Genomic DNA, 111,703 nt, shown 5'->3' on the forward strand with positions numbered 1-111,703 from the left:
CACCACGGGGTGGCGGCACAGCAAATCCAACCAATTCATAAAAAATCGGTATCAATAAACTTGGCACACTATTGAGTTCTCAAACAACAGACACACCCGGCACCACCCAAACCAACGTTCAGGATCGCTCCGGAGCAACTTTTCAAACTTACCCGATCCCCCGCCCCAACGCAAATCCATCTTCCAGGACCCACCAGGACAAGAAACCACCCCGCCAACTTTCCAGCGCCCTAAAGAGCAACCAAAAACTGGCCTTGAAATTCGGGGGATTCGCCACCCGCGGTACCCAGCTCTTCGCTGTCTCCCTCGCGGCGACTTAGAAAACAATACACCCCACCCAACCCCACCGCAAATCCCCCAAATGAGGGGTGCAGAACCCCGGAATTGCGCGGCAGAACGGCCCTTTGAGGCACCCAAGCCGCCCTTCGCCGTCGTACTCAAATTTTGTGTGCTGCAGCACAATGCTCGACGCCCGGGCACTCGTCCGCCACCGGACCCTTAAAAGCACAAAAAGGCCGGCAACCAAATGGTTGCCGGCCTTTTTCAAGCTGCTGGATTCAGCGGGGCTGAATTACCAGGAAGACTTGGTGATGCCCGGAAGTTCGCCCTTGTGGGCCATGTCGCGGAAGCGGACACGGGAGATGCCGAACTTCTGGAAGGTACCGCGGGGGCGGCCGTCGATGATGTCGCGGTTACGCAGACGGATCGGGGACGCGTTGCGGGGCAGCTTCTGCAGGCCCAGGCGGGCTGCTTCGCGTGCTTCGTCAGTTGCGTTTTCGTCAACCAGGGTCTTCTTCAGCTCGAGGCGCTTTGCGGCGTAACGCTCAACGATGACCTTGCGCTGCTCGTTGCGAGCAATCTTGGACTTCTTAGCCATTGTTTAGCGCTCCTCTCGGAATTCGACGTGCTGGCGGATCTTGGGGTCGTACTTCTTCAGAACCATACGGTCCGGGTCGTTACGACGGTTCTTGCGGGTTACGTAGGTGTAACCCGTGCCCGCGGTCGACTTGAGCTTGATGATCGGACGTACGTCCTTGTCCTTAGCCACTAGAGCTTCACCCCACGAGCAAGAATGCTGGCGACGACTGCGTCGATGCCGCGCACGTCGATGGTCTTGATGCCGCGTGCAGAAACCTGCAGCGTGACATTACGGCGCAGGGACGGAACCCAGTAGCGCTTCTTCTGAATGTTCGGATCGAACCGGCGCTTGTTGCGGCGGTGCGAGTGCGAAATGCTGTGCCCAAAGCCCGGCTCGGCCCCGGTCACTTGGCAGTGTGCTGCCATGACTTCTCCTCAAGAATTGAAAGTAATGATCCGCATATCTGCTGCTGGACCATGCTGCTAAGTGCGACCCAAAAGTGAAGAAGGGCAACGGTTAGTCACGCAACTTGAGCCCCTAACTACCGGCCGCCCTGGAGAAATTACCGGACAACCGGAGCAATTGCGCACGCTCCGCGCACTTAGCGCCTACCAAGTCTACGAGTTCGCGCAATTAAAGACCAATCCGGCCGCCGGAGGGTGTATAAGGAGCGCACGACGGCGGCGGCTTCCGGTGGCGCTAGAGCCGGGTCATTGCAGGGTACCTGGGCAGGAGATTATCCCCTGACGACTTGCCTGTGACCCGCCGCATGACCCATGGCCCGGCGTACTCCCGGACCCACTGGGCGTTGGCGCGCAGCGCTTCGGCGCCGCTCAGTTCCGGGACCGGAGTCATAGGCGGGATGTCGATGGAGTGGTCGTATTTGAGGACCTCCAGCACGCGCTTGGCCATATTCGCATGGCCGGCGGCGGACATGTGCATCCGGTCCCGGGCCCACATTCCCCAGTCGTAGTACTCGCTGAAGCGCCAGTAATCCACCAGCAGCGCGCCATGGTCGCCGGCAATGCCGCGGACCAGCTCGTTGTAGATGGCGGTGCGCCCGCGCATGGTGCCGAAAACCTTGGAACCGCGCGCATCGAACCCCGTGAACATCACGACTGTGGCGCCCGTGGCACTCAACCTGCGGATGCCGTCGTCGTACTCTGCCAAGAGGTCGTCAATGTCGATCCGGGGGCGAAGGATGTCGTTGGCGCCCGCATAGATGCTCACCAGGGTGGGCTTAAGCTCGACGGCGGCGTCCACCTGCTCTGCCAAGATCTGCCGGAGTTTCCTACCGCGGATGGCGAGGTTGGCGTACCCGAAGCCGGGGTCCTCGGCGCCCAGCCGTTCCGCGACGCGGTCAGCCCAGCCGCGGACACCGTTGGGGCGGGCGGGGTCGTCGTCGCCGACCCCTTCGGTGAAGGAATCGCCAAGGGCCACGAACCGGGTAGTGAAGTCCATTCGGCTAGTTTGCCACCCGTTGCCGGGAGCAACCAACCAGCGGACGCGGAGGCTAGTTTTCCCGCAGGATCCAGTGGTCGTCGTCGAGGCGGCCCACGATCTTTTCACCGATCCGGGCCAGGTCCAGTACGTCCTGTTCGGAAAGGGCATCGAGGAAGAGCTCCCGCACCGTCTCCACGTGGTCCGGCGCGAGCGCGACGATGGTGTCCATTCCCTCGGGGGTGAGGTGCGCGATGGTGACCCGGGCATCGTGCGGGTGCGGCCGGCGCTCCACCCAGCCCCGCTTCTGCAGCTTGGTGACCACGTGCGAAAGCCTCGACAGCGACGCGCTCGTGCGGGCCGCGAGTTCGCTCATCGGCAGGAACCGCTCCTCGGCCTCGGAAAGCATGGCCAGCACGGTGTAGTCGAAGAGGGAGAGCTTCCCCGCGGCGTGCAGCTTGGTATCCAGGGCAGCCGGAAGCAGCGTATTGATGCTGACCAGGGCCAGCCAGGCACGGCGTTCGTCAGCGTTGAGCCAGCGCGGTTCGGTCATCCGCCCATTCTACGATTGATCGTTCAAGCTCCGGGGACGGGCCGGTAGGCTGGGCGCATGTATGTTGTCTCCCTGACCTACCGGGTTCCCCAGGACATCGTCGACTTCCACAATGACGCCCACATCGCGTGGCTGCAGCAGGCTTTCGACGACGGCGTATTCATCGCGGCAGGGCGCAAGATTCCGCGCACGGGCGGGCTGCTCCTGTCCCAGGCGGACCGCGCAGTGCTGGACGCGGCGCTGGCCAGGGATCCGTTCTACGTCAACGGTGTGGCCGAGTTTGAGGTCATGGAGTTCCATGCCGGCCGCGTTGCCCCCGGGTTCGAAAACCTGCTGGACGGCTAGCGTCCGGCTTCCCGGGCCAGCCCTGCCTCCCGCGCCACTTTTTTCATTCCCCCCTTGCGCGGCACCTTCACCGGCTCCGGCCAGCGCGGCGTCAGATCATCCCCCAGCGTGACTCCGCGCAACTTTCGCCCGAACAACGGCAGCACCCAATCGTGCACCCAGCGGCGCTGGTGCCGCTCCCATTCGCGGATGCCCAGCCTGGTGGGCGGCTCCCAGTCCTTAGGCCGGATTTTGTGCGGCACGCCCAGCTGGTCCAGCACCTGGCCGGCGAGGTACTTGTGGCCCGCCTTGGACATGTGCAGGCGGTCCGAATCCCACATCCGCCTGTCCTGGAAGGCGTCCAGGCACCAGTAATCCACCAGGACGGCACCGTATTTTTCCGCAATGCCGCGCACCCGCCGGTTATAGAAGGCATTGCGCTTCTTCAGCGGCTCCAACAGGGCGGACACCTTCACGTCGAAGCCAGTGAACAGCACGAGGACCGCACCGGTTTCCGCCAGCCTGGCCACCAACTGCTCATAATCCGCCATCAGCGCGGCCATGTCGGTTTTCAGGTCCAGGATGTCATTACCGCCGGCATACAGCGTGACCAGCGAGGGGCGCATCCGCAGCGCCGGTTCCAGCTGCTCGTCGATGACGTGCCGGAGCCGCTTGCTGCGGATGGCCAGGTTCGCGTACTTCCAGCCGGGCTGGTGCCGCGCCAGTTTGTCCGCCACCCGGTCCGCCCAGCCCCGCACGCCGTTGGGCATGGCCTCGTTCCGGTCCCCCACGCCCTCCGTGAACGAATCGCCCAAAGCGACAAAAACCCGCCTGCCGGTCTGGGGAAGCAAAGGTTCGGGAGGCACCCGCCCACGGTAGCCAGCCAAACCAAAGGGCGGACGACGGCGGGGTGAACAGTCAGTGCCGGCGGGTCAGGGCTGCGCTTTGCGCAGACCCCAGCCGGTCAGGCCGCGGGGTTTGTAGGCCGAAAGCAGCACGGCCAGGACGAGCAGGACGAGGGCGCCGGAGGCGTGAAGAATTGATGAGGACTCCTGCGTGCTGCCGTGAAGGCCTCCACCGGTTTCCGGCCCGCCATGGCCAAACGACTGCATGAACACCAGCAGCACGGCCGTTGCAACGACCGTAATCAGCAGCTTCGCCAGGACCCAGTAGTGGCGAAGGAGGCCCCACGGGGTGACGAGCGACTGGAGGATGCCGGTCGTCAGGGAGGCGAGGCTGAGCGGAACCAGCACCGTCCAGCCGATCAGTTCCAGCGCGGCCTCGGCCGCCTGCGCCGCGTCCGCTGTGGCGCCCTGCCGCGCCCCGGCCGCAACCGCCAGAAAGGCCAGGACGGCACCGATCCAGCCGGCGGATACAGAGATGTGGAGGACCAGCAGGCCCTTGCGGAGCTTCTGTCCTACAGCCATGGCGCTGATGCCTCCCCGGACAACGCCACCGCTGCTGTCTGGGGAAGAACCATCGCGGCAGATCCATGCTGCGCGGGCCTGTGTCCGCTGAGCAGCGCGACTGCCACAAGGACCCCCAAAGCTGCCAGGACGATTATCGTCACCTTGACCCAACGCGGCATCTCCGTGGACAGAGGCCGTTGAGCGGACTGCCGGCGCTGCCCAGGTTTCTGTTGCTCCATGGCGTCTATTCCTCTGTTGATCCGACTGCGCCATCTCCGCCATCGACGCCTATCTAAACAGAGTGTAACCCTCTAGACATAGTGCCGCCTATCGGGCAGCGCGTACACTAGAGCGTGCCCAAGCTGTGGAGTGAAACGATGAGCGCGCACAGGAGTGCCGTGCGCGAGGCCATTCTGGACGCTGCCGTGTCGCTGGCGGCGGAACACGGCATCCTTTCCGTCACCATGTCTGACGTGGCAGCCTCGGCCGGCGTAAGCCGGGCTACGCTCTACAAATACTTTCCGGACGTCCAGTCCATCCTGCAGGCCGCGCACGACCGGCAAACGGCCGGCGAACTGGACGAACTCCATTCGGTCAAAGCCGCAGGTGGAGATGCCCGCCGTCAGCTCGAGCAGGTGCTGCGCATCCACGCCATGATGGTTCATCGGCATCACGACAGCGCCATAGCCGGAGTGCTGCACCAGTCCGGCGCCCTGCAGCACAAGGAACAATTCCTCGAAGTGATCATCCGCAAGGCCGGTGACGACGGGATGCTCCGGACGGATGTTGCGGCAGCCGAGCTGACCAGGTTCTGCCTGCATGCCCTTGCCGCCGCAGGCCAGGCGGACTCAGAGGCGGAGGTTGACCGGCTGGTCCGGCTCACCCTGGACGCCCTGGAAACCCCAGCGCCACAGCAAACGTGAGCGGGCGCGTCAGAGTTCGGCTTTGCCGCGGCGCCAGTAGCCCATGAACGCAACCTGCTTGCGGTCGATGCCCACGTCGCGGACCAGGTACCGCCGCATGTCCTTGATGACGGCGGCCTCCCCGGCGATCCAGGCGTAGAACGGCATGGCGCCGGCAGGCATGCCGGGGTTCTTGGACGCACCGATCGCCGCCGTATCCATGCGCGCGGGCGTCTCCCAGAGGATGTCCACGTCCACGTTGACGTCCTCTGGCTCGGGCCCCGCACCGCCGTCGGACGCCTTGATCCCCACCCAGCCCGGAACAGGGACGGCCTTGCGCACCGCGGCGGAGAGCAGCTCGCCGTGCGGGCGCGAACGGCCGATCCGGGCGCCGCGGGCCAACCAGGTGATGTCGATGTCGGCGGCAGTCTTCAGTTCCTGGAAGTCCCCGGCCTCGGGAACTTCCAGGAACGCGTGGCCGGTCATGTATGGCGGGAGGCTCTCAAGGATGGCCGAGATGGCGGGAACGGCGGTCTCATCGCCGGCCAGCAGGACGCGTTGCGCCAGGCCGGGACGCCATTCGATGCCGGAGTAGATCTCGGCAGTGACGCAGTGTGCGGCGCGGTTGTTGGGTCCGATGATGGTGATGGCGTCGCCGGGCCGGGCGTTGAGGGCCCAGTTGGCGGCCGGCCCCGGTTTCGCCTGGGCATGCCCAGGTTCCTCGAAATGCATCACGAAATCCACGTCGATCTCCGGGTAGACGCCGTCCAGGCGCGCCTCGCGGACCGTGTACGTGCGCATGGAACCGCGTACTGCCGGGTCCATGGCCAGCCACTCGCGGTACCAGCCGGCGTGGGCCATCTCGAACACGGGGAGCGGCAACGCACTGCCGTCTTCCGCAAGGGAAGGGATCATCAGCTTGATCCGCAGGTCCAGCGTTCCGCCGTGGACGCCGAAGTCGCGCAGCGAGTAGCCGCCAAACGTAATCCTGCGGAAGTTGGGACTGAGTTCCCGGACCGAGGAAACCGTAACCTCGAAGGCCAGGGTCATCGGCTCGGTGTTGACGGCCTTTGCGGACGCAGCTTCGCGGATCTTCATGAAACGAGCTCCAGTTCAGTGGCAGGGACGTGGTGGCGGCCGATGGGGACAACAAGCGGGGTTCCGGTCACGGGGTCCGGGATCACACGGGATTCGAGTCCGAAGACGCTGCGGACCAGTTCTTCGGTGACCACTTCGCGGGCACTGCCACCGGCCACCACAGCGCCGCCCTTCATGGCAATGACGTGGTCCGCATAGCGCGCGGCGAGGTTGAGGTCGTGCAGCACGATGGCCACAGTGGTGCCGCGCCGGCGGTTCAGGTCCGTGATGAGGTCCAGGACCTCCACCTGGTGCGCCAGGTCCAGGTAGGTGGTGGGCTCATCCAGCAACAGGACCTCGGTCTCCTGCGCAAGGGCCATCGCAATCCACACCCGCTGCCGCTGTCCGCCGGACAGTTCGTCCACGTCACGCGCGGCGAGGGCGAGCGTATCGGTGGCTTCCAGCGCCCGCTGCACGGCGTCGTCGTCCTTCTCACTCCAGCTTCGGAAGAAGCCCTGGTGCGGGTACCGGCCGCGGCCCACCAGGTCCCGGACCGTGATGCCGTCCGGCGCCGTGGGATGCTGCGGCAGGAGGCCCAGGCTGCGGGCCAGTTCGCGGGCGGGGCGGGCATGGATGTCCTTGCCGTCCAGGGTCACGGCGCCGCCGGCCGGCTTCAGCAGCCGGGAGAGTCCGCGCAGCAGGGTGGACTTTCCGCAGGCGTTGGCACCCACGATCATGGTCACCTTGCCTTCCGGGATCTCTACGGAGAGCCCGTCCACCACGCAGCGCTGGTCGTACTTCAGCGTCAGGTCCTTGGCGTTGAGAACTGCCACGTCAGGCGTCCTTTCGGTTGGCGGTGACCAGCAGCCACAGCAGGAAGGGGGCACCGAGTGCGCCGGTGACGACGCCCACCGGCAGGACGGTGCCGTTCAGCAGCAGGGGCGCCAGGTTGGCGGCGAAGTAGTCTGCGGCGAGGACCATGAGGGCACCCACCAGGGCCGACGCCGGAAGGCTGGCTTTCCCGATGGCGCGGCGGGCGATGGGGCCGGCCAGGAAGGCGACGAATGCGACCGGGCCGGCTGCCGCCGTCGCCACCGCCGCGAGGGCCACCGCGATGACCACCAGGGCCAGCCGCGAGGCGTTGACCCGGATGCCCAGGCCGGCGGCCGTGTCATCGCCCAGCTCCATAATGCGCAGCGGCCCGGCGATCACGGCGACGGCGGGGACCAGGACCAGGAGGGCCAGGGACAGGACGCCGGCGCGGTCCCAGCTGGCGGAGTTCAGCGAGCCGTTCAGCCACACGAGGGCCTCCGCGGCGGTGCGGATATCCGCGCGGGTCATCAGGAAGCTGACCAGCGCGTGCAGCGCCGCTGCGATCCCGACGCCGGCCAGCACCAGCCGGTTGCCGGCGGCGTTTCCGCCGGTTGCGCCGCGCATGGCGCCGCCGCTGGAGATCGCGTAGATGATCGCTGCCACGGCCAGGGCACCACCGAGCGCTGCGCCGGACACCACTGCGCCGGACGCGCCGAACATCACGATGGCAAGAACGGCCGCGGCGCTCGCACCGTAGCTGATCCCGATCACATCGGGGCTGGCCAGCGGGTTGCGGAGCATCGTCTGGAACAGGGCGCCGGCCAGGCCGAAGGCAACCCCGATCATGGTGGCGATGACCGCGCGCGGCAGCTTGTTTTCCATCACGATGAAGCTGGCGCCGGGGATCCTGGGGCCGCCGGTCAGGTGGTTGAAGACGATGGTGAAGAAATCCGGGATGGTCACCGTGTAACTGCCCAGCAGCACGGAAGCGGCGAACAGGAACACGACACCGGCGGCCAGTACGGCGGTCCTTCCCACTCCGCGAGATGGCAGTTCACGGGGGTGTTTGCCCGCCGCACTGCCGTTAAGTGCCATCTCGCGGGGGTGGAGGAGGCTCACAGCCCGGCCCCCTTGCCGCGGCGGACCAGCCATACGAAGACCGGCGCGCCCACCAGTGCGGTCATGATGCCGGCGGGGACCTCGCCCGGGAGCAGGATCACGCGGCCAATGATGTCGGCGGCCAGCAGCAGCACCGGCGCGGCCACCAGGGAGAACGGCAGGATCCAGCGATAGTCAGGGCCGGTCAGGAAACGGACGGCGTGCGGGATAACCAGGCCCACGAAGCCGATGGGACCGGCCAGCGCCGTGGCGGAACCGGCCAGCAGCACAATTCCCAGGGCAGCGACCGTCCGGGCCAGCCCCACGCGCTGGCCAAGCCCCCGGGCGATGTCGTCGCCGAGGGCCAGGCTGTTGAGGATGCGTCCGGTCAGGAGCACAATCAGGGCGCCCAAGGCCAGGAACGGCAATCCGGGCAGGACCACGGACCAGTCGCGCCCGGCCACGCCGCCCACCTGCCAGAAGCGGAAGCGGTCCAGGGTGTCCTGGCTGGAAACGAGAATGACGTTCATGAGCGAGTACAGCCCGGCACTCAGCGCTGCCCCGGCGAGGGCCAGCTTCACAGGCGTGGCGCCTTCCCTGCCCAGGGAGGCCACCAGGTAAACCACGACGGCGGCACCCGCTGCGCCCGCAAAAGCGAACCAGATGTAACCGGAGAGCGAGCCGACGCCGAACACGTAGATTCCAGTCACCACGGCAAGCGCGGCCCCGGCGTTGACGCCCATGATTCCGGGGTCGGCCAGCGGGTTGCGGGCCAGGCCCTGCATGGCAGCGCCCGCAAGCCCCAACGCGCCGCCGGCCAGCAGGCCAAGGACGGTGCGGGGAATGCGGGCGTGGACAACGGCATGGTCCCCGTTGCCCGGATCAAACCGGACCAGCGCCTGCCAAACAGTGGCAAGCGAGAGGTCACGGGCGCCGATGGCAAGGGACGCCCCGGCCAGCAGCGCAAGCACGACGACGGCGGCCAGCAGCCACGCGGCACGCCGCGGCCCTGCAGCCAAGGCACGCGCGGAACCGGGAGGAACCTGCGCCGGCACCTGGGCGCCGGGAACCCCTGCAAGGGGCGCCGCCGTCGTCATACTCTGCGTCATGAAGGTGCTACTTCACGGCATCCGCTGCGGTGGCCAGCTGCGGCAGGAACGTGTCCAGCGACCACGGCAGGCTCAGCGGGGAGGAAGCCGAGATGGACAGCGTCAGGGTGTTGTCCGAGTCGGCCACCAGGGCGCCGTCCTTGATGGCCGGAATCTGGCTGAGCAGCGGGTCGGACTTGATGGCCTTGGCCGTGGAGGCGTCCGGAACCCAGGTCACGAAGATGTCGGAATCCAGCTCGTTGGCCTTTTCTGCGGACCAAGGCAGGAAGAATTCCTTGGAACCCTTGGACTTCTCCTCCACTACCGGGGCGAGCTCCATGCCGATTTCGCTAAGGAACCGGGGACGGTTGTCGTTGGCGGTGTAGACGTTGACGCCGTCGCCCTTGGCGGGCTCGAGGTTGCCGTAGATGAAGCTCTTGCCCTGGATCTGCGGGTACTCGGCGACCTTTTCCTTGATGGTGGCCTCGGTGTCGGAGATCAGTTTGGCGGCTTCGGCCTCCTTGCCCAGGGCCTTGCCGATGATGGACGTGGAGTCCTGCCAGGACGTGCCGTAGGCCAGCTCAGGGTGCGCCACCACCGGGGCGATCTCGCTGAGCTTCTTGTAGTCCTCTTCGGTCAGGCCGGAGTAGGCGGCCAGGATGACGTCCGGGTTGAGCTTGGCGACCTCGGTGAAGTTGATGCCGTCAGCCTCGGAGTACTGGGCCGGGGCCTTTTCGGACCCGAAGCCGGCGCCGAGTTCCTCGAGGGCTGCGTCCTTCCAGGGCGTGGAGCCCTTGTCATTGCCGCCCCATTCGTTCTTGGGGACGCCTACCGGTACCACGCCCAGGGCAATGGCCACATCGTCATTGACCCAGGAAACGGTGGCAACGCGGGAGGGCTGCTTTTCGATGGTGGTCTCGCCGTACACGTGCTCGATGGTCACGGGGAACCGGGCTGCGCCGCCTGTCTCTGCCGGGGCCGAAGCCGCCGGTCCCGTGGAGCAGGCGGAGAGGGTGAGAGCCGCCGCGGCCAGGACGGCCGATGCCTTGCCGGCCGACTTAAGCAGTGTGCGCCGGGTGGCGCTGAGGCGGGGAAAGAGGGGGGAAGTCACGGAACTCCTTAGGTGAATAATGCGAACCTAAGTAAGGCTAGCCTAGCCTCCAGTGCATTACGCAACGTTCACGTAACTTAATGCCCATAGTGACGAAGCACACACCGCCCCGACGCTCTCTCACTTAACGCAGAAAACCCCTGACCCTCTCTCACCAGGTGAGAGAGGGTCAGGGGAAAAGGCACATTAAGTGAGAGAGCGTCCGGGTCAGCGGAGCAGGATGTCCACCGGGTTTGCCTCGGACCGCCACGCGCCCTCTTCGCCGGGGCGCGGCCGGATCACCGGCGCCGTGAGCACGCCGGAGCGGTTGGTGCGCTTGTCGCGGAGGATTTCGGTGACGGAGCCCAGGTGCCGGGAAAGGTCGATGACGTTCTCCGGGGCGGCCAGCAGCAGCTGGAACCCAAACTCGTGCAGCGCCTTGATGCCGGCGCCGGCAAATTCCTCCGACGCCAGCACGAACGCCTCGTCCATCATCACGGTGCCGTAGGTGGTAAACCCCTGCTCGGCGATGCCCAGCTGGTAGCTCAGCGCCGCGGCCATGATGAACGCGGTGAACCGCTGCCGCTCGCCGCCGGACATGGAGCCGGTGTCCGCATGCATGAAGACTTCGGTCCTGCTGCCCACTTCGCGGTGTTCCTTGCACTGGATGAACAGATGTCCGCGCACGTCCAGCACTTCGGCCCGCCACCGCCTGTCCTCCGGAGCCTGCGAGCCCAGCCGCTTGACCAGGGTTTCCAAGGACTTGTACCGGGCGGTGAGCTCGGCGTCCTCGTCACGTTCGGGAGCGGCGCCCTCCGTTTTGGGCGCGCGCGAGTGCCGCGCCTTCAGTGCGTTCTGGATGGCGTCCTTGAACTGCTTGGCCGTGGCGGGCAGTGTCTGCTTGATGTCCAGTTCGAGGTAGCTGCCCTCGTGGAAGTTCACCTCGGACAGGATCCCGTTCAGGGGCAGGATGCGGCTGGTGATGGACCGGCGTTCCTCATCCAGCAGGTGCAGCAGCGTACTGAAGGATTCGTGCGTGCGCTGGTTGAAGAACTGCCGGAACTCGGCCTCCTGCGCGGGCAGTCCGTCATTCACGATCGCGTGGTACCGGGCTTCGAACTCCCCCGCAGCGCCGATTGTGGTGCCGTGGTCCGCGGAAATCGCGCTTCCCCAGTCCCGGACGAACGCTTCGAAGATTCGCGTCAGCCGCTCGGCGGTGCTCTGGCCCCGCGACTCCGCCGCGTGCAGTTCACCCAGGAGCACGGTCCGCACACGGTTAGCCAGGTTGTCCAGCTCGTGCATCTCCGCCACTTCGCCAAAGTCCGCAAAGTACGGTTCCAGCGCGGCAACCGTGGCGTCCGACGGCGGCGCTTCAGCCAGGCGTCCCCGTGCGGCTTCCAGCAGCGCATCGGCGGTGGTGAGCTCCCGGTCCAGTGCCTTGTACTCGCTCTGCAGGACGGCCGCAGCCTCGGTGCTGGCCTGGTGTTTCTGCCGCACCTCCTCGATGGCGGCGCGCAGGGGTTCCAGGTCGGCCTGGGCCGCCAGGGCGTCCTTCAGCCGCTGTTCGATCCGCGCCAGTTCCTCGGCCGCCACCACGGCGGAGACCTGGTCCCAGGTCCGTTCGTCCTGGGCGATCCGGCGCAGGGCGTCCAGCTGCCGGCTCATGCCCTGGTGTGAGTCTTCGCGGCTCTGCGCCAGCTCGGCGGCCTTGGCCACTTCCTGCCGGAGGTCTTCAACCTGGCCGGCCACGAGTTCCAGCTTGGCGGCATTGTCGAAGCCCAGCACGTAATCCTGCCGGCTGGTGAAGCGGTCGTCCTTTTCCACGGTGTGGCGGTTCCGCTTGACCACGCCGCCGAGGCTCAGGCCGCGGTCCAGCCCGGCGAGCTCGCCGGGGTCCTCCACGCACGGGTATGCGAAGTCCAGGGCGATCCGCTCGCGGACCCAGGCCCCGGCGTCGGCAGCCGAACCGGTGGCGAGGATGTCCAGCTTGGTAAGCAGGTCGCCGTCGTGCGCTTCCTCCACGGCGAGCGCACCGCCTGCGAGAGGCTTGGAGATATCCACCGCCCGCAACGCGCCGCGGATATTGTGGCCGTTCAGGTACCGGGTCACCGCGGCGAAGTGCTCGCCGGGGACCAGCAGCGTGGTGGCCAGGCTGCGGAGCGCGCGCTCGGCGGCGGGGCGCCACCGCTCCTCCCCCTCGGCAAGGTCCATGAGTTCGCCGGCGAAGGGCATCCGGTCCTCCGGGACGCCGGTTGCGGCGGCGATCGCGGCACGGTTTTCGATGCTCGACGGCGGCAGGAGGGATTTGCGCGTCTTCAGCGAGTCGAGTTCCTGCTCAGCCGCGGCAAGTTCGCGCTTTCGGGTCGCGTGCGCGTCGAAGGCTTCGAAGCGGAGCTCCTGGAGCGCGTGCGAGTCGTCCTGAAGTTCGGCGGAGCGCGCGGCGGCCTGTTCGTGGGCCTGTTCCCAGCCTTCCTCCGTCCACTCGAGCTGCAGGCCGGCGTCGGCGAGCGCCTGCTTAGCGGATTCCTCCACCTGCTGGCGCAGCCTGAGCCCTACCCTGGCGTTCTCGAGGGCCTGCTCTATGGCTGAGATGGCGTTGCCGCCCTGGTTGTTGTAGTCCGCCTCGAGCTGACGCAGCTCCTTGGCCAGCCCATCCCGGACTGCGCGCTCGGCACCGAGTTCCTTCGCCTTGGCCTGCGCCAGTTCCTTGAAGCGGGCAAGCGTCTTCTGGTGCACGGATACCGCCAGCTGCTGCCGGTACGCCTCGAACTCTTCACCGGTGAGATCGCGGAGCCGATTGGCGTCGAGCAGTGCCTGCGCGTATTCACGGTTCAAGCCGGGGACCGGCGCCAGCTGGTCCCGCTGCTGCCGGACGTCTTCCAGCCGCTGCCTGATGGACATGAGGTTGCTGAACTCCTCCACCACGTCATCAGCGGCGGCGAGGGTGGCCGGCGCGTCCAGGACCTGGTCGCGGAAGAACGTGTTGACGCTCCCGCCCAGGCCCTTGCCGGCCTGGATGACGCGCAGCAGCGGCAGCGCCTGGTCCGAGTTGATGCCAAGCAGCCGGCGGAAGCGTTCCGCGAAGGCCTTGTGCACGTCGAACACCTGCGCGTTGGGGAACACCGCCTCCAGGGCCGCGCGGCTGAACCGCTTGTCCGCGATTCCTTCCAGCGTTTCGAGGTCCAGCGGCGCGTTGTCGATCAGGTAGAACCGGCCCACGCTGGATTCGGTGCCGTTCTTGGGCAGGTCGAACAGTGCAGACACGGTAACCCGGGTGCCGGCGGCGTTGTCGAACGTGAGGGCGACGGCGGACCAGGTCGCCCCGGGGCGCTGAAAGGCACTTGCCGATCCCTCGCCCACGGCCTTGTCGCCCACCTTGCCACGCATGTAGGTGAAGGTGGTCCGCTTGTCCTCCACCGCCCCGCCGGCGCGCTGGGCGGCAGCCTCGTTGGACCGGGGGCGCGCGTCGAAGACCCGCAGCATCGCATCGAAAAGCGTGGACTTGCCCACGCCGGAGTTGCCGGTCAGCAGGGTGCCGTTGCGGTCCACGTGCATGGTGTGGGCGCCGTGGAACGTTCCCCAGTTGACCACCTGCACCAACGCCAGGCGCATCTGGCCGGGGTTGGTCAGCTCGCCCAGTGGCAGCATGCTCGCGATCGTCACTTGGTGCCCCTTTCGGTGAGCGCATCCTCAGGTTCGGTGTCCCCGTCAGGTGCCGCATCGCCGTCGAACTCCAGCAGCGGTTCCGTCCCCGACTGGTCTGCCGAGGCGGCAACGAGGGCTGTGATCTGGGCCGGGATGTCGCCGATGTTCTCGAACGGGAGCGCCAGGGGCAGGGCGTTGGAGATGGTGTACACGTCCTCCAGCCCGGTGGGGATGAGGAGCTGGCGGGCAAGGAGCTTGCTGATGGCGCGGGTGACCACGTCCGAATCCCGCAGGGCGTCCTGCTGGCCGGCGGGCTGGTAGTGCGCCACGAGGTCCGTGATCTCCTCGCGGGTCACGGTGGGGTCCGTCTGCGCGGTGACATGGCGGTCCAGGAGCAGCCGCAGTCGGAGCAGGACGATGGTTTCCACCCGGCTCAAGGCGCGCTGCTGGCGCAGGATGCTGGACCGGGCGCTTGCGCCGATTGCTTCGGGGTCCACGGGCCGCAAAACGGCGATCTTCCGTTCATGGTCAAGCTGCATGGTCAGGAACAGCTCCGACAGGCGGCTGCGCAGGATCACCTGGTTGTCCAGCAGCACCGTCCACAGCTTCTCGTCCCGTCCGCCGTCGATGTACGGGCCCTTGAGGAGCCTGACCAGCGCCTGGCGCACCTTCATGGGCAGCACGCCGGTGTCACCCGGAAACAGCGCGGCGCCGTCAACGAAGGTGTCCCGCGGCGCAGGTGCGGCGTGCCGCCCGGGAGCTGCCGCCGTCGTGATCTCTTCAGTCATCAGAATCCTTTGCGAGCGTGACCACCGGAAGGTAGGCCGTGCGGGTGGTGCCGTCTATCTGTTCAAAGTCCACGCCGTCCCAGGCGTCCCTGCTGAAGTCCGCCCCGGCGTGGAGGGCGTGCGAAAGGAGGCCGCGGATGGTGTTGATGTGCTGCTCCTCCCGCGGCAGCTGTGCCCAGGCCTCCGCGAGGGTCCCGGCGCCTGCCATGGCCGCCCGGATCACCTCGGGTTTGGCCTTGGCGGTCCGCGGCGAGCGCACCCGGTCCGAATCGCTGAAGGCGATCGGGTCAGCGAGCCTGGGCGGGGCGGCAAACTCGTCCGGGTCGAAGAGCTTGACCATTGAGAGGGATTCAAACCCGGCGTTGTAGAGGACCGGGCCAGGCACCAGGGCGGGACGTTCCCGTTCGTAGGGAAGGGAGCGGATGGCCTGTTCGGCCTCCCGGAGGACCTGGCGAAGCCGGACGGACTGGCGGAAATCGTCGCTCTGGACGTAGGTGTTCAGGCTCTCGCTGAGCTTGCCGTAGATCCGCTGGATCTGGCTGTGCTGCTGCCGCAGTTCCGCCACCAGGTTCTTGAGGGTTTCCCGGTCCTCCGGCGTAAGGTCGTCCGCGAACTGCCGGCCCAGGACCTCGCTGATGGCGGACCGGAACCTCAGCTGTTGCTGAGGGTCCTCCAGGAAGGCGGCGAAGGAACGGAAAGTCCTGCCTTCCGGGCTTTGCCGGAGCCGCTTGTCCGCCTCCAGCACCTGGGCCATGGTGGCGCCCTTGGTGAGCGACTCCTCGATGATCTGGTTGCGGAGCCCGCCCACCAGTTCCTCGATCCGGTCACGCATCTTCTTGTAGTCCGCCGGGAGGCTCGCGGCGAGGTCCAGGATGTTCCCGGCGGCTTCCACGGCCTCGTCGTCATCGAGCAGGCCGTCAAATTCACCGCTGCTGATGTCCTGGATCAGCTGCTGGCGCTCCTCGATCTCCTCTTCCAGGGATTCAAGGCGGGCGCTTTGGTCGGGGTTGGTTTCGTTGGCCAGCTTCTCCACGTCCCCCAGGAGGGTGCCCAGGCGGGACCCGTTCAGGGTGGAGCGGTCGCTGGAGAGGCTGTCCAGGAACGCGAGCACGCGTGCGGCCGGCTCGGTGACTTCGTAGACGATCTGGCCCGACTGGTTCCGCCGGGTGAGGAACTGCCTGCGCGTCCATTCGTCGCCGAACGCCTTTCCGTTGGCCCCTCCGCCCAGCGCGGGATCCTTGCGCCGGAGCTCCTCAAGGAAGGAGTCGACGTCGGCATGGAACTCCTCGAGCGGAAGCTGCGGCCGGGTGCGGGTAAATGAGGCCTGCAGTACCGCGATCACCCACGGCGCCGAACGCGTGAGGGCCCATGCCGGTCCTTTGGTGAGGAGTTCGAGGTCCCGGAGCCGGGCGCTGATGGCGTCAGCGGATGACCTGGCGGAGCGGGGCACGCACTCTCCTCGGGCTGGTTGGGGATTCTGTGGTCTTGGGCGGCGGAAAACCGCCACCCTCAAGGTTAACGCAGACCGTCTAAGGCAACGCGGGCCGCGACCCGTCCGTGACCTACCCCCGCGTAGTGTTTCGATCCCGTATCAACAGCTCCCGGGGGCCTTTTGGCTCTGGCTGGCGGCCCGGCCCGCACCTACGCTTCAGCTACCGATTCCGGCCAAAAGCAGCCAACAACACGTTTCGCAGCAGGGGGAACCATGCAGTTCGATCTCAGCGCATTTGAAACCGGGACCCTGGTGTTCATCGGAACCCTGGTCTTCGCAGCCGTCCTGGCAGCCTTCGTCCTCACCGCGGCCCTCGCGGCCCTGCTGCTGCTGGGGCTGGGCAAGCTCGCCTGGACGGTGGCCGCCGGCACGGTACTGGCGCTGGTGAACGGGATCAATGCGGGCTGGGAGATCGTGGCGCGTTCCGCCGCCGGGGTGTCCGACCGGGCCGCCACCGGCGACCGCCGGCCGTCACCGGCCCCTGGCACAGGAAGCTACCCGCGGGTAATATAGAAAGACAGCTGAAGGGTTCTCCAACCCGGCGGATCCATGGCTACACCGGCCGGTCCGGCCAAGGAGATGACCCATGAGCTCCGCAACTGACACCCCCGCAACCACTGATGCTCCTGGCGCGGAAACTCCCGTTCCGGCCGGCAACCTCGGTGCGGGAGCCACCGCGGATGACGCCCGCGCCATCGCCGAGGCCGCCCGCGAATCTGCCTGGGAACGGCCCAGCTTCGCCAAGGGCCTGTACCTGGGCAGCTTCGACCTGGGGCTGGTGCACCCGTGGCCCGCCGCGCGCTCCGAGGATGTGGAGCGCGGTGAAGCCTTCATGGCCCGGCTCACCGACTACGCGAAGACCCTGGACGGGAGCGTGATCGAGCGGGAGGCGAAGATCCCGGACGAATACATCCGGGGCCTGGCCGATCTCGGCGTCTTCGGCATGAAGATCCCGCAGGACTACGGCGGGTTGGGCCTCTCCCTGGTTTACTACGGCCGGGCGCTGGCGATGCTGGGCAGCGTGCACCCCAGCCTGGGAGCCCTGCTCTCGGCCCACCAGTCCATCGGCGTCCCCGAACCGGTCAAGGTTTTCGGCACCCCTGAGCAGAAGCGCGAGTACCTGCCGCGCTGCGCCGCCGGGGCCATCACCGCGTTCCTCCTGACGGAGCCGGACGTGGGCAGCGACCCCGCCCGCATGGGCGCCACGGCAACACCAACGGGCGACGGCGATGCGTACCTTTTGGACGGCGTGAAACTTTGGACCACCAATGGGGTGATTGCTGAACTGGTGGTGGTGATGGCGGTGGTCCCGGCCTACACCGGCCCGGACGGAACCGTTCACAAGGGCGGGATCAGCGCTTTCGTGGTGGAGATGGATTCGCCCGGGATCACCGTGGAAAACCGGAACGCCTTCATGGGCCTGCGCGGCATCGAGAACGGCGTCACACGGTTCCACCAGGTCCGGGTGCCTGCCGCCAACCGGCTGGGCCGCGAAGGACAGGGACTGAAGATCGCGCTGACCACCCTTAATACAGGGCGGCTCTCCATCCCCGCGCTGTGCGTGGCATCGGGGCGCTGGAGCCTGAAGATTGCCCGCGAATGGTCCAACGCCCGCACTCAGTGGGGCCGGCCGGTGGGTGAACATGAGGCCGTTGGCAAGAAGATCGCCTTCATCGCCGCCTCCGCGTTTGCCCTGGATGCCGTCTTTGAACTCTCCGCCGAACTCGCCGACGCCGGCCAGAAGGACGTGCGGATCGAAGCCGCGCTGGCCAAGCTGTGGGCAACCGAGATCAGCTGCCGGATCGCGGACGAACTGGTCCAGGTCCGGGGCGGGCGCGGCTTCGAGACGGCGGAATCACTGGCGGCACGCGGTGAACGGGCCGTGCCGGCGGAGCAGCAGCTGCGGGACCTGCGGATCAACCGGATCTTCGAGGGTTCGTCGGAAATCATGCGCCTGCTGATTGCCCGGGAAGCCGTGGACGCGCACTTGGCAGCCGCGGGCGACCTCGCGTCCCTGGATGCGAGCCTGCAGGACAAGGCGCGTGCCGCCGTCGGAGCCTCCGGCTTCTATGCCAAGTGGTTGCCCAGGCTCGTGGCCGGCGCCGGCATGGACCCTCGCTCCTACGGCGAGTTCGGCCGGCTGGCCAAGCACCTGCGGTTCGTGGAGCGCTCGTCCCGGCGGCTGGCCCGGCAAACGTTCTACGCCATGGGCCGCTGGCAGGCGAAGCTCGAGCGGAAGCAGGCATTCCTGGGGCGCGTGGTGGACATCGGCGCCGAACTGTTCGCGATGACCGCCTGCTGCTCCCGGGCCGAGATGCTGATGCGCACATCACCGGAGAAAGGCGCCGGCGCCTACGAATTGGCGGAGGCCTACTGCGAACAGGCGCGCGTGCGGGTGGACGAATACTTCGACCAGCTGTGGCGCAACACGGACGACGCCGACCGGCGCCTCACGCGCAAGGTCCTCGCCGGCGATTACACCTGGCTTGAGGCAGGGGTGCTGGACCAGTCCGAAGGGACCGGCCCATGGATCGCGGACGCTTCCCCCGGAGCCTCCACCAGGGAGAACCTGCACCGGAAGTATCGGTAAAACCGCTGGTCACCGCACCGTAAGCATGCTTGCTATCCGCCGAAGCGGGTGGTTGAGTTGAACCATGAGCAGCTCAACGGACCCAGAGAACCTGCCTTCCCGGCGCGCCCGCGAGTACGACAGCGCCCGCGAGGACGACACCCGCGCCTTTGACCGTCCACGGACGGACGACGACGCCACGCGCGCCTACCCGGAAACGTCCGGCGCGTCAGCCACGCGGGACTACGTCCCGGCGGCACCGGTTGCCGATCCCGGCCTGGCGGACCGGGAAACGGCTTTCACCCGCGAAAAGGAGCAGTTCGGCGGCATCAAGGCCGGCTCTGCCTTCTTCGGCTGGCTTACTGCCACGGGCATGGCTGTCCTGCTGACCGCACTGGTCGCAGCGGCCGGAACCGCCGTTGGCCTGGCGAACAACGCGGACGTCGGCGACGCCGTCAGCGAGGTGGCCAACAACGGCACCATCGGACTGGTGGGCATCATCGTGCTGCTGGTCATCCTTCTGGTGTCCTACTATTGCGGCGGCTACGTGGCGGGCCGGATGGCGCGGTTCAACGGCGCCAAGCAGGGGCTCATGGTGTGGATCTGGGCACTCATCGCCGCGATCGTCATGGCCATCCTGGGATTGGTGGCCGGCCAGCGCTTCAACGTGCTGGCAAGCCTGAACAGCTTTCCCCGGATTCCCATCAACGAGGGTGAGCTGACCACCACCAGCATCATCGCGGCAGTGGTGGTTGCCGCGGTGGCACTGCTGGGTGCCATACTCGGCGGGCTGGCCGGCATGCGGTTCCACCGGAAGGTGGACCGCGCGGGCTTCACCCCGGAAAGCGACTACCGGGACGAGTAGCCGGGCCACCTGGCCGCCAGTCCGGGACCGTCAGCCGCGGAACGTGCCGTCCACGTAGTACCAGCGGCCGCCTTCCCGGACAAACCTGCTGGCCTCATGGAGGATGCCGCGTTCATCCCCCTGCCGGTAGTAGGCCTTGAACTCCACCATGCCCTCGGTATCCAGCGGCCCGCCCCGGCTGGTGGACACGATATCCAGGCGCCGCCACTCCATATCCGGCTCCAGCACCAGTTCCGCCGGGACCGTGTCCGGATGGTGCGTCAGCAGCAGGTAATCGGCATCCAGGAGCGCAAACGCGCTGTAGCGGGAACGCATCAACTGCTCCGCCGTGGCGGCCTTGGCACGGCCTGAATGGAACCGCCCGCAGCATGCCCCGTACTGCTCGCCGGACAGGCACGGGCAGTTGGCGTCATCCCGGTTTCCGTTCATAAGCCGATGCTGTCATACCGGGTAACAGCTTTGAAACAACCCGCCCCGGCCGCCCTTCACACCGGCAATCGGCCACAAAAATCCGTATGGTGGAGAAAGAGCTGATGCCCTGGACGAGTGGGCGCCGGCGGGGCCTCGCTGCCGGCAGAGAGGAGAGATGACGTGGAAGATCCGGATACCCTCATCCTCAACCTGACCTTTTTGGGCACCGTGGGCATCGCCGTCCTGATGTTCCTTGTGCTCTTCCTTTTGGGCGTCCTCACCCTGATTCTTGCCGGCGTGGGCCGCCTTACCGCCGTAGTGTTGATGGCCCTCCTGGGCTACCGCCCCAGCCGGGAATCCATTCCCCTGGTGCGGCTCACGGGGGCCGACGGGCGCGCCGGAACTGAGGAACCGGCGGAAGCGTCGACGTCCGACGACGACGCTGCCGCCCCCCGGGTGCGGCGCAGCTGGCGGTCTGCACTCAGCCCGCGACGGCTGGATCCGAGGCGGTTTAAGCCCGCGCGCGTGAAGGCGGCGCTGCGCTCCGCCGTCGTGCATCACCCGGCCGTGGCAGCCGGACACCGTGAGCCGCCCGCCCTCGCCGACGACTGGGCTGCCGCCGTTGCCGAGGCGGACGCCCGCGCCATCGCCCGGGCACGCGCGGCCACCCCGGACATCAGACTCACGGTCCGCGACCTGCCCGACCCCAAGGTGCCGGCGGACAACCTGGCGGAGGTGGCGCCGCTGGTGGAATCAGCCGTGGAGACCAGCCGGCCGGCCGGGGAAGTGCCGCGGTCATTCAAGAAGCCGCCCGAGCCCAAGCCTCTGGCGCCGCTGGACACCGGATCGCTGGTATCGCTCGCCGGACCGGGTCTGCCCGGGAGACCGCTGCCGGAACTGAAAGGCAAACAGCCCTTACCCTGAGCAACCAACTGGGTTAGCGTAAAACCCATGGAATTCAGGTATCTCGGAAACAGCGGTTTCAAAGTCTCGGAAATCACGTTCGGCAACTGGCTGACGCACGGTTCGCAGGTGGAAAACGACGTGGCCGCCCAGTGCGTCCGCGCCGCGCTCGATGCCGGCGTCAGCACCTTTGACACGGCCGACGTCTATGCGAATACGGCCGCGGAAACGGTGCTGGGAGAGGCGCTGAAGGGCGAGCGCCGGGAGTCGCTGGAGATCTTCACGAAGGTCTACGGACCTACCGGGCCCAAGGGCAAGAACGATCTGGGCCTGTCCCGCAAGCACATCATGGAGTCCATCAATGGGTCGCTGCGCCGGCTGCAGACCGACTACGTGGACCTGTACCAGGCGCACCGGTACGACTTCGAAACGCCGCTGGAAGAGACCATGCAGGCGTTCGCAGACATCGTCAGGCAGGGCAAGGCCCTGTATATCGGGGTCAGCGAGTGGACCGCCGATCAGCTGCGCGAAGGCCACAAGCTGTCGAAGGAGCTTGGCTTCCAGCTGATCTCCAACCAGCCGCAGTACTCCATGCTTTGGCGGGTCATCGAGGCCGAGGTAGTGCCGGCGTCGGAGGAGCTGGGTGTATCGCAGATCGTCTGGTCGCCGATGGCCCAAGGCGTACTGAGCGGCAAGTACCTGCCCGGCCAGCCGGCTCCGGAAGGCAGCCGCGCAACGGACCAGAAGGGCGGGGCCAAGATGATCGAGCGCTGGATGCGGGACGACGTCCTGGCCGGCGTGCAGGAGCTGAAGCCGATCGCGGCCGACGCCGGGCTGTCCATGCCGCAGCTTGCCGTGGCGTGGGTGCTGCAGAACCCGAACGTGGCCTCCGCCATCGTGGGGGCTTCCCGGCCGGAGCAAATCGCGGACAGTGTGGCTGCCGCCGGCGTGAAGCTGGAACCGCAGGTTCTGAAGCGGATCGACGACGCCATCGGCTCCCTCGCCGAGCGGGACCCGGCGCAGACCAAATCGCCGGCCCAGCGGGAAGCCTAAACTCCAGACTCCCGCGCCGCCCTCCCCGCGGAGGGCGGCAGAGGGCGGCGGGGCCGTTGACGGCGCGTGCACCCGGGCGTAAACCTGTGAGGAGGGGGAACCAGCCACACCGGGCCCAACAGAACGCCGCGCCATGAAGCAGACCCAGCGGAACCGCAATGCCGCCCCTCCTTCCACGGGACCGCTCACCCGGGAGGAACTCCAGCTCGCCGCGCGGAACCACTCGATGCCGCTGGAGGCGCTCCGGTACGAAGTCACGCCGCCGGGGCTCCACTACGTCCTGACGCACTTCGACATCCCGGACATTGACCCCGACCACTGGCACCTGCGTGTCCATGGCGCCGTGGAAGGCTCCCTCGAGTTGTCGATGGCAGCGCTGCACCGTGAACCGGCCATTACCGTGCCCGTCACGCTTGAATGTGCCGGCAATGGCCGGTCCCTCCTGGAGCCGCGGCCGCTTAGCCAGCCCTGGGTGCTCGAAGGCGTCGGCACCGCCGAGTGGACCGGGGTGCCGCTTGCCTACCTGCTGGGGAAGGCCGGGGTGCGGCCGAATGCCGTCGACGTTGTCTTCACCGGGGCCGACTCCGGGGTTCAGGGCGGCGTCCCCCAGCGGTACGCACGGAGCCTGCCGATCCGCGAGGCGTTGCGTCCCGACGTCGTGCTTGCCTACGCCATGAATGGTGCGCCGCTGCCGCCCCAGCACGGCTATCCGCTGCGCCTGGTGGTTCCGGGCTGGTACGGCATGGCCAGCGTGAAATGGCTGGAATCGATCGAGGTGGCCACCACCCGTTTCACCGGGTTCCAGCAGGACGTCGCGTACCGGTACCAGGAATCCGCGGACGACGGCGGCACTCCCGTTTCGCGGATCCGGGTGCGTTCGCTGATGGTTCCGCCGGGCGTCCCGGACTTCTTCACGCGGACCCGGATCCTGCCGCACGGTCCCGTTCTGCTGCAGGGCCGCGCGTGGTCCGGGGAAGGTGCGGTGACCGGAGTGGAGGTGGGCATTGACGGCAAATGGGTGCCCGCCCATCTCGAGCCGCCCGCCGGCGGCTTCGCCTGGCGCAAATGGACCCTCCCGTGGGTGGCCGATCCGGGCGAGCATGTCCTGAGCTGCCGCGCCACGGATGTAACCGGCGCTGCCCAGCCCCTGGAGCAGAACTGGAACTACCAGGGGCTGGGCAACAACGTGGTCCAGCGGGTGCGCGTGCTGGTCGAGTGAGGGCAGGGGCGCGGGGCTATACTCGGTCCCAGCCATGACGAGCCTTCCTTCTTCCCCCGCCGCCGTCCGCATTGATGCCTGGCTGTGGGCAATCCGCGCCTACAAGACCCGGTCGGCGGCCACAGCGTCCTGCCGCGCGGGTCACGTCCGCCTCAACGGCACCCCGGCCAAGGCCTCGGCCACCCTGGTCACCGGCGACACCGTCACCGTGCGCATGCCGGGGTACGAACGCATTCTCGAGGTTCGCAGGCTGATCGCCAAGCGCGTTGGGGCCGAGGCGGCGTCGCACTGCTTCACGGACCACACCCCTCCACGCCCGCTGGCCCCTGCGCTCGGTATCCCTCAGCGGGACCGCGGCGCCGGCCGGCCCACCAAGAAGGACCGCCGCGAAATGGACCGCCTCCGGGGGCCGGCATGACCGGCCTGGCGCTCAAATCGGTCCGCTTCCCGGGTGACGGTGCTGCATACGACGTCCACATCCGCGACGGTGCCGTGGCCGGCGTCTTTCGTCGGGAAGCGGCCCCCGGCGCCGGCTTGCCTGTGCTGGACTGCAGCGGACGATACCTGATTCCCGGGTTGTGGGACGAGCACGTCCACATGACCCAGTGGGCCATGCACGCGAACCGGCTGGACCTCTCAGGCGCGGCGTCGGCACGCGAGGCGGCGGCCGCCGTCGGCCGTTCCCTTGCCGGCGTGGACACCGGGGAGGGGACCTTCGTGGGCGTCGGCTTCCGGGACGCCCTGTGGAGGGACAGTCCCACGCGTGACCTGCTCGACGCCGCGTCGGGGGAACGCCCCGTCGCGCTGGTGAGCCATGACCTGCACTGCGTGTGGCTCAACAGCGCGGCCGGACGCCGCTATGGCGTGGAACTGGACGCGTCCGGGCTGCTGCGCGAGGATCCGGCGTTCCGCCTCACCCGGGAGCTGGGCCGGCTGCCGGACGCTGTGGTGGACAAGTGGGTGGACTCCGCCGCCCGGGCTGCTGCCGCACGCGGCGTGGTGGGCGTGGTGGACCTGGAGATGACGTGGAACCGGGAGCCGTGGCTGCGGCGGATCGCCGGCGGCTTCGACGCCCTGCGCATGGAGGCCGGCGTCTATCCCGAGGATCTCGATCGCGCGGTTTCGGAGGGCATGCAAACCGGGCAGGAGGTCGACGGCGGTGGCGGGCTCTTGCGCGTCGGGCCGCTCAAGGTGCTTATCGACGGCTCGCTCAACACGCGAACCGCCTACTGCGTGGACCCGTACCCGTTCGGCGGGCACGGGCTCCTGACGGTCAGCGCCGGGGAGCTCCTGGCGCTGCTGGAGGCGGCCCGGGATACCGGGTTCCTCCCGGCCGTCCATGCGATTGGCGACGCGGCGAACCAGGTGGCGCTGGATGCTTTCGAGCGGGCGGGAATTGGCGGGCGGATCGAGCACGCGCAGTTTGTGCGGCGGGAGGATTTCCCGCGGTTCGGCGCCCTGGGCGTGGTGGCCAGCGTCCAGCCCCTGCACGCCCTGGACGACCGCCACGCCGCCGAGTCCAACTGGCCGGACGGGACGGACCGTGCGTTTCCCCTGCGCTCCCTTCTCGACGCCGGCGCCACGCTCGCGCTCGGTTCCGACGCCCCGGTGGCGCGCCTCGATCCGTGGGCGGCGATGTCCGCTGCCACCACACGGTCTGCCCTGGACGGGCGGGAGCCGTGGCAGCCGCAGGAGGCCATCACGCGTGAGCAGGCCCTTTCAGCGTCGACCCGGGGGCTGTTTGGGGCGGGAATCCGTGCGGGTGATCCTGCCGATCTGGTGCTCCTGGACGCCGATCCCCTCGCTGTTCCGGAACCTCATTTTGCCGCCATGCCCGTGGCGGCCACGCTGGTGGCAGGACGTTTTACGTACGACGGCGGCTGGGCGGATTTGTAGGCCGGGCCACCTGGCGCAGTGGTCGACTTAGAGCCTGGAAACCACTGGTTTTCCACAGAGGGCGGGTTTTCCACATAGGCCTGATGCTTACGGGAAGTTGGCTGCACGGGCTGGAAGACTTGGTTCATGGTGATGCTCAGGGAACCAGCAGGGGTGGAGGAGGCCGAAAGCCGCGGCCTCCCCGCGGTTCCAGACGTCCTGGAGCTGTTGGACCGCGTGCCCGTTGCCGCAGAGGGGCCAGGCATGATTGATCAACTGCGCCTACTGGAAGATCTGAAATCCGCCGCCACCGCGCTCCAGGCCCGGATCGCCGTCACTTTCGATGCTGCTGAGCGTCGCGCCCAGGCCGCTGCAGGCCTCCCTTCCGGTGAGGTGGGACGGGGTGTTGCGGCGCAGATTGCCTTGGCGCGTCGGGAATCCCCGGCCCGGGGCGGAAGGCTGCTGGGCCTGGCCCGGGCGCTGGTCACGGAGATGCCCCACACGCTCGCCGCCCTAGAGGGCGGACAGCTCAATGAATGGCGCACCACCCTTTTTGTGCGGGAAACCGCGTGCCTGCCCGCCGCTGACCGGTGCGCCGTAGACGAGGAACTGGGAGCAGACGCCGGCGGCCTCGCCGGCGCGGGCGACCGCACCATCCTTGCTGCAGTCCGTGCGGCAGCCTACCGGCGGGACCCACGGTCCGTCGCCCAGCGGGCCAGCCATGCCGCATCGGAACGCACCGTGAGAGCCTCCGGCCTGCACCGGACACCATGACCTACCTGACTGCCCTGCTTCCCGTCGCCCAGGGCGTGGCCGTGCATGCCGCGCTCACACGGGAGGCTGATTCGCTGCGCTCGGCCGGAGACGGCCGTTCCAGGGAACAGATCATGGCCGATTCGCTGGTGGAGCGCGTTACCGGCACCCCGGGAGGCGTCACGAGCATCGAGATCCAGCTGGTCATGACTGACCGCACCCTCTTCCAGGGCGACTCCGAGCCCGCCCGGTTGGCCGGTTACGGCATCATTCCGGCGGAAAGAGCACGTGCAGCCGTCACTCGCCGGTGCAGTACCCGGCACGGCGTTTTCCGGCGGTGCATTTTCCGGCGCACAAGGTTTCTCCGCCCGGGAAGAGATCCCGGCGCCGGACGCCATCTCCGCCCCGGCAGTCTTCCTCAGGCGGCTCTACACAGCCCCGGGTGGCGGGGAACTGGTTGCGCTGGATTCCCGGGCCCGGCTCTTTCCGCCGGGTCTCCGGCGCATGCTCCAGGTGCGCGACGACGTCTGCCGCACGCCGTACTGCGACGCGCCCATCCGCCACCACGACCATATCGTGGCGTGGTGCCGGGACGGTGCCACGCCACTGCCAGGAACGGCCAGGGACTGTGTGCAGCCTGCAACCACGCCAAAGAGTCCCCCGGCTGGTCGGCCGCGGCTGTGCCCGGGCCCCGGCACACGGTGGAGCTGCGCACCCCCACCGGTCACGGCTACCGCTCAACAGCACCACCGCTGCCGGGAACAGCGCCGCCGTCGGGAACAAGGTCGCGGGAAACAGCAACACCCACGGATCACCAACTGCCGGTTCCCGCCTGACTCTCACGGCAGACGCCGGTTGAGAGGCGGTGCCTCCGGCTTCCCCTGCCCACCTCCAGCAGTGAAAGCGTAGAGTGGCATAAGACGCCTGATTCTGGACGCCTTGCTGCCGAGGGAGACATCGTGACGATTGACTGGGACGAAAAAAAGGCCCTGCTACAGGAACCGAACATCGCGAAGGTAACCCAGCTTTGCGATGAATTGATGGAAAAGAAGCCGGGCTCTACCGTCCCGTACATCGACCCAATCCACGATGAAGACGAATGCCGGATCGTCAGCCTCCACATCAGTCCGGGGAAGGGCACCGAATCAGGTTTTGTCTCCCATAACAACGACGACGAGGCCGCCCGGCGCGCCACCCAGATCTACGAATTAGCAGAACTGGACCCGCGTTACGTCATGCCCTGGAACGCCTACCCGTGGGTGCGGGATCCCGGCATGCCGTCGGCCCTGAGCGTGCAGGAAAAGACAGACGGCTTGCGCCCGTTCCGCCAGTTCCTCAAGATCAACTCCCGTGTCTCGGCAATCATTGCGCACGGTACGGATGCTTCAGCGTTCCTCACGCTTTTCGAGAAGACCTATCACTCGTCGCTGAAGAACAGCGGAATCAAGATCTACAAGGCCAGCGCCCTGGGCGGCCGCGCGTTTGCAGTCTCGGAGGCCAAGCAGGAAGAGCTCCTGACCAAGAACGTGGATATCTACAAGGACGCCATGCAGCGGGCGGGTATCCAGCACTTGTAGCAGCCTCCCCAGTCCCTGCTCAACCCTCCAGCAGCCTCCGCCGGTGTTTCAACTCCTTAACCCACGCCCTGGTGACGAGATCGGGAAACGGCGAACCGCCGCCGTCGGACGTTCCTGCCAGGCCTGCGCCGCCAGCAAAAGCAGCACCGGACTCAAGGTCACCGATGAGCGGGCCGGACGCTTTCAGGGCAGTATCCACCACCTGGGCGGCCGTGCGGTCGGTCAGGCCCAGCTCCGCGGCCCAGCCCAGGAAGTGGCGGCGGGAGATGCCCGTCCGCTTGCCGTTGAGGGCCAGCGCAAGAGTTTTGTCACCGTAGACCACGGTGGAGGGAATGTCGTAGACGGGGGCCATGGTCCATTCGCCGTGCGGCTGCTGGACCATTGAGACGTTCTTGGCATGAAGGTCGCCGTTTCCGGTCAGCCAGGCGAACGCGGCCTGAATTGCAAGGTTCCTGAGCGCAGGCATCGGCGCCGAGCAATAGTCGGCCAGTGCCCGGCAGACCTGGCCGTACCCCACGTTGTACTTGTCAGCCGGATAGAGCTTCAGCACTTGGGCTCCGTCCTCCACCGCCAGCCGCTGCACTCCCTGAAGGCCGCCACCGGGAAGCGGCACCCGGTCGAAGCGTTCCACCAGTAGCCCCGGCCGGCCGGCGACGTCCCGGATCAGCCGGACCCGGCTTAGCGGGATCCTCAGCCTGGCCGCATAGCGAAACATCGCCAGCTCGTTCTCAACCACGTGCGGATACTCGGGGGCGTTGAGTTTGAGGATGAACTGGCGGCCGGTGGCGGACACCGGCACCGAGATCATTCCGGCGGACATCTTGTCCTGAACGCCCGCCAGGGCCACCGGATCGATCAGGTCGGGATCCCCCAGCAGCTGGTCAAAGTCCACGGGCTGCTTTGGATTAAGCCGGACCGCGTGGTCATCGGGATCCAAGGGCTCCCCGTGCCCCACGATCTGCACGTCCCCCACCGGGTTTCCGCCGGCGGCGATGAGCAGGGACAGATCGTCATCAGCGCTGGTCTTGATGGAGCGGCGCAGGGCATTCAGGCGGCGGCCCTCGGGCAGGAGTCCGGTGAAGTACGGCGGGGCGGCACCTGCCGCGGACAGCACCGGTTCGCTGCTGAGCGGCAGGGACGTGGCGACGGCGGGTCCCCCGGTCTCGAGGTACGCGGGCAGGTAGCTGAAGCGGGTGCCGCCGTCGTGCCGTTCCAGACGCGCGGCAAGGACGCCGGCCTTATAGATGTCCGCGACGCGGTGCCTCATTGCTCGACGCCGTTCTGGGCGGTGTGGTCGGCGTGCGTGCGTGCGGCCTGGCTGGTGCGGGTGCCGAGCGATAATTCCAGGCCCAGCGTGTCCAGCACTGCAAGCAGCGAGTCCAGCTGGACACTCGACTTTCCCTTCTCCACGAAACGGACAAAACGCTCGGAGACGCCTGCCATATCGGCGACATCGTGCTGGGTCAGCCGGAGGACTGCCCGGCGGCCGCGCACCTCGGCAGCGACCTTTTCTGCAAATGAGCCGGTCATGTTGAATTCCTTAGGCACGAACGTACCGATATTGGTCTGGCTCAACTCTAGGCCGGACCGTACTTCCCCGCAAAGGGCGGATGCGGTACGAACGTGCCGGAACGGGTCCATAGGGGTTCATGCGCACCCATATGGGGCACTAAACGCACTCGGGTGATCACAGGTGAAATCACGTTCCAGGTAGACAAATCGAGCGCGTTAGATGTGCCGGTAGCCGAGATACCGGGTGACCTCGAGTATCGAGCCGGGCGGGGGAGCCGCGTCAGGACGCCAGGTCTTGCTGGACCTACCTTCGGTGATGAAGGTGCCGAGACGGTTACCGTCCATGAGGAGCGTGCCGTCCGGTGCCACAACGCGCAGACCGGTGACATCCCCACCCCTGCTGCTGATGACGAACGCCCTGTCATAGGCCGCGATCTGCAGTTCGAGGCCGGCGAGTTCAGGGCTGCTGACCGGGCCGGGTTGGAACGGCACGCGTGTGGCGCGCACGATGTCCTCTGCGAGCACCCGGAAATCCACAAGGAGGGAGGTGAGACCTCCGTCGGCGGCCACACCCCAGTAGCAGGGGTAGGTCCCGTCCCCGTACCCGCTCGAGACCATGACCGCATCCATTGCCTCGCCGGCGAGGCCGAACATTGTCCCCGGCGCTCCCACGAGCAGTGCCGCATGCTCTTGAAGCAGCTCCTCTATGCGCTGGGCCTGGCATTGCACAAGCGACCCGGCATCCAGGAGCGCAACGCTTCCGACGTCGACCCCCACACTGCGCGTGCCGTCGGTGAACTCGGCCGGATGCCAGCTGACCGCTGGCGCCTCGGAGAGCCGCAGCCGCACGGCGACAGTCACCTCCGAAACCGTTGCAACTTCCACGGGGTACGTCCCCGGCACTATGCGCCGCGCCAACGGGACGAAGTGGGCGTCTCCAAAACCCAAGTCCAAGACTGCGAGCACGCCCGAGGCGCAGGTGAGATTACCCAGGTGGAGTACTTCGATCGGCGCCGGGTTTTCGAATGGTCCGGCCATACGGCCAGCTGTAAACAGCCCCGGCACGTCGAGCTCCAGATGGGCTGGCAGGTCGGGCAGGGCGGCTTCGGATGTTGCACCGAGCATGAGTGCCTTGGCCCGGGCCGGATCGACGAACGGGGCTCCGGGCGGGTTGAGGAAAGTCGAGAGCCGGGAGATCCGCCAGCCGTCATCGCCGCGCCGCAATTGGTACTTGTAGTAGTAGGGGTTGTTCCCTGCACCGTGAATAACTGAGCGCACCGTCGCGGTGTCCTCGTCCACCTCGACGTCGGTGATCTGCTCGGCGCCCGGGTGGTGCGCGGGACTGGAAGACAGTGCGCCTTCCCGGCCGGTACGCATTCCCGGCGTGCAATGGGTGGCGAGCAGGCCAGACAGCTCGGCGGCCCAGGTTTCGAACACCCGGGGGTCGAATCCGGACGGGTCCGGCGACTTGCCCGACCGTTGCCACCTTGCATGGAAATCGGCCACGAATGCCTCGACCCTGGCGCGGGCCTCATTGCGGGTGACGCTTGACAGTTCCTCCATGGCAGGAGGCTACCGGGCGGGACCTTGAGACGGCACGGTTTTCCGGGATGAATACTGAAAGTTCACCCAGGACCTTGGGCCCCGGGGAATTGACACCTCCTGTGACCCCTGCCATATTTAAAACCATGAACCTGTCAGACAGCCGGACAGCAGGACAGCCTGCGGCCTCGCCGCTCGCCCGCCTCAGCGCTGCCGAGGCGGTGTTCAACGCGATTCGCAAAGACATCGAAGCGGGTATCGTCCCCGTCGGCGGCAAACTCGGCGCCGAGGCAACGCTGGCCCAGCAGTACGGTGTCAGCCGCTCGGTGATCCGGGAAGCGCTGCGGTCCTGCACTGCGCTCGGCCTGACGGTCACCAAGACGGGCAAGGGCACTTTCGTCGTGGCCAACACGGTGGCCAATGACCTCACATTGGGCCGATACTCCGCCCGCGACCTCACCGAAGCCCGTCCCCACATCGAAGTCCCTGCCGCAGGCCTTGCGGCCGAGCGCCGGTCCGACGAGGAGCTGGACACCCTCCGCAGCATTGTTGCCGCCATGGCCACCGAGTCCGATCCTGAATCCTGGGTGGCCCTGGACTCCAGCTTCCACGCTGCCATTGCCGCCGCCAGCGGAAACAAAGTCTTCGCCAGTGTTGTCGCGGAGATCCGCAGCGCCCTGGCCCACCAGTCCGAAACCCTGAACATCGTGGCGGACCGGCAACACGACTCCGACGTTGAACACCAGGAAATCCTCGCCGCCATCGAGTCCGGTTCCGCGGACGACGCACGGGCCGCCATGGCGCGGCACCTGGACGCCGTGGACCGCACTCTCGGAACAATCCTCAACCACAAGTAGCACCCGACAAGGAACCCATGCTCTCCCCCGCACCTTCCCCTGCCCTGGCCGCTGCCGCGCTTCCGCAGCACGCACCCCTCGTCACCGCAATCCGGGACGGCGTCGTGGAAAGCATCCATTACGGCTCCGCGGTCGCCACCGCCCCGGACGGCACCACCTTGGCCGCTGCGGGCGACCCCCTTGCCCCGTTCTACCCCCGCTCCTCGCTCAAGCCGCTCCAGGCGGTGGCCATGCTCCGCGCCGGCCTGCAACTTCCGGCGGACCTGCTGGCCCTCGCCTCGGCAAGCCACTCGGGCGGCACCCGGCACCGCAGCGGCACCCAGCGGATACTCGCCATGCACGGGTTGACCATCCACGACCTGGAAAACAGCACCGACCTGCCCTACGGCATCATCGAGCGCGAAGCGTGGCTGCAGGCGGGCCTCCACGCCACCCGGCTGACCCAGAACTGCTCCGGCAAGCACGCCGCCATGGCTGCCACCTGCGTCATCAACGGCTGGCCCGTGCGCGGCTACCTGGACCCGTCGCATCCATTGCAGCAGCTCATCGCCGCCACCATCACGGAACTGACCGGCGAGGAACCGCTCGCCCGCAGCACGGACGGCTGCGGCACTCCACTGTTCGCGCTGACCCTGCGCGCGATGGCCCGCGCCTTCGGCCGGATTGCACGTGCCGCCGCAATCCGGAAAGACGCGGACGACGGCGGACCGGCCTCCCTGGGCGCCGAGGCCGCCGTCGGACTCGCCATGCAGCATCACCCCGTGATGGTGGCCGGCGAGCGCCGGGACGTCACCGAGCTGATGCGGCGGCTTCCGGGCGCCGTGGCGAAGGACGGATTCGAAGGTGTCCAGCTGGTGGGGCTCCCGGACGGCCGCGCCACCGCGGTGAAGATTTCCGACGGCGGTGACCGTGCCCGGATGCCCGCGACCGTCGCCCTGCTCGATGCCCTCGGCGTGGATACCGCCCCGCTGGCCGGCATCGCCGCAGCGCCCGTGCTCGGTGGCGGACGCCGCGTCGGCCTGCTGCAGGCCACCGACTTCCTGTCCTAGACCCCAACCCATTTCGTGAGGACCCCATGACCATCACAGACACCGCCGCGGAAACCCGGTCCGAGCACGATCTGCTCGGCGACCGCGATGTACCCGCCGCCGCCTACTGGGGCGTCCACACGCTCCGCGCAGTCGAAAACTTCCCCATCACTGGCCAGCCCCTGGCCTCCAACCTCCACCTGGTCCGCGGACTGGCCGCAGTGAAGCTGGCCGCAGCCCGCGCCAACCGGGGCCTGGGCCTGCTCGACGCGGAACGCGCAACAGCCATCGAACAGGCCTGCCAGGACATCCTGGAAGGACGCCTGGCCGATCAGTTCGTGGTGGACGTGATCCAGGGAGGCGCCGGGACGTCGTCGAACATGAACGCCAACGAGGTCATCGCCAACCGGGCCCTGGAAATCCTCGGCCGGCCGAAGGGCGACTACTCCCGGCTGCACCCCAACGACCACGTCAACCTCAGCCAGTCCACCAACGACGTTTACCCCACTGCGGTGAAGCTCGGCACGATCTTTGCCGCGCGGGAGCTGCTGGCCGCCCTCGAAGAACTCGAAGACGCGTGCGCAGCCAAGGCGGTGGAGTTCCGCACCGTCGTGAAGATGGGCCGCACCCAGCTTCAGGACGCGGTTCCCATGACCCTTGGCCAGGAGTTCGGCTCCTACGCCGTAACCATTGGCGAGGACCGGCTCCGCCTGGCCGAGGCTGAACTGCTCGTCCACGAGATCAACCTGGGCGCCACGGCGATCGGAACGGGGTTGAACGCTCATGCCGGCTACGCCGAGGCGGCCTGCCGGCACCTCGCCGAGGTGACCGGCCTGCCGCTGGTCACGGCACCCGACCTGATCGAAGCCACCCAGGACGTCGGCGCGTTCGTGCACCTGTCCGGAGTCCTGAAGCGCGTGGCCGTCAAGCTTTCCAAGATCTGCAACGACCTCCGCCTGCTGTCCTCCGGCCCGCGCGCCGGGTTCGGCGAAATCAACCTGCCGGCCGTCCAGTCCGGCTCCTCCATCATGCCCGGCAAGATCAACCCGGTGATACCGGAAGTGGTCAGCCAGGTGGCCTACGAGGTCATCGGCAACGACGTCACCATCACCATGGCCGCGGAAGCCGGCCAGCTTCAGCTGAACGCCTTCGAGCCCATCATCGTCCACAGCCTCCACAAGAGCATCTCCCACCTGGAAGCCGCGTGCCGCACCCTCACGGCACGCTGCATCCGGGGAATCACCGCCAACACCGCCCATCTTCGGCTCACCGTTGAGCAGTCGATCGGCCTGGTGACGGCGCTCAACCCCCATCTTGGCTACGCCACGGCAACCGCCATTGCCCAGGAGGCGCTCGCCACCGGCAAGGGCGTGGCTGAACTGGTCCTCGAGCGCGGGCTCCTCACGGATGCCCGGCTCCAGGAACTCCTCAGCCCCGAACGCCTGGCCAACCTGAGCACCACCTAAGGAACTCCCTATGACGAACTCCCCCATCACTGACCACACCATCCCGCCCCAATCCCATGCGAGCGAAACCGCACTGCACGCCGAGGACAAGGGCTACCACAAGAACCTGAAGCCCCGGCAGATCCAGATGATCGCCATCGGCGGCGCCATCGGCACCGGCCTGTTCCTCGGCGCGGGCGGGCGGCTCAACGCGGCAGGCCCTTCCCTGGTGATCGCCTACGCCGTCTGCGGTTTCTTTGCTTTCCTGATCCTCCGCGCCTTGGGCGAACTGGTGCTGCACCGCCCTTCCTCAGGATCGTTCGTGTCCTACGCCCGGGAGTTCTACGGCGAGAAGGCCGCTTTCGTGTCAGGCTGGTTCTACTGGATCAACTGGGCTACCACCACCATCGTGGACATCACCGCGGCGGCCCTCTACATGAACTTCTTCGGCAACTACATTCCGTGGATGGCCGCGGTCCCGCAGTGGGCGTGGGCCCTCATGGCCCTGGTGGTGGTCCTTGCACTGAACCTCGTGTCCGTTAAGGTCTTCGGTGAGATGGAATTCTGGTTCGCCCTGGTCAAGGTCGCGGCGCTGGTCGCCTTCCTCGTCGTGGGCACCTACTTCGTCATCTTCGGCACGCCGGTGAACGGCCAGGAAGTGGGCTTCAGCCTGCTGACTGACAACGGCGGCATCTTCCCCAACGGTCTGCTGCCCATGATCATCCTCATGCAGGGCGTCCTGTTCGCCTATGCCTCCATTGAACTGGTGGGCACCGCGGCCGGCGAAACGGAGAACCCGGAGAAGATCATGCCGAAGGCCATTAACTCCGTGGTCTTCCGCATCGCCGTGTTCTACGTCGGCTCGGTCATCCTCCTGTCCCTGCTCCTGCCTTTCACCTCGTACCAGAAAGGCGTCAGCCCCTTTGTGACGTTCTTCGGTTCCATCGGCATCCAGGGCGTGGACGTCATCATGAACCTCGTGGTCCTTACGGCGGCCCTGTCCTCCCTCAACGCCGGGCTCTACTCCACCGGCCGGATCCTCCGCTCCATGTCCGTCAACGGCTCCGCCCCGAAATTTGCTTCCCGGATGAACAAAGCCGGCGTGCCCTACGGCGGCATCGCCATCACCGCGGGCGTGTCGCTGCTGGGCGTCCCGCTGAACTACCTGGTCCCTGCAGACGCCTTCGAGATTGTCCTGAACGTCGCGTCCGTAGGCATCATCATGACCTGGGCCACCATCGTGCTCTGCCAGCTGCAGCTCAAGCGCTGGGCGGACAACGGCTGGGTCAAGCGGCCGTCATTCCGGATGTTCGGTGCCCCGTACACCGGCTACCTGTCCTTGCTGTTCCTGGTGGGCGTGCTGGTTATGGTCTTCATCGATTCCCCCCTGACCATGCTGGTCACGGCCGTCGCGTCCGTCCTGATGGTGTTCGGCTGGTACGCATGCCGCACCCGGATCCGCCAGATCGCCGAAACGCGCGACGGGCACACCGGTCTCTCCCCCGTGGTCGCCAACCCGCCGGCGGCAACGTTCAAGTAGTGCCGTCACGGCGGAACCCTATGGCGGCAGCGCCCATGCCCGCGGCGACGTGACGTCTGCCCAGTGCAACGCGGGGTCATATCCGGCCCAATATCCGTCCTTTCGGCGGCCGGAAGTGACCCCGCGTTGGGTGCTCGCCTATGCTCGGCAGTATTGGCGCGCTGGCTCAATGACGAACCACGGGAGATACGCATATGACCACCTGGCGGATCAGGGACTTCCACTCGGCTGACCTGGACGGAATCCTGCACCTTTGGGAAACCCTCAAGGCAACCAATGTAGAGCCCGTGTACGCGCTGTCCGAGGTACTGGCATCCTGCGAAAAGGACCATGCCGTGGTGGCGGTGCTCGGCGAGCAGGTGGTGGGTGCCGCCGTCGGACGCGCCGCGCATGACCAGGGCTGGATCGTCTTCCTGGCCACCCTCCCCGAATTCCGCGGCCGCGGGATCGGCACCTCGCTGCTGGCCGCCGTCGAAAACCGGATGGCGCCGCACGGGTTGAACAAGCTGTCCGCGCTGATGCCGGAATCCGAAACCCGCGTGGAGCCTTTCCTTGGCCGCGGTTTCGCCCTGAAGAAGAACCTGCGGTACTTCGAGCGGACCATCCCCGTGCAGCGGCAGGAACTCGGGGCGCTCGGCCAGCTGGGCGGCCGCATCCTGGCACGGGACCTGTGGGAAAACGTGGCCGGCATGCGCCGGGAGAAGGAACTGCTGGAGCGGCGCCTGGTGCTTCCCCTGGCCGAGGCGGACCTGGCCGACGAGTTCGGGGTCGTGCCGCCGCGGGCCGTGGTGCTCTTCGGCCCGCCCGGCACCGGCAAGACCACCTTTGCCAAGGCTATCGCGTCCCGCCTCGAGTGGCCGTTCGTCGAAGTATTCCCCTCCAGGCTCGCCGCGGACCCCCAAGGCCTCGCCGGGGCCCTTCGCGAAACTTTCCTGGAAATCGCGGAGCTGGAACATGCCGTGGTGTTCATAGACGAGGTGGAGGAGATCGCGTCGCAGCGGTCCGGTGAGCCGCCGTCCCCCCTCCAGGGCGTCACCAACGAGCTGCTGAAGATCATCCCGGCGTTCCGTGAGCAGCCCGGCCGCCTCCTGGTGTGCGCCACCAACTTCATCCGCGCGCTGGACTCGGCCTTCCTGCGTCACGGCCGGTTCGACTACGTCATTCCCATCGGCCTGCCCGACCGCCAGGCCCGCGAAGCCATGTGGCAGCGCTTCATCCCAGCCCCCGTGGTGGACGCTGTGGACGTGGCGCTGCTGGTGGAAAAGACCGAAGGATTCTCCCCCGCGGATATCGAGTACGCGGCCCGCAGCGCCTCCCAGCGGGCACTCGAGAAAGCAGTGTACGACGACGGCGGGCTGGCTTCCGGCGGGACGCCTTCCGTCCGCGAGGCGGTGCGGAAGGGGCCCTCCACCCAGGATTACCTGGACGCCATCAGCGAGACCCGGACCACCGTCAGCGCCGAAGTGCATCAGGACTTCCTCGAGGACATCGACGCCCTGGGCCGAGTATAAGGGCCGCTAGGCTCCGCTTCCGCCGTCGTAACGGAGGTTCCCGTAATCCGTGTCGTCCGCCTCATCCAGCTGGGCATCGAACTGCTCCAGCAGCCACGGGTTGGCCCGGGCCAGGATCTTCCGGACCTCTTCCACGTCCACGGCGGCGTAGAGCACCGGCCGGGCATCGCGGTACTTGGTCACAGGCGGCTTGTCCGGCCACTTCGCCGCCAGCGCCTGGACCCGCTCCGGAAGTGAGTTATGCGCATTGTCCGCAATCTTGACCAGGGCTGCGTCGTGGTCCCGCGCGATCTCGGAGATCCCAGCCTGGTAGTCGTCCGGGTTGCTGTGCAGCCGGTTGGTTACCCGCTCAATGATGTCCACGGAACGCTCGGGCACGCCCATCTCCAACAGTGCCTGCCGCGTCATCGGCGTGTCCTCGGCGATGTCATGGAGATAGCCGGCAATCCGGATCTCGTCGTCGAAGTCCGCGAGGGCGTCCCCGACGGCAAGGACGTGCTCACGGTAAGGGCGCTTCAGTTTGTCCTTCTGCCGGTTGTGGGCCACCTCGGCCAGGACCTTGGCGGTTTCCACGGTGAACCGGTACTGCGGGGCGTTTGATTCTTCGGATTCTGGTGCGGACATGGCTCCACCCTACGCGCCGGCCGGGAGGTCAGGATCCGGGCCAGACCCATGGTTCCCGCGGGAGGGCCTCGGGCCGGAACCCCGCAAGCGCCCGTTCCAGTCTTCCGCCGGGGAGGCCCAGCGACTCTAAAAGCCGGTCACGCACTGCCTCTACCGGCACGCCGGCTGCGGTCAGGTCGCCCAGCGTGACGGCACCGTCGCGCTTGGCCAGCCGGGCGCCGTCGTGATTTACCACCAGGGGCACATGCGCATACTCCGGAACCGGAATATCAAGAAGCGCTGCCAAGTAAGCCTGGCGCGGAGTAGAGGAGAGCAGATCGTCCCCTCGAACCACCTGGTCGATGCCTTGGGCAGCGTCGTCCACGACGACGGCCAGGTTGTAGGCCGTCACACCGTCATTGCGGCGCAGCACAAAGTCGTCCACCGCCCCGGTATATGCCCCGCGCAGAACATCCCGGACGGTGCACTCCTGGACCTCCGCCCTGAGTCGGACCGCAGCAGGCCGGATGGACCGCTTGAACTCCAGTTCCGCCGGATCGAGGTTCCGGCAGGTTCCCGGATAGGCGCCCTGTGGCGCGTGCGGCGCCGAAGGGGCTTCCTGGATTTCCCGGCGGGTACAGAAGCACTCGTAGGTGAGACCGGCGGCGCGGAGCCGCCCGATCGCGTCGTCGTAGAGGGAACCGCGGGCGGTCTGGCGTACCGGCTCGCCGTCCCACGTAAGCCCGATCGCGGCAAGATCCCGCAGCTGCAGCGCTTCCGCCCCGGAGCGGGTGCGGTCCAGGTCCTCCACGCGGAGCAGGAACCGGCGGCCGGTGGAACGGGCAAAAAGCCAGGCGAGGATGGCGGTGCGCAGGTTCCCTACGTGCAGTTCACCGGACGGGCTGGGGGCGAAGCGGCCGGCTGGGATCATGGATCCACCCTAGCCGCAGCAAGGCAAGAGCCCCTCAGCTACCGATAAAGCCGGTGCGTCCGGCGATCGGTGGCTCAGGGGCTCTTGCCATCGTGGTGCGGAATGACGATGCGTGAACAAGAGTCATCAGCGGCAGCCTCCTTGCGGGAAGCGGATCCAGCTGCCGGGTGGTGTGCCGGAAAGCCTGTTAGCCCGCGGGCTCCGGCGGTAGCCGTTGCCCTGTTGCCAACATTTCAGCAGCAAGCCTACAGTTGGTGCAACGAGCCCCCACCCGATTGGTCAATTTGACCAATACTACAGCGACCGTTCGGCAGGAAAGTGATCAGATTGCAGCAACTCGACGCTACCGACCGTCGTATCCTCAACGCACTGGACGATGACCCGCGCGTACCGATCATGGTGCTGGCCCAGCGCCTGGGACTGGCCCGCGGCACGGTGCAGTCCCGGCTGGAGCGGATGACCGCGTCCGGCGCCCTGCGCCCGCACAGCAGCCGGGTGCTGCCCGCTGCGCTGGGCCGGGGTGTTGCCGCCTCCGTGAGCGCAGAACTGGACCAGAGCCACCTCAACGAGGCCATCGCGGCGCTGCGGAACATCCCGGAGGTACTGGAGTGCCACGCCCCCGCCGGCGACACCGACCTGCTGATCCGGGTGGTGGCCACCAGCCCGGACGACCTCTACCGGGTGTCCGAGGAGATCCGGCTGTGCCCGGGCATCGTGCGGACCTCCACCAGCATGTTCCTCCGCGAGGTCATCCCGTACCGCACCACCGGCCTGCTGCAGGCGTAGGCGCTGTTACACCGGGGGTCCGGAGTTGGATTTCACGGTCTTCATCACCAGCGTGGAGGTGAGCCGTTCCACGCCGGGGAGGGACGTGAGTTCAGAGTCGTAGAACCGCTGGTAGGCGGGAAGATCCTCGGCGATGACCTTCAGCAGGTAGTCTGGCGAGCCGAACAGCCGCTGCGCCTCCACGATGTTGGGATGGCCCGCGACGCGGCCCTCGAAAATTTCCATCGTGGGCCGGTCCACCTGGCGCAGCGTGACAAAGACAATCGCTTCAAACCCGAGGCCGACGGCGGCCGGGTCGATGTCCGCCTTGTAGCCCCGGATCACTCCGGACTGCTCCAGATCGCGCAGCCGGCGGTGGCACGGCGCCACCGTTAAACCCACCTGCGCGGCCAGGGCCGTGGCAGTCATCCGGCCGTCCTCGCGGAGGTGACGCAAAATATTCCTGTCTATATGGTCAATCACGCAATAATGCTACTGCCCCGCTCGGAAGGGCGGCAAAAAAGGGACAGCACTTTCGCCCCGAAACTTCCTAAGGTTTGTGCAATACGACATCCCGACAGGAGAATCCCATGAACCCCGAGCTGTTCCTGGCCTTTATCGCGGTGGCGGTTGCCTTGGCCTGCACTCCGGGAGTGGACTGGGCGTTCACCATCAGCGCGGGCCTCCGGCAGCGCAGCTTCGTCCCGGCCGTCGCCGGCCTGTGCAGTGGCTACGTCCTGCATACCGTCCTGCTGGTGGCGGGCCTCGCCGCGCTGCTGGCCGGTATGCCCGGCGTGCTCGGCTGGCTCACCATGGCCGGCGCCGTGTACCTGCTGTGGCTTGGCGTCAGCACCCTTCGCTCGTGGCGCGGGGCCACCTTCAGCGCGGGAGCCGGCGACGAACGTTCCCGCACCGGGCGTTCCGGCGGGACCCAACTGAAAGCCTTCCTGCAGGGCGTCGGCACCAGCGGCATCAACCCGAAGGGTCTGTTGTTTTTCGTGGCCCTGGTGCCGCAGTTCGTCAGTGCGGAGGCAGCGCTGCCGGTTCCGGTGCAGTCGGGCCTGCTGGGGCTGACGTTCGTACTGCTGGTCGCGTTCATCTATACGGCGGTGGCACTGCTGTCCCGGACGCTGCTGCAGAGCCGGCCCGGGGCCGCGCGCGCCGTCACCCTCGCCAGCGGGGTGATTATGGTGATCCTTGGCCTGGCGCTGCTGGGCGAACAGATCCTTGCCCGCGCCTAGTCATCGCTGAGCCGGCGCCAGTCCTGTTCCCACATCCGGCGCAGTTCCTGGTCCTTGCGGATGGGCACCGGAGCCTCGATCTCCTTCTGCGGCACGGGATCCGGATGCTTCCTGCGCCAGTCCCGCGGATGGAGCGAGCGTCGGGAGGAGTCCAGGACCAGCAGCGCACGGTCGGTCAGCGCGTCATTCCGGAGCACATAGTGGGTCTTGCGGCGCCGCAATACTTCGGCGATGGCCTGCTGTGCAGCCTCGAAGCGGCCTTCCCGGCGCAGTGCACGTGCGCGCACCAGCAGGAGCGCGGCGGAGAGATCGTCCGCGTTCAAAAGCCCGTCGGTCCAGTCAATCACGGTGCGGCTCCGGCCCAGCGAAAGGGCAAGGGTGCAGCGGGCCAGCGCGGTGGGGAGCGACGGCGGCAGCCCGGTCAGTGCCTCCAGCGCCGCTTCCGTCCGGCCGGTCTCGCGGAACGAATGCGCCAGCGCCAGGAAGACTGATTCCTCGCTGAAGAGGACGGGGACGGCCAGGCGTTCGGCGACCTCGACCCGGGTGACCACGCGCGTGAGGTAGGTGGAGGAGTAGCGGTTGGCGTCGTCGTCGTTCCTGGTGGCCAGCCCGCGCTGGAGCAGCTCCGATGCGCGCAGGTAGCCGCCGTGCTGGTAGCCGAGCAGCCCGGCCATCAGGTAGCAGAGGCCTGCCCAGCCGGGGTTGGCGCGTGCCAGCGCGATCAGCGCGCCCGGTTCTCGGCTGGTGAAGATGGCCTGGTGGACTGCCTTGGCGGGCCTGGGGAGAAGGAGCCGGGGGCGCGGGACCGGGCCGTCAACCGCCAGCAGCGCCGGGTGGCGGGCGCCGAGCACGCCCGTCATGAATTCACCCACTCCGCCGGCGAGGTCGTGGACCGGCGTGCGCACCTGCAGCGGGCCGAACGGGGTCAGGTCCCGGCTGTCCCAAAAAATCGGTGCAGTCTCGCCGGCGGTCATCTTCCTATCGTAACGGCGCCCCCGACTGCGTCCACGGGTCAGCCGTTCAGCGCCGCCACCCATACGCCCGCCACCCACGTGCTCGCGGCGAGGCAGGCCAGTCCAAACTCGGCAAGCATGCCCAGGCCGGTCGCCTTGAGCGCCGCCCAGCTGGACGTGGCCGCCGTGCCAAGGTTCCGCGTCCGGGCCACTTCACTGAGCAGCAGCCCGGCCGCGAAACCGATGAACAGGCCGGCCACGGGAATGATGAACATGCCCACAACACCTGCCACGATGCCCACGACGATGCTGTGCCCGGGAATCGCGTGCTGCTTCAGCTTCCGGCCGGTCAGCACGGCACTGGCGGCCATCCCCGCGGCAACGAACAGCATGCCGACGGCGAACACCACCCACCCGACGGTGCCCGCACCGCCCCAGATGGCCCACGTGAGGAGGGCAGCCCCGATCAGGATGCTGCCGGGCAGGACCGGAATGACGGTACCCGCCACCCCCACCAGGATCGCCAGGCCGCACAGGATAGTCACCACGGTCTCGGAGTTCATGGGCTTCAGTCTAGGGCCGGCGGTGGATGGCACTTTCCGGTGCTGATGCATGACGGCGGCGCCTCCTTGCGTGAGGAGGCGCCGCCGTCGTGCTCATCCCCCTGGAGTGCTTATTCGGCAGCGGCTGCTGCCACCGCCGCGGTGACGGCGGGAGCGACGCGCGGGTCCAGCGGGCTGGGGACGATGTAGTCAGCCGAGAGGTCCTCCGCCGCGAGTTCCGCGATGGCGTTCGCCGCGGCGAGCTTCATGGCCGGGGTGATGCGCCGGGCGCCGGCATCCAGCGCGCCACGGAAGATTCCGGGGAAGGCCAGGACGTTGTTGATCTGGTTGGGGAAGTCGCTGCGGCCCGTGGCCACCACCGCCGCGTACTTGGCGGCGACCTCGGGGAGGACTTCGGGGTCCGGGTTGGACAGCGCGAACACGATGGCGTCCTGGTTCATGAGCTGCAGGTGCTCCTCGGCCAGCTTCGAGGACGAGACACCAATGAAGACGTCAGCCCCGGCCAATGCCTCGGCCGGTCCGCCGCTGATGCCGCGGGGGTTGCTCCGTCCGGCGATGTCCGCCTTCTTGCTGCCTGCATCGGCGGCAAGGTCGGGGCGTCCGCTGTTGATGACACCGCGGGAGTCCAGCAGCACCACATCCGGGATGCCGGCAGCCAGGAGGATTTCGGCTACGGCGACGCCCGCAGCGCCGGCGCCCGAAACGACGATCCTGAGGCCTTCCAGCCCGCGGCCGGTCACCTTGGCGGCGTTGGTGAGGGCAGCCAGGGCAACGACGGCGGTACCGTGCTGGTCATCGTGCATGACCGGGCAGTCGAGGGCCTCGATGAGCTTTTCTTCGAGCTCGAAGCAGCGCGGGGCGGAGATGTCCTCCAGGTTCACGGCTCCGAAGCTGGGGCGCAGGCGGACCAGGGTTTCCACGATCTCGTCCACGTCCGTGGTGTTGAGGACCAGCGGAATGGAGTCGAGATCGCCGAAGGTCTTGAACAGGGCGGACTTGCCCTCCATGACGGGAAGGGACGCGCTGGCGCCGATGTTGCCCAGGCCCAGGACGGCCGTGCCGTCGCTGACCACGACGACGAGGCGCTCGGCCCAGGTCAGGGTGCGGGCGAGTTCGGGTGTGGCGTGGATGGCCCGGCTGACCTCGGCTACACCCGGCGTGTAGGCGATGGAAAGGTCGCGTTTGTTGGACAGCGGAACGGTGCTGCTGACTGAGAGCTTGCCGCCCTGGTGGGCTTCGAAGATCTCTGCCTCGGTCAACGCGGTGGCTGCGGAATTGTCGGTGGTGCTGATGGCGTCAATGGACACGTCGTTGTCTCCTGGTGCTGGCCATCTACAGACGGCACGTGGCGGCTGCGGCGCACGGGCGCCGGCGAGGAAAAGTTGCGTCAGGAAACCCAGGGGTGGCGGGTCCGTGGAAGCTGCGGGGATGCGTCCTGTGGCTTCGCTTTCAGCAATCGTAGGCAAGCGAAAAACGGAGGGCGTCCCTCTTGACACGCGTAACCCCAAGCCAAACCGTTTTATCGCGTCCGGATGTGACTTACGTCATGCGATTATGGCGGATTTATTGCCTGTTTGGTCTAGACCGGTTACGCGCTTTGATGGAGTGTGTAGCCCACGCGGTCTCCCGATGAGAGGTGCGAACACGCCTTTTTGAGGTCCTCTTCGGCCTCAAAAAGGGACAACCGACGGTTTCGGACGGACTGGACCAGACCAGTGACCGCCAGGAGCAGAATGCGTGCCGAGGTCCGGTCGCCACAGGCTTCCGCAACCGCACGCTCACTGAGCTCGTCGATCTCGCGCAGCAGGGCCGTGGCGTCATGGTGCGGCAGGTAGACGCCGCGGCTGAGGCACTGTTCGACGGCCGGCTGCATGACCCGCATGTGGAAGATCTCCATCACCAGCCCCGTGAGCCCGCGGCCCCTGAAACGCGGCGTGAGCACCCGGCTCGCGGCCGCCAGCTCCTCAAGCTGATGGCGGTACAGGGCCAGCATCAGGTGCGTCCGCGTGGGAAAGTAGCGGTACATGGTGCCCAGCGGAACGTCGGCCTGGGCCGCCACGTCGGTAAGCTCCACGTCGCACAGCCCCTTACGGGCGAAACTGCCCGCCACCTCCAGAATGCGGGAGTAGCGCAGCCGCTGCCTCGGAGCGGAGGGTCGGGCGGCCATGGGCGGATGATCTGGAAAAGTCTCAGGCATCATGTTCCGGGGTTGGTTTCGACGTTTGCAGCAGTCGGGACCTTCGCCATAACGGACCGCCTGCAATCCGGATTAACTATACGGCACGGATCCGTTGCGTAATTAGTCAGGCGCCTTAGCTTCCAGCTGTTCCAGGTCCTTTTGAAGCGGCAAAAAAGATCAGGCCACGCCCTTGATTTTCACCACGAAGACGGCCCCCAGCAGGCCGATGACGGCCGCCGCCAGGAACAGCGTGGCGTAGCCGCCCAGGAACTGGACCGAGAGGAAAGCCAGACCCGGCGCCACTACCTGCGGCAGGGAGTTGGCCACGTTGATCACCCCCATATCCTTGCCGCGGTGGGCAGCCTGCGGCAGCACCTGGGTCAGCAGGGCAAAGTCCACAGCGAGGTAAGCACCAAACCCGATGCCCAACACCGCGGCGCCGGCCAGCGCACCCGGCCAGACGGGAAAGAACGCCATGATGGCGCCCGCCATGGCGATGGTTACCGATGAGCCGATGACGAAGGGCTTCCGCCGTCCCGCCCGATCGCTCCAGGGTCCGGCGAGCACCGCCGTCACCATGACCATCAGCGCGTAGATGCCGGTGAGGATAAGGACTCCGGTGGCCGGATCGTCATGTTTGATGATGTCCCGCAGGAAGAACAGCAGGTAGACGATGGTCATCTGGTTGCCCACGTTGACCAGGAACCGGGTGAGCCAGGCCCAGCCGAAGTCCGGGTAGCGCCGCGGGCTGACATAGAACCCCCGGAGGAAATCCGCCGGCCGGAACGGTTGCAGGGCGCCAGCGGGCAGGACCGGGTCGTTCCGGTGGAACAGGTACGGCAGCACGGACAGCAGCAGCGCCGCCGCGCAGAGCCAGTACCCCACCATAAAGTTTCCGGAGACCACGGCACCGAACACTGCCCCCGTCAGGATGCCCAGCGTCTGCCCCATGGCGGCCAGGCCGCCCACTCCGCCGCGCTGGGGAACCGGAACGCGGTCCGGAACGGCAGCGGTGATGGCGGCGTAGGCCGCATTGGCGCCCAGCTGGACCAGGCACCAGAAGAGCACCATCAGGGCCACTGCCGCGGCGCCGGACATCGCCAGCAGCGCGGCCGCTGCCAGGACGGCGCCGGCCAGCACCCAGGGGGAACGCCGGCCGAAACGGGACGTGGTGCGGTCCGAAAACGCACCGAAAAGCGGGTTGGCCACCAGGGACACCGCAGCGCCGCACGCAGTGACCAGCGACAGGATCGCTTCTTTGCTGGGGGCGTCAATGCTGATGGCCTGTTGGCCGATGAAGACGTTGATGGGGCCGAAGAACGCGGCGTTGATGCCCACGTTGACCAGCACCAGGCCTGCGACCCAGCGGGCCGTGACCCTCCGGGTGGGCTCGGCGAGCGCCGCGGCCGCAGGATCCGCCGGAGCGGGAGTATCGGGCAGACTCATGGCGTGCTTCCCCTGGTGCGGCGGTGATGTTAGGAGTCAGACTATCGTGGGCCGTAAACCGGCCACCGCAGGGACCCGCACTAAGGAGACGCATGAGCCAGCCCATCAACACAGCAGACCTCTACGACGAACGGGGCGGGCAACTGGCCTCGGTGTCGCTGCAGTTCCAGTCCCTTGGCGGGCGGAGCCACTTCAGCGGCAAGGCGCGGACCATCCGCTGCTTCCAGGACAACGCGCTGGTCAAGGCCACGCTCGCCACCCCGGGAAACGGTGCGGTGCTTGTGGTGGACGGCGGCGGCTCGCTGGGCACGGCACTGATGGGGGACATGATCGCGGAGAGCGCCGTGGCCAACGGATGGGCCGGCGTCGTCATCAATGGCGCCATCCGGGACCGCCAGGCAATCGCGGCGCTGGATCTGGGCGTGAAGGCCCTGGGCAGCAACCCGCGCAAGAGTGCCAAGGACGGCGCCGGCGAGGTGGATGTGGACGTGGTGATCGACGGTGTGACCATCCGGGCCGGGGCCATGATCTGGTGCGATCCGGACGGCATCCTGGTGGAGCGCTAAAGGGCCAGCAGGAAGAATCTGCCGACACCGGGAAGAAAACCGGGCCTAAGATAGTTACTGAGAGCAACTATCAACGCTCGATTCCCCTTCTTTCCCTGGAGCACCCATGTCCACACGCTCTGCCGCGCCCGGCGCCGGCGAAACGCTGACCCAGCGCCAAATCGTCACCGTGATGGTGGGCCTGATGCTGGGCATGTTCCTGGCCTCGCTGGACCAGACCATCGTGTCCACTTCCATCTACACCATCGCCAATGACCTGGACGGCCTCTCGCTGCAGGCCTGGGCCACCACGGCTTACCTGATCACCTCCACCGTGAGCACCCCGCTGTACGGAAAGCTGAGCGACATCTTCGGCCGCCGCCCGCTCTACCTCACGGCGATCGGCATCTTCCTGGTGGGCTCGCTGTACGCCGGCTCGGTCAACTCCATGACCGAACTGGCCTTGGCCCGCGGCGTCCAGGGCCTCGGTGCCGGCGGCCTGCTGGCCCTGGCGCTGACCATCATCGGGGACATCGTTTCGCTCAAGGACCGGGCCAAGTACCAGGGCTACTTCATGTCCGTCTTCGGCATCTCCTCCGTGCTCGGCCCCGTGGTGGGCGGCGCGTTCGCCGGTTCCGCCACCATCCTGGGGTTCGACGGCTGGCGCTGGGTCTTCTTCATCAACCTGCCCATCGGCCTGGCCGCGCTGGCAGTGGTCTTCCTCTTCCTTCACCTGCCGGCCAAGCACGTGAAGCAGAAGATCGACTACTGGGGCGCGGCGGCCATCACCCTGGCCATCGTGCCGCTGCTGCTGGTGGCGGAGCAGGGCCGCAGCTGGGGCTGGACCTCCCTGAACTCCTTCCTCTGCTACGGGCTGGGAGTTGCCGGCATTGTCTGGTTCCTGCTGGCCGAGAAGCGTGCGGGCGACTACGCTCTGATCCCGCTGCGGCTCTTCCGGAACAACACCTTCGGGCTGTCCTCGCTGCTGAACTTCATCATCGGCATCGGGATGTTCGGAGCCATCGCGATGCTGCCGCTGTACCTGCAGCTGGTGAAGGGCCTGACCCCCACGGAAGCCGGCCTGATGATGATCACCTTTACCGTGGGCATCCTGGCGGGCTCCATCACGGCCGGCCGCACCATTTCCGCGTCCGGCACCTTCCGGATCTTCCCCATCATGGGCACCGCCCTCCTTACCGCGGCCGCCCTGGTCATGGGCTTCTCGCTGGGCGTGGACACCGGGCTCTGGGTTCCCGGCCTCATTGCCGTTTTCTTCGGCATGGGCCTGGGCTTCTGCATGCAGCCACTCACCCTGGCCATGCAGACCTCCGTCCCGCCGCGGGACATGGGCGTGGGCACGTCCTCCGCCGCGTTCTTCCGCTCCATGGGCGGCGCGGTGGGCACGGCGGTGTTCATTTCCATGCTGTTCAGCCTCGCCGCGAACCGCATCGCGGACAGCATGAAGACCGCGATGGCGGACCCCGCCTACCTGGCCGTCCTGCAGGACCCGGCAGTCGCGGCGGACCCGGCCAACGCCAAGCTGTACGAGTTCTTCCAGCAGGGAGGGTCCAACGAGTCGCTCAATGACACCAGCTGGCTGCACACCGCCAACAGCACGCTGACGCGGCCCATCACCGAAGGGTTCGCGCACTCGATCGACGTGGTCATGCTGACCGCTTCGGCGCTCACTGCAGTGGCCTTCCTCATCAGCTTCGCCCTGCCCAAGAAGAAGCTGACGGACCAGAATGCTGCCCCGGAGGGCGAGGAATCCATGCAGGTCCCCGCCCACTAGCGCATCCGCCGGGCGTCACGGGAGGCACCCTTTTGGGCTGCCTCCCGTTGTATTTTCCCTACAATCCGCGGTTTCCCACGTTGAGGCGAGCCAAAAGCGTGCCGGGAGTGACGGATAGGGAGCAGCCTGGGAGAGAAGGCGTACGACGGCGGCGCCTCCCGCCGTCGTACGCATCCGGCTGCCGCGTCCCTGGCCGCCCGAGTGGAACCGCGGGCGGTGACGTGCCACACTGTACAGCGCGAGTGCGCCGGCCGGTTGGGCCGGTACCGCAGCCGACGACGTCCGCACCGCATCCATCAACCCCCAGACCCAGGGAGAACCATGCCCACTGCCCAGGAGCCGACAAACGTGCACATTCCGAGGCGGGTGATCTGGCTGGCACTCGCGGGGGCGGTGGGCGGATTCCTGTTCGGTTTCGATTCGTCCGTGGTGAACGGCGCCGTGGACGCCATGAAGGACGAATTTGCGCTGTCCGAGGCCGTCACGGGCTTCGCCGTGGCCATCGCACTCCTGGGCTGCGCCGCCGGTGCATACCTGGCCGGTAAGGTGGCGGACCGCTACGGCCGGATCCCTGCCATGAAGATCGGTGCACTGCTGTTCCTGGTCAGCGCGCTGGGCACTGGCTTCGCGTTCAGCGTGTGGGACCTGATCTTCTGGCGCCTGGTGGGCGGCCTGGGTATCGGACTGGCTTCCGTGATTGCGCCGGCCTACATTTCCGAGATCTCGCCACGGCAGGTCCGCGGCCGGCTGGCATCGCTGCAGCAGCTGGCCATCACTACCGGTATCTTCGCCGCACTGCTGTCCGACGCGCTGCTGGCCACCGGCGCGGGCGGAGCCGACGAGCCGCTCTGGCTGGGCATCGAGGCCTGGCGCTGGATGTTCCTGGCCGCCGCGCTTCCCGCCGTGGTGTACGGCTGGGTGGCCTACACGCTGCCGGAATCCCCGCGCTTCCTGGTGTTCCAGGGCAAGGAAGACCAGGCCCGGGAGGTGTTCGGCTCCATCGCACCGGCCGGGGACGTGGACCGGCACATCCGCGAAATCCGCGACGCCATCGAAGACGACAAGCTCGCCGGCCAGAAGGGCTCCCTGCGCGGCAAGACGTTTGGCCTGCAGGCCGTGGTTTGGGTGGGCATCACGCTCTCCGTGCTCCAGCAGTTCGTGGGCATCAACGTGATCTTCTACTACTCCACCACGCTGTGGAAGGCGGTGGGTTTCCAGGAAAAGGATTCGCTTGCCATCTCCGTGGCAACGTCCGTGACCAATATCCTGGTGACCCTCGTGGCTATCGCCCTGGTGGACCGGATCGGGCGCCGCCCCATCCTGCTGGCCGGTTCCGTGGGCATGGCAGTGTCCCTGGGCGCCATGGCGCTGGCCTTCTCGTCGGCCACCGGTTCCGGGTCCGGGATTTCGCTGCCCGGCGCGTGGGGCCCCGTGGCACTGGTTGCGGCGAACGTGTTCGTGGTCAGTTTCGGCGCCTCCTGGGGCCCGCTGGTGTGGGTTCTGCTGGGCGAGATCTTCCCGTCCCGGATCCGTGCCCGCGCGCTCGGCCTGGCCGCAGCAGCGCAGTGGGTAGCGAACTTTGCCATCACGCTCAGCTTCCCGGTGATGGCCGCGGGATCACTGCCGCTGACGTACGCCATGTATGCATTGTTCGCCGCGGCGTCCTTCTTCTTCGTCATGTTCAAGGTGCCCGAGACCAACGGGATGTCCCTGGAACAGGCGGAGACGCTGTTCGTGGCGAAGGGCTCGGCCCGGGTTTAGGTGTCCCTGGGCGGTACATCAAGGACCGCGCCCGTCCCCTCTCCGAACGCTCTCTCACTTAATGCGCCATCATTGCCGGCGCTCTCTCACTAACCGGCAACGACGTCAGGGCGGAAACTGCGGCTTCGCCACGTGAGAAAGCGCACGACGCCGGCACTCGGGTGAGTACCGGCGTCGTGATTGCAGGAGGGTTGCGTCAAAAGCGACATGATCTGCACGAGCGATGCCGAAAAAGCCGCGTTAAGTGAGAGAGCGTCCCACCTTGGAGTCAGGCGGAGGCGGCTGCCAGCTCCGCCTGACGCTCCTCCACCAGGGTGGCGACGGCGTTGAACAGCGGGTGCTCCGGCTCCAGTCCGGTGATGCGGGCGGTGGCCCCTGCCGCGCTTTCGGCGGCGAGAATGGCCGCCAACTCGGTGGCCTCGGAATCCGCGGGATCGGTGAAGCGCAGCGCGGCGGCGATGGCCCCCAGCAGCGCCTCCGGCACCACGCCGCGCTCGGCAAGCTCGGCCGCCGGCCCAATGAACCGTTCGTGCCGGCTCAGCTTCCGCAGCGGCGCGCGGCCCACGCGGGTGACGGTGTCCGGCAGGTAGGGGTTGGCGAAGCGGACCAGGATCTTCTGGACATACGCCTCCTGCTCGCCGTTGCTGAACCCGTGCTTGGCCACCAGAAGCTGCTTGGTCTCCTCCAGAACCGCCCGGACGTCCTCGGCCACGTCCTGGTCCGCCATCGCGTCGGAGATCTTCTCCAGCCCGGCCTCGAACCCGAGATACGCGGCCGAGGCGTGCCCCGTGTTAACGGTGAACAGCTTCCGCTCGATGTACGGGGAGAGCTCGTCCACGAAGGTGGCACCGGGAATCACCGGAGCGGCATCGCCGAACGCGGTGCGGTCGATGACCCACTCGTAGAAAGTCTCCACGGTGACGTCCAGGCCCTGGCCGGGCTCCTGGTTGGGCACGATCCGGTCCACGGCGGTGTTGGCGAACACCACCTTGCCGTCCAGGGAACCCGCGGCGGCGCCCGGCTGGGCGCCCACCTCCTTGGCCAGGATGTCCGTGGCGTTGATAGCGTTCTCGCACGCCATCACCTGCAGCGGTGCCAGGCCGGGCTCCCGCGCAACGATGCCCCGCGCAATGGCGGGCGCCACGAACTTCAGGATGTGCGGGCCCACCGCAGTGGTGACGATATCCGCCGTCGCGATTTCCGCGACGAGCTCCGCCTCCTGCGTGGTGGAATTCAGCGCGCGGAAGTTCTCCACCGTCCGCACGGCCGGGTTCTCCCCCACCTCGTGCACGCTGTAGCTGTCCGCGGCCGCCAGTTGGTTGATCAGCCCCTCTGCGACGTCCGCGAAAACCACCTCGTAGCCGGCGTCGTGCAGCAGCAGGCCTACGAAGCCGCGGCCGATGTTCCCTGCGCCGAAATGAACAGCCTTCACTAGGAATTGACCTTTCCGAAGAGCGACAGGACTTCGTCCACGGTGGTGGCGGCCTCAAGCCGGGCCACCTGCTCCTTGTCCGTGAACACCTTGGCGATGGAGGACAGGATGTGCAGGTGCTCGTTGTTCACACCGGCCACGCCCACCACGAACTTGACCTCCTTGCCGTTCCAGTCGATGCCCTGCGGGTAGCGCACCACGGAGACGGCGGACGAACGGATGTGGTCCTTCGCGGCGTTGGTGCCGTGCGGGATGGCCAGGTAGCTGCCCATGTACGTGGACACGGATTCCTCGCGCTCGTGCATCGCGGCCAGGTAGCCCTCATCCACGGCGCCCCGGGCAAGCAGCAGCTGCCCTGCCTCGTCGATGGCGGCGTCGCGCGTGGTGGCGGAACCTTCCAGGATCACGCTTTCGCGGGCCAGCACCTCGGGGGCTGCACTTGCGGGAGTTGCATCCACCGGAGCGTCGGCGGCGTGCGCGCCGTGGGGGGCGGCAGCACGGTCGTCGCCCGTGGCGTTCTTCTCCCGGACCAGCTCCACGATCTCGTCATAGCGGGGGCTGTTCATGAAGTTGTCCACGGAGTAGTGCAGGGCGCTCCCGGTGGAGTGCCTGGCCCGTTCGGTGAGGTCCTGGTGGGTGACCACAACGTCGTAGGTGTCGCTGAGGTTGGCGATGGAGGCGTTGGTAACCTTCACGTCCGGGAAGCCGGCCGCTTTGATCTTGTTCCGCAGCACGGAGGCGCCCATGGCGCTGGAGCCCATGCCGGCGTCGCACGCGAATACGATGTTGCGCACCGGTCCGGCCAGGACAGCCACGCCACCCGCGCCGGCACCGGTCAGGGTGGAGGCAACCGAGCTCTTCTTGCCCTTCATCTGCTCCATCTTCGCGGTAGCGTCGTGGAGGTCCACCTCGTCGCTGTGCTTGGTGGTCTTGAGGATCACCGACGCCACCAGGAAAGACACCGTGGCGGCCAGCAGCACCGAGAGGATGACGCCCACGTAGCTGTCGCGCGAAGTCTGGGCGAGCACCGCGATGATGGAACCCGGCGCTGCCGGGGCAACCAGGCCGGAACCGGTGATGGCAAGCGTGGCAACACCCGTCATGCCGCCGGCGATGGCCGCCAGGATCAGCAGGGGGCGCATCAGCACGTAGGGGAAGTAGATCTCGTGGATGCCGCCAAGGAAGTGGATGATGGCCGCGCCGGGGGCAGAAGCCTTGGCCACGCCGCGGCCAAAGAACATGTAGGCCAGCAGGATGCCCAGGCCGGGTCCGGGATTGGCTTCAAGCAGGAACAGGATGGACTTGCCCTGTTCCAGGGACTGCTGGACACCCAGCGGGGTGAGCACGCCGTGGTTGATGGCGTTGTTCAGGAAGAGCACCTTCGCGGGCTCGATGAAGATGCTGGTCAGCGGCAGCAGGCCGTTGTCCACCAGGAACTGGACAACATTTCCGGCACCCTCGCTGAATGCCTTGACCAGCGGCGAAATGCCGTAGAAGCCCAGCATGGCCAGGAGCGCGCCCCAGATGCCGGCGGAGAAGTTGTTCACCAGCATCTCAAAGCCCGGGCGGATCCTGCCGTCCCAGAGCGCGTCGAGCTTCTTCATGGTCCAGCCGCCCAGCGGGCCCATGATCATGGCGCCGATGAACATCGGGATGCCGGCGCCCACGATCACGCCCATGGTGCCGATGGCGCCCACTACGCCGCCACGGACGTCATAGACCATACGTCCGCCCGTGTAGGCGATCAGGAGGGGCAGCAGGTAGGTGATCATGGGGCCCACCAGGCCGGTGTTGGGATCGCCGTCGGCGTTGGTGCCGAAGCCGCCCAGTTCCGGCACCGGCAGCCAGCCCTTCTCGATGAACAGGGCCGTGATGATGCCCCAGGCGATAAACGCGCCGATGTTGGGCATGATCATCCCGGAGAGGAAGGTGCCGAACTTCTGGACGTGCACGCGCGCGCTGGTGCGTGGCTTTGCAACTGTCTCTGTTGCCATGTGAATTCCTAACCGTTATTCCTGCAGCTGCGCAGGATGGTCCGATGTTTACGAGCTGGCGCTGATCCGGTGAAGCCATTCGAGGAACAGTTTGAGTTCCGAGCTGGAGAGCTGGTCAGAGTGCGAGGCCTGAAGTGCGGCGTTCAGGGCGATCGCTGCCACCACCACCGAGGACTTTCCGGTGCCGCCGGGGGCCGCGCCGGCGGCCGGCTCTGCGGACACCGCGAAAATCATGGCGTCACGGGTCATGGTGGACAGTTCAAGGTTCCGTTCTGCGGCGGGCTCCGCAATCAGCATCAGCGTCACGCCCACGTTGGCCGCCAGGATGGACCTGGCAGCCTCGCGCGGCTGGACGTTCAGCTGGCCCGCCACCGCTGCCTTGTTCAGCATTTCCTCCATGAGCGCTTCTGCATCAGCCACGATGGCAGGACGGCTTTCCGGGCGGATGTTGCCGAACATCACCAGGTACAGCTCCGGCTGGTTGAGGCCGAACCGGACATGGTTGTCCCACATTCTCCGGATGTCCTCGAGGGGATTGCCGGAAGGTGCGAAATCCCGCTCTCCGGCGACATACTCCTCGAAGCCCGCCGCTACAACGGCGTCGAAGAGGCCTTCCTTGTCACCGAAGTGGTGGTACAGCGTGGGGGCGGTGACGCCCGCCAGCTGGGTGATCTGGCGGGTGGAGACTGGCGCCCCCGCGGATTTGGCCAACAATTCCGCCGCAGCGCGCAGCAGTCGCATTTTGGGGGGAAGCTGGCCATCCAAACTCATAACCGCTACCCTAGCACCTATAGCAACGCTATATGAACTGAATCACATACAATTTTTTCCAGCACGTTCCCGTAGACACTAAGGACCTTCAGTGCAGAACTTCCCAGGAGTTGGCGTCAGCCCCGGCCGCATCATCGGCACCGTCCGGCAGATGCCCAAGCCCATCAGCGAACCGCCCGCAGGCCAGCAGCTGGCAGAAGGCACCACTCCTGAGGAAGCCACGGCAGCACTGAAAGCCGCCGCCACCGCCGTCCATGACGAGCTGAAGGCCCGCGCGGCGCACGCCAGCGGTGACGGCAAGGCGGTCCTCGAGGCTACCGCGCTGATGGCCAAGGACACCATGCTCCTCAAGGGCGCAGCCAAGCTGGTTGCGCGCGGGACCTCGGCAGAACGGGCCATCTGGGAATCCGGCTCCTCCGTCTCGGAGATGCTGCTCAACCTGGGCGGCTACATGGCCGAGCGCGCCACCGATGTCCTGGACGTCCGCGCCCGGATCGTCGCGGAGCTGCGCGGCGTTGCAGCGCCCGGTATCCCGGCCTCGGAGACCCCCTTCGTCCTCGTGGCGGACGACCTTGCCCCGGCAGACACCGCCACCCTGGACCCCAACAAGGTCCTTGCCCTGGTGACCTCCGGCGGCGGGCCGCAGTCGCATACCGCCATCATCGCCCGCTCTTTGGGACTGCCCGCGGTAGTGGCCGCAGTCGGCGTTGACGAACTCCCTGACGGCACCGAGGTGTACGTGGACGGCGCCGCCGGCACCGTCATCGCGGAACCGGACGCGGAGCTCCGCGAAGCCGCTGAGGCCTGGGCGGCCACGGCATCACTGCTGGCCGAGTTCACCGGCACCGGCGTGACGGCGGACGGGCATGAGGTGCCGTTGCTGGCCAACGTGGGCGGTGGCAAGGACGCAGAGGCTGCCGCCAAGTTGGGCGCCCAGGGCGTGGGCTTGTTCCGTACCGAGTTCTGCTTCCTGGAACGGGATACCGAGCCTTCCGTGGAAGAGCAGGCCGCAGCCTACAAAAGCGTCTTCGACGCCTTCCCGGGCAAGAAGGTGGTCCTGCGCACCCTGGACGCCGGCGCCGACAAGCCGCTGCCCTTCCTCACGGACTCCACGGAACCCAACCCGGCCCTCGGCGTGCGCGGTTACCGCACCGACTTCACCACCCCCGGCGTCCTGGACCGCCAGCTGGAGGCCATCGCTCTGGCTGCTGGCCAGTCCCGGGCGGATGTGTGGGTCATGGCCCCGATGATTTCCACCGCGGAGGAGGCCGCCCGCTTCGCGTCCATGTGCGCGGACGCCGGCATCAAGACTCCCGGAGTGATGGTGGAGGTTCCCTCCGCCGCCCTGACGGCCGAGTCCATCCTGCGCGAGGTGGAGTTCGCCAGCCTGGGCACCAATGACCTCACCCAGTACGCCATGGCCGCGGACCGCCAGCTCGGCCCGCTCGCCAACCTGAACACTCCCTGGCAGCCCGCCGTCCTGCGGCTGGTGGGCCTGACCGTGGAAGGTTCGCGGGCCGAAGGCAGCAACAAACCCGTCGGTGTCTGCGGTGAGGCTGCCGCGGACCCCGCCCTCGCCGTCGTCCTAACCGGTCTGGGCGTGACCACCCTGTCCATGACTGCGCGTTCCCTTGCCGCCGTGGCGGCCGTGCTCAAGACCGTGACCCTGGCCGAGGCCCAGGAGCTGGCCAAGCTGGCCCTCTCAGCCCCGAGCGCCACAGAGGCCCGGGCCTGGGTGCGGGAGAAGCTGCCGGTCCTTGCGGAGCTTGGCCTGTAACTTCCCGCGCTGTGTGTATCGACAGCTAGGCTTCTGCCATGGCATTGATAGCTCCCCGGGTCACGGCCGGCCTGCCCACTGAGGACGCGCACAGCCTCGCCCGCGCGCTGGAGGGCGGGCAGGACATCACGGTTTTCGTTGACGGCACCGTCCACCGCCTGCCAGGGCAGGCGAGGGACGCCGTCGTGGACCTCCTGGCGCGGCTGGGCCGCGGCGAAACCGTGACCGTCAGCAGCGTGGAGGAAATGCTGACCACGTCGCAGGCCGCGGAACTGGCCGGCATCTCGCACACGTACCTGCGCAACATGACGGACCGGGGCGAGATCCCGGTGGAGTACCGCGGCACGCACCGGCGCATCCGGCAGGCCGCCATCATGGCTTGGCTGGAGGGGCAGAAGAGAAAGGCCGACGGGACCGGGGACCAGGCGTGAAGCTGCAGTCGCAGGCCCTCCATGCCCGCGGGCTTACGGGCCGGATCCTCTGGTCCGGCGGGACGCCTGCGCCGCGGGGCGGTGAACCGGCGGCCGCCTCCGTGGCGGCGACAGGTTCAGGCGAAGGACAAGCTGCGTACGTGCTGATCCACGGCATCGGCGTGTCCCACCGGTACCTGGCGCGCCTGCACGTGGTGCTCTCGGCGTCGGCCCCTACATACTCCCTGGACCTGCCCGGGTTCGCCGGCACCCCCAAACCGGAACGGCAGCTGTCCGTTGTTGATTACGGCGCGTTCATCGCCGAGGCACTCGCTGCATGCGGTATCACTTCCTACATCCTGGTGGGCCACTCGATGGGCGCACAGTTCGCCATTGAGGCGGCCCTCGCAGCGCCCGAACGGGCGGAACAGCTGGTACTGATGGGGCCGGTGGTGGATTCACGCTACCGGAACGTCCGGCGTCAGTCGCTGGCGCTGTTCCTGGACGCGCTGCTGGCTGAGACCCCGTCCTCCAACTGGGCTGTGTTCACCGATTACCTCCGTTGCGGCCCCCGCTGGTACTTCACCGAGCTGCCCGTAATGATGGCCTACCGCACCGAGGAGCGGCTCCGCGCCGTGGCCGCTCCCGTCCTGGTGCTCCGCGGCGAACGCGACCACGTGGCCGGGCCCGGCTGGTCCCGCCACCTGGCCGAGGCCGTTCCCCAGGGCCGCTTCGTGGAGATTCCCGGCGCGGGCCACGTAGCGCAGCACCTCCGCCCGGACGCCGTGGCGTCGGCCATCCGGCACTTTGTCACCGCCACCGCGCGGCGCACCTGAGTCCGGGGGCGCCTGCCTTACTAAGGTAGGAGCCGGCATTAGAGTACGACGCCGGCGGAGCTCCTCAGATGCGCGGCCTCGCCGCCCAGCGCCGCATCTTGAGCGCGGCGTGGAGTTCCAGCCGGGGCATCCCCTTGAGCGGGTCCACGCCCAGGAGCTGCCGAATGCGGCCCAACCGGTTGTAGATGCTGCTGCGGTGCAGGTGGAGTTTAGCGGCCACGTCCTGCACTGAGCCGTCATTGTCATAGAGCAGTTCCAGGACGGGAATGAGTTCCGCGTTGCGGTCGTGGTCCTCCAGCATCCGGTAGTAGACGGAGCCGGTATCCGCCCACGCGCCGGCCCCTCCCCCGGCGGACGCCAGTAGCTGGTAGACGCCGGTGGCCCGGCAGTCCACCAGTTCGCCCAGCTGAGGGTCCACGGCGGCTGCCTGCGCGGCCTGCTTTGACTGCCGGTACGCTTCAGCCAGTTCACGGGGGCGGGCAAACCCTTCGCTGATACCCAGGATGATCCGGTGCACCGGACGGCCGGAGCGCTTGGCAAGCTCCAGCTGGTAGTGGACCAGGACCTGCGCGTGGCTGGCCCGTCCGGACGTTTCGCGGAACAGCACCACCGAGTGGGTCTCCGTGCCGGCGCTGAAGAGGGCGGAGTCGACGCCGATGGTGGCCTGCAGCGCTGCCGACCGGTGGATCAGGGTGGACGCGATGGGGTCCGGGCCGCCGGACCAGCCGTCAGAGTCCAGCACGGTCACCACCTGCCAAGGCCCGCGGCCCTGCACTTCCTTCCACCCGGCCACCGCCGCCACGGCATTCGGTTCACCGGCGCATGCGGCCAGAAATTCCCGTTCGCGGCTTCGGCGGAACTCGGATTCGGCGGTATTGGAATCCAAAAGCAGCCCGGACAGCGTCTCCAGCTCATGGCTGACGCCGGGCAACTGGGTGAGGATCGCCGTCGGGCTTTCCTCCGCCGAGTCCTGCTGCACCCAGAGGTACCCCACGCGGAAACCCCGTACGAGGAGGGGCACGCACACCCGGCCCAGCATGCCCAGGTCCGGGTTTCCGGGCACCACCACGGGCCGCACCGCCGTGGCGATGCCATGCGACAGCTGCCACGCACTCACGTCCGCCGGCACCTTTTTGCTCAGCAGGAAATTGACCCGGACACGGTCGGCGTGGGACTGGTTGGAACTGTAGGCCAGCAGCAGCCCGTCCAGGTCCTCAAGCGAAAGGCCCCGGCCCAGCTTCTGCGCCACCTGCTCAACGAGCTGCTCCACATCCTGCTGCATGGGCCAAGAGTACTGCCTGGAAGGGCTCCCCGACGAACGGACATGAGGCGACACCTGACGCTCTCCGACTGAACAAATGTCGCGCCAGCGGGGTAAAAATCCGCGAATTTCCGCGGACGACCTATGCCGGGGGCCGGCGGGCCCGTGTCGGGTGGCTCACAACCGGTCCTATCGTGGATTAACGAATCCTCTTCCACCTTTTTCCGGCAAACCGGCCGAGAACTGGAGCCCAAAATGATCATCGGTGTCCCCAAAGAAATCAAGAACAACGAATTCCGGGTGGCCATCACCGCCGCCGGCGTCCACGAGTTCCGCACCCACGGCCACACCGTCCTGGTGGAGCGCGGCGCGGGCCTGGGCTCCGGCATCACCGACGAGGAGTACGCGATCGCCGGCGCCGAGATCGTCAACGAAGCGGACGACGTCTGGGGCCGCGCGGACATGGTCATGAAGGTCAAGGAGCCGGTCAAGGCCGAATACCACCGCTTCCGCAAGGGCCTGATCCTCTTCACCTACCTGCACCTCGCCGCTGAGCCCGAGCTGACGCAGGAACTGATCAACTCCGGCGTCACCGCCATCGCCTACGAAACCGTCCAGGACGGCCGCGCCCTGCCGCTGCTGGCCCCGATGTCCGAGGTTGCCGGCCGCCTGTCCGTCCAGGTTGGCGCCACCTCCCTGATGGCCCCCGCCGGCGGCAAGGGCGTCCTGCTGGGCGGCGTCCCCGGCGTCCGTCCCGCGAAGGTTGTTGTCCTCGGTGCGGGCGTGGCCGGCACCAACGCCGCAGCCATGGCCCTGGGCCTCGGCGCCGACGTCACCATCCTGGACATCAACATCAACCGCCTCCGCGAACTCGACGCCCAGTACCAGGGCCGGCTGAAGACCGTGGCCTCGAACAAGTACGAGATCGAGAAGTCCGTGGTGGACGCCGACCTGGTCATCGGCTCGGTGCTGATCCCCGGCGCCAAGGCCCCCAAGCTGGTCACCAACGACCTCGTGGCCCGCATGAAGCCGGGTTCGGTGCTGGTGGACATCGCCGTGGACCAGGGCGGCTGCTTCGAGGACACCCGTCCCACCACGCACCAGGAGCCCACGTACAAGGTGCACAACACCATCTTCTACTGCGTGGCGAACATGCCCGGCGCCGTGCCGAACACGTCCACGTACGCACTGACCAACGTCACCCTGCGCTACGCGGTCTCCCTGGCCAACCTGGGCGTCAAGGCCGCCTTCGACCGCGACCCCGCCCTGGCCGCCGGACTCAACATCGCCGCCGGCCACGTGGCGCACCACTCGGTCTCCGAGGCGCATAACCTGCCCCTCGTCGCCGACTGGCACGAGCTGGTTTCCGCCTGACCTAGGCCAGTGCCCTGGCCTCCTCGATGATCTCGAGGACCCCGACGGCGTCTTCCGGGTTAACCGGGAGGGGCGCCGCCGGGGTGGGGCCGGCCAGGATCCTGTCCGCCAGGATCCGGTAAAACTCGGAGTATGCGCCGCGTTCGGTGGGCAGGGCATCAAGGTGGCCGTCACGGCCCAGCAGCCCTGCCCATTCCGGCGCCTCCAGGCCGAAGTCCGGATCGAGCGGGCTTCCCCCCGCCTCGATGTACGGTTCCTGCGGGTCCACCCCCTTCTTGGTGTAGCCCCCTTCGGATCCCAGCACCCGGAACCGGTGCCCCTGCTGGGCGCACATGAGGTTCATGGTGAGGTGGCTCGACACTCCTGAACCGTGGCGCAGCACCAGGAACGCGTCGTCCTCAGCGCGGGCGTCCGGGCGGCGGGCGTCCAGCTCGGCGTGGACCACGCGGGCCGGACCGAACAGCTGCAGCGCCTGGTCAATCAGGTGGCTGCCCAGATCGAACAGCACACCGCCGCCTTGCTCCGGCGTGGCCGCGGCCTTCCACGGCTTGGACACCACCGGCTGCCACCGCTCAAACCGCGACTCAAACCTCGTGACCGTGCCCAGCACGTCCGCGGCCAGAAGCTTCCGTACCGTCAGGAAATCGCCGTCCCACCGTCGGTTGTGGAAAACGGTGAGCACCCTGCCCAGATCCTTTGCCAGCCTGACCAGTTCCCGGCCCTCGCCGCTGGTCACGGCAAATGGCTTGTCCACCACCACGTCCAGCCCGGCTTCGAGGGCCGCCTTCGCCAACGGGTAGTGCGTGGCCGGCGGGGTACCCAGGACCACCAGGTCCAGTCCGGCGGCGAGCCCGAAAACCGCGGCGGCGTCGGGCACGGTCCTGGCCCCCGGATGGCGCGCCAGGGCGGCTGCCTGCCGGCCGGCGTCGGACGTTGCAATGACCTCCAAGGAGTACCGCGGGTCGGCTGCGATGAAGGGAGCGTGGAAAACGCGCCCGGAGAGCCCATAACCCACGACGGCGGTGCGGATGGTTGGCAGGGAGGCTTCAGTTCGGCTCATCCCGCCAACGCTACCCCCGCACCCTCTCTCACTTAATGCGCATCAAAACCAAACGCTCTCTCACTTCCGGTGGATGTGCGTTCCGGAAGTGAGAGAGCGTTGGTGAAAAACCCACATTAAGTGAGAGAGCGTCGCGTGGGGTGTTACTTCTTTTCCCAGCCGATGGTGGTCCAGTCCGGAACCTGGGACAGGCTCTGGAACAGTGACGGGCCGTAGTTGGCCAGGCCGGTGCGGACGAAGGAGATCTGCGGGCCGTTCATGACCGGGCCCATGGAGAAGTACTTCGCCATGTGCTCCTTCTCGACGTCCATTGCTGCCTTGTTGCGTTCCGCGCCATCCTCGATGGAGGCGAGGTCGGCGATCTTCTTGTCCAGTTCCGCGTCGCCCAGGCCGTTTACGTTGGTCTTGGAGTCGTAGTACTGCTTGACCGAGTCCGTGGCGTCGGCGCCCACCGTGTATCCGGAGACGCTCAGGTCGAAGTCCCGGCCGCCAATGACCTTGCCAAAGTCGGCGGAGGCGCGCTGGTCGATGCCCACCTCCATGCCGCCGGCCTGGAGCTGCTTCTGCAGCGTCTGGGTGAAGGCGAGGGTGGTGGGGTCGTCACCGAAGTTGCTGATCCTGAAGGACACGGGTTTGCCGTCCTTCTCCATGATGCCGTCGGCGTTTTCGGTGTAGCCGGCCTCGGTGAGGACCTTCTTGGCTGCCTCCGGACCAGTCTCCGTCACGGGGTAGTTGTCCTGGTAGTAGTCGGAGAAGGGCAGGAGCATCATGGAGCCGGAGCTGGGCTCTTCCCAGTTCAGGCCGTTGAAGCGCACCTTGCGGAGGGCCTCGCGGTCCACGGCGCTGAAGATGGCCTTGCGGACCGCCACGTCGGTAATCTTCTGGGCATTCAGGTTCAGGCCGCCGGCGAACAGTCGCTGGCCACGGCGGACTTCGGCGTCCTTGCTGCCTTCGAGCTGCTTGTACAGGGCGATGGTGTTCGCGGAGACGGCGTCGATCTCACCGTTCTTGAAGGCAGCCACCTGCGCACTCGTTTCCAGCTGGCGGAACACGACGCTTTCCAGGACCGGCTTGTTGCCCCACCATTTCTCGTTGGGGACCAGGGTCACCGTCAGGGCAGCGGAGTCGTACTGGTCCAGCTTGAAGGGGCCGGCCATCCATTCGGGGTGCATCTCGCCGACGAATCCCTCGTTGAAGACCTCCGGGGAATTCACTGCCGGGTGGATCAGGCCGAAGAAGAGCGACTCCAGGGGGTACACCGGACGGGATGTCTTGACGATGACTTCCTTGTCATTCGCGCCGGCCTCCACGGACTCAACGAACTCATAGGCGCCCGGGCTGACAATGTCGTAACCGGCGTCCGGGCTCTTCAGGATGTTCCAGGTGTTCTGGAAGGCCTTGACGTCGATGGGCGTGCCGTCGTTGTACGTGGCCTTCTCATTGACCTTGATGGTGATGGTCTGCTTGCCGTCCTCCACCTTGCTGTCCACGGACTCGCAGAAATCGGGGTTGGGCGAGGCCTTGCCCTCGAAGTTCACCTTCCAGCAGCCGCCGATGCCGCCGCTGTTGATGGCAACCGGGTTCATCGGAATCTGCAGTGCGGAATTGTCCGAGCTGTTGCCGTCGTTCGAGAAACCGTTGAAGTTTGGGCCGATGCTGCCCAGCGGCAGGGTGACCTTCCCGCCAGGTTCCAGGTCGGCTGCGGGCTTTTCGTTAACGCTGATGAGCTTGGACAGGTCGCTGCCTGCCTCCTGCCCCTTGCCTGCATCGGGGCCGGTGGAGCCGCCGCCGCATGCCGTCAGCGCCAGGGCAGCAGCTACTGCCGCGACGCCGCCGATCCTGGTCATGTTCCTCATGGTGTTCCCTTCATTGTGCGGGTGTTGGTACGGATGTGAAGCGTGTGAAGTGCCGAAAGAATCCTAGGGCGCAGTGTGCCCGGCGTCGCCATGGCTCACCAGCATGTCGTGGTCGATTTCCCCATCGGGGAAGAAGCAGGCGAACCGCTGGTCAACGGGGGTCTCCGGCGCCCCTTCGAGGGCCTGTACGGCCACGGACGGACCGGCGGGCTCCAGGGGCGGTTCCAGGGTGCGGCACTGCTCCTGCCTGGCCGCCGGAAGCGCCGCGTAAACGGGGCAGCGGGTGGCGAAGTTGCAGCCCTTGGGTGCGTCCAGCGGGGACGGCACGTCGCCCTGGAGGATGATGCGTTCCCGGGTGCGTTCCAGCTGCGGGTCCGGCACCGGGATGGCGGAGAGGAGCGCCCGGGTGTACGGGTGCCGGGGGTTGCCGAAGACCCGGTCCACCTCGCCGATTTCCACGATCTTGCCCAGGTACATGACGGCCACGCGGTTGGAGATGTGCCGCACCACGGACAGGTCATGGGCCACCAGCAGGTAACTGAGGCCCAGCTCTGCCCGCAGCTTGTCCAGGAGGTTGATGACGCCGGCCTGCACGGACACGTCCAGCGCGGAGACGGGCTCGTCCAGGACCACGAGCTTGGGGTTGACCGCAAGCGCGCGGGCAATGCCGATGCGCTGCCGCTGGCCGCCAGAAAACTGGTTCGGAAAGCGGTTCACGTGGTCCGGCTGCAGGCCCACCAGCTTCATCAACTCCATGATGCGGGTCCGGATGGCCTTGCGGTCCAGGCCGGCGTTCTGCAGCGGCTCGGCCAGGACCTCATAGACGGTGAAGCGGGGGTCCAGCGCACCGGTGGGATCCTGGAAGACCATCTGCAGTTCCCGGCGCATGGCGCTCTTGGTTTTGGCATCAGCCGCCAGCTTGTTGCTGATGCCGCCGATCACCACCTCGCCGTCCTGGTCCTTGTGGAACTCCATGATCTCCAGGAGCGTGGTGGTCTTGCCGGAGCCGGATTCACCCACGATGGAGAAGCACTCACCCTCACGGATGTCGAAGCTCAGCCCGTCCACTGCCTTCACCGTGCCGATCCGCCGCTTCATGAGGGCCCCCTTTGTGAGCGGGAAATGCTTTCGCACATCGGTCAGCTGCAACACGGTGGCCCGTTCCCCGCGCGGGATGGCGTCGAAACGCGAAACGGGGACTGGCGGCGCAGCGAAGATGTCATGGACATCCACGCCCCCACCGAGCGCTTCGGACTTGATGCACGCGGCATGGTGCAGCCCGTCGACAGTCACGGGCTGCAGCGGCGGTTCGCCCTGCAGGCACGGCTCCGAGGCCAGGGGACAGCGCGGTGCGAAGGAACAGCCGGTGGGCTCATGGATGAGGTTTGGCGGCATTCCCTCGATGGGCACCAGCGACGCTTTCTCCGCCGCATCCACGCGCGGAACGGCGCCGAGCAGGCCCATGGTGTACGGCATGCGCGGGTTGTAGTAGAGCTCGTCCACCGGCCCGGTTTCCACGGGTTTTCCCGCGTACATCACCATGATCTCGTCCGCCATCCCGGCAACCACGCCAAGGTCGTGGGTGATCATCACGACGGCGGCGCCCGTTTCCTCCTGCGCCGTGTGCAGCACCTCCAGCACCTGCGCCTGGATGGTCACGTCCAGGGCCGTGGTGGGTTCGTCTGCGATGAGGACGCGCGGGTTGTTGGCGATGGCGATGGCGATCATCACTCGCTGGCGCATGCCGCCGGAGAATTCGTGCGGGAAAGCCTTGAGCCGGTCCCGCGGACTGGGGATGCCCACCATGGCAAGGAGCTCGACGGCGCGGGCTTCTTTGGCGTGCCTGCTCATGCCGGGGTTGTGGACAGTCAGCGCCTCGACGATCTGGGTTCCCACGGTATAGACGGGCGTCAGGGAGGACAGCGGGTCCTGGAAGACCATGGCCAGCTCGTTGCCGCGGTAGGCGCACATTGCCTTGTCACTGAGACCCAGCAGTTCCTTGCCCCGGAGCCGGACGGAGCCTGTCACATCGGCCGTGGATGGCAGCAGGCCCATGACGGCCAGGGACGTGACGGACTTGCCGGACCCTGACTCTCCCACGATGCCGAGCGTCTTGCCGGCCATGAGGTCGAAGTCAACGCCACGGACCGCGTGCACCACGCCGTTCTCCGAGTTGAAGCGGACGTTCAGCCCGCGGACGGACAGGACGGCATCCCGGTGCGCGGCCAACGGCCCGGCGTGGAGCCCGGCAATCTGCAGCCGTTCCACCGTTGTGGCAGACGGCTCTACGGGGCCGGTGCTGATTTCGCTGCTCATGCTGTCATCTTCTCCACGCCGGGGGTTGCTGTGCTGCCGCCGGCCGGGGACTTACGCTGCCGGCGCTTCCTGGCCCCGCCGATGGAACTGCTGTTCGGATCGAAGGCATCCCGCAACCCGTCGTTCATCATGGCCAGGGAACCGGTCAGCAGGAACATCACCGTCAGCGGCACCCAGAACATCCACGGAAAGGTCTGGACCTGGGACGTGGCGCCACCGATCAGGACGCCCAGGCTCACGTCCGGCACCTTGATGCCGATGCCGATGAACGAGAAGGCCACCTCGGCGAGGATGGCACCGGTGACGCCGCGGGTGATGTCCAGGACCAGGAGCGAGCCGATGTTCGGGACCAGGTGGCGCCAGACGATCCGGCGGGGCGGGACGCCCATGTACTGGGCAGCTTTGACGAAATCACGCTGCATGAGGGACATGGAGAGGGACCGGATAAGCCTGGCAGTCCCCATCCAGCTGAAGACGAGCAGCACCATGATCAACAGGAACCAGGACGGCAGGTCCCGCTTGAGGCCTTCACCGCCGCCGCTGGTGGCCACTGCCACAACGAGCAGGGCGGGCATCATGATGAGCGCCTCGAGGACAAAGAGCATGACCTTGTCCACCTTGCCGCCGAAATAGGCCATGGTGCACCCGTAAACGGCGGCCACGAGGACGGATGCCAGGCCCACTACCAGGCCGATCAGGATGGAGATCCGGGTGCCCTCGACGGTCATGGCATAGAGGTCGATGCCCGCCTGGGACGTTCCCAGGTAATGGTCCCCCGATGGCGGCATGCCGATGTTGAAGGGGTCGATGGTTTCTTTGTCCCAGGGCGTGAAGTAGCCGCCCACCAGGGAGAAGAGGGTCAGTGCAAGGAAGATCGCCAGGCCCGCTACGGCGGTCCGGTTCCGCAGGAACCGCCGGAGGATAATGGTGGATTTTCCAATAACGACGTCGGCGCTTTCCAGGTGCGCCTCCTGCGCCACGGCTGCCGGGTCAACGGCGTTCAGGTTGGTCACGGTTACTGCACCCGCACTCTCGGGTCCACAAGGGTGGTGGCGAAGTCGGCCAGGATTGCTCCCAGCGCGAAGATGACGGAGCCGTAGGCCAGGGTGGCCGTGGCGGCGTTGACGTCCTGGAGCGCAATGGCGTCGATGCTCCAGGAGCCGACGCCCGGCCAGGCGAAGATCTTCTCTGCGAAGAAGCCGCCGGCAAAAATGGCGGGGATGGTGAACGCGATGCTTTGGGCCACCGGGATGAAGGACACCCGCAGGGCGTGCCGGGTGATGGCCTGGTTCCGGGTGAGGCCCTTGGCCCTGGCGGTCCGGACAAAGTCGGCGTTGACGTTGTCCAGAAGGTACTGGCGCTGGGCAATTTGGTAGGCACCCCAGCCCACCAGGGTGATGGCCACCGTTGGCACCACGTAGTGGCCCAGCATGTCCAGGAACTGTCCCCACCCCGGTGCGATGCCGGGGGTTGAGATGCCAGTGACGAAGAAGATCCGCTGGCCCACGCCCTCATTGATGTTGATGGCGCCCAGCTGCACCAGGAAGTATGCGATCGGCGCAGGCACAATGTAGGCGAGGTAGCTGTAGGACGTGATGACCCGGTCCTGCAGTTTGTATTGGCGCGCGGCTGAATATACGCCCAGGGCAACACCGATCACCAGGGTGAGGATGATGGAAGCCAGGAAGAGCCGTGTGGAGATCCAGACCCGGTCGCCGAACTCGGCGTTGATGAAGGCGCCGTTGGGGCTGCGGCCCCAGTCCCAGCGGGTCACGATTGCCGTGAGCCACTCGACGTACCGCTCCCACGGGCTCAGGTGGGGATCAAGGCCCTTGAGCCGCATGGAGTTGGCCACCTGCTCCGGGCTGGGCCGGGGAATACGCTCCTGCTCCAGGAGGGCGGGCTTGAGCGAACTGACCGCGAGGAAGTATCCGGCCGACGTCGTCAGGAAGATCATGAAGACGTACGTGATGCCGCGTTTGGCGAGGTACCTGAGCACGGGTTGAATCCTTCCGAATGTTCCCGGCCGGGACGGTTGTGGCGTCGCGCCGGAACTTCCGCCAGCGGGTAGCTGGGCTCCCGCTGCCCATAAGGCCAGTCCTGGCGGACCATGCTGCGGGTCACATTGAGAGGAAAGTATCACAACGCACGCCCCAAACCGCACGCCGTTGCAGGTAAAACTGCCCTGCGGGGCCAGATCGTTATGAATAAGTTTGTGAAGTTGATTTGACTGGACGAACAGCCAAAAAGGTGCATGAGCTAAGCGCCGGCGAGTACCCGTGTGACAAGGTCGCGCCACGACGCAGCCAGCCGCTCCGTACTGACCCTGTCCCGCCGAACGAGCCCCAGGATGCGTTCCGGGTCGAGGGTCGCGCTCAGGGCGCCCGCCATCAGCCAAGGCTCCGGTTCAAACCCCGACTGCCGCAGCAGCATGTCGATGTGCCGCTGGCCGAGGACGGCGGCCGGTACCTCGAACCGTCCGGGCGAAGACTTCTCCGCGGCCAACACCAGGTCGCCGAACTCCACGACATACCGGATCCGTTCCGTCCCGTAGGCAACGAGCCGGTTCAACGGAGCGGCGCCGGGACCCAAGGGGGCCGGGCCAAACATGAACCGTGCCTGGAAGGCCGATTCGGAATCGTCGAGGAGCGCGAGCAAGAGTCCGGAGCGGCTGCCGAACCTGCGGAAAACGGTCCCCTTCCCCACGCCGGCGTGCTTGGCGAGCAGGTCCATGGTGAGGCATGCGGTCCCGCCCTCCCGGATGAGCTCGCGGGCGGCACCGAGCAGGCGCTCCCGGTTGCGGGCAGCGTCGCTGCGTTCCGGAGCCGGGCCGGGGGCAATGCCGGGCCCCAATGGGATGGATCTCACAGCTTCCAGTGTAGGTGCCGGGAATAGAAAACGGACTACGGTCCGTTTACTCTGGTGAAAGCCGGTGATAAGCGCCAGCCGCGTTCAGCCCGGAATGCAACCCGATACCAACCCAGGAGTTCCCATGACGAAAAGCACCGTCCTGACCCTCGTCGGCAGCCTGCGCGCTGAGTCCACCAACCAGAAGCTGGCTGAGGCGATCCAGCTCAACGCGCCGGAGCACGTGGATGTCGTCATCCACGAAAGCCTGGGCAACATCCCGTTCTACAACGAGGACATCGACGTGGAAGGCAAGGTCCCGGCCGCGGCCGCTGCGCTCCGCGCCGCCGCCGGCGAGGCGGACACCCTGCTGCTGGTGACCCCCGAGCACAACGGCACCGTCCCCGCCTCCCTGAAGAACGCCATCGACTGGCTGTCCCGCCCGTTCGGCGCCGGCGCCCTCGCGGGCAAGCCGACCGCCGTCGTCGGAACCGCTTTTGGCCAGTACGGCGGCGTATGGGCACAGGATGAGGCCCGCAAGGCCGTTGGCATCGCCGGCGCCGAGGTCCTGGAGGACGTCAAGCTCGCCGTTCCCGGCTCCATGGTCCGCTTTGCTGAGGTCCACCCCAAGGACGACGCCGAAGTCGTTGAGCAGATCCGGGGCATTTTCGACGCCTTGGCCGCAGACCGCGCGGCAGCCTAAGCTCCCGCCCGCCTGAACCCGCAGTGCCCGGTGCGCGTCATGCGCACCGGGCACTGCGGCGTTGGAGCCGCAGTACGGACTCCTGTAAATCAGTACTCAACATCTGTTGCCTTTTTGGCAACAAGAGGCTGTATCCTGATGGTGTGACACACGAAACAATCGACGCCGCAGCAGGGACGCTGCCAGCTGAAGCAATTGATGCCATCGAGAGGGCGGCCACGTCCGCCCACCGCCACGAGGAACTTTTCTCGGAGCGCGCCGCAAACATCCGTCAGTCCGCCGTCCGCGACGTCTTCGACATCTCCATGCGCCCGGGGCTTGTCTCCCTGGCCGGCGGCAGCCCCTACCTGCAGTCACTTCCGCTGGACCGCCTGGCTGCCACCGCGGCGGAGATCATTGCCCGCGACGGCCTCACCGCACTGCAGTATGGCGCCGGACAGGGTACCCCGGAACTGCGCGCCCAGATCTGCGAAGTGATGGCCGCCGAGGGCATCCTGGATGCCCGCCCGGAGAACGTGGTGATCACCGCGGGCTCGCAGTCGGCCCAGGACATCGCAACCAAAGTCTTCTGCAACCCGGGGGACGTGGTCCTCGTGGAGGACCCCACGTACGTGGGCGCCCTGAACACCTTCGAGGCCTACCAGGTCCAGGTGGAGACCGTCGAAATGGACCAGTCCGGGCTGGTGCCGGAACTGCTTGAAGCCAGGATTGCCGCACTCCAGTTGGCGGGCAGGAACGTCAAGTTCCTGTACACCATCCCGAACTTCAACAACCCTTCCGGGATCACGCTGGCGAAGGAACGGCGGCAGCAGATTGTCGATATATGCCGTAAGGCGAATATCTTGATCCTGGAGGACAACCCGTACGGTCTGCTCCGTTTCGACGGTGAACCCCTGGCTCCGCTGCGGGCCGCGAACCCGGCCGACGTCATTTACATGGGGTCGTTTTCCAAGATCTTCGCGCCTGGCCTGCGCATCGGCTGGGCCCTGGTTCCGGAGCATCTGCAGCGCCGTTACTACCTCGCAGCCGAGGCTGTCACCCTCTGCCCTCCGGCCCTGAATCAGATGCTCGTTTCGGCGTACCTCCGCGACTTCGACTGGCGCGGACAGATCGAGACGTACCGCGGCCTCTACGCCGAACGGTGCCGGGCCATGCTGGCGGCCCTGGAAGAGCACATGCCCGCCGGAACCAGCTGGACCAGCCCCGAGGGCGGATTCTTCGTCTGGGTGACGCTGCCCGAGGGGCTGGACACCTACCCGCTGCTGCAAAAGGCGATCGACGCCGGAGTGGTGTTTATCCCGGGAGCCGCCTTCACGCCGTCGGACGAGCCGTCGAACAAACTGCGCCTCGCCTTCAGTGCCGTGCCCCCGGAGTCCATCACCGAAGGCGTGCGGCGCCTGGCGCCGGTACTGCGGGAAGCCATCGCCGCGCTGTAGCGTTGGCCTCACACATCGCGTATGACATGAGCAAAGGAGCACACACATGAGCGGAACCATCGTTGTAGGCGTGGACGGCAGCGCCACGGCCAAGAAGGCAGCAGAGTCTGCGAGGGACCTCGCGGCGGCACTGGGTGCATCGCTGCACGTGGTCTCGGCCTTCGACAGCGACCGCACCGAGGTGTTCGGCAGCGGCAGCGACCGCTGGATCGTCTCCGACGCAGATGCTGCCGAGCACGTGGCCCGCACCGTCGCGGAGTCGCTGGGCCGGGACGTCAAGGTGACCTACTCCTCCGCCCGCGGCCGCCCGGCCGACGCCCTCATCAAGGAAGCGCTGCGCATGGATGCCCGGATCATAGTGGTGGGTAACCGCCGGATGCACGGGATCGGCCGGGTGCTGGGCAGCGTCGCCAACAGCGTCGCGCACAACGCCCCCTGCGATGTGTACATCGCCAACACGTACGACGCCGACTAGCGCCACCGGCGCACGACCCGGAACAGAACCCTCCTGCGATCCCGCAGGAGGGTTCTGTTCTCAGGACGGCGCAGGGACTTAGTCCAGCAGCAGCGCCGGTTCCTCCAGGATCGCGGCCACGTCAGCCATGAAGCGGGCCGACAGGTCGCCGTCCACCACCCGGTGGTCGAAGGATCCGCCCAAAGTGGTGATCCAGCGCGGAATCACCTCGCCGTCCAGCACCCACGGCTTCTGCTTGATGGTGCCGAAGGCCACGATTGCCACCTCGCCCGGGTTGATGATGGGAGTTCCGGTGTCAATGCCCAGGGCGCCGATGTTGGTGATGGTCAGCGTCCCGCCCTGCATCTCCGCCGGCTGCGTCTTGCCGGCCCGCGCTGTGGTGGCCAGGCTGTTGAGCGCCTGTGCGAGTTCCTTGAGGGACAGGTCCTGGGCGTTCTTGATGTTGGGCACCATCAGGCCGCGGGGGGTGGCGGCCGCGATGCCAAGGTTCATGAAGTGCTTCACCTGGATCTCGGCGGTTCCGTCAGCGTTGTCCACCCAGCTGGCGTTGACGCTGGGGTTCCGCGCCGCGGCCCAGATGACGGCCTTGGCCAGGATGAGCAGGGGCGAGACCCGGATGCCTTCGAAGTCCCGTGACGCCTTGAGCCGCTTGACGAATTCCATGGTCCGGCTGGCGTCGACGTCCACGAAAATGCTCACATGCGGGGCGGAAAACGCGGAGTCCACCATCGCCTTCGCCGTGGCTTTGCGGACACCCTTGACGGGGACCCGTTCAATCCGCTGGTCCTGCGGCTTCCCCGCGGCACCCCAAAAACCGGTCGCCTTGTCCAGTTCGGCGTCACGCTGGGCCTGGTAGCTCACCAGGTCCTCGCGCGTGACCTCGCCGCGGGAACCGGTGGCCACCACATCGGCAAGGTCGATGCCCAGGTCCCGCGCGATCTTCCGGACAGGCGGCTTGGCCAGCACCTTGCTGACCAGGCCGGTGATGGTACCGCCGAGGGTGGGCCGGGGGTCGACGGCGGCGGCTTTCGCGGACACCTCGGCAGGCGTGTGCGGCTGGATCGGCTCCACCTCCGGGGCGTTGACCGTCACCGAGGCGGACGGCGACGTTTTGCGCGGGCGGCGCTTGACGGCGTCGGCCTTGGGACCCGAACCCACCAGCGGTCCGGCCTCCGGGCTGTCCGCTTCCGCTCCCGGAAGCGTGCCGTAGAGCGGCTGGGCCGGCTTTTCCGGTGCCCGGGCCGGCTGCCCGCGATTTTCGGGGGCGCGGACATCCGCAGGGGTGGGGTCGCCCGCGATGTGGTCGCTGACGCTGATGATGGGCGTGCCAACGTCCACCGTGACGCCTTCCGGCACCAGCAGTTCGCTGATGGTGCCGGCGTACGGCGACGGCAGCTCCACCAGGGACTTGGCCGTTTCGATCTCGCACAGGACGTCATTGACGGCCACGGCGTCTCCCGGCTTGACCTTCCAGGAAACGATCTCCGCCTCGGTCAGGCCCTCGCCGACATCCGGCAGGTTGAACTTGTTCAGTGTCATGGTGTCCTCGGGTTGGGCAGGAATCAGTACGCGAGGGCGCGGTCCAGCGCCTCAAGGATGCGGTCGATGTCCGGAAGGTAGTCTTCCTCCACCTTGGCCACTGGATACGGCATGTGGAAGCCGCCCACGCGGATGACGGGCGCTTCCAGCGAGTGGAAGGCCCGCTCGCTGACGCGGGCTGCGATTTCGCCACCGATCCCGCCGAAGGTGGGCGCCTCGTGGGCAACGATCAGGCGTCCGGTCTTCTGCACCGAAGCGGTCACCGTCTCGAAGTCGATCGGCGAGATGGAACGGAGGTCGATTACCTCCACGCTGCGGCCGTCCTCCTGGGCAGCGTCAGCGGCGGCGAGGGCGACGGGAACCAGCGGGCCATAGGCCAGGATGGTGGCGTCGTTGCCAGTGCGCAGGACGTGGGCCCGGAACGGATCCGCGGACGGTCCCGGGGTGGCCGTGTCCACCTCGCCCTTGAGCCAGTAGCGCCGCTTGGGCTCGAACACGATGACCGGGTCCTGGCAGGCGACGGCCTGCTGGATCATCCAGTAGGCATCGTGCGGGTTCGACGGGGTGATGATGCGCAGCCCGGCCGTGTGGGCAAAAAGCGCCTCGGGCGATTCGGAGTGGTGCTCCACTGAACCGATGCCGCCGCCGTACGGAATGCGGATCACCACTGGAACTGTGAGGTTGCCGTTGCTGCGGGCGTGCATCTTGGCCAGTTGCGTGGTGATCTGGTTGAAACCGGGGAAGACAAAGCCGTCGAACTGGATTTCGCACACCGGGTAGTAGCCGCGCAGCGCAAGGCCGATTGCGGTGCCGATGATGCCGGATTCCGCCAGCGGGGTGTCCACCACCCGGTCCGGGCCGAACTCGCCAATCAGGCCGTCGGTGACCCGGTAGACGCCGCCCAGCGGGCCGATGTCCTCGCCCATCAGCAGCGACTTTGGGTTGGCGGCCAGCGTGGCCCGGAGGCCCTCGTTGATGGCCTTGGCGATGGTCATGGTGGTCATCAGTGGCCTGCCTCTGCTGCTGCGCCGGATTCTTCGCTTGCCGCGTCACCGGCAAACCCGGCGCTGTAGTCCTCAAACCAGGCCAGTTCCTCGGCCACCAGCGGATGGGCCTCCGCGTAGGTATTGGCGAAGGCGGAACGGATGTCCGGGCTTTCCAGGTCGTGGGTGGTGCGCCTTACGTAGGCGGCGAGCTCATCGCCGTCCGCCTTGACCTGGTCGAAAAACACGTCGTCCGCCAGTCCCTCGGCGCGCAGGTACTTCTCGAGCCGCATCAGGGGATCCTTGGCGCGCCAGGCGTCCTCTTCAGCCGATTCGCGGTACTTTGTGGGGTCGTCCGCCGTGGTGTGGGCGCCGACCCGGTAGGTGAAGGCCTCAATCAGCACCGGGCCCTTGCCTTGGCGGGCGTGCTCCAGCGCCCATTCGGTGACGGCGTGGACAGCGATGACATCGTTGCCGTCCACCCGGATACCCGGGAAGCCGTAGCCCTTGGCCCGGTCGGACAGCGGAACCTTGGTCTGGACGTTGGTCGGGACGGAGATGGCCCAATGGTTGTTCTGGCAGAAGAACACCACAGGCGCGTTGTAGGAGGAGGCGAACACCATGGATTCGTGGACGTCGCCCTCGGAGCTGGCGCCGTCGCCGAAGTAGGCAATCACGGCCGCATCAGCGGCTTCCTGCCCGCCGGCCCCGGCGAGCTTCCGGTCCCGCTGGATGCCCATGGCGTAGCCCACCGCATGGAGGGTCTGGGCGGCCAGGACAAGGGTGTACAGGTGGAAGTTCGTATCTCTGGGGTTCCAGCCGCCATTGGACACGCCGCGGAACTGGCGCAGAAGTTCGGCCAGGTCCACGTTGCGGGTCAGCGCTACGCCGTGTTCGCGGTAGGTGGGGAAGATGTAGTCCTGCGGACGGCTGGCCCGGCCGGAGCCGATCTGTGCGGCTTCCTGGCCGGTCAGGGGCACCCAGAGAGCCAGTTGGCCCTGGCGCTGCAGGGCGGTTGCCTCGACGTCGAACCGGCGGATGGAGGCCATGTCCGCGTACAGGCCGCGGAGAGCTTCCGGAGTCAGTTTTTCCGCGTACGGGCTATAGACGGGGTCGTGGCCGAGCTTTCCATCCGCGGCCAGCAACTGGACCATCTTTACCGGGGGCTCGCCCATAACCGCTTCGGCATCAGCTTCACGCTGGTCCTCAACCGCTGTTCCGTCGAACTCGGTGGCAGGCAGATGTGTGCCCATACCGTCTCCTCGCTTGCCGCGTCCGGAAGGACCGCAATATAGCTGGGATATATGCCGCGCGGGGCATAGATTCCCCACGCGGCATATACATTGGCTTACTGATCCTAACTTTATCCGCAGCACCAGGCGGCAGGGCTACTTGTTAAGCGCTAGGAACCTCCGGGCGCGTTTGTATAGTCCGCACATAGGCCCAGGAAGCGGGTATTCGCCTCTTCCTCGCCGATGCTGACCCGGACACCCTCACCCGGGAAGGCCCGCACGGACAGCGCGCGTTCCCCGGCCAGCTCAGCGAACCGGGCGCTTTCCGCACCAAGTTCCAGCCACACGAAGTTGCCCTGCGCGTCAGGGACGCGCCAGCCAAGGTCACGCAGTCCAGCCATCACCCGGGAGCGTTCGTCCACGAGGCTTTGTACCCTTTCTACAACCTGGTCATAGTTCTGCACCGAAACCATGGCGGCTCTTTCGGCGATCTGCGACACGGCGAAAGGCGTGGCCGCCACCCTCAGGTGCCGGGTAAGTTCCGGGCCGGACACGCTGTAACCCACCCGGAGCCCGGCCAGGCCATGGGCCTTGGAGAACGTCCGGAGCACCACCACATTGGGATACTTCCGGTACATGGCGATGCCGTCCACCGCATCTCCAGCGCGGACAAACTCCTGGTAGGCCTCGTCGATCACCACCACCACGTGAGAGGGCACGGAGCGGATAAAGCGCTCGGTTTCTGCCGCGGTCAGCGCCGGGCCGGTTGGGTTGTTGGGCGTGCAGAGCAGGATGACCTTGGTCCGGGCGCTGACGGCACCGGCCATGGCGTCGAGGTCGTGGCGGCCGTCGGCGGTGACGGGAACGCGGACGCTCTCGGCTCCGGCCAGGCCCACGCTGATGGGGTAGGCCTCGAAGGACCGCCACGCATAGATGACTTCGTCGGCCTTGCCGTCGTCATTCTGCCCGGCGAAGGTGGCCAGGATCTGGTTGAGCGCGCCCAGGCTGCCGGCGCCGGTGACAATGTCATCGGCCGGGACGTCGAGGAATTCCGCCAGCGTGGCCCGCAGCCGGCTGCTGAGCGGATCCGGATACCTGTTGAAGTCGGTTTGCAGTGCAATTGCGTCCACGACGGCGGGGAGCGGAGGCAGCGGATTTTCGTTGGAGGACAGCTTGTAGCTTGCCAGTCCCTCGACGGTGACGGGGGGCTTGCCGGCGGCGTACCGGGGCAGCCTGTTCACCACGGGACGGGGCGGGATTCCGCCAGCCAGGGCATCAGAAGGAGTCATGGGGCTTAGCCTACTTCCCGGCAATCATCTTCCGCGGGGGCCGGTACGGTTCACCAATTCTTTGCCCCGGCGTCACGTTGCACTGATGGACTGGCAGCCCACGAGGACCAACAGGAAAGACACCACAATGATGATGCGAAAGTTTGCCGCGGCGCTCACAGCTGCAGCACTGGCGGTCGCCGGTGTGCTGGCCGCGCATGCGCCAGCGCACGCCGAGGAGGATATTAAGACAACTGGCCACAGCGAGATCCGGGTCATGTCCTACAACATCCACCACGGCGCCAGTGGCGAAGACGTGCTTGACCTGGAACGGATTGCGCAGGAAATCGAGGCCACCGGGGCCCGGCTTGTCGGCCTGCAGGAGGTGGACCGTCACTGGTCCGCACGCAGCAATTACCAAGACCAGGCCGCGTGGTTGGCTGAGCGGCTGGACATGCACTACGTGTTTGCGGCAAACCTCGACCTGGACCCGGAACCGGGACGGACCGAGCGCCGCCAGTACGGAACGGCGGTACTCAGCAAATATCCGATCCTCAGCTCAGAGAACCACCTGCTCACCAACATTCAATACGCGGAGAAGCCGACGGAGCAGCGCGGGCTCCTTGAGACGGTCATCAACGTTGCGGGCAACCACATCAGCTTCTACAACACCCATCTTGATCACCGCCGGAGCGAACAGCGCCAGCTGCAGGTCAAGGAAATGATGGCGATCACCGCCGAATCCCACAGACCGTCCCTGCTGGTGGGCGACCTCAACGCAGTTCCGGAGTCGATCGAAATGCAGCAACTCATGACGCGCTTCCATGATGTCTTCGCCGCGCTCGGCCAAAGCAGTGACTACACGATGCCGGTGGAGAACCCCACCCGCCGCATCGACTACATCCTCAGTGAAGGGGAAATCGAACCTCGCTTCGCTGAGGTGATCAACACGGCGGCATCCGACCACCTGCCCATCGTTGCCGACGTTTCGGTGGCACAAAAGCCAAACGGCCAGATGCGCTAGCTGAAGCGTTTGACGGGTCACCCGGCGGAGCTCAGCCCTCCGTCGGGTGACTTTCGGAAGGCAACCCTCAGATGCGCGGACTGTGTGGAAACATTGGTCCATGCGCATCATCCTGCGGGTCATCATCAACGCTGCCGCCCTCTGGGTTGCCAGCTGGATCCTGCCGGGACTGGACATCACCACCTCCGCCGCGTCCGAGGCCGTGGCAAAGACCGGGGTCACGCAGGGAAGTGAGACCACGGGCGTAGTACTTGCCTACCTGTTCATCGGGGCGATTTTCGGGGTTGTCAACGCGCTGGTCCGCCCCGTGGTGAGCTTCCTGGCGCTTCCCCTCACCGTCCTCACGCTGGGCCTGTTCACCATCGTCATCAATGCGGCGATGCTGTACCTGACAGCCTGGATCAGCAGCTACACGCCGGTAAAATTCACCATTGACTCCTTCTTCTGGACCGCTGTGCTGGCGGCCATCATCATCACCCTCATCTCCCTGGTGACCGGCCGGCTTGCCGGTGCCGGCCGGCGCTGACGTCCGGGCCGTAGCTGACATCCGAACGGTGCACGCGGGGAGAGAACGGCCGGAACGGACTGCCCGACTGCGGTTCCGCCCTGGTCAGGGAAAACCGCGTGGCCGTTGCCGTGCCTCCCGCACCCAGGACACCCGTGAGCACAGCGGATGAGGCCGCAAGCGCGGGATCTGTGCTGGCGGAGACCGCGCGGGCACCGTCTTCATAGTTGGCCAGCGCATGTCCCGGCCCCAGGGCACCGCGCTCATAACCGGACACGTCGTTGGTGAGAGTGACCGTGACCCGATGGCCGGTATCCGGGTTAGGGGTCCCGTCTCCCCCGGGCACTCCGTCCGCCTGGTGCTCAAGGTGGAGCAACTCGACACCCCGCCCCGGTTCGATGCGCCCCACCGGCGAACCCGCCGTAAGGACATAGCGGACGTCGAACTTCTCCAGGACCTGTGGGTCTGCCGCGAAGTTCATGGCGTGGATCCCGCCCTGGCTGTATCCCACCGCCACTACCGGGTCGCCTTCGTGGGCTCCGGCCGCCTTCAGGGCCTGCAGGATCGCAGCCGTGACGTGCCCGGAATCCCAGGCCATGGACTCGTGGATGCCGCCCAGGTCAAAAGGGTTGTCCTGGCCGACAGCCACCGACTGCGTCCCCGGCACCACAACGACATAGGCCTTGCGGCCGGCGTCGCCGACTTCGATGACCTCGATGTACCCGGCTCCGCGCGCCTCGATGGCGCGGATGCGCTCCAACAGTCCTGCCGGGCTGGCATCAAGCTGTACCTGCAGCGTTTCCGCCCGCCGCGCATCAAGAGGACGGGAGAGGAAGTCCGGAGGGACGCCCTCGACCGCCTGGGTCAGCGATGATGCCAGCACCGCCCCCGCGCCAACCACCCCGACCGCCATCGTCTGATCCAGAGTGTCGCGGTCCGGCACCCAAGTGGCCAGGAAATTCGTTACCCGCTGCGACACCTCGCCCCAAGTAAGGAATCCCAGCGTCCGCCGGGCCACCGCTCCCGCCTCGGCCAACTGGTAGTCACGGATGCAGTCCCTGATCCGGGCGCCGGTGCCCTCCATGTCCGCCGCAACGCGGCCGACAATTCCGTGCCCGGCCCGCACGGCATCAGCTGCCGGCGCAGTGGACCATGGCGGCAGGCGCTCAAGCCGGCAAAGTTCCTGCAGGATCCGCCCGGTTTCTGCTTGGACCGCCTGCAGCTCATCTGCCAGGGCATCCAGCTTTTCCGCGCCTCCCGTCAGCTCGGCAGACTGGACGCTGATGCCGCCGGTGCCGCCCCTGATCACCAGGCTGCCGTCCACGGCCGGCCCATGGATGCGCAGCGAGTCGTCCCCGGAGTCCACGCGCATCATCACGGCCATCGGGGTGGAGCCGCGGCCCCGTACTCAGGCGCCTCCCGGGCGCGGTTCCTGATGGCAACGCCCCCCTCATGGAGCCGGTCCAACGCGTTCCGCAGAACCGCAGCGTGTTCTGCGACCCTGCGCCGGTAGGCATTGCCCGCCGGTGACTGCCAATTGAGCAGCTGGATTTCGCCGCAGCGCCGCAGGACCTCCTCCACCCTGGCGGCGCAGGCCTCAGCACGGAGTGCCAGGTGCTCCAGCTCCACGGCGCGAGGTGGCTCCGTTCTGATCCCCGACATTGGATCATGGCCCATAGTGTGTTCCCCTTTGCCCCGTTCCGGACACCACGGTAGGGACGGTCCGCCGCGAAGGTAACTGCCGCCGTCGTCTATGTGGATAAAAGGGCGGCGGCCAGTAATGCAGGCCGCCCCGCTTAGAGGGGTGGGGGAGTTCGTGAAAGAATCAGCACATGCCTCAGACTGCCGCCACAGACACCCGTACGCCCTCAGGACGCCTGGCCCTCGCCGCGTCCCAGGAACAGATCGCGCTGGGCCCGCTGGACGGCCGTTACCAGGCCGCCGTCGCGCCGCTGGTGGACTACCTGTCCGAAGCCGCGCTGAACCGCGACCGCGTGGCCGTTGAAGTTGAGTGGCTCATCCACCTGACCAGCAACAACGTCCTCCCGGGCGCGGGTCCCCTGAGCCCGGAACAGCAGGACCGGCTCCGTGCCATCGTCACCGAATTCGACGCCGCCTCCGTTGCCGAGCTCGCGGAGATCGAGGCCGTGACCGTCCACGACGTGAAGGCAGTGGAGTACTACATCGGACGCCGCCTGCCCGCCATCGGCATCGAAAACCTGACCGCGATGGTCCACTTTGGCTGCACGTCCGAGGACATCAACAACCTCTCCTACGCCCTGGGCGTCAAGGGAGCTGTGGAGGACGTGTGGCTCCCGGCCGCCCGCAACCTCGTGGCCCAGATCAGCAGGATGGCGGAGGACAACCGTGCCGTCCCCATGCTCTCCCGCACCCACGGCCAGCCCGCCACCCCCACCACGCTGGGCAAGGAACTCGCGGTCATCGCGCACCGCCTGCATCGCCAGCTGGACCGGATCGCCAGGACTGAGTACCTGGGCAAGATCAACGGCGCCACCGGCACTTACGCCGCCCACGTCGCATCGGTCCCCACCGCTGACTGGCAGCGGGTCTCGAAGTCGTTCGTGGAAGGCCTGGGGCTCACCTGGAACCCGCTCACCACGCAGATCGAAAGCCACGACTGGCAGGCTGAGCTTTACGCCGACGTGGCACGCTTCAACCGCATCCTGCACAACGTCTGCACGGACATCTGGAGCTACATTTCCATCGGCTACTTCGCGCAGATCCCGGTGGCCGGCGCCACGGGCTCTTCCACCATGCCGCACAAGGTGAACCCCATCCGGTTCGAGAACGCCGAAGCCAACCTGGAAATCTCCTCCGGCCTGCTGGACGTGCTGGGTTCCACCCTGGTCACCTCCCGCTGGCAGCGTGACCTCACGGACTCCTCCAGCCAGCGCAACATCGGTGTGGCGTTCGGCCACTCCCTGCTGGCCATCTCCAACGTGGCCAAGGGCCTGGAGCGCCTGGACGTCGCGGAAGAGGTGCTGGCCGGGGACCTGGACACCAACTGGGAAGTCCTGGGCGAGGCCATCCAGATGGTCATGCGCGCCGAGGCGATTGCCGGCGTCGAAGGCATGGAGAACCCGTATGAGCGCCTCAAGGACCTGACCCGCGGCCAGCGCGTGGACGCGGCCCGCATGCAGGAATTCGTGCAGGGCCTGGGCCTCTCGCCCGAGGCCGAGGCGCGCCTGCTGGCGCTCACCCCGGGCAAGTACACGGGCATCGCGGACCAGCTGGTGGACCACCTCAAATAGGCGGCTCCCCCCACTGCAGCGTACGACGGCGGCGCCGGGCTCTTCGGGGCCCGGCGCGTTCGCGTTAACGCAGCGGCGCCGGGCCGGGAGGGTGCGAAACTGGGAGAATGAAGCTCCTCCTCATCCGGCACGGCCAGACTCCCGGGAACGTCCTGGGCCAGCTGGACACCGCCCACCCCGGGCCCGGGCTCACCGAACTCGGAGAGCGGCAGGCCGAGGCGATGGCGCGTTCACTGGCGCATGAGCCGATCGGAGCACTCTATGCCTCCACCCTGGTCCGCACACGGATGACTGCAGCTCCGCTGGGCCGGCTGCACAACCTGGACGTGGAAGTCCTGGAGGGCGTGCAGGAAATCGAAGCGGGTGCGCTGGAACTTCTGACGGACCACGAGTCCATCCGCCGCTATCTGGGAACAGTGTTTTCCTGGGCTGCGGGCGAGCTGGACCGCAGGATGCCCGCGGGGCCGGACGGACACGAGTTCTTTGGCCGCTTCGATGCCGCCATTGCGGAGGTGGCCGGGCGGGCCGCAGCCCGGGAGCACGCCGCAGCCGCCGTTGTCAGCCACGGCGCAGCCATCCGGACCTGGGCCGGCTACCGGGCCAGGGACGTGGACCACGAGTTCGCCGCCCGCCACATGCTGTCCAACACCGGCATCGTTGCCCTGGAAGGCGATCCTGACAGAGGCTGGACCCTCATTCACTGGGACGGCAGCCCTATCGGCGGACTCGCGCTGGCCGATCCCGCCGCGCAGGACCCGGCCGGCCGCGGCGGCGTCCGGCCGTAACTGGGGAGGCTGCCAGCAGACCGGTCCTGCCCGCTGATCTAGCGGCGCATCAGGCGCGCCGCCGTGACGGCGGCCTCCGCCGCCGTCGGCCGTTCTGCACTGTCCATGGCAGTGAGGGAGCAGAGAAAGGACCGCCACTCCGGATCCAGCGAATCCGGGACATGGGGGCTGCGGAAGGTCCGTGCCACCAGTGACTCGACGGCCGTTCCCGGGAAGGCCTTCGCGCCGGTATGCAGTTCAAGAAGCACCAGGCCCATGGAGTAGATGTCCCACGAATGCCGGGCCGCGCCCCCGGAGGCCTGTTCCGGGCTCATGTAGTGCACTGTGCCGGAGGAAATGCCGGGCTCCGGGGAAGCTCCCGAGCGGGCGGTGATGCCGAAGTCGATGATGCGTACGGGGCTGCGCCGAAGTCCGCTGAGCATCAGGTTGGAAGGCTTGATGTCCCTGTGGACCAGCCCGTGGGAGTGCAGGTGGGCGAGCGCCTCAAAGAGGCAGTGCGCCCAGGCCGCCAGCTCCCGTTCGGGGCAGCGCCCCAGCGCCGCCACCCGGGCCAGGCTCTGACCGAGCGCAAGCTCTTCCACCAGGTAGGGCCGGCCGGCGTGGGTGCCGTCCCCGCGAGTGGTTCCGGAGGCGATGAAGCGAATGATCGAGGGGTGGTCCAGGGTTGCCAGGACGGCCGCTTCGTTGAGAATCACGTTGCGGTTCTTCGGCTCGCCCGCCACCGCGATCTTCACGGCAGCATCCGGGCCTCCGGCCAGGTCGACAGCACGGTATACCTCGGCTGCAGAACCCCTGCCCACGCGTTCCCGCAGTTCATAGCGGCCTGCCAGGACGGCGTCTTTCGCATGCCCGACGGCGTGCCGGCCGATGGATGCACCGGAGGCAGCCGGCGCCGCGGGGCAAGTTGGTCCGGCGAAGCCGGCCGGCGTGGCGAGGGTCGCGGACATTACGCGCAGAGTGCGGACACGTAGGCGGACGCGGGTTCCAGCAGCCCCTCCGGGGCGGTGGCCCCGGCGTCCAGCTGGAAGCCGCAGCTGCAGCGCCAGACCGGCGGGAGGTGGACGGGTTCACCCTCTTCCGGCTCGAAAGAGTACTCCACGGCCTGTGGCCCTACCGCCGGAACCACCAATTCCATGGGCTCGCCACAGTGCATGGCAAGGCTGTCATCGGTCGTTGGCATGCCGGCGAAAGAATTCGACGGTGAAAACTCTGCGAAGGTAACCAAAATGCTCACGACTCCATCTGGATGTAAACTCAGGACTGATCGTAAGCATACATATTACTAGCCGCACTAGCTAGTCCGCCTAGCTATTTGCTTCGGACACTTCCTCCAAGGCCCTGGTCATGCGGTGCAGGAAGTCCACCACCACGCGGGCTTCATCCGGACTCAGGCTTTCGGCCACGGCCATCATGCGCCGGTGCATGGCGCCCAGCGTCACCCGCACCTCCTTGTCCGACTCCACGGTGGGGACCACCACCACCGAACGCCGGTCAGTGGGGTGCGCCTCGCGCCGGACATGGCCGCTGGCCACCAGACGGTCAATCAGGGATGTGGTGGAGGCGCTGGTGATGCCGAGGAATTGGCTCAGGTCCTTGGGGACAACAGCCCGCCCGGACGCCTGGGCGCGCAGGAGGTAGCGAAGGGCGAGGATATCGGTCTCGCCCATGCCCATCGAGTCGCGGGTGGAGCGGCGGACGGCCGTTTCGGCACTTCGGTAGTCGCGCAGGGATTTCAGGATCGCGGCGCTGTTGTCCAGTTGCCCGTCCTGCCCGTACCAGTACCCCGAGCCCTCGTTCAGCGAAGCAGCCATGCAAAACATCTTAGGCCAACTGATAACTAGCCCACCAAGAAACTTGATTTTCATCGCTGGAGTGGGCGGGTGTTTGGGCCTGGCGGCTGTTCTCCAGCCGCTTACGGGGCGGAAACACCAGCGTAACCGGGTCCTCCTAGCCTTGAGGGGCATAACCCTTCGGCGAATCGAGGCAAACATGCAGACCAACCCGCGGCTGAACATCCGGCAGGTAGCCTGGTCCAACCCGGTGGGCGCGGATCTGCGCAGGGCCCAGCAGGCGGAGCTGGACGCCCGCTTCGGCGCCCCGGACCACGAACCCGGCCCGCCGCCGTCGGGCGCCGACTGCGCGGTATTCCTGGTGGCGTACGACAAGGGATCCGGCCAGCCCGTGGGATGCGGCGGGCTGCGGCTGCTCGACCCGGTCACTGCTGAAATCAAGCGCCTCTACGTCGTTCCGTACATGCGGGGATCCGGGGTGGCCAGTTCCATCCTCGCTGCCGTGGAAGCCGAGGCCTACCGGCAGGGCATCACGCACATCAAGGCGGAGGCCGGCTCCGCGCAGCCTGACGGCAGGAACTTTTATGCCAACGCAGGATTCAAGCAGGTCCCGAATTTTGGCCCCTACGTCGGCCTGGAACATTCCGCCTGCTACGCCAAGACCATCGACTGCCACAGCGCTGCCCACACCGCCATGGCGTGACGGCCGCGAATCGCGTCACGCTCCGGTCCGGCCCAACCCGGGGCCCCCGTCCCCTAATCGGAACCCGGGGGCAACACCGCTGAAACAGCATCGGGGAATCCTTGGAACCATGAAGCCCAGTAAAAGGAACATCCCGGCCGTGGACCTAAGCTGCGAAGTGTGCGGAATGATGCCCGAGCCTCCAAAGGGACGGCTGACCTTGGCAAACGTGGCTGCGATGCTGCCAATAGAACTGATAGTGCACGCCCTGGTGGTGGACACCCCTCTCCCCTACGCAGCCAAGGTTCTGGTGCTGACGGTGACAGCCACTGTCCTGGTGATCTGGGTGGCGGAACCCTCAGCCGCCAGGGTGCTGCGCGGCTGGCTCCATGCACCGGCGGTCCGCCACCGCCGCCGCCTGGCTGCCGCGCCGGCGCTGTGGCGGGCACGTGCCGTGCTGCGCGACCAGCCGGGCTCCCTGGAACGCGTCACCCGGGCGCTGGCCCGGATGAACGCCAACATCCTGAGTATCCACGTCCATCAGGTCCCGGGGGGCGTACTGGACGAGTTCGTCCTGTCCGCCCCCGGCAGCGTTCGTGAAGCGGAACTCCTCGGGGCACTGCACGACGGCGGGGCGTCGGCTGTGCACGTCTGGCCCACCACCGCGCTGGCCATGGCTGACGGCCAGACCCGTGCCCTGAGCCTGGCAGCCCGGCTGGCGCACGCGCCGGATGAGCTTCCACTCGCCGTTGCCGAACTGCTGCGGGCCCGGATCCTGGATCCGGCCCGCTCTGCCCTGGAGAAGCACGAAACCGGCGACAGCCTAAAGATCCCGACGGCCTGGCATGGACCCATAACGTTTGTCCGGCCCGGTGAGCCGTTCACCCCTGCCGAGTCGGCACGGGCGCACCGGCTCGCGGAGCTCGCGGAAATCCTCACGCACCGCTTCGGGCCTATCCAGCCAAACAGCGCGAAGTGCCGGTGTTAGGCGCTCAAAACAGGACGCGCTCCCTGTTGGGTCACATTCGCAGGGTGAGGGCGCCCGGGTCGATGGTCATCCGGACGTGCTTGCCCTCGCCTTCATGGTCCCCGTCAAGCTGGTAGTCGTCGTTGTGTTCCAGGGTGATCTCCACGGACTTGCCCTGGAAGTACTCAACCGAGGTGTCCTTGTTCCGGCCCTTGCCCATGATCCCGGCCAGCACGGAGAGCCAGCCCAGCTTGCCGTGGTGCGGGGCAAGGACGGCGACATCCAGGAGACCGTCGTCGATCTTGGCATCCGGGAAGATCTCCAGACCGCCCTGGACCTTCCCGCAATTGCCCACCATCACGCTGCGCACGCCGCGGCGCACCACGGTCCTGCCGTCCACCACCACGGTGGCCTTAACCGGCTTGCCGGGCAGGTTCCTGATGCCTGCATCCACGTACGCCAGCCAACCCACCTTGTCCTTGAGGTCCTCGTTGGTGTCCGCCATTATCGTGGCGTCGTACCCCACTCCGGCCATCACCAGGAACATTTGTTCCTGGTCCGGCTCGCGGCGGAGGGCCCGGACCACGTCGATCCTGCGCTCAGTGCCGATCAGCGCGCCGGCCATGGCGCCGTCGTAGTCCGTCACGTCCATGCCCAGATTCCGGGCCAGCAGGTTGCCGGTGCCCAGCGGAAGCAGGCCCATCGGGATCTCCCCGCCGGCGAGTACCTCTGCCACGCACCGCACGGTTCCGTCGCCGCCGGCGGCGATCACGAGGTCCGCTCCCTGGGCCAATGCCTCCTTGGCCTGCCCCACTCCGGGATCCTCCTTGGTGGTTTCCAGCCAGATCGCCTCGCCCCACCCGTTTTCGACGCAGTGTTTGGCCACCAGGCCGCGCACGTCGATGTCCACCGGCTTGGCAGGGTTGACGATAATGGCAGCGCGCGGGGGCGACGCGGGGTTCTTGGCAGTCATGGCGCCAGCCTACAGTGCCTTGACCGCTCCCAGGACCTGCGCCAATGACTCTTTGGCGTCACCGAAGAGCAGCGACGTCTGGGGTTCGTACAGCAGCTCATTCTCGATGCCGGCGAACCCCGGGCGCATGGACCGTTTGAGGAACACCACCTGCCGGGCTTCGGCCACTTCGAGGATGGGCATGCCGTAGATCGGCGACCCGGAGGACGTCTTGGCCGCAGGGTTGACCACGTCGTTGGCGCCCACCACCAGCGCCACGTCGGCGGTCTTGAAGGCCGGGTTGATCTCCGCCATCTCCTTCAATGACTCGTACGGCACGTTGGCCTCGGCAAGCAGCACGTTCATGTGCCCGGGCATGCGGCCTGCCACCGGGTGGATGGCAAAGTCCACCTCGATCCCCCGCGCCTCCAGGGCCTGCGCCAGTTCCGCCGCCGTATGCTGCCCCTGCGCCACCGCCAGGCCGTACCCCGGCACGATGATCACCCGCTGTGCATAGCCCAGCAGCACCGCCACGTCTTCCGGGCTGGAGGACCTTACGGGACGGTCGCTCACGGCGGTGGAACCCGCCGTCGAACCTCCGCGGAAAGCCCCGAACAGGATGCCCGCAACGCTGCGGCCCATCGCGGCCGCCATGGCCCGGGTGAGGATCGTACCCGAGGCGCCCACCAGCGTGCCGGCCACCACGAGCAGGACGTTGCCCAGGACCACGCCGGACGCCGCAACGGCCAGGCCGGTGAACGCGTTCAGGAGTGAGATGACAATCGGCACGTCCGCACCGCCGACGGGCAGCACCAGCAGGATGCCGGCGGCCAGGCCCAGGATAAGCAGACCCACCGCGAGCGCCGGGGACCCCGTCAGGATGATTCCGACGGCGGCGCCCACCGCCCCGAGCAGGACGAGCGCCATCACCACCGGAAGGCCGGGGAATACGACGGGGCGGGTGGTCATCAGTTCCTGCAGCTTGGCGAACGTGACGCCGGAGCCGGCGAAGGAGACGGCACCCACCAGCAGCGTGAACACAATGGCCAGGCGCACCCAGGGATTCTCCGTGTGGCTCAGCTCCAGCAGTGCCACCAGCGCTGCCGCGCCGCCGCCCACGCCGTTGAACAGGGCCACCAGCTGCGGCATCTGCGTCATCTTCACCCGGCGCGCCACGGGGGCAGCCACGGCGCTGCCCACCGCGATGGCCGCCAGGATCCAGGGGATGTTGTCCAGCCGTGCGGACAGGAACACGGTGACGACGGCGACCAGCGCACCGAATGCGCCGATCAGGTTGCCCCGGCGCGCGGTCCGCGGTGAGCTGAGGCCCCGCAGCGCCAGGATGAAGAAGACGGCGGCGGCCAGGTACAGGAGGGAGGTCCAGACGGGATCGAGGAGGCTCATTTGCTGTCCGCCTTCGGTGCTGCCTTCTTCGCGTGGAACATGTGCAGCATCCGGTCCGTAACCACAAACCCGCCCACCAGGTTCGCCGTAGCCAGGACCACGGCCAGCAGCGCCACCGCGAGGACCCACGGATCCCCGGCCTGGCCGGCCACAATGATGGCGCCCACCAGGATGATCCCGTGGATGGCGTTGGCACCGGACATCAGCGGCGTGTGCAGCGTGCTGGAGACCTTGGAGACCACCTCGAAGCCCACGAAAACGGCCAGCACCGTGATGGTCAGCAGGCTCATTCCATCCATCACTGAGCCCCCTCCTGCCATGCGTCAATACGTTGTGCCAAGAGCTCGGCTGTGGGCTGGTGCCGCACCGTGCCGCCATGGGTGAGGCACGCGCCGGCCACCACCTCGTCGTCGAAATCCAGTGTGAGCGCGCCGTCCCTGACCAGAAGGGCCAGCAGGTTCGCCACGTTCTTGGCATACAGCCTCGAGGCGTCGGCCGCCATCGCCGATGCCGGATCCTTCAGCCCCACCAAAGTGACGTAGCCGGAACCGTCCGTGGCGGGAACCAGGATGTCCTGGCCCGGGACCGATCCCTCCACGTTGCCGCCGGACTCCGCGGCGAGGTCGATGACGACCGAGCCGGGGCGCATGTCCTGCACCATTTCGCGCGTCACCAGGAGGGGCGCAGGGCGGCCGGGGACCGCCGCCGTCGTAATTAATACGTCCGACTGCGCCACATGCGGTGCCAGCAGCTGGCGTTGGCGGGTGCCGGCGTCGGAACTCAATTGGCGGGCGTACCCGCCGGCCGCCTCCGCGGTCTCCAGGTCGAGCCGGATGAAGGTGCCGCCCATGGATGCGACTTCGTCGGCGGAGGCGGGGCGGATGTCATTGGCGAAGACGCGGGCGCCCAGGCGTTTGGCGGTGCCGATCGCCTGCAGGCCGGCCACGCCCGCGCCGAGGACCAGGACCCGCGCCGGAGGCACCGTGCCCGCAGCGGTCATATAGAGCGGGAAAAATCGCGGCAGGCGGATGGCCGCCTCGAGGACGCAGCGGTAGCCTGCCACCAGCGCCTGGGAGCTGAGCGCGTCCATCGACTGCGCCCGGGAAATTCGGGGCACCAGCTCGAGCGCGAATGACGTGACGCCTGCGTCCGCCAGCGCCTGCACCGTGGGAAGTGCGGACGACGGCGACGCGAGCCCCACCGTCACGGCGCCCGTTTTCAGGGCGGCGGCTTCGCCCGGGTGCAGTGGGCGGACGTGGGCCAGGATGTCCAGGGCGGCCGGGTCGAGTTCATTGGCGATCTCCGCGCCCGCCTGGCGGTACTCCCGGTCCGGATGCCCGGCGAACTCCCCGGCACCGGCCTCGACGATGACGTCCAGGCCCAGCCCGGCCAGCTGCTTCACCGTCTCCGGCGTGGCGGCCACGCGCCGTTCACCGTCCGTCCGGTCCCGCGGTACGCCTAGTTTCACCCGCGACTCCCTTCCTGCTGCACATGGAACAAGGTCCGCGGGCAGCGGCACTGCAGCGCGCGGTTGGCTAGAGTCTATGGCCCACACTGCCGTGGCGGGAGTAGGACGGAGTCCGTGGGTGCAAAGAGGTGCCGGGAGCCCGGCCCCGGGTCCCCGCGCAGTGGCAGCTGCCCTGAGGCCGCTGCCGGGCCGGACCCGGGTCAGCCGCGGGCCGTGAGGTCCGCCGAGATCAGCTTGGCCGTGGCTACGGTTTCCTTTGCCACGGAGGCCAGGTAGGCGTCAGGGTCCGGCTGCGCGGCCACCGACTGCGCCTGCAGGGAAACGTTCACCGCCGCCACCACTTTGGGCCCGTCAAACACCGGCGCCGCCACGGACATGAGTCCGAGTTCCAGTTCCTGGTCCAGCACGCACCAGCCCTGCGCCCGGACGGTGTCCAGGACGGCGAGCAGTTCCGGGACGGTTCCCAGTGCGCGGGGCGTCAGGGGTTTGATCTCCGCGGCCTCAAGGTACGCCGCCAGGGCGTCCGGCGGCAGGTTTGCCAGCAGCACCCGGCCCATCGAAGTGGCGTAGGCCGGGAAACGGGTCCCCACGGTGATGCCGATGGTCATGATCCGGCGCGTGGTCACCCGCGCAATGTAGGCGATGTCGGTGCCGTCCAGCACGGCCGCGGAGGTGGACTCCCCCAGTTTCAGGGACAGTTCCTCCAGGTGCGGCTGCGCCAACTGCGGCAGTGAGAGTCCGGACAGGTAGGCATATCCCAACTGCAGGACCTTGGCCGTCAGCGCGAATGTCTTCCCGTCCGTCCGCACGTAGCCCAGCTCCACGAGCGTGTGCAGGAAGCGCCGCGCGGTGGCACGCGTCAGCCCGGTCCGCGCCGCCACCTCGGTCAGCGTCATCAGCGGGTGCTCCGCCCCGAACGCGCGGATCACCGCCAGGCCGCGCGCCAGCGACTGCACGTACTGGTCGCTGGCCTGCGGGGTTTCTGTAAGGGCGGCGTCGGTCATGGTTACCAATCCTAGCCCCGGCGCCTTTGCCTAATTCCCGACGGCGGGCGCGGCCTTCAGCGGCACCGGCACCAGTTCCTGGAGTTCTTCAAGGGTGCAGCCGAAGGTTTCGCGGACGCTGACGCCCTCGGGTCCCGTGAGGAAGACGGCCTTGTCCGTGTAGACCCGCGTCACGCAGCCCACCCCGGTGAGCGGGTAGGTGCAGGACTCCACGATCTTGGATGCACCCTCCCGGGTCAGGAGCGTCATCATGACGAACACGTCCCGGGCGCCGGTGGCAAGGTCCATCGCACCGCCGACGGCCGGAATGGCACCGGGCGCACCGGTATGCCAGTTCGCCAGGTCGCCGGTCACAGAGACCTGGAAAGCGCCGAGCACGCAGATATCCAGGTGCCCGCCGCGCATCATCGCGAACGAGTCGGCGTGGTGGAAGTAGGACGCACCGGGGAGTTCCGTCACGGGGATCTTGCCGGCGTTGATCAGGTCCTCGTCAATCTCCTCCCCCTTTGCTTCGGGGCCCATGCCCAACATGCCGTTCTCGGTGTGGAGGGTGATGTTCTGTTCCTCGGTGAGGTAGTTCGACACGAGGGTGGGCTGGCCGATGCCGAGGTTCACGAAGGAGCCCGGGGCGATATCGCGGGCCACGAGTCGTGCCAGGTCTTCACGTCCCAACGGGGTGTCAGAGGTCCGGAGGGACTGCTCATTGGACTGGATGGTCATGCTAGGCCGCCTTTTCTGCCGTGTTGCCGCTGCCGGCCACCTGGACGATGGTGTTGACGTAGATTCCCGGGGTTACGACCTCCTCCGGGTCCAGGGCGCCGGTGGGCACGATCCCGGAGACCTGGACGATGGTCTGCTTTGCCGCGGCGGCCATGATGGGGCCGAAGTTCCGGGCAGTCTTGCGGTAGACCAGGTTGCCCTTGCCGTCCGCCTTCAGTGCCTTGATCAGCGCGACGTCGGCGTGGATGGGCGTCTCGAACACCTGGCCGCGGCCGTCAATGATCCGGGTTTCCTTGCCCTCGGCGAGCATGGTCCCGTACCCGGTGGGCGTGAAGAACCCGCCGATACCGGCGCCGGCGGCCCGGATCCGCTCGGCCAGGTTGCCCTGCGGGACGAGTTCCAGCTCGATCTCGCCGGCCTTGTACTTGGCGTCAAAGTGCCACGAGTCGGACTGGCGCGGGAAGGAACAGATCATCTTCTTCACCCGCCCCTCCTTGATCAGCAACGCCAGGCCCTGGTCGCCCTGTCCCGCGTTGTTGTTGACCACGGTGAGGTCCGTGGCGCCGCAGTCCAGCAGCGCGTCGATCAGTTCGAACGGCTGCCCGGCGTTGCCGAACCCGCCGATCATCACCGTGGAACCGTCCTTGATTCCGGCGACGGCCGCCTGGACCGAATCTACGAAGTTCAACATTGCCTATCCCTTTCCAGCAGTTACGTTCTCGAGGACCACGGCGAGGCCCTGGCCCACGCCGATGCAGATTGCCGCGACGCCCCAGCGTTCCCCGGAGGCCTGCAGGGAGCGGGCCAGCGTGCCGAGGATCCGGGTGCCGGAAGCCCCCAGGGGGTGGCCCATGGCAATCGCGCCGCCGTGCCGGTTCACGATCGAGGGGTCGACGCCCCAGGCGTTGACGCACGCCAGGGACTGCGCGGCGAACGCTTCGTTAAGCTCGACGGCGCCTACCTGGTCCCAGCCGATCCCCGCCTTCGCGAGGGCCTTGTTCGCCGCCTCCACCGGTGCGTAGCCAAAGTACTGGGGGTCGTTCGCGTGCGCGCCGCGCCCCGCGATCCGGGCGAGCGGGTCCAGCCCGAGCAGCCCGGCGGCAGTCTCGGATCCAATCCAGGCCGCGGAGGCGCCGTCGGACAGCGGGGACGCGTTGCCCGCCGTGACCGTGCCGTTTTCTGTCCGGAACACGGTCTTGAGGCCGGCCAGCTTCTCGGCGGAAGAGCCGGGCCGGACTCCTTCGTCCCGGACCAGGTCGGTGCCGGGGACCGGCGCCACCAGGTTGTCGTAGAAGCCCTCGTCCCAGGCGGCGGCGGAGAGGTTGTGGGAGTTCGCGGCGAACTCGTCCTGGGCCTCCCGCGTCACCTTGTACTTCTCGCGGAGCCGTTCGGTGGCCTCGCCAAGGGAGATGGTCCATTCCTTCGGCATCGCCTTGTTCACCAGGCGCCACCCCAGCGTGGTGGAGGCCAGCGTCATGTCCCCCGCCGGGTAGGGCTTCTCCGTCTTCGGCAGCACCCAGGGTGCCCGGGACATCGACTCCGCACCGCCGACCAGCATCAGGTCCGCGTCGCCGGCGTTGATCTGCCGCGAGGCGATAATTGCAGCGTCCAGCGACGAGCCGCAGAGCCGGTTCACCGTGGTGCCCGGGATGGAAACCGGCAGCCCCGCCAGCAGCGTGCCCATGCGGGCGATGTTGCGGTTCTCCTCGCCGGCACCGTTGGCGTTGCCGAACACCACCTCATCGATCCGTTCGGAATCAAGTCCAGGGGCGCGCTTCACGGACTCCCTGATCACGTGCGCGGCCAGGTCATCCGGCCGGACTGCAGCCAGTCCGGAACCGAACTTGCCAAACGGGGTGCGCACGGCGTCGTACACAAAAGCCTGGTTCATCAGGAGGCATCCATTTCTTTGAAGACGTTCTGGGCAGTTTTGAAAGCCGTGTTGGCGGAGGGGACGCCGCAGTAGATGGCGGTCTGGAGGAGGATCTCCTTGATCTCGTCCCGGGTCAGGCCGTTGCGGAGGGCTGCGCGGACGTGCATGGCCAGCTCTTCCCAATGGCCGTGGGCCACCATGGCCGTCAGGGTCACGGCGGAGCGCATCTGCCGGGAGAGTCCGGGCCTGGTCCAGATGCCACCCCAGGCGATCCTGGTGATCATGTCCTGGAAGTCGTCGGTGAACGCATCCTTATTGGCGTTGGCACGGTCCACATGGGCGTCACCGAGCACCTCGCGCCGGACCACCATCCCGCCGTCGTAAATCTCCTGGCTCGTGGCCTCCGGCTGAACGACGCCGTGGCGCGGGTCGCTGGTGTTCATGCCTGTGCCCCGTTCGTCTCGGCCCAGGCAATGAGGCTGCGCATCAGGTCCGCCACGTGTGCCGGGGCCTCGGCAGGGGCGAGGTGGGCCACGCCTTCGAGGCTCACGGCCGTGGCGGTGCCGCCGCCCGCGGTGATCCCGGCCGCCACCTCTTCGGCCATTGACGGCGGCGCCACACCATCCAGGACGCCGGCAATGATCTGGGTAGGGACGCGGATGCTGCCCAGTTCGCCGCGCACGTCAAAGGCGGCCAGCGCCTCGCAGCAGAACGCGTAACTGAAGCGGTCGGCGTCGCGCAGGGCGTGCAGGAGACGGCTGCTGAAGTCGGGTTCGCGGTCCATGAAGCCGGCGGCGAACCAGCGTTCGGCGGAACCCTGGATCATCACGGCTGTCCCCTGGGTGCGGACGGTCTCGGCACGTTCCAGCCAGGCCTCCGGGGTGCCCAGCTTGGCGCCGCTGCACTGGACGGAAAGGCTCTTGAGCCGCTCCCCGTGCTTGATGCCCAGCTGCAGTCCGGCGGCTCCGCCCAGGGAGACCCCGGCGTAGTGGAACGCCGCGCCCGGCGCAATGGAATCCACCAGGTCCACCACGGCGTCGGCCAGGTCAGCGACGTCGAAAGTTTCGGCCGCGGCAGGCGACAGGCCGTGGCCGGGCAGGTCCCACGCCACCACGTCATAGTCGTTGCCCAGCAGGGAGGCGGCCCGGTTCCACAGGAGGGTGGAGGTTCCCAGCGAGGGCCCCACCACCAGCAGGGGGTGGTCTCCGAGGGGTCGCTGGGGGGAAAGCAGTGCGGCTTTCAGGGCGGGCTTAACCACGGGGGGCTCCGTTCGCATCGGTGCTGGATGGGGCAAAGTCGGGATAGGCGGCCAGGATGCGGCGCGCGATCTCCTGCGCCTGGCCCAGGTAGCTGGCCGGGTCCAGTAGTTCTGTGAGCCGCAGGTCCGTGAGGGTCCCGGCCGGGACGGCCCCACGCAGCAGCCTGCGGTAGGCCGCGGGCTGGTCTGCGGGCGGGGCTTCCAGGGTTTGGTCCACCACAGCCTGGAGCTGCTGCCTGCCGTTCAGGCCGTCCCGTTCCGGAAGCACGGGGGCCACGGCGGCGGCCACGCCTTCGGCCAGCAGCAGCGGACCGGCGAGGTCCAGGTTGCGCCGCATGCCCCCGGGGAACGCCTGCAGCCCTTCGGCCAGCTCCCGTGCGTGGCCCGCAGCGCCCAGGGCCAACGCCAACAGCTGCCGGAGTGCCGGCCATTCGGCATGCCAGGCGCCGTCCGGGCGTTCGTCATTGAAGTTGGCGGCCGCGAGGTGTAGTTGCGCGGACAACCCGGGGGCCTGCAGCGCGGCGCTGCGCACCAGGACGGACAGGACCGGGTTCTGCTTCTGAGGCATTGCGGAGGACACACCGCGGCCGGCAGCCCGCGGTTCCGCCACCTCGGCCACCTCCGGACGGCTCAGGAACAGCACGTCCGAGGCGACCTTGCCGAACGCGTCCAGCACGGAGGCCAGGGCGTGGCCGAGCGCTGTTATGGGCAGCCGGTTTGTGTGCCACGGGCCGGGGGCGGCTGCCAGTCCCAGCTGGACGGCCAGCCCATCCGCCAGGCTGAACGGAGTGGACGGGGAATCCGCGGTGAGGACCGTTGCGGCGGCCAGTGTCCCGGCGGCCCCGCCGGACTGCACCGGAAACTCCAGCGCAGCGAGCTGCCGCCCTGCCGCGGCCACGCCGTGGAACCACTGCGCGGCCCGGAGCCCGAAGGTATAGGGAAGCGAATGCTGCGTCAGGCTCCTGCCGACGCACAGCGTGTCCGCATGCCGCTCCGCCAGGGCGGCGAGCGCCGCCGTCGTGCCTTTCAGGTCCCCCAGCACCGCCTCAACGGTGTTCCGGGCCAGGAGCATCAAGGCGGTGTCCAGGACGTCCTGGCTGGTCAGCGACGTGTGGACGGCGCTGGACGCACCAATGCCTCCGTGGTCCAGTGCCTGGACGTTCTTCCGGAGGTCCGCCAGCAGCGGGATGACGGGGTTGCCTCCGCCCTGGGCGCGCCGGGCGATATCCGCCGCGTCGTAGCGGCCGGGGTCGGCGGCAGCGCTGACGACGGCAGCCGACCCCGCGGGCGCCAGGCCCGCCTTTTCGAGCACGGCAGCCCAGCCGGACTCGACGGCGAGGATCGCCGCGAGCACCGCACCGTCACCTGTCAGCGACGCCACCACGGGTGATGCGGAGACGGGGCTGAGCAGGCCGGCGTCACCCGCTGCCGGAAAGGCGCCTCCCGCGCCGGCGGCGCGGCTCACTGGAAGTCCAGGAAGACTGTCTCGCCCTCGCCCTGCAGACGGATGTCCCAGGTGAGGCCGCCGTCCGGGTCGCGGCGGGCGACGAGGGTGCTGCGCCGCTCCGGCTCCAGCGAACGGAGCAGCGCGTCCTTGGCCAGCGCCTCCTGGTCCTCCGGCAGGTAGACCCGGGTGAAGAGCCGGTTCATCAGGCCGCGGGCAAAGATCGCCACAGAGATGAACGGCGCAGCACCCGGCTCCGTCGGGCCGGGGTTGACCGTAGTGAAGGTGAACTGTCCCGTGTTGCCAACGGCGGAGCGGCCCCACCCGGTGAAGGTGTAACCGTCGCGGACCAGGGAACCGGTCCGCTGGACCACATTGCCTTCGGCGTCGGGCTGCCAGATTTCGAGGATGGCGTCCGGGATGGGCTCGCCGGCGCCGTCGTAAACGGTGCCCTGGAGGCGGACGGAGCCTGGCGAGCCGGGCGCCAGCAGCTCCCTGTCCTTGGCGAACGGCAGTGCGTAGCCGTAGAAGGGCCCCACGGTCTGGCCGGGGGTGGGAACGGGCTTATTCATGGTCATCTCCGTCTGCTCCCATCGCTTCATTCTCGGTCCAGGTCCGCTTGGGGCCGGTCAGGACGATGTCCCAGTTGTAGCCCAGCGCCCACTCGGGGCTGGTGAGGCTGTGGTCGTAGGTGGCCACCAGCCGGTCCCGGGCATCCTGGTCCACGATGGACTGGTAGATGGGGTCCAGCGGGAAAAGCTGGTCGCCCGGGAAGTACATCTGGGTGACGATGCGCTGGGTGAACTCCTGCCCGAACAGGGAAAAGTGGATGTGCGCCGGGCGCCACGCGTTCAGGTGGTTCTTCCATGGGTAGGCGCCGGGTTTGATGGTGGTGAACCGGTACGAACCGTCCGGTCCGGTGATGCAGCGGCCCACGCCGGTGAAGTTGGGGTCCAGCGGCGCGGGGTGCTGGTCCCGCTTGTGGATGTAGCGGCCGGCGGAGTTCGCCTGCCAGATCTCCACCAGTTGCCCGGCCACCGGGCGGCCGTCGCCGTCCAGGACGCGGCCGGTGACGATGATCCGCTCGCCCAGGGGTTCGCCGTTGTGCTGGATGGTCAGGTCCGACTCCAGCGCGTGCACGTCCTGGTGGCCGAAGGCCGGCGAGTACAGCTCGATGGTCTCCGGGTCCGCATGGTGCAGGCTCTTGGTGGGGTGGCGCAGGATGCTGCTGCGGTACGGGGCGTAATCCAGCCGCGGCTGTGTTTCCACGGCGGCTCCGTCCTTGACGGCCCGGGCGTAGGCCTCGCCGAGGGCGGCCATCTCGGCGCTGAGGTCCGCCTGGCTTTCTGCGGCAGCGTCGAGGGGTGCGTGGCCTGCCTTGGGTTCGGCGGGAGGCACGAGCTCGTCTGATTCAGCGTTGATCTCTTCCGGCACGGCTGGCTCCTTTCTGGTGCTCTGGTTATCTGCTGGGCGGGTGGGGTTGGCGGTGGTCGTACTGGACTGCATGGCGGACCGGGGCGTTGGGGGCGCCGTAGCCGTCATAGCCGCCGCGGCGCTCCACCATTTCGAAGAACACGCTGCCCACGGTGGCCGTGTAGAAGTGCAGGAATTCGCCGTCGGCGTCGCGGTCATACAGGAGGTTCAGTTCCCTGAGCGTCGCCAGGAAACCGGGTTCGAGATCGAACCGGGCATCCAGGTCCTCGTAGTAGTTGGCCGGGATCTGCAGGAACTCCAGGCCTCGGCGGCGGGCCTCCCGGGCGGTTGACACCAGGTCTTCCACCGCGAAGGCGATGTGTTCCTGGTAGGCCCGGCGGACCTCGCTCTGTGCCTGCTGCACGGGTGCGAGGTTGAGCACCAGCCGGACGGCGGCGTCGGACGTCTGCATGACCTGCGAGCGGACCAGGCCGCTGGGGCTGGGAACCTCGGCGAACGGCTGCGGTTCCAGGGCCAGCGCACTGGTATAGAAGAGGACGGCCTCGTCGAAGTGCTGCCACGGCTGGGCCAGGTTGACGTGATCGATGATGGCGCTGACTCCGCCCGAGGGGTGCTCCAGGCCCTCCCCGAACTCGCGGGTCCACGCGGCGGTGCCGTCGGGGCTGCCCTGGCACAGGAAGATCTCGGTGGAGTCCGGGGCGCAGATGCCCTGGAACACTTCCTCGTCCGCCTGCACCTTCCGGGCCACCACGGGGGCCTTGAGCTGCTGGGCCCGGGCGGAGGCAATCACGGGCGATTCGACGTCGAATCCCAGGGCCGCGATGGCAGGTTCTGCGTGCCGCGCGGCCTGTTCGTTGATGATGACGCGCGCCTGGCCCATGGTCCACAGCTGGACGTCCTTGGTCCGGTGCCGGCCTTCGAAGGCGAAGCCCAGCTGGCCCAGGAGCTTCTCCAGCTGCGCGGTATCGTCCGCCTTGACCTCGGCGAAGTTGAAGCCGGCGGGTTCGTTCACCTTGGGCAGCGTGGCCAGTTCCATGGGATAACGACGGCGGGAGTCGGCGGAGCCCCGGGTTTCCGCTGCGTTCCCGGCGAGCCACTTGGCGCTCTGCTCTTCCAGCCAGATGAGCGAGCGCATGGCGTCCACGGCCGTCCGCTCCACGTCCGCCTGGCGGAAGACGTCATTGAAGACCTCCAGCGAAACCGGTCCGCTGTAACCGGCGCGGATCACGTGGCCCATGAACTTGGCCAGCTCGAACTGCCCCTCGCCGGGGAACACCCGGTAGTGGCGGCTCCAGGACAGGACGTCCATGGAGAGCTTGGGGGCGTCGGCCACCTGGACGAAGAAGATCTTCTCCGCGTTGATGGCTTCGATGGGTGCGGTGTCCCAGTCGCGCGAAAGGATGTGGAACGAGTCCAGGCACGTGCCCAGATTGGGGTGGGCCACCTTTTCCACCAGCCGGTGGGCGTGCTCGTAGTCGTTGACGTACTTGCCCCAGGCCAGGGCCTCGTAGGCGACTTTGACCCCGTGTTCCCCTGCCAGTTCCGCCAGCCGGGACAACTGCTCGGCACGGAGGTCGTCGTCATCGATGGTGGCCGTGGCCACGTTGGAGCAGACCAGGATAGTGTCCATCCCCAGGCGGGACATCAGCGTGAACTTTGCCGCGGCCCGGCGGAGGTTGGCCTTGAGCAGGTCCGGGGTGACGCCGTCGAAATCGCGGAACGGCTGGTAAAGGTCCAGGCCCAGGCCCAGGTCCGCGGCCATTTTCCGGATGTCCTCGGGGCTCAGCGGCGACGTGACCAGGTCCTGCTCGAAGATCTCGATGCCGTCGAACCCGGCGACGGCGCAGGCCTGCATCTTTTCCTTCAGGGTGCCGGACAGGCAGACTGTGGCGATTCCGGTGCGCATCAGGCGGCCACCTCCTCGGCGGCGACGAGCTCCAGGAAGTGCGAGCGCATGCGGTCCGGGTCGGCGTCCAGGCCGGTGAAGATCCGGAACGCGTCTGCGGCCTGGCCCACAGCCATGCGGCCGCCGTCCAGGACGTCGCAGCCCTTGGCGCGGGCGGCACGGACAAGCTCAGTGTCGATGGGCCGGTAGACGATGTCCGCCACCCAGTGGCGCGGTTCCAGCAGGTCAAGGTCAAGGGGTACGCCGGGATGGGCGGCCATGCCCACCGGCGTACAGTGCACCAGGCCGTCGGCGGCGCGCATCAGCTGCGGCAGCTCCGCCGTCGTACGGGCTGTAACGGTGCTTGCGGGGAAGAAGCCGGCCAGCTCGGCGGCGCGCGCTTCGGCGCGCATGGGGTCCACGTCCACCAGGTCCAGGACGCGCACGCCGGCGGTCAGCAGGGCGTAGGCGACGGCGGACCCGGCACCGCCGGCACCCAGCTGGACTACGCGGTCCAGCGCCGCGCCGGGGAGGCCGGAAGCGAGCGCCGAGGCGAAGCCGGAGAAGTCGGTGTTGTGGCCGATGAAGCGGCCATCCCGGATGAGGACCGTGTTCACCGCACCCAGCCGGCGCGCGTCCGGGGTGATCTCATCCAAATGTTCCAGTACCAACTGCTTACACGGGTGGGTGATGTTCAGGCCGTTAAAGCCCAGGATGCGGGCGCTCTGCAGGATGCCGCCGACGGCTTCGCCGTGCAGTCCAAGCTCGAGGAGGTCGATGGGCCGGTAGAGATAGCGCAGGCCCTGCACATCCCCTTCGCGCTCGTGCATGGGAGGCGTGAGTGAGGGCATGACGCCCTCGCCGACCAGTCCCACAAGGCAAGACTCAGTCTGATTACTCATCCGCGCAGCTCCTTTGGTTACGGCACCGGAAGCCGGATGCGGGCCTGCCGCATGGCCAGTTTTCAGTGATGGTGATTACGGTACAGGAAAAGTTCACTTTCCGCACTATGGTTCGTCATGCGAACTCTAGCGCTGCGGAAGTCGGGCAGCCAACTCAGCGGCGGCATCCTGAAGGAGCGGCACGTGGGCTATCAGCTCCGGGAGCGTGAGGCGGAAGACCGGAACCGCCGTGGCCAGGGAGGCGAACGCGAAGCCTTGCGCGTTCAGGAGGGGTACGGCCACCGCCCTCATGCCCGCTTCGTTTTCCTCATCCATCAGCGCATACCCTTGCCGCCGCACCTGCTCGATCTCCGCCCGGAAGGCTTCGCGGCTGGTGATGGACTTTTCGGTCAACGCCTCCAGCGGCAGGTCCGCCAGCAATTCCTCCCGCTCCGCGTCCTCGGCGAAGGCCACCAGCGCCTTGCCGACGGCGGTGGTGGACAGCGAGCCCAGGTGGCCGGGGTCGCTGGTCACCCGGAACATCTGTGGGCCGTCCACCTTGTTCACGGTCAGGTGATGCCGGCCGTCCCGCACGCTGAGGATGGTGGCCTCGCCGGTCTGTTCGGTGACCCGACGCAGGACCGGCATGGCGGCCCCGGCGAATCCGTGGTGGTTCGAGACCCGCTGGCCCAGCTGGAACACGCGCAGGCCAAGGTGGTAGCGCCGGCCGTCCGGCTCATAGTCGACGAATCCGTCGCGGGCCAAGGAGCCGAGCAGGCGGTACGTGGTACTGAAGGGCAGCCCGGCGCGCCGGGAGACCTCCGCGGCACTTGCGCCACGCGGCTCGTCACCCAGGAGGACCAGCAGGCCCAGGGCCTTGCCCACCATGTCCGTGCGGTCCGGACTCTTGCCCGCAGGCTGCCCCTCATCGTGGGCGGGGACATCGTTGGCCGCTGTGGCTTGTTTCACACTCATGTCTTGATATTGCCACAATGTGAGAGCTATTTCTAGATTGTGGGTAATTTCTTGACAGGTGATGAGGTTCACAGACATCATTGCTGTATCGCACAAGTAGCTCTCACCATGTGGCTACTCGTCCCGGGTGTTCCCCGACTCCAGCCGCGTACCGCACCCCTGCCCGCACCAAGGCACCAGCGGCTGCGGACCCCAGATCCATCCGCGACAATGTCGTCACACTAAGGAATTCCATGAGCCAGACAACCTCCCAGGCCGTACAGGCCACAACCGGGAACGGCGGCACCCCCAAGAAGGCTGCCCTTGCCAGCTTCCTGGGCAGCGCCGTCGAATACTACGACTTCTTCATCTTCGGTTCGGCCGCGGCGCTGATCTTCCCCACAGTCTTCTTTCCCAGTGCAGATGCCAACGCCGCCATCATGTCCTTTGCCACCTTCGGGTTCGCCTACGTGGCCCGTCCGGTAGGCGCCGTCATCCTGGGCCACTTCGGCGACCGCGTGGGCAGGCAGAAGGTCCTGATGTTCACGCTTCTGCTCATGGGTGCCTCGACGTTCCTCATCGGCTGCCTTCCGGACTTCAACACCGTGGGATGGTGGGCACCGGCCCTCCTGGTACTGGCCCGGCTCTGCCAGGGACTCTCCGCTGCCGGCGAGCAGGCAGGTGCTTCCTCCATGACGCTCGAGCACGCACCGGACAACCGCCGCTCCTTCTTCACGTCCTGGACGCTCACCGGCACCCAGGGTGGCCAGATCCTCGCGGCCCTGGTCTTCATTCCCGTCCTGGCACTGCCGGACGAAATCAAATACGGCATCGGCTGGCGCGTTCCGTTCTGGCTCAGTGCCCTGGTGGTTGTAGTGGCGTTCTTCATTCGCCGCACCCTGCACGAACCCCCGGCCTTCGAAGAAGCGCAGAAGTCGGCCCAGATCTCCAAGCTCCCGGTCGCCGACCTTCTGAAAGGCCACTGGCGCGACGTGCTCCGCGTGATCTGCTGCGCCTTCATCGCCGCCGTCTCCACCGTGTTCGGCACCCTTGCCATCAGCTACGCCAAGACTGTTGCCGGCGTGGACGGCACCACCACGCTATGGCTGGTGGTGGGCGCGAACCTCGTGGCCCTGGGCACCCAGCCGCTGTTTGGCATGCTGGCTGACCGGATCGGCCGCAAGCCCGTCTTCATCTACGGCGCGCTGGCCAGCGCCGTGCTGACTCCCGTGTTCCTGCTCAGCCTGGAATCCGGCAGCGTCCCCCTGATGTTCCTTGCCGCCATCGGCTTCTTCTCCTGCGGCTACGCAGCCTCCAACGCCGTCTGGCCGTCCTTCTACGCGGAGATGTTCAGCACCAAGGTGCGCTTCTCCGGCCTGGCCATCGGCACGCAGCTCGGGTTCCTGATGGCAGGATTCGCTCCGGCAATCGTTGCCGCCATGGGTGGCATCAAGCCCGGCGGCTGGGTCCAGATCAGCATCTTCACCGCCGTCATCTGCTCTGTTGCAGCCATCTCGGCCCTCACAGCCAAGGAATCCTTCAAGATCCCCACCAAGGAGCTCGGCCTCAAGTAGCCCTGGTCTCAGGTAACGGGCTGGCCCGTCTTTGGCGAGAGCCCGCCGTCCACTGTGGATGGCGGGCTCTCGGCGTCTGAACAGGGCCGGCCCGGCAGCCTACGGCCGGCCCGGCAGCCTACGGCCGGCCCGTTGCCAGGACCGAGGCCAGGTTGAAATTCACCGGTTCCTCGAGCTGCGCGTAGGTGCAGGACTCCGGGTCGCGGTCGGGCCGCCAGCGGTTGAACTGCGCCGTATGCCGGAACCGGTCGCCTTCCATGTGGTCGTACCGGACCTCCACCACCAGTTCCGGGCGGAGCGGGACAAAGGAGAGATCCTTCCCTGCGCTCCAGCGGCTGCCCTCGGCGTTGCGCGGCGTGCGCCCGCCTTCCTCCTGTTTGGCCCAGGACCAGGGGTGGTCCTCGAAATCCGTCACCAGGGGCTGCAGCTGTTCATGGAGCTCCCTGCGCCGGGCCATGGGGAAGGCTCCGATCACGCCCACGCTGGCCAGGGCGCCGTCGTCCTTGTACAGGCCCAGCAGCAGCGAGCCGATGGCGTCCGGGCCGCTCTTGTGCAGCCGGTAGCCGGCCACCACGCAATCGGCGGTTCGCTCGTGTTTGACCTTGAACATCACGCGCTTGTCCGGCTCGTAGCGGCCGTCCAGCCGCTTGGCCACAATGCCGTCCAGCCCGGCGCCCTCGAACTGCTCGAACCACTGCCCTGCTGTGTATTGGTCGGTTGTGGCTGCCGTGAGGTGGATAGGGGCGGCGCTGGCTGCGAGCGCTTTCTCCAGGGCCGCCCGGCGTTCTGAAAAAGGCCTGGCGGTGTAGTCATCGTCCCCCAGTCCCAGCAGGTCGAAGGCCACAAAGGCTGCCGGGGTCTTCTCGGAGAGCAGTTTCACCCGGCTGGCCGCGGGGTGGATACGCTGCTGGAGGGCATCGAAATCGAGCCTGTCCCCGGATGCTCCCACCAGGATGATCTCGCCATCCACCACACAGCGCGGCGGAAGGTTCTCTTTGACCGCGGCCACCAGCTCCGGGAAGTAGCGGGTCAGGGGCTTCTCGTTGCGGCTGCCGATTTCCACTTCGTCCCCGTCGCGAAAAATGATGGACCGGAAGCCATCCCATTTGGGCTCGTAGCTGAGGCCGCCGCCGGCCGGAAGACTTCCGATCCCGCTGACGGCCTTGGCAAGCATGGGCGGGACGGGCGGCATCACGGGAAGTTCCATGGTGCCCATTCTTGCCCGTCAGGCGCAGACGGGAAAGGGCCCCGTCCGGATTGGACGGGGCCCTTCACGTGGGAACGGAACGCGGTGACGCCGGGAAACTAGGCGGCGGGAACGGCGGCCGGGTCGGTGACGGGTGCTTCCTCGACCGGCGCCTCAACCACGGCGTTCTGTGCTTCGTACTGCTCGGCCAGAGCCTGGTAGGCGGCCTTCGCCTGGTCCACGGCAACCTGGTTGGCGGCCTTCAGGGACTTCAGCGCCTGGAGGTTGGCGGCGCGGAGGGCCTGGACCTGGTCCTGGGCCGCCTTCTTGGCGGTGCCCTTGGCCGACTTGGTGGCCTCAAGGGCAGCCTTTTCGGCGGCCTGGTAGTCGGCGTGTGCCTGCTTCTCGGCAGCGAGAGCATCGGCCTGGACGGTCTTGAAGGCTGCGAATGCCGCCTCCACCTCTTCGAGGGTGACCGGTGCAGCCACAATTTCCTCCACGGCCACGTAGCCGCTGTCCACGGTGGCGTCAGAAGCGAACGCGGCCCCTGCGCCTGCGCCTGCCATGAGACCGGACGCGAAAACTACTGCTGCCACTTTGGTGATTGCTGACATGTAAAGACTCCATTGGTTTGGGAAGTGTCGCAGCTGGCCCAGCACCAGCCGTCCATTCCAAGGTAGCCAGCCGAAATCGGCGTAGGGGAAACCTTGGGCTGATCCTTGCCAAACCTTTTCCGGGCTGGCTTTTTCCTGCGGGAAAGCTGCACGCATGCTTGTCTTAGCCGGTACAAGCTCGACAGAACACCGCACGGGACGGTAGAGGTTAACGATGGTTACTGTCGGGTTTCACGCATCGCATGAACAGATCAGTCCGGGCCGCCTGCTCCAGGACGTCCAGCACGCAGAGCGGGCCGGCTTCGACGCCGCAATGTGCTCGGACCACATCGAACCGTGGTCCGCGCGGCAGGGCCACTCCGGCTTCGCCTGGTCCTGGCTGGGCGCCGCGCTGGCCACCACGGACCTGCGCTTCGGCGTGGTCACCGCGCCGGGCCAGCGATACCACCCGGCGATCATTGCCCACGCCTCGGCCACCTTGGCCAGCATGTTTCCGGACCGGTTCTGGATGGCACCCGGCAGCGGTGAGAACATGAACGAGCACGTGACCGGGGACGCCTGGCCGCCCAAGGAAACCCGGCAGCAGAGACTTGAAGAATGCGTGGACGTAATCCGCCGGCTGCACCGGGGTGAGGATGTGACACACCACGGCCTGGTGACGGTAGAGCAGGCCCGGATCTGGGATGTCCCCGATTCTCCCCCGCCGCTGATTGCCCCGGCCATCAGCGTGGAAACGGCACGCCGGGCGGCCGCGTGGGCTGACGGCCTGGTCACCGTGAACCAGCCGGCTGCGAAGCTCACGGAGATGCTGGCCGCCTACCGGGACAACGGCGGGCGCGGCAAGGCCGTCCTCCAGGTCCACCTGTCCTGGGCGCCCAGCGAGGAGGAGGCCGTGGCGATTGCGCTGGACCAGTGGCGGACCAACACCTTCGCTCCCCCCGTCCCCTGGGACCTTCCCACCGCAGGGCATTTCGACGGCGTGAGCGCCACCGTGGGCGAGGAACAGGTGAGGGAGTCGGTTAACGTGTCCGCCGATCCTGCCCGGCACGCCGAATGGCTGGCCGGGTATGCGGACCTGGGCTTCGACGAGCTGTACCTGCACTTCGTGGGGCAGGAGCAGGCCCCGTTCATCGACAAGTTCGCGGACCAGGTCCTGCCTCAGCTTAGGACTGCGGGGGCGTACGCATGAGGATCGCCGAAACCTCGGATCTGTGGTGGAAGAACGCGGTCATATACTGCCTGGACGTGGAGACGTTCTTTGATCACGACGGCGACGGCACCGGTGACTTTGCCGGCCTCACCCAGCGCGTGGACTACCTGGCGGCCCTGGGGGTGACCTGCATCTGGCTGATGCCGTTCTATCCGTCTCCTGACCGGGATGACGGATACGACGTGACGGACTTCTTCGGCGTGGATCCGCGCTTGGGCACGCTGGGCGATGTGGTGGAGTTCATCCGGGCGGCCAAGGACCGCGGCATGCGGGTCATCGCGGACTTCGTGGTAAACCACACCTCGGACCAGCACCCCTGGTTTGTGGAGGCCCGCAAGTCAACGGACAACCCCTACCGGGACTTCTATGTGTGGCGCCCGGATTCTCCGCCGGACACGTCCGACGAAGTGGTGTTCCCCGGTGAGGAGACCTCGCTGTGGACGAGGGACGAGACCACGGGCGAGTGGTACCTGCACATGTTCGCCAAGCACCAGCCTGACCTGAACGTAGTCAATCCGAAGGTCCGGGACCAGATCGCCAAGGCCATGGGCTTGTGGCTGGAGCTCGGCCTGGACGGGTTCCGCCTCGACGCGGTGCCCTTCTTCCTGGAAACCCGGGGCCAGCCCAAGGACGAGGCCGCCAACCTGGATCCGCACGAATACCTGGCGGCACTGCGGAGTTTCGTGAGCCGCCGCAACGGGAGCGCGGTCCTGCTGGGCGAGGTGAACCTGCCCTACAAGGAGCAGCTGGAGTACTTCGGCGGCCCCGAGGGCAACGAGCTGAACCTGCAGTTCGACTTCATGTCGATGCAGAACATCTACCTGTCCCTGGCCCGCCAGGACGCCCGCCACCTCGGGGAAACGCTGAAAAGCCGGCCGGCCATCCACCCGGACAACCAGTGGGCCATGTTCGTGCGCAACCATGACGAGTTGACGCTGGACAAGCTCAGCGACGGGGAGCGGCAGGAGGTCTTCGACGCCTTCGGGCCGGAGAAGAACATGCAGATTTACGGCCGTGGCCTGCGCCGCCGCCTGCCCCCGATGCTCGGCGGCGATGCTGAACGCCTGCGCATGGTGTATTCACTGATGTTCTCGCTGCCCGGCACCCCCGTGCTGTTCTACGGCGAGGAACTGGGCATGGGCGAGGACCTGAGGCAAAAGAGCCGCGCCGCGGTCCGCACCCCAATGCAATGGACCAGCGAAAAGAATGGCGGTTTTTCCACCGCCAAGACCTCGGACCTGGTGGCCCCGCTGGTCCGCGGAGAGTACGGCCCGGAGAACGTCAACGCCGCAGCGGCCAAACGGGACCCCGAGTCGCTGTTCAGCTTCATGTCGGCGCTGATCAGCCGCTACCGCGAATCCCCGGAGCTGGGGTGGGGCGAATTCAGCATCATCGACCAGCCCGAACCCGCTGTCTTCGCCCACACCTGCACTTCCGACGGCGGCACCCTGGTGCTGCTGCACAACTTCAGCGAAAAGAGGGTGAAGGCTGCAGGTTCCGTGGCGCCGGAGAACTCTCCGGCCGGAGCCTTCCGGAACTGCCAGCTGTTGGACCTGTTCGACGGCGAGAACGCGGCCGTGGAACCGGACGGCACCTTCAGCGTGGAGCTGGGGCGCTATGGTCACCGGTGGTTCCGCCTGCACCGCAAGGGCGACCGGCTGGCGCCGTGAAACCCGCAGGGTGCCAAGAACTAACAGCCGCCTAACCGCGGGGAAACAGGGACGCAACATCGCCGGGCCACACTGGAGGTGCAGGCAAGAGCCGGCACCCGCTCCAGCCAGGAGGTCCCGCCATGTTGAAGAAAGCGACCCCGCAGGTTACCCGCATCCGCGCCCTGGACCAGTTGCACCGCGGCGACGAAATTGAAGCCTGACTCTCAGTGGGCCCGTCTTACGATGACGTGGTGGTCCGCCGCGGCAGCGTCCAGGAAACGGCGCCGGGCATCGGCGTGGTCTGGATCCTGGACCGCATTACGGGCCTGCGGAAAGCCATCAATACGGACGAGTGCAGCGTGTGGCGCGTTGCCTGACCGGCGCCCCCTCGCGACGCTCTCTCACGCAATGCGCTTAAACTCCCAACCCTCTCTCACTTGATGCGCCTGAAACCCAAACGCTCTCTCACCTTCCGGTGGACAGGTGGCGGTAAGTGAGAGAGCGTCGCCCGGGCAGCGGCATTAAGTGAGAGAGCGTCGCCCGGGCAGCGGGGGCAGGCGTACGACGGCGGCCCACCCGGCCGTGGCGCGGGCGCAGTCAGCAAGGACTGCCCGCAGCCGCGGCGGCTCCGGGGGTCAGCCGCCGGCCACGGACTGGATGACCAGCACTTCCTGTCCCGGAACGACCTCGGTCTCCAGGCCCTGCAGCCGCCGCACCTCGTCGCCGTCCACGTAGATATTCACGAAGCGCCGCAGTGTTCCGGTTTCGTCCCGCAGCCGCCGGCCGAGCACCGTGAAGTCAGCGGTGACCGCGTCAAGGAGCTTCGCCACCGTCAGCGGACCGTCGGCGGGCGCAGTCAGCACGGACTGCCCGCCGGCGAGGGGCTGCAGGACGCCGGGAAGGACCACCCTGATCTCAGCCACCGGCCACCACGGCGGCACGGACGCAGAGGACGTCCGGCAGGTGGGCCGCCACCTCGGTAAACGTTTCGCCTTCGTCCGCACTGGCATAGACGGAGCCGCCCCGGGTCCCGAAATAGACGCCGGCCGGTTCCGCAGTGTCCACGGAAGCGGCGTCACGAAGCACGCTGTTGTACTCCCGGTCGGGCAGCCCGGAATCGTGCCTCTGCCAGGTGGTCCCGGCGTCGTCCGTCCGGTGCACGGCGAGCTCGCCCCCTGGCGGGATGCGTTCGCCGTCGGCCTTCAGCGGAACCACCCATGCCGTGCCTGCCCGCCGGGGGTGGGCCAGCATCACGAAGCCGAAGTCCGCAGGCAGGCCATCAGCGATGGATTCCCAGGTGTCACCGTTGTTCTCCGTGCGGTAGACGCCGTGGTGGTTCTGGGCATAGAGGCGGCCGGGGACGGCGGCATCGGCGGCGATCTTGTGCACGCACTGGCCGAACTCGGGCTGGGGATCCGGCATGAAGTACGCCGAGATGCCGCGGTTCCGGGGCTCCCAGGACGCGCCGCCGTCGGACGAGCGGTAGACGCCGCCCGTGCTCATGGCCACATGCATGGTGTCCCCGTCCGGCTGCACCGCGATGGAGTGCGCCGCTGCGCCGCCGTACCCCGCGCCCCACTCGGGGCGGTGTGGATGGTCCCAGAGACCGCGGTTGAGCTCGAAGTGTTCGCCGCCGTCCGTGGATTTCCAGAGCGAAATGGGCTCCGCGCCCGCCCAGACGACACCCGGCCGGGACGCAGCATCCGGATGGATCTGCCAGATCCGCTCCACCGCCGTCTCCGTGTCCGCGGGGAAGCTGATGGCGCCCTCTATCGGTTCGGACCACGTGGACCCGAGATCGTCCGAGTGGGCCACGGTGGGTCCCCAGTGTTCGCTGCGCACGCCCACCATGATCCGGGTGCGGCCTTCCCGCGTGTCGATTCCGATACTGGGAATCTCGTTCATCAGGAAGTGCGGGCCGGTGAAGGACCATTCACGGCGGTCACTGCTGGTGGCCAGCCACAGGCCTTTCTTGGTGCCGATCGCCAGGAGGTAGCTCTCTGCTGCCGTCACGGCTAATCAACGAATTCCGATTGCGTTTCGATGAAATCCCAGTCGGCCTCCGTCAGCACGGCAGCCGGGTGCTCCGGGGACGGTCCGCCTGCCTGCGCGATGCCCTGCAGCACGGACTGCGGGATCTCCGCGGCCCGGAGGTTCTCCCGCAGCCATTCCTTGCTGGCGAGGTCCAGGTCCAGCCACCACATGAAGATTTCCATGCCTTCACGCCCTTTCGTCAGTTTCAACGTTAGGCGCGGGAGCTGGGCCCGACAAGGGAGGGCCGAACTCCCGGACAGAGGGCCGGAAGGTGGCGCGGCCGCGTTTTCCGCGTAGCTCTGCGGCCGTCCCGGTACCCGCTTCGGAAAAAGACGGGTACCGCCCACCCGGGACCGGCCGCCGCGGTGTTCCTAGCCTGAGAATTACCAACCTTGCCCGATTCCCCGCAGCGCACCAGGAGCATCATGCGCATGGAACGCAGCCGCCATACCGCCCCGCGCGGGGTGCCCTGGTGGCGGTGGGACCGTGCCGACGCGGCCATCCTGATGTGCGGCGTCCTGGCCTTCCTGGCCATCACCTTCGGCGGGCCGCTCTTTCAGTACGGCAGCAGCCTGACGCTGGGCGAAGGCGTTCCGGACGGCACGGCGGCAACGCCACCCGCTCCGCTGCCCGCCGCCGTCGTGCCTTCCCCCACGCCCGCCGCCGCGCCGTCACCCACCGCTGCACAAAGTACGACGCCGGCTCCCGCGTCCGCCTCCGCGTCCCCGCCCGGGCCGGTGCTTCCGGCCGCCGCTGCGCCGCTGCGGGTCCGGTACCCCGCCGCCGGCTTCGACGTTCCGGTGCACCCGCTGAAGCCGGACAGCCGGACCAGGACCATCGAACCGCCGCCCACCAGGGACGGGTACTGGCTCAGCCCGTACGGTTCCCCGGGCGCAGGATCAACCAACACCACGTACGTGATCGGGCACAGCTGGGACGGTGCGGACGCCCCCTTCAACCACCTCAGCTCGCAGGCGGCGAAAGGCGACCGGTTCGCCGTCGACACCCGGTCCGGGACCATCACCTACCGCGTGGAAACCGTCACCACCTACCTGAAGTCCACCCTGGCGGACAGCTCCATCTGGGACGTGGTGCCTAACCGGCTGGTGCTCATCAGCTGCTACACGCAGGACCTGTGGGGAAAGAACGTGGTGGTCATCGCCTCGCCGGCACCCGCGTGACGGGACCACGGCCTGTTCAACGATCACGGCCGGGCAGACAATAAGGGTATGGCCGCTGAAGAGTCCCGTTTGCCTCCACTGCTGGTGGGGGTGGTCCCCGGGCAGCATCCTGAGGTCCTGGCCACGGCAGCCTCGCTGGCAGCACGCCTGCGGGTCCCGCTTGCCTGCGCCTACGTGGACGAGGCCAGCTATGTGGTGGAGTGGGACCCGGCACGCTCAGCCCACCGGTTATCCCCGCACCCCGGCGCGGACGACGCGGACATGGCCGTGCTCACCGCGGGGCTGAAGGATGAGATTACCGGCGCAGTATCCGCTGCCGGCGGGAACGCCCCGTCCCCGCAGTGGACCCTGCAGACACTGACGGGTGACGCGGCGCGCGCCTTGGGTCGGCAGGCTGCGGAACTGGGCGCGTCAATGATCATCGTGGGCACCTCAGAACGCGGCCTCGCCCACCGCATCTCGGAGGCACTGAACGGTTCCGTGGGGACGTGGCTGAGCCACCACCAGGACCGACCTGTCCTGGTGGTTCCGCCGCGCCGTCCCGCGGGCCCGGGCCCGGCAGACCGGCGCGGAAAATAAAGCGAAAGAAGTTATTCGCGGTAGTGGCGGAGCACCGCACCAGCCCGTAAGCTGGACCAAGCAGGCCGGATCCCCAGGGCTTCCGGAACTGCCCAAAAGCTGCTCCGGAGTGCGTATCCCCCAATAACGCACTCCGGAGCTTTTTGCGTTCCGGCCGCCTTTGGGTGCCGGGATGTCCATGCGTCGTCACCCGAGGCCATACCCCCTGGGGGTACTTGCGTGGATACCCCTCAGGGGTATATGTTGTGGCTATGGAGCATACGGAAGAGACGCTGGCCGGCGTTGGGGGCCCAGCCCCGCAGCACGGTTATTCCGGCAACAAGGACGCCTACCTCCGCCGTCTCAAGCGGATTGAGGGCCAGGTGCGCGGCATCGCGCGCATGGTGGATGAAGACAAGTACTGCATCGACATCCTCACCCAGGTGTCCGCTGTGACCAAGGCGCTGCATGCGGTCAGCCTGGGGCTCATGGAGGAGCACATCGGCCACTGCGTGGTCGGCGCAGCTGCCGAGCCGGACCCGGAGGCCCGCGCCGAAGCCATCGACGCCAAAGTCAAGGAAGCGGCGGACGCCATCGGCCGCCTGCTCCGCTAAGCATTCCCCCACCCAACCCTCCTGCCACCGCAGGCACACCGCGAAGGAGCATGCCATGAGCACCACCTCCCCCACCACCACCGAGGTCAGCGTTTCCGGGATGACCTGCGGCCACTGCGTCTCGGCCGTTACCGAAGAACTGGAGGCCCTTGAGGGCGTCCAGGACGTTGACGTGGACCTTAACGCCGGCGGCGTGTCCACCGTAACCATCACCTCCGCCAAGGAACTCTCCCCTGCCGAAATCGGCGAGGCAGTGGCGGAAGCCGGCTACCTCGTCGTCGCCAACGAAGCCTAGGATCCCCGCCGCCGGAGCCGGACCGGTCAACGTGAGCGGGATTGATTAACCAAGGAGGCGCCATGAGCAGCCAGGAACTCCTCCACCAGCCGGGCAGCAGGGTGGTGGAACTCGATATCGAGGGCATGACCTGCGCCTCCTGCGTCGCACGGGTGGAGAAGAAGCTCGGCAAGCTGGACGGTGTGGCGGCCTCGGTCAACCTCCCGCTGGAATCCGCCCACGTCACCGTACCGGCCGGGATCACAGACGAACAGATCACGGCTACCGTGGAAGCGGCCGGCTACAAAGCGAGGGTGCGAACGCCGGAGCCGCGGCGCGCAGAGACCGTCACCGGCTCCCCGGCAGAACCCCCCACGGAACCAACCGCGCACGGCGAATCCCACGCCGCCGGCACCCTCCGCCCGCGCCTGATCCTCGCCGCCGTACTGACACTGCCGGTCTTCCTGATCTCGATGGTCCCGGGCTTCCAGTTTCCGCACTGGGGCTGGGCCGCGGCGGCACTCTCGCTGCCGGTGGTCACGTGGGCGGCCTGGCCGTTCCACCGCGCGGCCGCAGTGAATGCCCGGCACCTTGCCTCCACCATGGACACGCTGGTCTCCATCGGCGTGACCGCCGCCTACCTTTTCTCCGCCTGGCAGCTGCTCGCCGATCCGCGAATGACGGAGCACCCGGGCATGGAAGGGATGGACACCGGCGGCCTGTACTTCGAGGTGGCCGCCGTGGTTACCACCTTCCTCCTGCTGGGACGCTACCTGGAGGCCAACGCCAAGCAGAAGGCCGGCGATGCCCTCAAGGCCCTCCTGAACCTGGGCGCGAGGGATGCCACCGTGCTGCGGGACGGTACCGAGCTGCGGGTGCCCGCGGAGACCCTGCAGGTGGGCGACGTCCTGGTGGTC

108 protein-coding genes and 2 pseudogenes (1 of these 110 cut by a window edge) are annotated in these 111,703 nt (G+C 67.2%); 44 read left to right on the top strand and 66 right to left on the bottom strand.

Going from position 1 to position 111,703, the window contains the following annotated elements; genetic code table 11:
* Nucleotides 1-571 precede the first annotated feature (571 nt).
* The 5 genes from rpsN to ACIQCN_RS05740 form a co-directional block, all read right to left on the bottom strand.
* Nucleotides 572-877, bottom strand: coding sequence for a 30S ribosomal protein S14 (gene rpsN / locus ACIQCN_RS05720; protein WP_009358853.1), 306 nt, complete (start codon nt 875-877; stop codon nt 572-574).
* Between the two features lie 3 nt (nt 878-880).
* Nucleotides 881-1,048, bottom strand: coding sequence for a 50S ribosomal protein L33 (rpmG, locus tag ACIQCN_RS05725; RefSeq protein ID WP_013602737.1), 168 nt, complete (start codon nt 1,046-1,048; stop codon nt 881-883).
* The gene (gene rpmB / locus ACIQCN_RS05730; protein ID WP_015938871.1) at nt 1,048-1,284 is read right to left on the bottom strand and encodes a 50S ribosomal protein L28; all 237 of its coding nucleotides are present in this window, start codon (nt 1,282-1,284) and stop codon (nt 1,048-1,050) included. Before rpmB ends, rpmG begins: the two co-directional genes overlap by 1 nt.
* Nucleotides 1,285-1,558: 274 nt before the next feature.
* Nucleotides 1,559-2,320: an SGNH/GDSL hydrolase family protein gene (locus ACIQCN_RS05735; protein ID WP_400609865.1), complete on the bottom strand. Its 762-nt coding sequence runs from the start codon at nt 2,318-2,320 to the stop codon at nt 1,559-1,561.
* Nucleotides 2,321-2,372: 52 nt separating this feature from the next.
* Nucleotides 2,373-2,852, bottom strand: a complete 480-nt coding sequence (locus tag ACIQCN_RS05740; RefSeq protein WP_400607428.1) for a MarR family winged helix-turn-helix transcriptional regulator — start codon at nt 2,850-2,852, stop codon at nt 2,373-2,375.
* Nucleotides 2,853-2,909: 57 nt separating this feature from the next.
* On the opposite strand from ACIQCN_RS05740, the gene ACIQCN_RS05745 reads away from it, so the two are divergent.
* A complete protein-coding gene (locus ACIQCN_RS05745; protein WP_400607426.1) occupies nt 2,910-3,197 on the top strand; it encodes a YciI family protein in 288 nt (95 codons plus the stop codon).
* Here the strand turns inward: ACIQCN_RS05745 and ACIQCN_RS05750 are convergent.
* Nucleotides 3,194-4,042 carry an SGNH/GDSL hydrolase family protein gene (locus tag ACIQCN_RS05750; protein WP_400609867.1) on the bottom strand — a complete coding sequence of 283 codons (849 nt, stop codon included), beginning with the start codon at nt 4,040-4,042 and terminating at the stop codon, nt 3,194-3,196. The two genes, ACIQCN_RS05745 and ACIQCN_RS05750, sit on opposite strands and share 4 nt — an antisense overlap.
* Before the next feature lie 66 nt (nt 4,043-4,108).
* Entirely contained in the window at nt 4,109-4,603 is a 495-nt protein-coding gene (locus tag ACIQCN_RS05755) for a DUF2269 domain-containing protein (protein ID WP_400609868.1), read from the bottom strand.
* Between the two features lie 359 nt (nt 4,604-4,962).
* On the opposite strand from ACIQCN_RS05755, the gene ACIQCN_RS05760 reads away from it, so the two are divergent.
* Entirely contained in the window at nt 4,963-5,508 is a 546-nt protein-coding gene (locus ACIQCN_RS05760) for a TetR/AcrR family transcriptional regulator (RefSeq protein WP_400607420.1), read from the top strand.
* A gap of 9 nt (nt 5,509-5,517) precedes the next feature.
* Here ACIQCN_RS05760 and ACIQCN_RS05765 read toward each other — a convergent pair whose 3' ends face one another.
* The 8 genes from ACIQCN_RS05765 to ACIQCN_RS05800 form a co-directional block, all read right to left on the bottom strand.
* On the bottom strand, nt 5,518-6,585 hold the full coding sequence (locus ACIQCN_RS05765) for a siderophore-interacting protein (RefSeq protein ID WP_400607418.1): 1,068 nt from the start codon (nt 6,583-6,585) through the stop codon (nt 5,518-5,520).
* Entirely contained in the window at nt 6,582-7,397 is an 816-nt protein-coding gene (locus ACIQCN_RS05770) for an ABC transporter ATP-binding protein (protein ID WP_400607416.1), read from the bottom strand. The genes ACIQCN_RS05765 and ACIQCN_RS05770 overlap by 4 nt, the downstream gene beginning before the upstream one ends.
* A gap of 1 nt (nt 7,398) precedes the next feature.
* Nucleotides 7,399-8,472 carry a FecCD family ABC transporter permease gene (locus ACIQCN_RS05775; protein WP_400610271.1) on the bottom strand — a complete coding sequence of 358 codons (1,074 nt, stop codon included), beginning with the start codon at nt 8,470-8,472 and terminating at the stop codon, nt 7,399-7,401.
* A gap of 20 nt (nt 8,473-8,492) precedes the next feature.
* Nucleotides 8,493-9,584 carry a FecCD family ABC transporter permease gene (locus ACIQCN_RS05780; protein WP_400609870.1) on the bottom strand — a complete coding sequence of 364 codons (1,092 nt, stop codon included), beginning with the start codon at nt 9,582-9,584 and terminating at the stop codon, nt 8,493-8,495.
* A gap of 7 nt (nt 9,585-9,591) precedes the next feature.
* Nucleotides 9,592-10,674: an iron-siderophore ABC transporter substrate-binding protein gene (locus ACIQCN_RS05785; RefSeq protein ID WP_400607412.1), complete on the bottom strand. Its 1,083-nt coding sequence runs from the start codon at nt 10,672-10,674 to the stop codon at nt 9,592-9,594.
* 207 nt (nt 10,675-10,881) lie between these two features.
* Nucleotides 10,882-14,316, bottom strand: a complete 3,435-nt coding sequence (locus ACIQCN_RS05790; RefSeq protein WP_400609872.1) for an ATP-binding protein — start codon at nt 14,314-14,316, stop codon at nt 10,882-10,884.
* A complete protein-coding gene (locus ACIQCN_RS05795; protein WP_400609874.1) occupies nt 14,313-15,086 on the bottom strand; it encodes a DUF4194 domain-containing protein in 774 nt (257 codons plus the stop codon). The genes ACIQCN_RS05790 and ACIQCN_RS05795 overlap by 4 nt, the downstream gene beginning before the upstream one ends.
* Nucleotides 15,079-16,536: a DUF3375 family protein gene (locus ACIQCN_RS05800; protein WP_400607405.1), complete on the bottom strand. Its 1,458-nt coding sequence runs from the start codon at nt 16,534-16,536 to the stop codon at nt 15,079-15,081. The genes ACIQCN_RS05795 and ACIQCN_RS05800 overlap by 8 nt, the downstream gene beginning before the upstream one ends.
* Before the next feature lie 255 nt (nt 16,537-16,791).
* Between ACIQCN_RS05800 and ACIQCN_RS05805 the strand changes: the two genes are divergently transcribed.
* From ACIQCN_RS05805 to ACIQCN_RS05815, 3 genes are all read left to right on the top strand, one after another.
* Nucleotides 16,792-17,091, top strand: coding sequence for a hypothetical protein (locus ACIQCN_RS05805; protein WP_400607403.1), 300 nt, complete (start codon nt 16,792-16,794; stop codon nt 17,089-17,091).
* 73 nt (nt 17,092-17,164) lie between these two features.
* A complete protein-coding gene (locus ACIQCN_RS05810; RefSeq protein WP_400607401.1) occupies nt 17,165-19,168 on the top strand; it encodes an acyl-CoA dehydrogenase family protein in 2,004 nt (667 codons plus the stop codon).
* A gap of 64 nt (nt 19,169-19,232) precedes the next feature.
* Complete coding sequence (locus ACIQCN_RS05815; protein ID WP_400609876.1) at nt 19,233-20,012, top strand: hypothetical protein; 780 nt, start codon at nt 19,233-19,235, stop codon at nt 20,010-20,012.
* A 30-nt stretch (nt 20,013-20,042) separates the two neighbouring features.
* Here ACIQCN_RS05815 and ACIQCN_RS05820 read toward each other — a convergent pair whose 3' ends face one another.
* The gene (locus ACIQCN_RS05820) at nt 20,043-20,441 is read right to left on the bottom strand and encodes a YchJ family protein (protein WP_400607396.1); all 399 of its coding nucleotides are present in this window, start codon (nt 20,439-20,441) and stop codon (nt 20,043-20,045) included.
* Nucleotides 20,442-20,603: 162 nt separating this feature from the next.
* Here ACIQCN_RS05820 and ACIQCN_RS05825 point away from each other — a divergent pair, with 162 nt between their 5' ends.
* The 7 genes and pseudogenes from ACIQCN_RS05825 (at nt 20,604) to ACIQCN_RS05855 (ending at nt 27,803) form a co-directional block, all read left to right on the top strand.
* Nucleotides 20,604-21,347, top strand: coding sequence for a hypothetical protein (locus ACIQCN_RS05825; RefSeq protein WP_400607393.1), 744 nt, complete (start codon nt 20,604-20,606; stop codon nt 21,345-21,347).
* Between the two features lie 27 nt (nt 21,348-21,374).
* Nucleotides 21,375-22,379: an aldo/keto reductase family protein gene (locus ACIQCN_RS05830; RefSeq protein WP_400607391.1), complete on the top strand. Its 1,005-nt coding sequence runs from the start codon at nt 21,375-21,377 to the stop codon at nt 22,377-22,379.
* 133 nt (nt 22,380-22,512) lie between these two features.
* On the top strand, nt 22,513-23,598 hold the full coding sequence (locus ACIQCN_RS05835) for a sulfite oxidase (protein WP_400609878.1): 1,086 nt from the start codon (nt 22,513-22,515) through the stop codon (nt 23,596-23,598).
* 34 nt (nt 23,599-23,632) lie between these two features.
* Nucleotides 23,633-24,016, top strand: coding sequence for an RNA-binding S4 domain-containing protein (locus ACIQCN_RS05840; protein WP_400609880.1), 384 nt, complete (start codon nt 23,633-23,635; stop codon nt 24,014-24,016).
* A complete protein-coding gene (locus tag ACIQCN_RS05845; RefSeq protein WP_400609881.1) occupies nt 24,013-25,494 on the top strand; it encodes an amidohydrolase in 1,482 nt (493 codons plus the stop codon). The genes ACIQCN_RS05840 and ACIQCN_RS05845 overlap by 4 nt, the downstream gene beginning before the upstream one ends.
* Before the next feature lie 126 nt (nt 25,495-25,620).
* Nucleotides 25,621-27,062: pseudogene (locus ACIQCN_RS05850) on the top strand (HNH endonuclease).
* Between the two features lie 123 nt (nt 27,063-27,185).
* Nucleotides 27,186-27,803, top strand: a complete 618-nt coding sequence (locus ACIQCN_RS05855) for a uracil-DNA glycosylase (RefSeq protein WP_400609883.1) — start codon at nt 27,186-27,188, stop codon at nt 27,801-27,803.
* Between the two features lie 19 nt (nt 27,804-27,822).
* Here the strand turns inward: ACIQCN_RS05855 and ACIQCN_RS05860 are convergent, their stop codons facing one another.
* The 3 genes from ACIQCN_RS05860 to ACIQCN_RS05870 all read right to left on the bottom strand — a co-directional run bounded on the left by ACIQCN_RS05860 (nt 27,823) and on the right by ACIQCN_RS05870 (nt 30,878).
* Nucleotides 27,823-29,070, bottom strand: coding sequence for a type II toxin-antitoxin system HipA family toxin (locus tag ACIQCN_RS05860; RefSeq protein WP_400609885.1), 1,248 nt, complete (start codon nt 29,068-29,070; stop codon nt 27,823-27,825).
* Complete coding sequence (locus ACIQCN_RS05865) at nt 29,067-29,333, bottom strand: helix-turn-helix transcriptional regulator (protein WP_400609887.1); 267 nt, start codon at nt 29,331-29,333, stop codon at nt 29,067-29,069. Before ACIQCN_RS05865 ends, ACIQCN_RS05860 begins: the two co-directional genes overlap by 4 nt.
* A 198-nt stretch (nt 29,334-29,531) precedes the next feature.
* Nucleotides 29,532-30,878, bottom strand: a complete 1,347-nt coding sequence (locus tag ACIQCN_RS05870) for a DUF4241 domain-containing protein (protein ID WP_400609889.1) — start codon at nt 30,876-30,878, stop codon at nt 29,532-29,534.
* 125 nt (nt 30,879-31,003) lie between these two features.
* Here ACIQCN_RS05870 and ACIQCN_RS05875 point away from each other — a divergent pair, with 125 nt between their 5' ends.
* The 5 genes from ACIQCN_RS05875 (at nt 31,004) to ACIQCN_RS05895 (ending at nt 37,238) form a co-directional block, all read left to right on the top strand.
* Entirely contained in the window at nt 31,004-31,714 is a 711-nt protein-coding gene (locus tag ACIQCN_RS05875) for a FadR/GntR family transcriptional regulator (protein WP_400609891.1), read from the top strand.
* A gap of 17 nt (nt 31,715-31,731) precedes the next feature.
* On the top strand, nt 31,732-32,763 hold the full coding sequence (locus tag ACIQCN_RS05880; RefSeq protein ID WP_400609893.1) for an asparaginase: 1,032 nt from the start codon (nt 31,732-31,734) through the stop codon (nt 32,761-32,763).
* 26 nt (nt 32,764-32,789) lie between these two features.
* Nucleotides 32,790-34,208, top strand: coding sequence for an aspartate ammonia-lyase (locus ACIQCN_RS05885; protein ID WP_400609895.1), 1,419 nt, complete (start codon nt 32,790-32,792; stop codon nt 34,206-34,208).
* A 10-nt stretch (nt 34,209-34,218) separates the two neighbouring features.
* A complete protein-coding gene (locus ACIQCN_RS05890; protein ID WP_400609897.1) occupies nt 34,219-35,727 on the top strand; it encodes an amino acid permease in 1,509 nt (502 codons plus the stop codon).
* Nucleotides 35,728-35,921: 194 nt separating this feature from the next.
* Nucleotides 35,922-37,238, top strand: coding sequence for an ATP-binding protein (locus ACIQCN_RS05895; protein WP_400607368.1), 1,317 nt, complete (start codon nt 35,922-35,924; stop codon nt 37,236-37,238).
* Between the two features lie 6 nt (nt 37,239-37,244).
* Here the strand turns inward: ACIQCN_RS05895 and ACIQCN_RS05900 are convergent, their stop codons facing one another.
* Nucleotides 37,245-37,862, bottom strand: a complete 618-nt coding sequence (locus ACIQCN_RS05900) for an HD domain-containing protein (RefSeq protein ID WP_400609898.1) — start codon at nt 37,860-37,862, stop codon at nt 37,245-37,247.
* A gap of 28 nt (nt 37,863-37,890) precedes the next feature.
* Nucleotides 37,891-38,772, bottom strand: coding sequence for a tRNA glutamyl-Q(34) synthetase GluQRS (gene gluQRS, locus ACIQCN_RS05905; protein ID WP_400609900.1), 882 nt, complete (start codon nt 38,770-38,772; stop codon nt 37,891-37,893).
* A gap of 327 nt (nt 38,773-39,099) precedes the next feature.
* On the opposite strand from gluQRS, the gene ACIQCN_RS05910 reads away from it, so the two are divergent.
* Nucleotides 39,100-39,558 carry an Lrp/AsnC family transcriptional regulator gene (locus ACIQCN_RS05910; protein ID WP_400607360.1) on the top strand — a complete coding sequence of 153 codons (459 nt, stop codon included), beginning with the start codon at nt 39,100-39,102 and terminating at the stop codon, nt 39,556-39,558.
* A 6-nt stretch (nt 39,559-39,564) separates the two neighbouring features.
* Here the strand turns inward: ACIQCN_RS05910 and ACIQCN_RS05915 are convergent, their stop codons facing one another.
* The gene (locus ACIQCN_RS05915) at nt 39,565-40,020 is read right to left on the bottom strand and encodes an Lrp/AsnC family transcriptional regulator (protein ID WP_400609902.1); all 456 of its coding nucleotides are present in this window, start codon (nt 40,018-40,020) and stop codon (nt 39,565-39,567) included.
* A 107-nt stretch (nt 40,021-40,127) separates the two neighbouring features.
* Here ACIQCN_RS05915 and ACIQCN_RS05920 point away from each other — a divergent pair, with 107 nt between their 5' ends.
* On the top strand, nt 40,128-40,778 hold the full coding sequence (locus tag ACIQCN_RS05920) for a LysE family translocator (RefSeq protein ID WP_400607356.1): 651 nt from the start codon (nt 40,128-40,130) through the stop codon (nt 40,776-40,778).
* Here the strand turns inward: ACIQCN_RS05920 and ACIQCN_RS05925 are convergent.
* The 5 genes from ACIQCN_RS05925 to ACIQCN_RS05945 all read right to left on the bottom strand — a co-directional run bounded on the left by ACIQCN_RS05925 (nt 40,775) and on the right by ACIQCN_RS05945 (nt 45,919).
* Nucleotides 40,775-41,752: a tetratricopeptide repeat protein gene (locus ACIQCN_RS05925; protein ID WP_400609904.1), complete on the bottom strand. Its 978-nt coding sequence runs from the start codon at nt 41,750-41,752 to the stop codon at nt 40,775-40,777. The genes ACIQCN_RS05920 and ACIQCN_RS05925 overlap by 4 nt on opposite strands.
* 38 nt (nt 41,753-41,790) lie before the next feature.
* The gene (locus ACIQCN_RS05930) at nt 41,791-42,294 is read right to left on the bottom strand and encodes a DUF456 domain-containing protein (RefSeq protein WP_400609906.1); all 504 of its coding nucleotides are present in this window, start codon (nt 42,292-42,294) and stop codon (nt 41,791-41,793) included.
* Nucleotides 42,295-42,404: 110 nt separating this feature from the next.
* Nucleotides 42,405-43,601 (bottom strand): NADP-dependent malic enzyme, encoded by a 1,197-nt coding sequence (locus ACIQCN_RS05935; RefSeq protein ID WP_400607351.1) that lies wholly within the window; start codon nt 43,599-43,601, stop codon nt 42,405-42,407.
* Nucleotides 43,602-43,882: 281 nt separating this feature from the next.
* Entirely contained in the window at nt 43,883-44,491 is a 609-nt protein-coding gene (locus ACIQCN_RS05940; protein ID WP_400609907.1) for a TetR/AcrR family transcriptional regulator, read from the bottom strand.
* Nucleotides 44,492-44,650: 159 nt separating this feature from the next.
* Nucleotides 44,651-45,919: an MFS transporter gene (locus tag ACIQCN_RS05945; protein WP_400607347.1), complete on the bottom strand. Its 1,269-nt coding sequence runs from the start codon at nt 45,917-45,919 to the stop codon at nt 44,651-44,653.
* Between the two features lie 92 nt (nt 45,920-46,011).
* Here ACIQCN_RS05945 and rraA point away from each other — a divergent pair, with 92 nt between their 5' ends.
* The 3 genes from rraA to ACIQCN_RS05960 all read left to right on the top strand — a co-directional run bounded on the left by rraA (nt 46,012) and on the right by ACIQCN_RS05960 (nt 50,017).
* Entirely contained in the window at nt 46,012-46,485 is a 474-nt protein-coding gene (gene rraA / locus ACIQCN_RS05950; RefSeq protein ID WP_400607345.1) for a ribonuclease E activity regulator RraA, read from the top strand.
* A gap of 106 nt (nt 46,486-46,591) precedes the next feature.
* Nucleotides 46,592-48,256 (top strand): MDR family MFS transporter, encoded by a 1,665-nt coding sequence (locus ACIQCN_RS05955; RefSeq protein ID WP_400609908.1) that lies wholly within the window; start codon nt 46,592-46,594, stop codon nt 48,254-48,256.
* Between the two features lie 321 nt (nt 48,257-48,577).
* Complete coding sequence (locus tag ACIQCN_RS05960) at nt 48,578-50,017, top strand: sugar porter family MFS transporter (RefSeq protein ID WP_400607341.1); 1,440 nt, start codon at nt 48,578-48,580, stop codon at nt 50,015-50,017.
* Nucleotides 50,018-50,285: 268 nt separating this feature from the next.
* On the opposite strand, the gene ACIQCN_RS05965 is transcribed toward ACIQCN_RS05960, so the two are convergent.
* Genes ACIQCN_RS05965 through ACIQCN_RS05975 form a run of 3 tightly spaced genes read right to left on the bottom strand, consistent with a single transcriptional unit; the run spans nt 50,286 to nt 54,214 of the window.
* Entirely contained in the window at nt 50,286-51,449 is a 1,164-nt protein-coding gene (locus tag ACIQCN_RS05965; RefSeq protein ID WP_400609910.1) for a mannitol-1-phosphate 5-dehydrogenase, read from the bottom strand.
* Nucleotides 51,449-53,443, bottom strand: a complete 1,995-nt coding sequence (locus ACIQCN_RS05970) for a PTS mannitol transporter subunit IICBA (protein ID WP_400609912.1) — start codon at nt 53,441-53,443, stop codon at nt 51,449-51,451. The genes ACIQCN_RS05965 and ACIQCN_RS05970 overlap by 1 nt, the downstream gene beginning before the upstream one ends.
* A 48-nt stretch (nt 53,444-53,491) precedes the next feature.
* The gene (locus ACIQCN_RS05975) at nt 53,492-54,214 is read right to left on the bottom strand and encodes a TetR/AcrR family transcriptional regulator (RefSeq protein ID WP_400607336.1); all 723 of its coding nucleotides are present in this window, start codon (nt 54,212-54,214) and stop codon (nt 53,492-53,494) included.
* Nucleotides 54,215-54,305: 91 nt separating this feature from the next.
* On the opposite strand from ACIQCN_RS05975, the gene ptsP reads away from it, so the two are divergent.
* The 3 genes from ptsP to ACIQCN_RS05990 are packed head-to-tail and all read left to right on the top strand — an operon-like array spanning nt 54,306 to nt 57,237.
* Nucleotides 54,306-55,991, top strand: coding sequence for a phosphoenolpyruvate--protein phosphotransferase (gene ptsP, locus ACIQCN_RS05980; RefSeq protein WP_400609914.1), 1,686 nt, complete (start codon nt 54,306-54,308; stop codon nt 55,989-55,991).
* Between the two features lie 38 nt (nt 55,992-56,029).
* Nucleotides 56,030-56,422, top strand: a complete 393-nt coding sequence (locus ACIQCN_RS05985; protein ID WP_400607332.1) for a helix-turn-helix domain-containing protein — start codon at nt 56,030-56,032, stop codon at nt 56,420-56,422.
* On the top strand, nt 56,419-57,237 hold the full coding sequence (locus ACIQCN_RS05990; protein WP_400609915.1) for an alpha/beta fold hydrolase: 819 nt from the start codon (nt 56,419-56,421) through the stop codon (nt 57,235-57,237). The genes ACIQCN_RS05985 and ACIQCN_RS05990 overlap by 4 nt, the downstream gene beginning before the upstream one ends.
* 64 nt (nt 57,238-57,301) lie before the next feature.
* Here the strand turns inward: ACIQCN_RS05990 and ACIQCN_RS05995 are convergent, their stop codons facing one another.
* Entirely contained in the window at nt 57,302-58,519 is a 1,218-nt protein-coding gene (locus tag ACIQCN_RS05995) for a PucR family transcriptional regulator (RefSeq protein WP_400609917.1), read from the bottom strand.
* A 234-nt stretch (nt 58,520-58,753) separates the two neighbouring features.
* Here ACIQCN_RS05995 and ald point away from each other — a divergent pair, with 234 nt between their 5' ends.
* Nucleotides 58,754-59,872, top strand: coding sequence for an alanine dehydrogenase (gene ald, locus ACIQCN_RS06000; protein ID WP_377216251.1), 1,119 nt, complete (start codon nt 58,754-58,756; stop codon nt 59,870-59,872).
* Nucleotide 59,873: 1 nt separating this feature from the next.
* Here the strand turns inward: ald and ACIQCN_RS06005 are convergent, their stop codons facing one another.
* The 6 genes from ACIQCN_RS06005 to ACIQCN_RS06030 all read right to left on the bottom strand — a co-directional run bounded on the left by ACIQCN_RS06005 (nt 59,874) and on the right by ACIQCN_RS06030 (nt 67,972).
* Nucleotides 59,874-60,932, bottom strand: a complete 1,059-nt coding sequence (locus ACIQCN_RS06005) for a Gfo/Idh/MocA family oxidoreductase (protein WP_400609919.1) — start codon at nt 60,930-60,932, stop codon at nt 59,874-59,876.
* 143 nt (nt 60,933-61,075) lie between these two features.
* Nucleotides 61,076-62,788: an ABC transporter family substrate-binding protein gene (locus tag ACIQCN_RS06010; protein WP_400607325.1), complete on the bottom strand. Its 1,713-nt coding sequence runs from the start codon at nt 62,786-62,788 to the stop codon at nt 61,076-61,078.
* 63 nt (nt 62,789-62,851) lie between these two features.
* Nucleotides 62,852-65,104 (bottom strand): dipeptide ABC transporter ATP-binding protein, encoded by a 2,253-nt coding sequence (locus tag ACIQCN_RS06015; RefSeq protein ID WP_400609921.1) that lies wholly within the window; start codon nt 65,102-65,104, stop codon nt 62,852-62,854.
* On the bottom strand, nt 65,101-66,117 hold the full coding sequence (locus tag ACIQCN_RS06020; protein WP_400607320.1) for an ABC transporter permease: 1,017 nt from the start codon (nt 66,115-66,117) through the stop codon (nt 65,101-65,103). Before ACIQCN_RS06020 ends, ACIQCN_RS06015 begins: the two co-directional genes overlap by 4 nt.
* Before the next feature lie 2 nt (nt 66,118-66,119).
* Nucleotides 66,120-67,103, bottom strand: coding sequence for an ABC transporter permease (locus ACIQCN_RS06025; protein ID WP_400607317.1), 984 nt, complete (start codon nt 67,101-67,103; stop codon nt 66,120-66,122).
* 260 nt (nt 67,104-67,363) lie between these two features.
* Nucleotides 67,364-67,972, bottom strand: coding sequence for a TetR/AcrR family transcriptional regulator (locus ACIQCN_RS06030; protein ID WP_400609923.1), 609 nt, complete (start codon nt 67,970-67,972; stop codon nt 67,364-67,366).
* A 124-nt stretch (nt 67,973-68,096) separates the two neighbouring features.
* On the opposite strand from ACIQCN_RS06030, the gene ACIQCN_RS06035 reads away from it, so the two are divergent.
* The 3 genes from ACIQCN_RS06035 (at nt 68,097) to ACIQCN_RS06045 (ending at nt 70,565) form a co-directional block, all read left to right on the top strand.
* The gene (locus ACIQCN_RS06035; protein WP_400609925.1) at nt 68,097-68,654 is read left to right on the top strand and encodes an NAD(P)H-dependent oxidoreductase; all 558 of its coding nucleotides are present in this window, start codon (nt 68,097-68,099) and stop codon (nt 68,652-68,654) included.
* 143 nt (nt 68,655-68,797) lie between these two features.
* Nucleotides 68,798-70,090, top strand: coding sequence for a PLP-dependent aminotransferase family protein (locus ACIQCN_RS06040; RefSeq protein ID WP_400607310.1), 1,293 nt, complete (start codon nt 68,798-68,800; stop codon nt 70,088-70,090).
* A 46-nt stretch (nt 70,091-70,136) separates the two neighbouring features.
* Entirely contained in the window at nt 70,137-70,565 is a 429-nt protein-coding gene (locus tag ACIQCN_RS06045) for a universal stress protein (RefSeq protein WP_400607308.1), read from the top strand.
* 78 nt (nt 70,566-70,643) lie between these two features.
* Here ACIQCN_RS06045 and ACIQCN_RS06050 read toward each other — a convergent pair whose 3' ends face one another.
* The 4 genes from ACIQCN_RS06050 to ACIQCN_RS06065 all read right to left on the bottom strand — a co-directional run bounded on the left by ACIQCN_RS06050 (nt 70,644) and on the right by ACIQCN_RS06065 (nt 75,608).
* Nucleotides 70,644-72,104, bottom strand: a complete 1,461-nt coding sequence (locus ACIQCN_RS06050; RefSeq protein WP_400609927.1) for a dihydrolipoamide acetyltransferase family protein — start codon at nt 72,102-72,104, stop codon at nt 70,644-70,646.
* A gap of 23 nt (nt 72,105-72,127) precedes the next feature.
* On the bottom strand, nt 72,128-73,108 hold the full coding sequence (locus tag ACIQCN_RS06055) for an alpha-ketoacid dehydrogenase subunit beta (RefSeq protein WP_400609929.1): 981 nt from the start codon (nt 73,106-73,108) through the stop codon (nt 72,128-72,130).
* Nucleotides 73,108-74,340, bottom strand: a complete 1,233-nt coding sequence (gene pdhA, locus ACIQCN_RS06060; protein ID WP_400607302.1) for a pyruvate dehydrogenase (acetyl-transferring) E1 component subunit alpha — start codon at nt 74,338-74,340, stop codon at nt 73,108-73,110. Before pdhA ends, ACIQCN_RS06055 begins: the two co-directional genes overlap by 1 nt.
* Nucleotides 74,341-74,489: 149 nt before the next feature.
* Nucleotides 74,490-75,608 (bottom strand): histidinol-phosphate transaminase, encoded by a 1,119-nt coding sequence (locus ACIQCN_RS06065; protein ID WP_400609930.1) that lies wholly within the window; start codon nt 75,606-75,608, stop codon nt 74,490-74,492.
* An 85-nt stretch (nt 75,609-75,693) separates the two neighbouring features.
* Here ACIQCN_RS06065 and ACIQCN_RS06070 point away from each other — a divergent pair, with 85 nt between their 5' ends.
* Both ACIQCN_RS06070 and ACIQCN_RS06075 read left to right on the top strand, forming a co-directional pair.
* Nucleotides 75,694-76,611 (top strand): endonuclease/exonuclease/phosphatase family protein, encoded by a 918-nt coding sequence (locus tag ACIQCN_RS06070; protein WP_400609931.1) that lies wholly within the window; start codon nt 75,694-75,696, stop codon nt 76,609-76,611.
* Nucleotides 76,612-76,711: 100 nt separating this feature from the next.
* On the top strand, nt 76,712-77,137 hold the full coding sequence (locus tag ACIQCN_RS06075) for a phage holin family protein (protein WP_400607296.1): 426 nt from the start codon (nt 76,712-76,714) through the stop codon (nt 77,135-77,137).
* Here ACIQCN_RS06075 and ACIQCN_RS06080 read toward each other — a convergent pair.
* Nucleotides 77,091-78,491 carry a hypothetical protein gene (locus tag ACIQCN_RS06080; protein ID WP_400609933.1) on the bottom strand — a complete coding sequence of 467 codons (1,401 nt, stop codon included), beginning with the start codon at nt 78,489-78,491 and terminating at the stop codon, nt 77,091-77,093. The two genes, ACIQCN_RS06075 and ACIQCN_RS06080, sit on opposite strands and share 47 nt — an antisense overlap.
* A 457-nt stretch (nt 78,492-78,948) precedes the next feature.
* Between ACIQCN_RS06080 and purB the strand changes: the two genes are divergently transcribed.
* On the top strand, nt 78,949-80,388 hold the full coding sequence (gene purB, locus ACIQCN_RS06085; RefSeq protein WP_400607293.1) for an adenylosuccinate lyase: 1,440 nt from the start codon (nt 78,949-78,951) through the stop codon (nt 80,386-80,388).
* Nucleotides 80,389-80,495: 107 nt separating this feature from the next.
* The gene (locus ACIQCN_RS06090; protein WP_400607290.1) at nt 80,496-81,173 is read left to right on the top strand and encodes a histidine phosphatase family protein; all 678 of its coding nucleotides are present in this window, start codon (nt 80,496-80,498) and stop codon (nt 81,171-81,173) included.
* Between the two features lie 38 nt (nt 81,174-81,211).
* On the opposite strand, the gene ACIQCN_RS06095 is transcribed toward ACIQCN_RS06090, so the two are convergent.
* The 3 genes from ACIQCN_RS06095 to ACIQCN_RS06105 form a co-directional block, all read right to left on the bottom strand.
* The gene (locus tag ACIQCN_RS06095; protein ID WP_400609935.1) at nt 81,212-82,120 is read right to left on the bottom strand and encodes a serine/threonine-protein kinase; all 909 of its coding nucleotides are present in this window, start codon (nt 82,118-82,120) and stop codon (nt 81,212-81,214) included.
* A complete protein-coding gene (locus tag ACIQCN_RS06100; RefSeq protein WP_400607286.1) occupies nt 82,120-82,407 on the bottom strand; it encodes a hypothetical protein in 288 nt (95 codons plus the stop codon). The genes ACIQCN_RS06095 and ACIQCN_RS06100 overlap by 1 nt, the downstream gene beginning before the upstream one ends.
* 70 nt (nt 82,408-82,477) lie before the next feature.
* The gene (locus tag ACIQCN_RS06105; protein ID WP_400609937.1) at nt 82,478-82,984 is read right to left on the bottom strand and encodes a MarR family winged helix-turn-helix transcriptional regulator; all 507 of its coding nucleotides are present in this window, start codon (nt 82,982-82,984) and stop codon (nt 82,478-82,480) included.
* Nucleotides 82,985-83,162: 178 nt separating this feature from the next.
* On the opposite strand from ACIQCN_RS06105, the gene ACIQCN_RS06110 reads away from it, so the two are divergent.
* The gene (locus tag ACIQCN_RS06110) at nt 83,163-83,666 is read left to right on the top strand and encodes a GNAT family N-acetyltransferase (protein ID WP_400607282.1); all 504 of its coding nucleotides are present in this window, start codon (nt 83,163-83,165) and stop codon (nt 83,664-83,666) included.
* Between the two features lie 109 nt (nt 83,667-83,775).
* The gene (locus tag ACIQCN_RS06115) at nt 83,776-84,633 is read left to right on the top strand and encodes an ACT domain-containing protein (protein ID WP_400609939.1); all 858 of its coding nucleotides are present in this window, start codon (nt 83,776-83,778) and stop codon (nt 84,631-84,633) included.
* A gap of 31 nt (nt 84,634-84,664) precedes the next feature.
* Here the strand turns inward: ACIQCN_RS06115 and ACIQCN_RS06120 are convergent, their stop codons facing one another.
* The 16 genes from ACIQCN_RS06120 to ACIQCN_RS06195 form a co-directional block, all read right to left on the bottom strand.
* Complete coding sequence (locus tag ACIQCN_RS06120) at nt 84,665-85,585, bottom strand: diacylglycerol/lipid kinase family protein (protein WP_400607278.1); 921 nt, start codon at nt 85,583-85,585, stop codon at nt 84,665-84,667.
* A 9-nt stretch (nt 85,586-85,594) separates the two neighbouring features.
* Nucleotides 85,595-86,968, bottom strand: coding sequence for an NAD(P)(+) transhydrogenase (Re/Si-specific) subunit beta (locus tag ACIQCN_RS06125; RefSeq protein ID WP_400607276.1), 1,374 nt, complete (start codon nt 86,966-86,968; stop codon nt 85,595-85,597).
* On the bottom strand, nt 86,965-87,267 hold the full coding sequence (locus ACIQCN_RS06130) for an NAD(P) transhydrogenase subunit alpha (RefSeq protein ID WP_400609941.1): 303 nt from the start codon (nt 87,265-87,267) through the stop codon (nt 86,965-86,967). The genes ACIQCN_RS06125 and ACIQCN_RS06130 overlap by 4 nt, the downstream gene beginning before the upstream one ends.
* Nucleotides 87,267-88,436: a Re/Si-specific NAD(P)(+) transhydrogenase subunit alpha gene (locus ACIQCN_RS06135; RefSeq protein ID WP_400609943.1), complete on the bottom strand. Its 1,170-nt coding sequence runs from the start codon at nt 88,434-88,436 to the stop codon at nt 87,267-87,269. Before ACIQCN_RS06135 ends, ACIQCN_RS06130 begins: the two co-directional genes overlap by 1 nt.
* A gap of 200 nt (nt 88,437-88,636) precedes the next feature.
* Complete coding sequence (locus ACIQCN_RS06140) at nt 88,637-89,440, bottom strand: IclR family transcriptional regulator C-terminal domain-containing protein (protein ID WP_400609945.1); 804 nt, start codon at nt 89,438-89,440, stop codon at nt 88,637-88,639.
* A gap of 30 nt (nt 89,441-89,470) precedes the next feature.
* On the bottom strand, nt 89,471-90,160 hold the full coding sequence (locus ACIQCN_RS06145) for a 3-oxoacid CoA-transferase subunit B (protein WP_400607267.1): 690 nt from the start codon (nt 90,158-90,160) through the stop codon (nt 89,471-89,473).
* 1 nt (nt 90,161) lies between these two features.
* The gene (locus ACIQCN_RS06150) at nt 90,162-90,851 is read right to left on the bottom strand and encodes a 3-oxoacid CoA-transferase subunit A (protein WP_400607265.1); all 690 of its coding nucleotides are present in this window, start codon (nt 90,849-90,851) and stop codon (nt 90,162-90,164) included.
* Nucleotides 90,852-90,854: 3 nt separating this feature from the next.
* Nucleotides 90,855-92,051, bottom strand: a complete 1,197-nt coding sequence (locus tag ACIQCN_RS06155; protein WP_400609947.1) for a thiolase family protein — start codon at nt 92,049-92,051, stop codon at nt 90,855-90,857.
* Nucleotides 92,051-92,476 carry a 4-carboxymuconolactone decarboxylase gene (gene pcaC / locus ACIQCN_RS06160; protein WP_400607261.1) on the bottom strand — a complete coding sequence of 142 codons (426 nt, stop codon included), beginning with the start codon at nt 92,474-92,476 and terminating at the stop codon, nt 92,051-92,053. Before pcaC ends, ACIQCN_RS06155 begins: the two co-directional genes overlap by 1 nt.
* Nucleotides 92,473-93,291: an alpha/beta fold hydrolase gene (locus ACIQCN_RS06165; RefSeq protein WP_400609948.1), complete on the bottom strand. Its 819-nt coding sequence runs from the start codon at nt 93,289-93,291 to the stop codon at nt 92,473-92,475. The genes pcaC and ACIQCN_RS06165 overlap by 4 nt, the downstream gene beginning before the upstream one ends.
* Nucleotides 93,284-94,756 carry a lyase family protein gene (locus ACIQCN_RS06170; protein WP_400609950.1) on the bottom strand — a complete coding sequence of 491 codons (1,473 nt, stop codon included), beginning with the start codon at nt 94,754-94,756 and terminating at the stop codon, nt 93,284-93,286. The genes ACIQCN_RS06165 and ACIQCN_RS06170 overlap by 8 nt, the downstream gene beginning before the upstream one ends.
* Nucleotides 94,753-95,307 (bottom strand): protocatechuate 3,4-dioxygenase subunit alpha, encoded by a 555-nt coding sequence (gene pcaG, locus ACIQCN_RS06175; protein WP_400607255.1) that lies wholly within the window; start codon nt 95,305-95,307, stop codon nt 94,753-94,755. The genes ACIQCN_RS06170 and pcaG overlap by 4 nt, the downstream gene beginning before the upstream one ends.
* Nucleotides 95,300-96,169, bottom strand: a complete 870-nt coding sequence (pcaH, locus tag ACIQCN_RS06180; protein ID WP_400607253.1) for a protocatechuate 3,4-dioxygenase subunit beta — start codon at nt 96,167-96,169, stop codon at nt 95,300-95,302. The genes pcaG and pcaH overlap by 8 nt, the downstream gene beginning before the upstream one ends.
* A gap of 25 nt (nt 96,170-96,194) precedes the next feature.
* Nucleotides 96,195-98,075 (bottom strand): bifunctional sugar phosphate isomerase/epimerase/4-hydroxyphenylpyruvate dioxygenase family protein, encoded by a 1,881-nt coding sequence (locus tag ACIQCN_RS06185; RefSeq protein WP_400609951.1) that lies wholly within the window; start codon nt 98,073-98,075, stop codon nt 96,195-96,197.
* Nucleotides 98,075-98,956, bottom strand: a complete 882-nt coding sequence (locus tag ACIQCN_RS06190) for a shikimate dehydrogenase (RefSeq protein WP_400609952.1) — start codon at nt 98,954-98,956, stop codon at nt 98,075-98,077. Before ACIQCN_RS06190 ends, ACIQCN_RS06185 begins: the two co-directional genes overlap by 1 nt.
* A 126-nt stretch (nt 98,957-99,082) precedes the next feature.
* A complete protein-coding gene (locus tag ACIQCN_RS06195) occupies nt 99,083-99,910 on the bottom strand; it encodes an IclR family transcriptional regulator (protein WP_400609954.1) in 828 nt (275 codons plus the stop codon).
* A gap of 233 nt (nt 99,911-100,143) precedes the next feature.
* On the opposite strand from ACIQCN_RS06195, the gene ACIQCN_RS06200 reads away from it, so the two are divergent.
* Entirely contained in the window at nt 100,144-101,463 is a 1,320-nt protein-coding gene (locus ACIQCN_RS06200) for an MFS transporter (RefSeq protein WP_400607244.1), read from the top strand.
* Nucleotides 101,464-101,581: 118 nt separating this feature from the next.
* Here ACIQCN_RS06200 and ACIQCN_RS06205 read toward each other — a convergent pair whose 3' ends face one another.
* Together ACIQCN_RS06205 and ACIQCN_RS06210 are read right to left on the bottom strand one after the other, a co-directional pair.
* Nucleotides 101,582-102,670 carry an ATP-dependent DNA ligase gene (locus ACIQCN_RS06205; RefSeq protein ID WP_400609956.1) on the bottom strand — a complete coding sequence of 363 codons (1,089 nt, stop codon included), beginning with the start codon at nt 102,668-102,670 and terminating at the stop codon, nt 101,582-101,584.
* Between the two features lie 98 nt (nt 102,671-102,768).
* Nucleotides 102,769-103,263 carry a hypothetical protein gene (locus ACIQCN_RS06210; protein ID WP_400609958.1) on the bottom strand — a complete coding sequence of 165 codons (495 nt, stop codon included), beginning with the start codon at nt 103,261-103,263 and terminating at the stop codon, nt 102,769-102,771.
* 214 nt (nt 103,264-103,477) lie between these two features.
* Between ACIQCN_RS06210 and ACIQCN_RS06215 the strand changes: the two genes are divergently transcribed.
* From ACIQCN_RS06215 to ACIQCN_RS06225, 3 genes and pseudogenes are all read left to right on the top strand, one after another.
* Nucleotides 103,478-104,452: a TIGR03885 family FMN-dependent LLM class oxidoreductase gene (locus ACIQCN_RS06215; RefSeq protein ID WP_400609960.1), complete on the top strand. Its 975-nt coding sequence runs from the start codon at nt 103,478-103,480 to the stop codon at nt 104,450-104,452.
* Nucleotides 104,449-106,143, top strand: coding sequence for an alpha-amylase family protein (locus ACIQCN_RS06220; RefSeq protein ID WP_400609962.1), 1,695 nt, complete (start codon nt 104,449-104,451; stop codon nt 106,141-106,143). The genes ACIQCN_RS06215 and ACIQCN_RS06220 overlap by 4 nt, the downstream gene beginning before the upstream one ends.
* A gap of 122 nt (nt 106,144-106,265) precedes the next feature.
* A pseudogene (locus ACIQCN_RS06225) lies at nt 106,266-106,502 on the top strand (hypothetical protein).
* A gap of 258 nt (nt 106,503-106,760) precedes the next feature.
* Here ACIQCN_RS06225 and ACIQCN_RS06230 read toward each other — a convergent pair.
* The 3 genes from ACIQCN_RS06230 to ACIQCN_RS06240 are packed head-to-tail and all read right to left on the bottom strand — an operon-like array spanning nt 106,761 to nt 108,341.
* Entirely contained in the window at nt 106,761-107,048 is a 288-nt protein-coding gene (locus tag ACIQCN_RS06230; RefSeq protein WP_400609964.1) for a MoaD/ThiS family protein, read from the bottom strand.
* Nucleotides 107,041-108,138 carry an exo-alpha-sialidase gene (locus ACIQCN_RS06235; protein ID WP_400609966.1) on the bottom strand — a complete coding sequence of 366 codons (1,098 nt, stop codon included), beginning with the start codon at nt 108,136-108,138 and terminating at the stop codon, nt 107,041-107,043. Before ACIQCN_RS06235 ends, ACIQCN_RS06230 begins: the two co-directional genes overlap by 8 nt.
* A 2-nt stretch (nt 108,139-108,140) precedes the next feature.
* Nucleotides 108,141-108,341, bottom strand: coding sequence for a hypothetical protein (locus ACIQCN_RS06240; protein WP_400607228.1), 201 nt, complete (start codon nt 108,339-108,341; stop codon nt 108,141-108,143).
* 249 nt (nt 108,342-108,590) lie between these two features.
* On the opposite strand from ACIQCN_RS06240, the gene ACIQCN_RS06245 reads away from it, so the two are divergent.
* The 5 genes from ACIQCN_RS06245 to ACIQCN_RS06265 form a co-directional block, all read left to right on the top strand.
* Complete coding sequence (locus ACIQCN_RS06245) at nt 108,591-109,340, top strand: class F sortase (protein WP_400609967.1); 750 nt, start codon at nt 108,591-108,593, stop codon at nt 109,338-109,340.
* A 48-nt stretch (nt 109,341-109,388) separates the two neighbouring features.
* Nucleotides 109,389-109,919, top strand: a complete 531-nt coding sequence (locus tag ACIQCN_RS06250) for a universal stress protein (protein WP_400609969.1) — start codon at nt 109,389-109,391, stop codon at nt 109,917-109,919.
* Between the two features lie 251 nt (nt 109,920-110,170).
* Entirely contained in the window at nt 110,171-110,512 is a 342-nt protein-coding gene (locus ACIQCN_RS06255; RefSeq protein WP_377216305.1) for a metal-sensitive transcriptional regulator, read from the top strand.
* Nucleotides 110,513-110,567: 55 nt separating this feature from the next.
* Nucleotides 110,568-110,807 (top strand): heavy-metal-associated domain-containing protein, encoded by a 240-nt coding sequence (locus ACIQCN_RS06260; RefSeq protein ID WP_400609971.1) that lies wholly within the window; start codon nt 110,568-110,570, stop codon nt 110,805-110,807.
* A 62-nt stretch (nt 110,808-110,869) separates the two neighbouring features.
* Nucleotides 110,870-111,703: the beginning of a heavy metal translocating P-type ATPase gene (locus ACIQCN_RS06265; RefSeq protein WP_400609973.1), read on the top strand. It continues 1,464 nt past the right edge of the window; only the first 834 of its 2,298 coding nucleotides appear in the window; its start codon is at nt 110,870-110,872; its stop codon lies beyond the right edge, outside the window.

The sequence above is a fragment of the Pseudarthrobacter sp. NPDC092424 genome (assembly GCF_044754925.1).
Classification (GTDB): Bacteria; Actinomycetota; Actinomycetes; order Actinomycetales; family Micrococcaceae; genus Arthrobacter.

Bases quoted from the DNA above. Each gene is read 5' to 3' on its own strand.
- ACIQCN_RS06055 (WP_400609929.1), bottom strand. From the start codon at position 73,108: ATGACCACCATGACCATCGCCAAGGCCATCAACGAGGGCCTCCGGGCC.
- ACIQCN_RS05940 (WP_400609907.1), bottom strand. From the start codon at position 44,491: ATGCCTGAGACTTTTCCAGATCATCCGCCCATGGCCGCCCGACCCTCC.
- ACIQCN_RS06220 (WP_400609962.1), top strand. From the start codon at position 104,449: ATGAGGATCGCCGAAACCTCGGATCTGTGGTGGAAGAACGCGGTCATA.
- ACIQCN_RS05755 (WP_400609868.1), bottom strand. From the start codon at position 4,603: ATGGCTGTAGGACAGAAGCTCCGCAAGGGCCTGCTGGTCCTCCACATC.
- ACIQCN_RS06190 (WP_400609952.1), bottom strand. From the start codon at position 98,956: ATGAGTAATCAGACTGAGTCTTGCCTTGTGGGACTGGTCGGCGAGGGC.
- ACIQCN_RS06150 (WP_400607265.1), bottom strand. From the start codon at position 90,851: ATGTTGAACTTCGTAGATTCGGTCCAGGCGGCCGTCGCCGGAATCAAG.
- ACIQCN_RS06215 (WP_400609960.1), top strand. From the start codon at position 103,478: ATGGTTACTGTCGGGTTTCACGCATCGCATGAACAGATCAGTCCGGGC.
- ACIQCN_RS05775 (WP_400610271.1), bottom strand. From the start codon at position 8,472: ATGGCACTTAACGGCAGTGCGGCGGGCAAACACCCCCGTGAACTGCCA.
- ACIQCN_RS06260 (WP_400609971.1), top strand. From the start codon at position 110,568: ATGAGCACCACCTCCCCCACCACCACCGAGGTCAGCGTTTCCGGGATG.
- ACIQCN_RS05900 (WP_400609898.1), bottom strand. From the start codon at position 37,862: ATGTCCGCACCAGAATCCGAAGAATCAAACGCCCCGCAGTACCGGTTC.
- ACIQCN_RS06010 (WP_400607325.1), bottom strand. From the start codon at position 62,788: ATGAGGAACATGACCAGGATCGGCGGCGTCGCGGCAGTAGCTGCTGCC.
- ACIQCN_RS05970 (WP_400609912.1), bottom strand. From the start codon at position 53,443: ATGGCAACAGAGACAGTTGCAAAGCCACGCACCAGCGCGCGCGTGCAC.
- ACIQCN_RS05815 (WP_400609876.1), top strand. From the start codon at position 19,233: ATGAGCAGCTCAACGGACCCAGAGAACCTGCCTTCCCGGCGCGCCCGC.
- ACIQCN_RS06195 (WP_400609954.1), bottom strand. From the start codon at position 99,910: ATGAGTGTGAAACAAGCCACAGCGGCCAACGATGTCCCCGCCCACGAT.
- ACIQCN_RS06075 (WP_400607296.1), top strand. From the start codon at position 76,712: ATGCGCATCATCCTGCGGGTCATCATCAACGCTGCCGCCCTCTGGGTT.
- ACIQCN_RS05735 (WP_400609865.1), bottom strand. From the start codon at position 2,320: ATGGACTTCACTACCCGGTTCGTGGCCCTTGGCGATTCCTTCACCGAA.
- ACIQCN_RS06035 (WP_400609925.1), top strand. From the start codon at position 68,097: ATGACGAAAAGCACCGTCCTGACCCTCGTCGGCAGCCTGCGCGCTGAG.
- ACIQCN_RS05895 (WP_400607368.1), top strand. From the start codon at position 35,922: ATGACCACCTGGCGGATCAGGGACTTCCACTCGGCTGACCTGGACGGA.
- ACIQCN_RS06005 (WP_400609919.1), bottom strand. From the start codon at position 60,932: ATGAGCCGAACTGAAGCCTCCCTGCCAACCATCCGCACCGCCGTCGTG.
- ACIQCN_RS06050 (WP_400609927.1), bottom strand. From the start codon at position 72,104: ATGACACTGAACAAGTTCAACCTGCCGGATGTCGGCGAGGGCCTGACC.
- ACIQCN_RS06045 (WP_400607308.1), top strand. From the start codon at position 70,137: ATGAGCGGAACCATCGTTGTAGGCGTGGACGGCAGCGCCACGGCCAAG.
- ACIQCN_RS05945 (WP_400607347.1), bottom strand. From the start codon at position 45,919: ATGAGTCTGCCCGATACTCCCGCTCCGGCGGATCCTGCGGCCGCGGCG.
- ACIQCN_RS05860 (WP_400609885.1), bottom strand. From the start codon at position 29,070: ATGAGGCACCGCGTCGCGGACATCTATAAGGCCGGCGTCCTTGCCGCG.
- ACIQCN_RS06155 (WP_400609947.1), bottom strand. From the start codon at position 92,051: ATGAACCAGGCTTTTGTGTACGACGCCGTGCGCACCCCGTTTGGCAAG.
- ACIQCN_RS05975 (WP_400607336.1), bottom strand. From the start codon at position 54,214: ATGAGTTTGGATGGCCAGCTTCCCCCCAAAATGCGACTGCTGCGCGCT.
- ACIQCN_RS05930 (WP_400609906.1), bottom strand. From the start codon at position 42,294: ATGAACTCCGAGACCGTGGTGACTATCCTGTGCGGCCTGGCGATCCTG.
- ACIQCN_RS05760 (WP_400607420.1), top strand. From the start codon at position 4,963: ATGAGCGCGCACAGGAGTGCCGTGCGCGAGGCCATTCTGGACGCTGCC.
- ACIQCN_RS05885 (WP_400609895.1), top strand. From the start codon at position 32,790: ATGACCATCACAGACACCGCCGCGGAAACCCGGTCCGAGCACGATCTG.
- ACIQCN_RS06090 (WP_400607290.1), top strand. From the start codon at position 80,496: ATGAAGCTCCTCCTCATCCGGCACGGCCAGACTCCCGGGAACGTCCTG.
- ACIQCN_RS05835 (WP_400609878.1), top strand. From the start codon at position 22,513: ATGAAGCAGACCCAGCGGAACCGCAATGCCGCCCCTCCTTCCACGGGA.
- ACIQCN_RS05890 (WP_400609897.1), top strand. From the start codon at position 34,219: ATGACGAACTCCCCCATCACTGACCACACCATCCCGCCCCAATCCCAT.
- ACIQCN_RS05810 (WP_400607401.1), top strand. From the start codon at position 17,165: ATGAGCTCCGCAACTGACACCCCCGCAACCACTGATGCTCCTGGCGCG.
- ald (WP_377216251.1), top strand. From the start codon at position 58,754: ATGATCATCGGTGTCCCCAAAGAAATCAAGAACAACGAATTCCGGGTG.
- ACIQCN_RS05925 (WP_400609904.1), bottom strand. From the start codon at position 41,752: ATGACCGCCGGCGAGACTGCACCGATTTTTTGGGACAGCCGGGACCTG.
- ACIQCN_RS05840 (WP_400609880.1), top strand. From the start codon at position 23,633: ATGACGAGCCTTCCTTCTTCCCCCGCCGCCGTCCGCATTGATGCCTGG.
- ACIQCN_RS05830 (WP_400607391.1), top strand. From the start codon at position 21,375: ATGGAATTCAGGTATCTCGGAAACAGCGGTTTCAAAGTCTCGGAAATC.
- ACIQCN_RS06185 (WP_400609951.1), bottom strand. From the start codon at position 98,075: ATGCGCACCGGAATCGCCACAGTCTGCCTGTCCGGCACCCTGAAGGAA.
- ACIQCN_RS05960 (WP_400607341.1), top strand. From the start codon at position 48,578: ATGCCCACTGCCCAGGAGCCGACAAACGTGCACATTCCGAGGCGGGTG.
- ACIQCN_RS06015 (WP_400609921.1), bottom strand. From the start codon at position 65,104: ATGAGCAGCGAAATCAGCACCGGCCCCGTAGAGCCGTCTGCCACAACG.
- rpmB (WP_015938871.1), bottom strand. From the start codon at position 1,284: ATGGCAGCACACTGCCAAGTGACCGGGGCCGAGCCGGGCTTTGGGCAC.
- ACIQCN_RS06095 (WP_400609935.1), bottom strand. From the start codon at position 82,120: ATGTCCGCGACCCTCGCCACGCCGGCCGGCTTCGCCGGACCAACTTGC.
- ACIQCN_RS06070 (WP_400609931.1), top strand. From the start codon at position 75,694: ATGGACTGGCAGCCCACGAGGACCAACAGGAAAGACACCACAATGATG.
- ACIQCN_RS06080 (WP_400609933.1), bottom strand. From the start codon at position 78,491: ATGATGCGCGTGGACTCCGGGGACGACTCGCTGCGCATCCATGGGCCG.
- ACIQCN_RS06130 (WP_400609941.1), bottom strand. From the start codon at position 87,267: ATGGATGGAATGAGCCTGCTGACCATCACGGTGCTGGCCGTTTTCGTG.
- ACIQCN_RS06125 (WP_400607276.1), bottom strand. From the start codon at position 86,968: ATGAGCCTCCTCGATCCCGTCTGGACCTCCCTCCTGTACCTGGCCGCC.
- ACIQCN_RS05875 (WP_400609891.1), top strand. From the start codon at position 31,004: ATGAACCTGTCAGACAGCCGGACAGCAGGACAGCCTGCGGCCTCGCCG.
- ACIQCN_RS06250 (WP_400609969.1), top strand. From the start codon at position 109,389: ATGGCCGCTGAAGAGTCCCGTTTGCCTCCACTGCTGGTGGGGGTGGTC.
- pcaC (WP_400607261.1), bottom strand. From the start codon at position 92,476: ATGAACACCAGCGACCCGCGCCACGGCGTCGTTCAGCCGGAGGCCACG.
- ACIQCN_RS05870 (WP_400609889.1), bottom strand. From the start codon at position 30,878: ATGGAGGAACTGTCAAGCGTCACCCGCAATGAGGCCCGCGCCAGGGTC.
- ACIQCN_RS05995 (WP_400609917.1), bottom strand. From the start codon at position 58,519: ATGCAGCAGGATGTGGAGCAGCTCGTTGAGCAGGTGGCGCAGAAGCTG.
- ACIQCN_RS06245 (WP_400609967.1), top strand. From the start codon at position 108,591: ATGGAACGCAGCCGCCATACCGCCCCGCGCGGGGTGCCCTGGTGGCGG.
- ACIQCN_RS05765 (WP_400607418.1), bottom strand. From the start codon at position 6,585: ATGAAGATCCGCGAAGCTGCGTCCGCAAAGGCCGTCAACACCGAGCCG.
- ACIQCN_RS06210 (WP_400609958.1), bottom strand. From the start codon at position 103,263: ATGTCAGCAATCACCAAAGTGGCAGCAGTAGTTTTCGCGTCCGGTCTC.
- ACIQCN_RS06255 (WP_377216305.1), top strand. From the start codon at position 110,171: ATGGAGCATACGGAAGAGACGCTGGCCGGCGTTGGGGGCCCAGCCCCG.
- ACIQCN_RS06140 (WP_400609945.1), bottom strand. From the start codon at position 89,440: ATGACCGACGCCGCCCTTACAGAAACCCCGCAGGCCAGCGACCAGTAC.
- rraA (WP_400607345.1), top strand. From the start codon at position 46,012: ATGAGCCAGCCCATCAACACAGCAGACCTCTACGACGAACGGGGCGGG.
- ACIQCN_RS06105 (WP_400609937.1), bottom strand. From the start codon at position 82,984: ATGGCTGCTTCGCTGAACGAGGGCTCGGGGTACTGGTACGGGCAGGAC.
- ACIQCN_RS05955 (WP_400609908.1), top strand. From the start codon at position 46,592: ATGTCCACACGCTCTGCCGCGCCCGGCGCCGGCGAAACGCTGACCCAG.
- pdhA (WP_400607302.1), bottom strand. From the start codon at position 74,340: ATGGGCACACATCTGCCTGCCACCGAGTTCGACGGAACAGCGGTTGAG.
- ACIQCN_RS06115 (WP_400609939.1), top strand. From the start codon at position 83,776: ATGAAGCCCAGTAAAAGGAACATCCCGGCCGTGGACCTAAGCTGCGAA.
- ACIQCN_RS06200 (WP_400607244.1), top strand. From the start codon at position 100,144: ATGAGCCAGACAACCTCCCAGGCCGTACAGGCCACAACCGGGAACGGC.
- ACIQCN_RS06205 (WP_400609956.1), bottom strand. From the start codon at position 102,670: ATGGAACTTCCCGTGATGCCGCCCGTCCCGCCCATGCTTGCCAAGGCC.
- ACIQCN_RS06065 (WP_400609930.1), bottom strand. From the start codon at position 75,608: ATGACTCCTTCTGATGCCCTGGCTGGCGGAATCCCGCCCCGTCCCGTG.
- ACIQCN_RS05865 (WP_400609887.1), bottom strand. From the start codon at position 29,333: ATGACCGGCTCATTTGCAGAAAAGGTCGCTGCCGAGGTGCGCGGCCGC.
- ACIQCN_RS06240 (WP_400607228.1), bottom strand. From the start codon at position 108,341: ATGGAAATCTTCATGTGGTGGCTGGACCTGGACCTCGCCAGCAAGGAA.
- ACIQCN_RS06110 (WP_400607282.1), top strand. From the start codon at position 83,163: ATGCAGACCAACCCGCGGCTGAACATCCGGCAGGTAGCCTGGTCCAAC.
- ACIQCN_RS05745 (WP_400607426.1), top strand. From the start codon at position 2,910: ATGTATGTTGTCTCCCTGACCTACCGGGTTCCCCAGGACATCGTCGAC.
- rpsN (WP_009358853.1), bottom strand. From the start codon at position 877: ATGGCTAAGAAGTCCAAGATTGCTCGCAACGAGCAGCGCAAGGTCATC.
- ACIQCN_RS06120 (WP_400607278.1), bottom strand. From the start codon at position 85,585: ATGACTGCCAAGAACCCCGCGTCGCCCCCGCGCGCTGCCATTATCGTC.
- ACIQCN_RS06145 (WP_400607267.1), bottom strand. From the start codon at position 90,160: ATGACCATCCAGTCCAATGAGCAGTCCCTCCGGACCTCTGACACCCCG.
- purB (WP_400607293.1), top strand. From the start codon at position 78,949: ATGCCTCAGACTGCCGCCACAGACACCCGTACGCCCTCAGGACGCCTG.
- ACIQCN_RS05740 (WP_400607428.1), bottom strand. From the start codon at position 2,852: ATGACCGAACCGCGCTGGCTCAACGCTGACGAACGCCGTGCCTGGCTG.
- ACIQCN_RS05985 (WP_400607332.1), top strand. From the start codon at position 56,030: ATGGCATTGATAGCTCCCCGGGTCACGGCCGGCCTGCCCACTGAGGAC.
- ACIQCN_RS05795 (WP_400609874.1), bottom strand. From the start codon at position 15,086: ATGACTGAAGAGATCACGACGGCGGCAGCTCCCGGGCGGCACGCCGCA.
- pcaG (WP_400607255.1), bottom strand. From the start codon at position 95,307: ATGAATAAGCCCGTTCCCACCCCCGGCCAGACCGTGGGGCCCTTCTAC.
- ACIQCN_RS05880 (WP_400609893.1), top strand. From the start codon at position 31,732: ATGCTCTCCCCCGCACCTTCCCCTGCCCTGGCCGCTGCCGCGCTTCCG.
- ACIQCN_RS05780 (WP_400609870.1), bottom strand. From the start codon at position 9,584: ATGACGCAGAGTATGACGACGGCGGCGCCCCTTGCAGGGGTTCCCGGC.
- ACIQCN_RS05845 (WP_400609881.1), top strand. From the start codon at position 24,013: ATGACCGGCCTGGCGCTCAAATCGGTCCGCTTCCCGGGTGACGGTGCT.
- gluQRS (WP_400609900.1), bottom strand. From the start codon at position 38,772: ATGATCCCAGCCGGCCGCTTCGCCCCCAGCCCGTCCGGTGAACTGCAC.
- ACIQCN_RS05920 (WP_400607356.1), top strand. From the start codon at position 40,128: ATGAACCCCGAGCTGTTCCTGGCCTTTATCGCGGTGGCGGTTGCCTTG.
- ACIQCN_RS05820 (WP_400607396.1), bottom strand. From the start codon at position 20,441: ATGAACGGAAACCGGGATGACGCCAACTGCCCGTGCCTGTCCGGCGAG.
- ACIQCN_RS05805 (WP_400607403.1), top strand. From the start codon at position 16,792: ATGCAGTTCGATCTCAGCGCATTTGAAACCGGGACCCTGGTGTTCATC.